The following is a 115,343-nucleotide window of genomic DNA, read 5'->3' as shown; positions in this document are numbered from 1 at the left end:
TCCGCGCCGCCGCCGCACTGCTCCGGGTAGCCGTCGGTCACGAGCACGATCGCGTATTTGCCGGGGTTCAGCTGCCGCTCCGCCTGGATGAAGTCGACCGTGCCTTGCATCACGTAGGCCGTCGGCGTGCCGATGCGCCAGCTGTTGTCGTCCGGGGGCGTGACAGCATCGATCGCCTCGCCGAACGCCGGAGAGGGCAGCACCGTCATCGGGACATCCGGGGTCGTGTACGTGTCGCGCAGGCACATCTGCCTCCGCCCCCCCGCGCCCGGGAAGAACGTGAGCGACGCCTTGAACCCCTCGGACGCCGGATCCACGAAGAACTGCTTCGTCGCGGCGACGACGGGATCCCACTTGAGCGCCTTGCTGCGCCACTCCACGTCGTTCGCGCCCATGCTGGCGGACACGTCGAAGGCGAAGGCGAGGTACACCTGTTGAAACCCGGCTTCGGACGTCTTCGTGGCGCACGCGTCGCCAGCGCCCGTCGAGGCGCCGCTGCCTGTGTTGCCTGCGCTGGAATTACCGCCCAGGTCCAGATCGCCGCCCGCGCCAAAACCGTTATCGCCACCCCCGCTTCCATTGCTCGAGCTGTTGCTCGATCCATTACCGTTACCCGAGCTATTTCCAGCACCCGAGCTGTTCTGCGGTGGTTCTCCGTCCGGGATGCCCGAGCCACCGCCGCACGCTGCACCCACCGCGGCCACCATTGACAGGGCAATGGCCATCGTCGCCAATCTCATGGCCTGACTCCTCTTGAAGCAAGTGCCAGCGCTGTGCGCCGGTATGTAATCCCAGGGCCCCACGAGGCCTCAGGAGCCGGCGCTCTGTGCCGGACCGGGCTCGCGGAAGCCCCGCGACCCGTGAGGACTATACGACATAAAGCTGCGCGGTGGGAGATATGCTCTGATGTGCCGCATCACGCGTGTGGCGCCTACACCGCAACTCGCCCGTGAGAGCGCAACAGGCCTGTACGCCGATGTAATCTGCGCGCTCACACGGACGTGTCGCCGGTGCTAGGCTCCGCCGGGCATGGTCCGCGCGGTCTGTTTCGATCTGATGGATACCGTCCTTTATGACCCTTACCGCGAGGCGCTCGCCGCGGCGATCCGGGCCGGGTCGCCTGCCGAGGTCGCCAGGCACCGCGACCCGACGTGCTGGCCGGCGTTCGAGACAGGCGACATCGACGAGGCCGAGTTCGTCCGCCGGTTCTTTCGCGCGGGCGCCGAGGGCCTCTCGTTCGACATCGAGGCGTTCAACCGGGTGCGCCGCGCGGGATATCGCTTCTTGCCGGGCGTGCGGGAGATCGTGGCGGCGCTCGAGGGCCGCGCGCTGCGGTTCGTGGCGAGCAATTACCCCGTGTGGGTCGAGGAGGTGCGCGAGGCGTTCGCGCTCGATGGGCTGTTCGAGGGTGTCTATTCGAGCCATCACCTGCGCGTGCGCAAGCCGGCGCGCGAGTTCTTCGATCGGCTGGTGAGCCGCATCGGCGTCGCCGCGGGCGATTGCCTGTTCGTCGACGATCGCGCGGAGAACTGCGACGCCGCGGCCGCGGTCGGGATGCGCGCGCACCTGTTCGACGGGGCCGCGGGGCTGCGCGCCCGGCTCGTCGGCGAGGGGCTGCTCGACGCGTGAGGCGCCGGCGTCGCGGGCGTCAGAGCGCCGCGCAGAGCGGGCACGACGCGCTGGCGTGCGGCGCGTCGTTGCGGTGGAGATCGAGGACGGCCCGCGAGATCTGCGCGAGCTCGCGCCGCACCTCGCGGCGCATCCCCTTCACGCGCGGGATCGACATCGAGTCGTAGGCGGTCGTCTGGTGCCGCATCCAGGCGATCACGGCCGACTCGGCGCGCCGCGCGACAGGGATCCGCTCGGTGCGGGCGACGGTGCCGCTGCCCACCGGGGTCGCGTGCAGCGTCACCTTGGTCGCGACCGCCCGCGCGAGCGCCGCGTAGCGCGGCGAGAACCGGAGGAACGCCGCCACCTCGGCCTCGAACTCGCGCACGTACTCCGCCTGGTCGCGCTCCCGCCGCCGGGCGTCCGACTCCCGCTTCTTCGCGTAGGCGGGCGTGCTCCGCTCGGCCTCGATCGCGGCGCGGGCGGCCTCGATGGTGGCGGCCGGCGCCCACAGGCCCCGGGAGAACGTCTTCCTCCCGCGCTTCTCGACCACCATCCAGGACGGGCCCGCGAGCTTCACCCGCCGGGTGAGCCCGGCGTCCCCCGGGGGCAGGCACGCCCAGCCTTCGGGCGGCGAGAGCAGCGCGCCGTCGGGCGCGCGGAAGCGGCGGGGATCCGGGGTCGGGGCCAGGGTCAGGCACTCGGGCATGGCGGGACGGCCGGCCTGGTAGGCCAGGTCGTGCCGCGCGTCCAGCCGCCGGCGCCGGGCGCGGCTCTGGCGCCGCCGCGGCCGCCTCGCGGGCAGCGTGTCTCCGCCGGGCCGGCCGCGACACGTCCGGAGAGCCGGGGCGAAGCGCGCGAAGTGTGGAGCAGCGGCGCGAGAGGCTACGCTGGGCGTGTGTCCTTTGCCATCATCGGGTCGGGTGAGGCGCGGCTCGCGGGCGAGCCGTCGGCGTGAGCAGGAGGCGAGTGTGTCGGACGACGATCGCATCACGTGGGACGCTCGCTACAGCGAGGGGCGCGCCGAGCCGGGCGAGCCCTCGGCGGTGCTCACCGCGCTCGATCCGCTCCTTCCCCGGCGCGGGCGCGCGCTCGATCTCGCGGGCGGCGCGGGGCGGCACGCCCTGTGGCTCGCGCGGCGCGGGCTCGACGTGACCCTGGCCGACATCTCCGAGGTCGGGCTCGGCATCGCGCGGGGCGCCGCGGCGCGCGAGGGGCTCGCGCTGCGCACGGTGGCGCTCGACGTGGAGCGCGATCCGCTCCCCGGCGGGCCCTGGGACCTGATCCTGATCTTCTATTTCCTCGAGCGCCGGCTCGCCGCCTGCGCGGCGGAGCTCGCGCCGGGCGGCCACCTCGTCGTCGTGCACCCGACGCGATCGAACCTGCTGCGGCACCCGCGCCCGAGCGCGCGCTGGCTGCTCGACGACGGCGAGCTCCCCGGGCTCCTCGGCGAGGCGCTCGAGGTGATCCGTCACGACGAGGGGTGGCTGGAGGAAGGGCGCCACGAGGCGCGCCTCGTCGCGCGGAAGCGGGCGTGAGGCCGCCCGCCGCGGCGGCGTCGGCGGCGGCGTCGGCGGCGGCGTGACGGCCGCCGGCGGCGCGACGGCGCGCGCCTGCGCCGCGCCGCAGGGGCGGGCTTGCCGCGACGCGGAGATCGCGCTTTGCTCGCGGCATGCGCTTCGCCCGCATCGCGCCCCCGGATCAGGATCGCCCGGCCTTCTTCGCCCGCCTCGAGGGCGCGGCTGCGCTCGTCTACGACGAGCCGCCGTGGCTCGGCGGCAAGACGACGGGGGAGGCCGTGGCGTGGACCGACGTCGACCTCGTCTGCCCCGTGCTCCCCACGAAGATCGTGTGCGTCGGGCGCAACTACGCCGCGCACGCGCAGGAGCTCGGGAACGAGGTCCCGGTCGAGCCGCTCCTCTTCCTCAAGCCGCCCTCGGCGCTCATCGGTCCCGGCCAGTCCATCGTGCTCCCGCCGGAGAGCAACCGCGTCGAGCACGAGGCCGAGCTCGGCGTGGTCATCGGCCGCCGGTGCAGGGCCGTGCGGCCCGAGGAGGCGCTCGAGCACGTGCTCGGTTACACGTGCCTGGGCGACATCACCGCGCGGGATCTGCAGCGGAAGGACGTTCAGTTCACGCGGGCCAAGGGGTTCGACACGTTCTGCCCGGTGGGGCCGTGGATCGAGACGGACCTCGACCCGGCGGCGCTCCGCGTGCGCGGCGTCGTGAACACGCACGTGCGGCAGGACGCGATGACGGAGCAGATGATCTGGGGCGTGCCCGCGCTGGTCTCCTTCATCAGCCGGGTGATGACCCTGGAGCCGGGCGACGTCATCGCGACCGGGACGCCGCAGGGCGTCGGGCCGCTCGTGTCCGGCGACGAGCTCGTCATCGAGATCGGGGGCGCCACGGCCGCGGCGCGGGGGATCGGCGCGCTGCGCGTCTCCGTCACGTCGCAGGGCAACGGCCGCAGCGCGCACTGAAGCCCCGCGCAGGCTGGAGCCGGCGCGCCGCCGGTGCGGCCTGCCCGGCGCACCCGCTCATCGCGCCTGCGGCGTTCCGCCGGTGCTGCCTGCTCGACTCACCCGCTCATCGCGCCTGCGGCGTTCCGGCATCGCCCGAGCGCCGGCGCCGCCTCTTCCACGGCGGGATCGCCGGCCCTGGGCGCCGCCACCTGCGCTGACCGGCGTGGCAGGCTCCGTGCAATGTCCCGCAGGAGAACGCGTCCCTCCACCCCATCGCTGCGGCCACCGTGGCGCCCCGTCCTGGGGCTGCGCGGACGCCGCAGCAGAGTTCCGAGGTCACCGATGACATCTCCCGCGAACTACCGGCAGTGGCACCCCATGGCTCTCCTCGCCTTCGGCGCGGGCGCGACGGCGCGCGGCCCCGCCGAGCCCACAGGCACCTCAGAACGGCTGCCCGTCGCGGAGCACGATGGTGACGTGCGACAGCCCGGTCCCGCCGAGGAGCATCGCCTTCACGAGGAACTCGATCATCGTGTCCAGGCACTCGGCGGGTGAGAAGCCCGCCCTCCCCGCCCCGAGCAGGGGCAGCGCCATGCTGCGCAGCTTCATCGTGTCCGCGTGATAGAAGCACCCTTCGAGGAGCCGCAGGATGAGGTCGCGGGTCGGGCGGTACGTCGCCACGTGATCCCAGTCGAGCGTGATCGCGTGGAACACGAACCGCGCGCTCAGCCGGCCGGCGGAGGTGACCACCACCCCGCCGTGGCGCACGGGCACGTACTTGCGCGTCTCCATGTGGCACACGCCGCCGCTCGCGTGGTTCAGGGCGAGCGCCACGCCGGCCGACATCGTGAGCTGCCCGTCATCCGAGCTCACGAGCGCGTCCGCGGACACGCCCGCGATGTTCGCGCGCACGATCGCCAGCGTCCGGTCCCCGTGGAACTGGAACGCGGTGACCGGCCCGGCAGGCCCGCCCGAAAGGAGCACGGGGCGGACGCGGTGGTACTGCTCCAGGTACATGCGCAGCGTCAGATCGTGCGGATCGACCCAGCGCGTGCTCGGCGCGCCCACGAGCGCGGCCTCGACCTCCTCGAAGGACTGGAACCGATCCTTCGGGTCCTTGGCCAGGCAGCGCTCCAGGACGGCCTGCACGTCCTCGTCGAGCTCTGGCCGGAGCGCCCGCGGCCGGGCCGGGATGTCCTGCCGGTGGGCGAGCAGCAGCGGGAGCAGCTCGTGCTCCTCGAACGGCCGCTGCCCGGTGGCCGCGTGGTAGAACGACGCGCCGTAGCTGTAGATGTCCGCCCGCGTGTCGCTCTCCTGCGGGCTCCACGCCTGCTCTGGCGCCATGTAGAAAGGCGTGCCGAGCACGGTCCCCATCGCGGTGAGGGGCTGCTCGCGGAGCGCCGTGGGCCCCGTCGTGGCCGTGAGGCGCGCGAGGCCGAAGTCGGCGACCTTCAGCTCCCCGGACGGGGCGATCAGCATGTTGGACGGCTTGAGGTCGCGGTGCATCACCCCGAGCTCCGTCGCGGCGGCCATCCCCCGCGCCGCGTGGAGCATGTAGCGCCGCAGATCGTCGAGCGGCAGCGGCCCGCTCTGGAGCCGCGCGGCGAGCGACGGGCCGCCCACGTATTCCATCACCATGAACGGCGACCGGCTCGAGAGGAAGCCGAAGTCGTAACAGCTCACCACGTGCGGCGACTTGATGAGGGCCGAGATCCGCGCCTCGCGCAGCATCCGCTCCCCGGCGTTCGGGTCCGCGTGCCCGGTGAGCACCTTGATCGCCACGACCCGCGCGAGCGCGAGGTGGCGGGCGCGGAAGACGGCGCCCATCGAGCCCACGCCGAGCAGCCCATCCACGCTGTACCGGCCCGCGAGCTCCCTCCCCAGCGTCTGCGCGTCGATCATGAACGAACCTTCGCTCTCACCATCGACGATGTTCGGAACCCCGCGCGCCGCGGTCAAGGGGCACGGCGCGGTGCGCCCGGGAACGGCGCGGCGGAGAGGATCACCCGCGCGAAGCAGCCCGGCACGCCCGGACGAAGCCGAGCTCGCTCTGCCCTGCCTCGATCCGGTCGATCCACCACGCGAGCCCCGGGTACCTGGCCCGGATGAGCTCCGCCTGCTCCGCGAGGCGCGCCGTGTCTCCCCGCGCCGCGTGCAGCTCGGCGCGCAGCGCGTGGGCCTCTGGCTCGTAGACGCCGTCGAGCACGTCGAGCAGGGCCGGATCCACGTCGCATAGCGACTCCAGCCCGTACATCAGGGAGCGCAAGATCCGGTTGAAGCGGAGCGGGTCGTCGCGCTCCACGCGGCCTGCGACCGGCTCGCCGCCTTCCGGAGGGAGGCTCGTCCAGCGGCCCCACGAGCCGGCGCGGGCGATCTCGGGCGCGAGCCGCTGCAGCTCCCGCTGCTGCTCCGGGCTCGGCGCCGCGAGCTCGATCGGCGCCGGGGGGCTCTCCACGCGATCCGGCGGCCCCGCGTAGACGACCGCCAGCGCGTGGTGCCCGGGCGCGATCCCCGCGGGCAGGAACGAGGAGACGTCGACGAGCATGCGCCGGCACACGCCCGGGCAGAGGCGGAACACCGGCGTGCCGAGCTCGCGGACCACGATCCCCGAGGGCTCGAGCCAGACGACCTCCTCGCCCGTATCCGCCCGCGCGAGGCGGACCCCGATCGCGCCGGCGCTCCCCGCCCAGCTCGCGCGCGGCAAGCGCCGGATGCAGGCGCCGGGTCGATCCGCGCACACCGTGAGGGCCACGTGCAGGGGAAAACCGAGCACGTAGCGGCGATCGTGATCGAGCGAGCGCAGCGCCAGACCGGGCGGACCGGCCGGCTCTCCCTCGTCCCGCGCGCGGTCATCCGACATGGCTCACCTCCATCGCAGCCCCCTGTTGTCCTCCAGGCGCACGCGCCGGGTCTCCTTGACGTGGCGCCCGCAGAGATCGTGGCCGACCTGTCCGGCGGTCCCCGGGATGAGCTGCTGATCGGCGTCGATCATCCAGTGGGAGCGGTAGTTCATGCAGCACGTCGTCTGACGCGGCGTCAGGTAATCGAAAAAGCCGCACTTGTGCGGCATCCCGAACGCGTGCGTGAGCTCGTGGACGATCGTGTGGAGCGTGCGTTGCTCGTAGCCGGGCCGGGGCTGCTCGCGCTCCGGGTCCCACCACGCCCGGTGCTGGGTGAAGACGATGGTCCTGCCGGCGAAGTACCTCGCTGGCCCGATGTCGATCGTGGGGCTCATGCCGGCGACGTACGCGGCCCCGGGGCCCTGCACGTCAGCCTCGACGCGCCGGGGAACGCCATATCCCGGGGGCTCCCACGCCGCGCCGCGGCGGCGGGCCCGCGGGAAGAAGAAGAGGCGGTGCCTGTACGCGTGCGCCACCGACCCGTCGCCGGCGGTGAACTCGCTCTGGATGTCGTGCGGCTCGAGCCAGAGCCGCGTCCGCGGCGGGTCGGCCAGGACGACCGCCATCGCGACAGCGAAGCTGATCTGCTCGCCGTCCCAGCGGAACGTGACCTGGCTCGCGTCCGGGTGGTCTCCCGGGATCTCCACGTACTCTCTGCGCCGCTCGCCCTCGCCGCCGTCCAGGATCGCAACCATCCCGGTGAACAGCAGCGCGCCCCGCGCCTGCGGCACCGGGTGCGGCTCGAGCGCGGCGATCAGGCAGAACCAGCCCGGGTCGCCGGCGTGGGAGAAGACCTCGCTCACAAAGCGAGAGGCCGTCTCGCCGAGCGTGTTCGCGTCGAGCGCGAAGCGCTGCCGGTCCTGGATCACCCGCTCCTCGGCGAAGTCGAGCTGGGTGAACACCGGCTCGAAGTGCTTCGGTACCTGCTCCACGGGCAGCGGGGGCGCGCTCTCCATCCGGATGTACTCGACGTCGATCCGGCGCCAGAGCGTCATGATCCCCGTCTCGTCGCCGGCGGCCTCCGCGGCGCCCTCGAGCTCGGCGCGGACGATCAGGTTGTCGCCGGCGATGTCCGTCATGCGGCGCCGGATCGTGCTCCTCATTCCCGCGATCGCCGTGCTCGCGCTGGTCTCCGTCGCGTCGGACAGCGCGTATCCTTCCACCTCTTCCCAGCCCGGGCGGCTGTCCGTCGTCCCCTCGTTGTCCTCCCCGGTTGGCGCCACGTAGCTCCCCGAGGCGTCGTAATCGTTCTCGTCCAGCGTGGGAGCCCAGTCCGGGTGCACCTCCGGCCGCTCGTTGAACGGGTCGTCCGGATCGCGCGCGCTCCAGCGGATCCGCGCGTCATCAGGGAGCTCGCCCTCCAGGCTCGTCACCTCGACGGTGATCTCGATGAGCTGCGTATTCCTTGCCCATTCCCCGTCGAGATCTCGATTGATGTAGACGCGCCCCTGGTCATCCAGGCTCTTGTATCCGGGGCTGTATCCAGCCGCCCGCGTCGCCCCTGGCGGCGCCGAGCTGTCCGGGAAGCCCGGGAGATAAAGGCCCTTGATGTCGATAATCCGGACGGCGGCCATCGGTGCGGAGCATTGCAAATGCCGCGCTCAGCCCGGCCGCCTCCGGACGTCTCATCCGCCGCGTCATCAGCGGAATGCACAGCGAAGGAGCCCGGAAAGCTCGCCAAAGCCGAGCGCCTCGCCGACAAGCGCGCGAGACGAAGAGAGACGAAGAGAGATGAAGAGCTTGGCCGCGAAGGCGACCCGGGACAGCGCGGCGCTCCCCGGACAGCCCGAGTCCGTCGTCCAGGCGGCCCTCAGCGCAGCCGCGCGGCCGCCCTTCGGGTCGCCGAGAGCCGCCTCTCCAGCATCGGCGCCGTCGCTCGCCGCACCTGCTCCAGCACCGCAGGGTCGGCGTGGTCGGGTGACCCGGCCTGGAACGGCGGGGCGGGGTCGTATTCGATGCTGAGCTGGATGGCCTCGGCCTGCTCGCGGCCCGCGAGCTCGGCGACCAGGCGGAGCGCGAGATCGATCCCGGCGGACACCCCGCCGCCGGTCACCCGGTCGCGGTCGATCACGACCCGCTCCGCCACCGGCGTGGCGCCGAGCAACGCGAGCTGATCGCGCGAGGCCCAGTGACAGGCGGCGCGATACCCGTCGAGCAGCCCGGCCGCGCCCAGCAGCAGGGAGCCCGTGCAGACCGAGCTGACCCACCGGGCGCCCGCCGCCTGGCGCCGCAGGAAATCGAGCGTCTCGTCATCCTCCATCAGGTCGATCTGCCCCGGCCCTCCGGGCACGCAGAGGACGTCGAGCTGCGGGCACCCGGCGAAGCTCACGGTCGGCGTCATGGTCAGCCCGCGATCGCAGGTGACCGGCTCGACCGCCTTCCAGACGAGATGCACGCTGGCGCCGCGCGTGCGGGCAAAGACCTCGAACGGGCCCGTGAGGTCGAGCTGCGTCAGGCGGGGAAAGAGCAGCAAACCGATCTGCGTCATCGGGGGTCTTCCTCGAGTGGAGATGAGAGGGCCAGAGCGTGAGCCATGAAGTTCCAGGAGCGACGTGAAAGTCAAGCGCCCGCGCGGCGCGAGCCGCCTGGATCCGCTGCCGCGCGACGCTCGACGTTGCCTCTCGACGTCGCCGCGCCTCCTCGTCGCCGCGCCTCCTCGTCGCCGCCCCATGTGACGCGCGGACGACGCCGCGGAGGCCCCCAATGCCGCTTTCTCCCGGCGCGCGTTCGTGCATAGACTTCGCGCCCTCATGAGCTTTGAGCCAGTCGCAGGGTTTCGCTTCGGCGCCATCAGCGCCGGGATCCGGAAAGATGGACGCATCGACGTCGCGCTCGCGGTGGCCGATCAGCCGGCCGTGGTGGCCGGCACGTTCACGCGGAACCTGGTGCGCGCGGCGCCCGTGGACATCGCCATGCAGCGCGTCCGGGCGGGGCGCGCCCGCGCCGTCGTCGCCAACAGCGGTTGCGCCAACGCCTGCACGGGCGAGGCCGGCTGGAAGGCGGCCCTCGACACGACGCGCGCGGTCGCCGAGGCCATCGGCGCCTCGGAGGACGAGGTCCTCCCCGCCTCGACCGGCGTCATCGGCGCCGTCCTGCCGGCGCACCGGATCATCGAGCGCGTCCCCGAGCTGTCGGCGCGCCTGTCGCCGGAGGGCTACCTCGATTTCGCCCAGGCGATCTGCACGACCGACCGCTGGACGAAGCTCTCGCAGCGCAAGCTGGGCGCGGGCGCCACGCTGCTCGGCATCGGCAAGGGCGCGGGCATGATCCACCCCGACGTGGGGCCGCCCCACGCGACGATGCTCGTCTTCCTGTTCACCGACGCCGTGCTCGATCCCGGCGAGGCGAACGAGGCGCTGTCGGCCTCGTGCGACGTGACCTTCAACGCGTGCACCGTCGACGGCGACACGAGCACCAACGACACGGTGCTCCTCCTGTCGTCCGGCGCCTCGCAGCGCCGCGTCTCGCGCGACGAGCTCACGGCGGGCCTCACCGAGGTCTGCGGCGAGCTCGCCCGGTCGATGGTGGCCGACGGCGAGGGCAGCACGCACGTCGCCGAGATCCGCGTCCGGGGGCTCGCGACGCGCGACGCGGCGCGCGCCGTCGCGCGCACGGTGGCCACGTCGATGCTCGTGAAGACCGCGCTCTTCGGCAAGGACGCGAACTGGGGACGGCTGCTCGCCGCCGCCGGCCGCGCCGGCGTCCCCTTCGACCCGTCCCAGGCCGAGATCCTCGTCGGCGGCATCCCCATCGTGCGCAACGGTGCGCCGGTCGGGGCGGAAGCCGAGCGCAAGGCGAACGAGGTGCTCGCGCGGGACACCTACGTGATCGAGCTCGTGCTCGGCAGCGGCCCCGGCGGCTTCGCCTACCTGACGAGCGATCTGGGACACGGCTACGTCGACGTGAACGCCGGCTACCGCTCGTGATCCTCGCGGCGCGCTCCGCGGCGCCGCCCGCGGCGAGCGCGCCCACGCCTTCGCCCTGACCGGATCCGCCTGCCGCGCCCGGCAGAGCCCCGGGCCGGCGCGGCGGCTGTCCCTCGCGCTGCGCGGCCCCAGTGAACCCCGCGCGACGAGAGCAGGTGAACGCAGGTTCACAGCGCGAGCGGCCGGTCCCGCTTCGCCGTCATCCTCGACCGCTGCCCCGTGGCACGCTGCGTGTTAGCGCGCGGCATGGTAGTCGTGCGGGAGGGCCGCGCCAGTGCCGGCCGCCGCTGGAGGACTTCGATGCTTCTTCATTCCCCCCTTGCGAAGATCCTGGGTCGAGGCGCGCTGTTCCTGATGATCGCCGCGACCGCGGCGGGCTGTAACGGGTGCGGTGACGCCACGCTCCAGTGCGACAGCGACGGCGAGAACTGCTTCATCTGCGACGGCTACGGGTGTCGCCCCGCGGAGCCCGAGATCGGCGCCGGCGGGGTCGGCGGGGGCCAGGGCGGCGCCGACGGGGTCGGCGGGGGCCAGGGCGGCGCGGGCGGCGGGGAGGCCGCCTGCGACGCGGAGCTCACCACCTGTCCCTGCGACGGCGACGACGCGTGCGAGGGCGGCACGCGGTGCGTCGACGGGCTCTGCATCGCGGCGTGCGAGTTCAGCTACGAGTGCGGCGCCGGCCGGGTGTGCGTCAACGGCGAGTGCGCCGAGGGCTGCTCCGACAGCGTCCCCTGCGCCGAGCCCGGCACGGTCTGCGACCGCGGGGTATGCGTCCCCGATCCCGAGAACCCCGAGTGCAGCGACGCGGCGCCGTGCGAGGGCGGCGCGCTCTGCGTCGACGGCGCCTGCGCTGCCGGCTGCGCCACGCACGCGGACTGCGCGCCCGGCGAGGTCTGCAATGCGGCGACCGGCGCGTGCATGGCCGACCCCTCGCCGCAGCCCGGCTGCGGCGGCACGGCGTGCGCGGCCCAGGGCCAGGAGTGCATGGAGGACGGCTATTGCCATTACCCGTGCGCCAGCGAGCAGGCCTGCAGGCTCATCGACAGCCGCTTCGTCCGGTGCGAGGAAGGCTTCTGCAAGACCCGCGAGGAAATTGCGCCGGAGTGCACGCTCGACGAGCCCTGCGACGACGGCAAGGACTGCATCTCCGGCGAGTGCCTCTGAGCTGCGTCGTCGACCGAGGCCCCTTCCGCCGTCCTTCCGCGACGGTGGAGGGGCCGCTGCCGGCGCACCTTCACCTTCCGCGGCCCCTGCCCCGCACACCTTGACCGTCCGTCACGCGGCGGGTAATCGCCTCCAATGGTCGCCCGCTCCCCCGTGCATCGGCCCGCGCCGCTCCTCGTCCGAGTCGCCCGCGCCGCCGTCGTCTCGCTCGCCCTCGCCGCGCCGGGCGTCGCCGCCGCCGAGACCCGGCTCGCCGTCGTCGACGTGCAGCACGCCGTGATGCAGACCGAGGACGGCATCCGCGCGCAGGCCACCTTGAAGAAGCTCTTCGATCGGCGCCAGCAGGAGCTCGACGCGAAGCAGACCGAGCTCCAGCGGGCGCGCGAGGACATCGAGAAGCAGTCGCGCGTGCTCTCGCGCGAGTCGCTGCAGAAGCGGATGGAGGACTGGCAGCGCCAGATGGTCGAGCTCCAGACCGTGTTCGTCGACTACAACAAGGAGCTGCAGAAGAAGCAGGGCGAGCTCACCGGGCCCATCATCAAGAAGATGATGATCATCGTCGCCCGGCTCGCGAAGAAGTCTGGCTACGAGGTCATCCTCGACAAGCAAGCGGCCCCCTACGTCCGCGCCGACCTCGATCTCACGGAGCAGATCATCCAGCTCTACAACACCGGCGGCGGCGGCGAGGAGGAGGCGGGCGGCGACAAGGCCGAGAAGAAGGACGAGGCGAAGTAGCGCGCTCCACGCGCGCTCCACGCCGTGAAAGGAGCCGGCCTTGCCTGACCGAAGCCAAGAGCCCGTCACGCTCGACATCCATCAGATCCTGTCGATCCTGCCGCACCGTTATCCGCTCGTGATGGTCGACCGGGTGACGCAGGTCACCGCCAACAAGAGCATCCGCGGCTACAAGTGCGTCGCTTACAACGAGCCCTGGTTCCAGGGGCACTTCCCCCAGCGGCCGATCATGCCCGGGGTGCTGATCCTGGAGTCGCTCACGCAGCTCGGCGGCATCCTCGCGTATGCGTCCGACCCGTTCGACGCGACGTCGAACCTCATGTTCTTCCTCGGCATCGACAAGGCGAAGTTCCGCCACACCGTGACCCCCGGCGACCGGCTCGATCTCTACGTCGAGGTGCTGCACCACCGCTCGAACGTCTGGAAGCTGCGCGGGGAGGCGAGCGTCGACGGGACGCTCTGCGCCGAGGGCGAGATGCTCGCTTCCATCGTCGATCGCGAGCCTTGATCCGAGAGGGAGATCTCTTCATGAGCCGGAGCCTGTCGCCTTCGTTCGCCCGCATCGCCGCCGCGCTCTGCGCGGCGCTTGCCCTGTCCCTCGCGGCCGGCTGCGGCGGCGCCGCGCCCCCGACCCCCCCGACGCCCGAGACCGGCGGCGGCCTGGTCGGCTCCGCGGCGCCCGAGCTTGCGGCCGAGGTCGTGAGCGGCGAGGGGCCCGCCACGCTCAGGGACGCGAGCGGCAAGGTGGTGATCGTCGATTTCTGGGCGACCTACTGCCACCCCTGCCGGAAGTCCTTCCCCGAGTACCAGAAGATCGTCGATCGCTTCGGCGGCGACGTCGCCGTGATCGCCGTCGCCCTCGATGCCCCGGAGGACGTCTCGAAGGAGCAGATCGTGGCGTTCGCGAGCGAGGCCGAGGTCAAGTTCAGGGTCCTCTGGGACAAGGACCAGAGCGCGGTGAAGACGTACAACCCCCGGAGGATGCCGACCGCGTTCGTGATCGATCGGGGCGGCGTCGTGCGCCACATCCACGCGGGCTACGAGGACGGCGAGGAGGAGAAGATCTCCCGGGAGATCGAGGCGCTGCTCGCCCAGCCGGCGCCTGCCGCGGCCGCGGCGCCTCCTCCGGCAGCGCCTCCCCCGGCCGAGGCGCCGCCAGAGCCGGACGGCGGCGGCCGCTCCGCGCCATGAGGCTCGAGCAAAGGCGGCGATCGCGCTCATGTCCCCTACCCTGATCCGACGCATCACCGTCGAGGCGCTCGACATCCCGCTGCACGAGCCGTTCGGGATCGCCGGCGGCGCGCAGGAGCGCGCGGAGAACCTCCTTGTCACCGCGGAGCTCGCCGACGGGACGCTCGGCTTCGGCGAGGCGGCGCCGCTGCCGGCCTTCAACGGCGAGACGCAGGAGGCCTCGCGCGCGGCCGCCCTCGCGATGCGCGGCGCCGCGGTGGGCGCGGACGCGCGCGCGTGGCGCGCGATCGCGGGCGCGCTCCGCGCAGCGACGGACGGCGGCGCGGGCGCGGCGCGCTGCGCGATCGAGACGGCCATCCTCGACGCGCTCACGAGGCGCGCGGGCATGCCGCTATGGGCCTTCTTCGGCGGCTCCGGGAAGGCGCTGACGACCGACATCACCATCACCACGGGCTCGCCGGAGCGCGCGGAGGAGGCAGCGCGGCGCGCCTCGGCCATGGGCTTCGGCGTCCTCAAGGTGAAGGTCGGCGGCCGGCTCGCCGCGTCGGATCCGGCGCGCGTCGAGGCGATCCACGCGGCGGCGCCGCGCGCGTCGCTGATCCTCGACGGCAACGGCGGGCTCACGGCGGGCGAGGCGATCGCGCTGGTCGCGCACGCGCGCCGGCTGGGCGCGGACGTCGCGCTCCTGGAGCAGCCGGTCCCGCGCGACGACTGGGAGGGCATGAAGGAGGTCACGCGGCGGGCCGGCGTCGACGTGGCAGCCGACGAGAGCGTCACCTGCGCTGCGGACGTCCTCCGCATCGCGGCGGAGCGCGCGGCGACGACGGTGAACATCAAGCTGATGAAGGGCGGCATCGCCGAGGCGCTCGACATCGCCGCGGTCGCCCGCGCGGCGGGGCTCCGGCTCATGATCGGCGGGATGGTCGAGTCGGTGCTCGCGATGACGGCGTCGGCGTGCTTCGCCGCCGGCCTCGGCGGGTTCTCGTTCGTCGATCTCGACACGCCGATGTTCCTCGCCGAGAACCCCTTCGAAGGCGGCTTCTCCCAGGCGGGACCGGCGCTCTCTCTCGAGGGCATCGGCGCGGGGCACGGGGTCGTCCCGAGGCGCCGCGCGCCACAGGCCGTCTAGCGTCGGTCCGGCGACCGCCAGCGCGTCTAGAGAGAAAGAGAAAACCGCCAAGACGCCAAGGACGCCAAGAGAGAAGAGAGAAGAGATTCTTTGTCTCTCCTCTCTTGGCGTCCTTGGCGCTCTTGGCGGTTCAATCCCTCTTCATGCTCCCGGCACCGCGCCGATCCAGGCCGGCACGCCGAGCTGGTCGAACGGGCCGCGCAGGTCCTCGGGCAGCGGCGCGGCGAGGCGCAGCAGGGCGCCCGTCCCGGGGTGGGTCACGGCGAGCTCGGCCGCGTGCAGCGCCAGGCGGTGCAGCGCATAGCGCTCGCGGAAGAGCCGGTTGTGCTCGCCCTTGCCGTAGTTCACATCGCCGATGATCGGGTGGCTGATGTGCTTGAGGTGCCTCCGCACCTGGTGCAGGCGGCCCGTGCGCGGGCGCGCCTCGACCACGGCGTAGCGCTCGAGCGCGTGGAGGCGCTCGAAGTCGGTGACGGCCGGGACGCGCGGGCCCCCCTCGCGCCGCGGGATCGGGTGATCGACGCACCCGCGCTCCGGGGGCACGCCGCGGACGAGCGCGAGGTAGCGCTTCTGCACGAGGCCCTGCTCGAACTGCGCCCCGAGCAGCGCCGCGGCGACGGCGTCGAGCGCGACCAGCAGCACGCCGCTCGTCGCCCGGTCGAGGCGGTGCACCGGGAAGACCTTCCGGCCCAGCGCGCGCTCGGCGAGATCGACGAAGACGACCGGCGCGTCGCCCCAGCCGCGGTGCACGAGGAGCCCCGACGGCTTCGCGAACGCCGCGACGCGGTCGTCCAGGTGGAGCAGAGAGAGCTGCATCGCGAGGGCCGCGCTCAGCCGGTCCCGAGGGCGAGGTACCGCGCGAGCCGCTGGTACAGCGCGGCCGCGAGCTCCGCGTCGTGGTCGCAGACCTCGGCGAAATCGTCCTTGCGGATCCGGATGAGCCGCGTCCGCGCCGCGGCCACGGGCAGGTCCCCCTTGCGCCGCGCGCCCACGAGCGACTCGGGGAAGAGCAGGCCGGACGAGCCGATCCGCCGCCCGTCCGGCAGATCCACCGTCCCGTCGAGCACCAGGTAAGCGACGAGATCGCTCGCGACGTCGCGCGGGATCCGGTCGCCCGCGCTGAGCTCCACCTCGACGCCCGCCGCGAGCGCGCCGAGCACCGCGGCCGGGCTCATGCCGGCGAGGAGCGGGCACGCGGAGAGCACCGAGAGGTCGCGCGACGAGGGCCCCGCGTCGTCCGCGCGCTTCACGAAGCGCTCCTTGATGTCGATGACGATCACGCTCGCGTTGTCGAGCCCTCCCCGCTCGCGCGCGTGGTTGAGCAGGCCGGCCGCGACGTCCTCGGGGCCGCCCTTCGCGCAGAAGCGGGAGAGCGACGCCTCGCTGTCGATCGCGTTGTGGACGCCGTCGGTGCAGAGGAGGATGCGATCGCCGCGCGAGAGATCGACGAACAGCGTGTCGACGGAGACGGTGCCGGCGAGCCCGATCGCGTTCACCAGCGGGTTCCGCTGCGGCTTCCTGGCCGGGGTCGGGGTGCCGGCCGCGCGGAGCGTATCGTAGAGGGCGTGATCCTGGGTGAGCTGGACGGTGGTCGTCGGGCGAACCAGGTAGGCCCGGCTGTCGCCGGCGTGAGCGAAGAAGGCCCGGCTGTGCGCGAGCACCACGAAGTCGAGCGTGGTGCCCATCCCTTGGTAGCTCGGCTCCTTGCGGCGCGCCTCGAGGATGGCGGCGTGCGCGGCCTCGGCCACGCGGCGGAGCAGCGCGAACACCTCGCGGCGCGCCTCGATGTTGGGGTCGGCCACGTACGCGTCGAGGATCGCGGCCGCGGGCGGGCGGAGCACCTCGTCGCGCACCGTGTCGACCGCGATCTGGGCGGCGACCTCGCCGGCGGCGTGGCCGCCCATGCCGTCGGCGATGGCAAAGAGGGCGAGCTCGGGGCAGCAGAGGAGCCGGTCCTCATTGCTCGAGCGGACGAGGCCGACATCGGTCGATGCGGCGAACTCGATGCGGTAGTCGAAGCGCGGGAGGATCCGGGACACCGCGACCAGGATAGACACCGCGCGGGCGGCGTCAAAATCGCTCGCTGCGGTCGGACGCTCCGCGCTCGCTCGCCTGCGGGCGCTGGCCGGCGGCCGGTGGCGCTCGCCCCTCCGGCGTGTGCGCCCTGCCGTCCCTCGCACCGCGCCGGCGCGCGCCGCCCGAGGGTCGCCGGAGGACACGCTGGCGCGGGCCGGGAGCGCCCTGCGGCCCGGGCGCGGCGCGACCGTGCCCCCGGCGGACACACCAGCGTCCAACGCGCACGGATCCACGGTTGGCCCGACTCTCGCGTCTTCCAGGGGCATGCAACTCATCGAAGTGGACGCCGGGCGCTTTCGGCTCGAATTCGGCGGTGGGCTCGGGCTGGAGGTCATCCTCCTGTTCAGCCGCTCGGTGGCCTTCTGGCGGTGGGGCGGCGAGCTCGTTGCGGAGGTCAGTGTCGGCGTGAGCTGAGCCGCACCACCGTCATCTCGACCCGAGCCCGCCGACGCAGCAGATTCGAGGCGCGCAGCGAAAGAGCCTCAGACGAAAAATTCCGGTAGGATCCGGCTCGACCGCATGAGGCCTTGCTGCTGTCTGCCATCCACCACGCCCGCTCGCGCCGCGGACTCACCGCAGGCTCGCACAGCGATTCCGCCGTTCACGCCCGAGCTTGGCGGGCCGACGTGGCCGGCGCGGCGAACGACCCCGGACGCGACGGCGCGCAGAACCTGGAGCGCGCGATGACGGTGCAGCCGCGGATCGACGTCGCGACGATGCGGCGCGCCCTGTCCACCGCCGAGGCGGTGATGGCGCTGAACCCGCCCGAGTCGCCGATGGTCGAGGGCTACCGGCTGTTCCGCGTGTCGGGCGGGGACGTCGCGTGGCTGGACATGCCGGCGAACGCCGGCGCGTACGCCGTCTTCGGCTCGCACCCGCGCTGCGACGTGAAGTTCGCGTCCGGCGACGACGTGTGCGTGCGCCACCTGGTCGCCACCTGCTGCAACCTCGGCGACGGCGGCTTCGGCCTGCGGCTCATGGACCTGCAGACATCGATCCCGTTCTTCGTGGACGACGACGTGCCGCGGCGGTCGATCGTGGTCAGCGGCCCGCTGCTCGTGCGCATCGGCCGGCACGTGGTCGGCGGGCTCCCGGTCGGCCCGCGCGCCTCGTCGAGGGTGCTGCAGGTGAGCTCGTGCGGCATGAGCGAGCCGCCGCGCGGCCTCGAGAGCGTCTCGGAGAAGCCCGCTGTCGAGGGCGCCGCGCCGCCGGCGCCGACCGAGGGCATCACGACCAGCCACCGCTTCGCGCGCGGGGAGATCTCGCACATCACGTCGGTGCGGCCCGTCTCGCACATCGAGGACATGCTGGCCCCGCGGGCGAAGACCGGGTACGTGCGGCTCACGCTCCAGTCGAGCGAGCGCAGCGCCGCGGTCGAGCTGCCCGAGCAGGCGCTCGACGACGGCGTCCTGCTCGGGCGCGCCGACAACTGCCTGGACCGAGGGCTGCGCGCCGTCCTGAGCACCCACATCTCGCGGACGCACCTGCTGCTCCTGCGCGACGGCGCCGAGGTCATGGCGCTCGATCTCTGCTCGACGAACGGGACGAGGTACGCGGGCCAGAAGGTCCGCCGCGTGATGATCCCCGCCGAGGGCCTCGCCCTCACGCTCGGCCCCGAGCTGACGCTGATCTGGCACCCCCAGACGTGACCCTGAGCCGTGACGTCGCCCGCTCGCGCGGCGAACGGCTGGCTCGACCCGCGGCGCGAGCCGCCGCGGCGAGGCGCGCGGGGCGCCGGGGCGAGGGCGGCCCCTCCCGGGCGCCTCGCGGCGACCCCGCCTCGCGCCGCCGGGCGCGCTAGGACAGCAGCTGCCGCGCGATGACGATGCGCTGGATCTGGCTCGTGCCTTCGTAGATCTGGAGGACCTTCGCGTCGCGCATCATCTTCTCGACGGGGTACTCCTTCACGTAGCCGTTGCCGCCGAACACCTGGACGGCGTCGACCGCGGTCTGCATCGCGCTGTCGGCGCCGTACGCCTTCGCGAAGCTAGAGACGATGGGGTCGCGCACCCCGTTATCGAGGTTCCACGCGGCCTTCTGGTAGAGCAGGCGCGTTCCCTCGACGCGGATCGCCATCTCCGCGATCATCCACTGGACGAGCTGGTGGTTGCCGATCGGCTGGCCGAACGTCTTGCGCTCCTTGGCGTAGGCGACGCACTCGTCGACGCAGCGCCGCATCAGGCCGGTGGCGGCCGCGCCGATGTCGGGGCGCGTCTGGTTGAAGGTCTCCATCGCGAGCTTGAAGCCCTGCCCCTCCGGCGCGAGGAGGTTCTGCTTCGGCACCTTCACGTCGTCGAGGAACACCTGGGCGGTGTCGCTCGCGCGCTGGCCGAGCTTGTCCTCCTTCTTGCCGACGCGGAGGCCGGGCGTGTCGCGATCGACGATGAACGCCGCGATGCCCTTGTGCCGGAGCTCCGGGTTCGAGGTCGCGAAGATCACGTAGAAGCGCGCGAAGCTCGCGTTCGTGATCCAGCACTTCTGCCCGTTGAGCACGTAGTCGTCCCCGTGCTTCGTGAAGCGGGTCTTGAGGCCGGCGACGTCGCTGCCCGCGTCCGGCTCGCTCGTGCAGTAGCTCGCCATGATCGGCTCGGCGGTGAGCATGCCGAGGTACTTCTTCTTCTGATCCTCGTTGCCCGCGAGCTTGATGGGCGTGAGCGCCAGCCCGTTCGCGAGGAAGCTCGTCTGGATGCCGGTGCACCCGTACGAGAGCTCCTCGGCGAGGATGGCGTTCTCGTACTCGCCCATGCCCGGGCCGCCGTACTCGGCCGGACAGGTCGGGTTGACGAGGCCGATGTTCCAGCCCTCCTCGAAGACGTCCATCGGGAAGTGCGATTTCTGATCGCACTCGGCCGCGATCGGGATGATGCGCTCCTTCGTGAAGCGGCGCGCCGTATCGGTGAGAGCCTTGTGCTCTTCGCTCACAGAGAAATCGACCACCTGGGACCTCCGGCTGGTGGGGCGGGCGCGGCGCTGGCCGAGCCCGCCGGCAAGGCGGGGCGAGGGCTCGCGCCCCCGTCACTCCTTCATTCTGCGCCTGCGTCGCTCCAGTTCGGCGCGCACGGCGCGGCTGCCCAAGATGTAGCCGATGATGAGCCCCAGCATCAGCACCACCGGGATGTAGAGCGCGTGCTGCGGGGTCATCTCCCCGAGGTTCGGCATCAGCTCGTCCCCTGGCCCGAGCCGGCCCGCGCCCGCTGCAAGGCGGCCTCGAGCGCGTCGATGCGCCGGTCGATCTGCTTCTGCCGGCGCCAGGAGAGGAAGACCAGCGCGAAGACGATGAGCCAGATCGCCGCGTAGGCCTCGACGAGCAGCTTCTCCCCGCTCTGCATGTCGTTCCCCCCCTGCACGGGGCGGAACGCCTGCGACCGGTCGTCCGATGCGGTGGTGCCCGTGGGCTGCTGCAGGGCCGCGTGCGCGAACAAGGAATGAAGGGAATTCACGTTCTCAGTCCTCTCCGATGCCGACTTCGAGGGCCTCTTGCTCGAGCTCCGCGAGCCGCGCGGACGCGAGATCGACGCGGAGGCGCGCCCACAGGAGCGCGAGGGAGAGCAGGGTGAAGGCGAGGAAGCCGAAGCCGAGCGCCATCTTCATGTCAGGGTGCCCGAGGCCGCCGCCTTTGCCCGTGATGACCGTGGGGTGGTTACCGCCCCACATCTTTACCGAATAGTGGATGATCGGCAGGTTGGCCGCGCCGAGGACGCCGAGGGCCGCAGCGAACTTGCGCTCGGCGTCGCTGTCGCCGGTGAAGGCGCGGAGCACGACATAGGCGATGTAGATAAGGACGCTGAGCAGCGAGGTGGTCAGGCGCGGGTCCCAGGTCCAGTACACGCCCCACGCCTTGGCGGCCCACAGCGGGCCGGTGATGAGGACGATCAGGCCCATCGCGACGGCGACCTGGGCGCCGGATTTCGCCAGCGAGTCCCACCACTGGGTGCCGCGCGCGAGGTAACCGGCGGAGCCGATGAAGCAGGCGGTCGCGCCGAGGTACATCGCGTACCCGGCGGGGGCGTGGAAGTAGAAGATCTTCTGCACGATCCCCATCGAGGCCTCGGTCGGCACGACGTAGGCGACGAAGTGGAGGGTGCCGATGATCGCGAGGGCCGCCGCGGCGAGCAGGACCGAGAACGCGACGCTGGAGCCACCCGAGGCGTCGCGCCGCACCGTATCCGCTGCCAAAGCCGCCTTGCGCGGCGCCCGCCCGTCGTCGGCTCCCATGCTGCCGCGCACGGTAGTGCCAAGGACGGCCGCGTTCAAGCCGCGGAGAAGCGCGTCAGCGCCGAGCGAGGGGGACGCGGAACGGTCCCCCTCGCTCGGCGCTGCCGCCCCGTCGCTCAGGTGCCGTCGGGCGCGATCGCGTCCCAGCCGGTCGCCTTCGCGAGGCGCGACATCGCCATGTCGAGATCCATCGTCGCGTTCAGCTGGTTGAACCGGTTCGTCGCGTATGCCTTGGCTGGATCGATGAGGTCCTTCTCCGCCATCGTCCCGACGTCGATTCCCTGCTGCACCATCACGAGCCAGCGCTTCCCGTACCTGGCGGCCTTGGTGTAGGCGTCGAGGCGGCGCTGGGCCTCCGTGACCTCGGCGTAGGCGGTCTCGACCTCGGTCGCGACCCCGCCCATGGCGAAGCGCTGCGTCGCGGCCATCTCCTCGAGCTGCGCCTCGGCGAAGCGGATGCGCGCCGACTGCGGGAGCAGGTCGAGCTTCCACTGCAGCACCAGCGCGGCGCCGTAGTGGAAGTAGTTGCCGGGGTCGCTGGTGAACGGGTTCAGCTGGTCGGCGACCTCGGGCGCGGCGCTCACCCCGGCCTGCAGGCCGAGGCCGATGTCGGGGAACAGCTGCGCGCGCGCGAGCCGCACCTGCGCCGTCCTCGCGTCGAGGCCGGCGCGCGCCTGCGCGAGCTCCGGCCGGTACAGGCGCGCCGCGGTCAGGTAGCGGCTGACGTGCCCGAGCCGGTGCTTCGGCGGGCGGATGGGGACGTCGGGGATGTCGAGATCGGGGACGCCCGTGTAGAAGCGCAGCCCCGCCAGCGCGACCGAGATGTACTTGTCGACCTCGGCCCCGCGCGCCTCGAGCTCCGCCCCGAAGGTCTGGAGCTTGAGGAGCTCGATGGGATCGCCCTCGTCGCTCTCGACCTGCTCCTCGAGGCGCCGGAGCGCCTTGTCCATCTCGGACCTCACATCCGTGAGCAGGCTCCGCGAGTCGCGCGCGAGCTGGAGGCCGAAGTAGGCCTTGCGGACGTCGAGCCGCACCGCGTCACGCTCCTTCTCGACGTTCGCCTGGTTCACGCGGACGTTGGCCTCGGCGGCGTCCCAGAGGCTCGTGATCTTGCCGAAGGTCCAGAGCGGCACGACGCCGTCGAGGTTCGCGCGCCAGGCGACGCCGAGGCTCGAGGTGAGCGAGACGTCCGTGTTCGGGCTGAAGACGTTGTTACCGCGGACGGTCGGCGCGAGCGCGACGCCGCCGGTCAGCTTGAACTGCGAGAACGGGGCGTAGTGGGCCTCGTCGAGCTGCGCGCGGACCTGGTTGAGCCGCGCGCGGGCGGCGGCGACGTTCGGGTGGTTCCGGTCGGCGAGCGCGAGGACGCGGGGGAGATCGTGGACGGCCGCCGCCTGCCGCCGGGGGGCCTCGCCGGAGTCGGCGGCGGCAGCGGGCGACGGGGCGAGCCGGACCGCGAGGGAGACGGCAGCGGCGACAAGAGCAGCTCGTGCAGCGCGTCGGGCCATTTTCGGCGCAACGTAGCACGAGCCGGCGGCGCGCTTGCTCGGCGCGCTCGCGCGGACGCCCGCCCCGCGCTTCAGCCCGCGCCGTCGCCGTCCTGCGCCGCGTCCTCGGCCTCCGCGGCCTCTACGTCGGTTCCCGCGTCCCCTGGTTCGTCGTCTCCCCGCGACGCGACCTTCTTCTTGAGGCGCCGGAAATTCGAGCGATCCATGCCGGCCTGCCGCGCCGCCTCGCTCAGGTTGTTCCCCGTGCGCTGCAGCAGGCGCCGGACGTAGATCTGGTCGAACGCGTCGACGGCGCGCTCCTTGGCCTCCGCGTACGGGAGCTCGCCGAGCGCCGCGGGCAGCACGAGCGCGTCCCTGGGCGGGCGCCGCTCCGCGCCGGAGCGCCCCGACACCGAGGCCGGGAGGTCCACGGGCAGGATCGCCTCGCCGCGCGCCGCGATCACGGCGTGCTCGACCGCGCTCTCGAGCTCGCGCGCGTTCCCCGGCCAGGCGTGCTCGCGCAAGAGGCGCGCCGCCTCGGGGCCGAACCGCTTGACGTCGCGACCGTGCCTGCGCGCGCACCGGTTCAGGTAGTGGCTCGCGAGCAGCGCGATGTCCTCCCGGCGCCGCCGGAGCGGCGGCAGCTCGATGACGATGACGCCGAGGCGGTAGACGAGATCCTCGCGGAGCTGCCCGGCGGCGGCGCGCTCACGGAGGTCGGCGCTCGTCGACGCGATGACCCGCACGTCGACGCGCCGCGGCTCGCCCCCTGCCCCCGGGATCTCGCCGTGCGTGAGCACCCGGAGCAGCCTGGCCTGGGCCGCGAGCGGCAGCGCCGAGACCTCGTCGAGGAAGAGCGTGCCCTTGTCCGCCGCCTCGATGAGGCCCCCGCCGGCGCGCTCGTCGGGCGAGGCCCCGCGCCCGCCGCCGAAGAGCTCCTCGTCGGCGCGCGGCTCCGGGAGCGCGCTGCAGTCGACCGCGACGAAGCGCTCCGCCGCGCGTGGCCCGCGCCGGTGGACCGCGCGCGCGACGAGCTCCTTGCCCGTCCCGCGCTCGCCGACCAGCAGGATGGGCGCGCTCACGGCCGCCACGCCGAGCGCCTTCCGGTAGGCGTCCTGCATCGCGGCGGAGCTCGTGATCACCTCGCCGAGCTGCTCGTGCTCGTCGACCCGCTCCTCGAGGGCCCTCACGCGGGCGAGGAGCCGCCGGCGCTCGATCGCGCGCTCGACCGCGGTCGACGCCGCCGCCTCCGGGTCGACGGGCTTCATCACGAACCCGTACGCGCCCACGCGCACGGCCGCGACCGCGGCGTCGACCTCGCCGTGCCCGGCCATCACCACGACCTCGACGTCCGGGTACCTCGCCTTGATGTGCTCGAGCACCTCGGCGCCGCTCATGCGCGGCATGGCGAGGTCGAGCAGCACGGCCTCGACGCGGGTCGTCGCGAGCAGCCCGAGCGCGGCGGGGCCGTCCTCCGCGGTGAGGACGTCGAAGTCGCGCACGAGCGCGCGCGCCAGGCCGCGGCGCTGCGCTGGCTCGTCGTCGACGAGGAGGACACGGGCGCGAGCAGCGGCGTTCACGAGGCGAGGCGGCGCGACTAGACCGGCTTGCGGGATGGGAGGGGCGGGAGATCGGTGCCCCGGCGCGTCTGCGGCTCCCGCTGGTCGTCCTGGGCCGCGACGAAGGCGGGGTCGCTCGACCGCCGGAGCTTGGGCGGGGGCGGCGGCGCCGGCTGCTCGGCGCTGCCCGTCGGCGTGTAGATCTGGCCGTGCTGCTGGAAGACGCAGATCCGGTTGCCGCCCTCGCGCTTCGCCTGGTTGAGCGCGCTCTCCGCGGCGCGGATCAGCGCGTCCTTGCTGCGGACGTCGCGCGACGGATAGAGCGAGACCCCGATCGACACGCTGCACGGCCTGGGCTCGCCGCCGAACTCGACCGGGTTGCCGGAGGCCTCGCGCCAGATCCGCTCGGCGACCGTCAGGGAGCCGGCGAAGTGCGTGCTGGGCAGGACGATGAGGAACTCCTCGCCCCCGTAGCGCGCGACGACGTCCACCTCCCGGACCGAGCGGCGGATGCCGTCGGCCACGCGCCGGATCACGGCGTCGCCGAGCGTGCGCCCGCCGGCCTCGTTCATCGCCTTGAGCCGATCGATGTCGACCAGCACGCAGGCGAACGGCTCGTGGTAGCGCTCCGCGCGCTTGAACTCCTCGTTGAGCCGCGTGAAGAGGTAGCGGTAGTTGTAGAGCCCCGTCATCTCGTCGTGGATGGAGAGCTGCTCCAGGTAAGCGCGCTGGGCCGCGACGTGGTCGTGCAGCCGCTTGATCCGCAGCATCGCCGCGACGCGCGCGAGGAGCTCCTCCTCCTCGAACGGCTTGCAGACGTAATCGTCGGCGCCGATCTTGAGCCCCTCGACCCGGCTCGCCGTGTCGGTCTTCACCGTGACGAGCACCACCGGGAGGAACGTCTCGGAGGTCATGCTCTTGAGGAGCCTGCACGCCTCCAGGCCCGTGAGCCGCGGCATCACGATGTCGAGCAGCGCGAGGTCGACCCCGCCGCGGCCGATGAGCTCGATCGCCTCCTGGCCGTCGTCCACCGCCTCGACCTGGAAGCCGGCCTTGTGGAGGATGCTCACCAGCATCTGGCGCGCGAGGCGGTCGTCGTCCGCGACCACGATCCTGGCCGGACGGCTGCTCAGGAGCTCGGCCGGCACAGAGGGCGGAGCGCCCCGGATGTCCTCGCTGATCGGCACGGGCACATCCTCCCTTCGGCCGGGGCCGGGCGCAACGAGATCGCACGACCGCGGAACCCGCCTGGCGCCGGCCGCGCGAGCTGCCACACAGCTTCCGCGCTCGCTCCGGCGGGCGTCGCGCGCGGCGTAGCGCCGGCGCGCGTGCTGCCGTCGCGCTGGTTTCGCGGTAAGGACCTCCCATGAATCAGGCGCGGTTCTGGAAGATCGCGGCGCTCGCGCTCTCCGTCACGCTCGGCGTGATCCTGTGGGGCGCGTTCGTGCGCGCGACCGGCTCGGGGGCCGGCTGCGGCAGCCACTGGCCGACGTGCAACGGCGACGTCATCCCACGTTCCCCGAGCGCGGCGACCTTCATCGAGTTCACGCACCGCGCCACCTCGGGGATCGCGTTCCTGCTCGTCGCGCTGCAGCTCGTCTGGGCGCTCGTCGCCTTTCCGGCGGGCCACCCGGCGCGCCGCGGCGCGGCGGTGTCGATGCTGTTCATGATCACCGAGGCGGCGGTCGGCGCTGGGATCGTCCTGCTCGAGTACGTCGCGCACGACGCGTCGTCGGCCCGGGCGCTCTGGATGGCCGTGCACCTCATCAACACGTTCCTGCTCGTCGGCGCGATGACCTGCACGCTCTACTGGGCGCGCGGGGGCCGGCGCGTGCGCTTGCACGGCCAGGGGGTGACGGGCGCGCTGCTCGCCGCCGCGCTCGCGGGGGTCCTCGTGGTGGGCGTGACGGGGGCCATCGCGGCGCTCGGGGACACCCTCTTCGCGGCGGGCTCGCTCCGCGAGGGCATCGCGCAGGACTTCTCGCCCACGGCGCACTTCCTGGTGCAGCTGCGCGTGCTGCACCCGGTCGTGGCCGCGGTCGTGAGCGCCTACCTGCTCTTCGCCCGCGGCGCCGTCGCGGCGCGGCGCCCGTCGCCGCTGGTCGAGCGGCTCTCGACGGCGCTCGGGGGCCTCGTGCTGCTGCAGATCGGCGCGGGGCTCCTCAACTTCCTGCTGCTCGCGCCGGTGTGGATGCAGCTCGTGCACCTCCTGCTCGCGGATCTCGTGTGGATGGTCCTCGTCACGCTCGCCGCGGCCGCGCTGGGCGAGCCGGCGTCGGCGGCGGACCCGGGCGCCCGTGGGGAGAAGGCGCGGCCGGAGGCGGTCGCCACCTGAGGGGCGGAGCCCGCCCCGGCGAGCGCTGATGCGCGCGGGCTTGCGCGCGGACCTAGAACTCCGTCGAGCTCTCGTCGCCGCCCTCGGGCTCCTTCGAGATCGTACGGCGGACCGCGCGCTTCCGCGTGTCCTCTGGCTGCGCCGCGGCGCGCTGCTCGGGGACGGACGGGGGAAAGTCGACCTGGAGCACGATCCCCTGCTCGGTCTCGATCACGCGGTAGGTCGCGTCGGCCTGCGTGCGCAGCTCGATCACCATGTCGAGGTCGTTGCCCTGATCGACCAGCTGCACCTGGTTCACCGGGGTCGCGAAGAACGAGGTCACGAGCGGGAAGCGGTTGGTCTGGATCGCCCCTGCCCCCTTCATCCGGTAGACGAGGCGCCCGGCGGCCTTCGACTCGGCGACGTCGACCTTGCCGCCATGGATCTGCACGAAGACGCGCGAGCCCCCGGTCGGGAGCATGCGGAAGCCCGGGAACGTGGCGATCGGCCGCCCGGCGACGTCCGGCTGCGCGTCCTTCTTCTTCGGCTTGCGCGCGCGAGCCGGGCGCTGCGGGGCGCCGGCGCGCGGGGCGCTGACCGCCGGCTTCCCCGCCGCGGGGGTCTTTGCCGGCGCCGGGGCAGCCTTGGGGGCCGCCGGGGCGGAGGGGGAGCTCTGCGCGAGGGCAAACGACGGCGCGATGCCGAGGACCAGCGCGAGGATCACGGGGAGCTGCCGGGGAGGTCGCACGCTAGCAGTACAGCACGACCGCCTGGCCCGGAGAAGTCGGCAGCGCGTTAAGCTCTCGGCGTGTCGTCTCGTGCGCCGCCGCCGTCCCGAGCCCTTCGCCTGTCGCACGTCGTGGGCGTCGACGACGCGCCGTTCTCCCGGGACCACCGCGGCGACGTGCCGGTCGTCGGCACGGTCTTCGCGGGCCTGCGGCTCGAGGGGGTGCTCTCGGCCCGCGTGCGACGCGACGGCCGGAACGCCACGCCGGCGATCGCCGCGATGATCTCCGGCTCTCGCTTCTATCCCCAGCTGCAGGTCGTGATGCTCCAGGGCATCGCGGTCGCGGGCTTCAACGTGGTCGACATCGCGGCCCTGCGCGACGCCCTCGCCCTGCCGGTCGTCGTGGTGGCGCGGCGTCTCCCGAACCTCGACGCGATCCGCGACGCGCTGCTCTCGCGCGTGCGGGGCGGGCGCCGCAAGTGGGCGCTCATCGAGCGCGCCGGCCCGATGGAGCCGGTCGCCGGCGTGTACGTGCAGCGGGCCGGGATCTCGCTGGAGGACACGAGCGCGCTGATCTCGCGGCTCTCGGTGCACGGCCACCTCCCCGAGCCCCTGCGCGCCGCGCACCTCATCGCCGGCGGGCTGACCACGGGCGAGAGCCGCGGGCGCGCGTGACCGGGCGCCCGGCAGGCCCCCGCGGCCTCGCTACAGCTTCTGCCGGCCCGGAGCGCTGGCGGCCTTCTTCTCGACCTTCTCACCGCGGCCGGTCACCTTCGAGTAGATGACGTCGAGGTTGGCGGTGATGTCGAGATAGAACTGGGCTTCAGGGCTGTAGAAGAAGTTCCTGCGGCGGCCGTCGGGGCCGAGCTGCAGGTTGGTGTTGTTGTACCCGAGCGTGAGGTCGACGACCTCGAACACTGGATAGTTCAGGCTGATGTCGAAGGCAGTCTGAGGGAGGTAGGTGGTTCCCTCGGAGCCATCGATCTCGGCGCAGCCGGTGCTGACGTCGACGCATCCCCCCTCGAACTCGTGCTTGAAGTCGCTGAGCAGCCCGAAGCTCGTCGCCAGGCCGAGGTCCTTGTAGAGCGGCATGTCGACCTGGAGGCTCGTGGTCAACCGATCCATGGCGCGGGACCACCCGCTCAGCTGATCATCGACAGCGACCTGACCGCTCGGGGTCTGCCGGACGCGGCGGATGTCGCCGTTCACCGGCGTGTACGACTCCGCGAACAGGTGGGCGTAGGTCACGCCCAGCGTCGCCGTGACGTTGTTGAGCCCGTCCGCCTTCGAGCCGAGCAGCTTGACCTTCTGGGTGATCTGCGGGCCGATCCCCAGGGTGAAGTACCGGCCAGAGTTCCAGCTGGTCGGCGAGGTCGGCAGGACGAGCCGCAGCCGCATGGCGGCGTCCGTCTTGTACTCGCCCCGCTGGGCGCCACGGCTCTCCCAGAGCTCGCGGCTGTACCGGGTGTTGAGCGCGATGTCCTTGAACTGTGGCTCCCTGTAGGTCGCCGTCGTGTCGCTGTTGGTCAGCTCGGTGACCCAGCCGATCTCGGCGGAGACCGACACCTTGTCCTTGGGACGATCGAGCACGTAGAAGTTCGGACGGAACGTGAAGTCCCAGCCGTAGACCTGCATGGCGGGGATGTACTCGCCGCCGACGCCGACGAGGGTCGTGCTGCCGCTCTGGTTCCAGGTGAACGTCGTGCCGCGCCAGCGCAGCGTCGTCTCCTCGTCCTCCTCCAGCAGCGTGTCGGCGTCGGTCGCCTGGTTCCACCGCACCGCCGGCGGCGTGACCGACCTGGCGTTCGGCTCCGGAGGCGCCACGTCGGACGGGGGCTCGGCGGGAGCAGGAGGCTCGGCGGAGGGATGCGGCCCGTCGGCGGCCGGAGCAGCAGCGGGCCCAGCAGCGGCGGCGGCAGCGCCGGGAACAGCGGCGGGCGCAGCAGCGGGGGACTCGGCGCCAGCCGGCGGAGCTTGCTCGGCAGGCGGAGCTTGCTCGGCAGGCGGAGCTTGCTCGGCAGGCGGAGCTTTCGGCGGCTCGGGCGGCGTCTGCGCGGACGCCACCGAGATGCTGCCCAGGACACCGGCAGCCACAAGCAACGATCGGAACGTCATCTCCACTCCCTCTCCTGGTCGCTTCGGACCCTCACCGCTCCACCGCGCGCTCGGGGCGCTCGTCCAGATGCCCGCCCGCGCCTCGCACACCACGCACGCCACTCCAGCGCGCCGACGCGCCCGGAGGCCTGCTCGGCCCGCCGCCCGCGTATTGCAGAAATCGTACCTCGGCGGAGATTCGCGACAAGTATTCGAAATAACTACCGAAACCCAGCTGCACCCCCGCGCGCGTTACGCCGCTGACGCGCGCCCCCGTTGCGAATGTGACGATGCCTGAAGTAAGCCAACGGGCGATGGAGCCGATGTCCTTCCCGGGCGACAGAGACTCGCCCCTCTCGCCGCGATCCCCTGGAAGCCCTCGCGGCGACGACGGGGGCGGCCACCGGCCCACCGAGATCAACGCCCTCCTCGGCCGCGGTACGCACTTCGAAGGCAAGCTCTTCTTCGAGGGCCGGGTGCGCATCGACGGCAGCTTCCGCGGCGAGATCCGCGGCGAGGACGTGCTCGTGATCGGCGAGGGGGCGCTCGTGATCGGGGAGATCCACGTGGTGACGTGCATCGTCACGGGCGGCGAGGTCCAGGCGAGCATCCGCGCCCGCGACGCGATCGAGCTCTACGCTCCCTCCAAGGTGACCGGCGCCCTGCACGCGCCCGCCATCTTCATCGATCGCGGCGTGCAGTTCGACGGCTCATGCAAGATGGCGCCTCTCGAAGAAGAGCCAGGCGAGCGGCCTCTGCGGCCACCCGGCGCGTCCTCCGAGCCGGACGTCGACGCCGCCGCGCAGGCCGCGAGGACCGCCGAGGACAGCGGCGGCGTCGCACAGCGCGGCGCGACGCCGAAGCGCTCCGACATCGAACGCTGAATTCCGACCTCCGCCGACGATCGCACATTTTATGTAGTGCGCCAGCGTGCGGCTGCCCGATCAGCGAGTTACATGTAGTGAGAGGCTGCGCTCTCGCCGCCCGAGGCGCACGCCCGCGACGTGGTTGGCAGCAAACACGACGACGGACGCTGATCGCACAGGAGAGTCCATGAAGAAGTGGTGGTCCCTGTCCCTGATCGCTTTCTCCCTCGCCCTGCTCGCGCTCTCGCTGTCGCCTCGCCCGGCCCGCGCCGCCGACGCCGAGTCGGAGAAGCTCGCGTCGCACGGCAAGGCGCTCCGGTACACGCTGAAGACCGCGGCGCCGACCTCCGCGATCGACACGGGGGGCGCGGCGATCCTCGTGAAAGCGCCCCTGTCGACCGTCCGGAAGCTCGTCACCTCCTACGGCAGCTACAAGACGTTCATCAGCTCCTTTGACCAGAGCCGCGTGCTCTCGAAGCGCAAGGGCACGAGCGAGGTCTATCTCCAGGTGCCGATCCTCAACGGCGCAGCGCACATCTGGACCGTCGCGGACATGTCGCCGCCCGCGAAGGACGGCGCCGACGAGGTGATCTCCGGGCGCTACAAGCGCGGCAACGTCTCCGATTTCCGCGCCCGCTGGCGGCTCCGCGCCGTCGATGAGAACAGCACGATCCTGAAGCTCGAGCTCTTCGTCGCCCCCAAGCTGCCGTTCCCGCCCTCGGTGGTCACGTCGCAGCTCGTCAGGGCGGCTGACAAGGCGGTGACCGCGGTGCGAGATCGCGCCGAGGCCAGGCCGCCCGCCAGCGCGCGGGCGACCACGGCGTCCACCGCCGTGCCCGACGCATCGCCGCGCGCCGCCGCGTCCGCCACCGCCTCGGGCAGCTCCAGCCCCGCCGCGCAGCGCGGCGAGCAGAGCAGCCCCGCGGCGGCGCCCGCCGCGCCGCCAGCCGGCGTGCCCGCCCTGCCGCCGGCCGAGGACGACAGCGTGCGACGTCACGAGGACATGGCGCGCCGGTAGGTTCCTTCTGGACCCGTTGGGCGCCTCCCCATGGAGCGCCAAGCTTCTCCTTCCCTCCTCCGCTCGCTCCTCCGCTGTCGAGCTCGGCCACGACTCCCGTCGTGAGACCCAGGCACCCCGCGCCACCGGTCGACGCCGCTGAGCCTGTTGAACACCGCGAATCGCCCCGGGCGTGCGCGGGCTCGCCGCATGGCGTTCAGTTCCGCAGGCTTACAGGCGAACGCAGCCAGGACCGTCCGTGGTTCTCAACAGGGTTTTCAACATGCTTTCCGATCTTCCCACAGGAATTCCCACGTTCTGCGGGAGTTATTCAACACGCCACGCGCCCGACGGAGGTTGCGAGGGGACGGATGCATGAAGTAAAGCCTGTGCGGTGAGGTACCCCTTGCCGGATGAGCAGTCAGGCGCACCGGCGCCCTCTCAGCGTCCTGCCGTGCGGGGCGCCTGCGCTTCCCCGGAGCGGCCTCCGGCCGTCTCGTGGCGGTGAACAGGACAGCGCTCCTCCTCGTCCCGACCGAGCGGCACGTCGAGCGCGAGCTCGCCTCGCTGAACGCATACGACGCGCGTGAGGCGCGCGCCGCGGGCCAGGAGGTCCGTTCACGGTGGAGCTTCATCTCCGAGGCGCTCGCGCTGCTCGCGCCGGACGTCGCCATCGCGAGCCCTCAGGCGACGCGCCTCGCCACCCGGCTCGCCCTCGACGCGCTGCCGCAGGGCCGGCTGCGGCAGCCGGCTGAGCCCGCCGCGCGCGTCGCGCTCGCGCACACCCTGGACCGAGCGCTCGGGAGCTTCCGGCGCGCCGGCACCACCCCGGCCGACCTGCGGGCGCTCGGCACGCCGTACGCGGTCGCCATCGGAGAGGTCCTCGAGCGGGCGGACGCCGCCCTGCGCGCGGCGAGCCTCGTGGACCCGCGCTGCGCAGGGGTCCTGCTGGCGCGGGCGCTCCGCGCCGCCGGCGCGTCCGGCGCGCTCCCGCTCCCGCGCAAGGTCACGATCCGCGGGGCGGTCGCCTGGGAGCCCGACGACCTCGCCTGGGTCGAGGCGCTCCACGCCGCCGTCCGCGCCCGCGACGGCGCGGGCGTCACGGTCGAGCTGCCCGCCCTCCAGGGCGACGGCGCGGCGCCGGTCGCCGATCTCCTGGAGCGACGGTGGGCCTCGCTCGAGGAAGCGCCGGAGATCGCGTGGGTGCCCGACGCAGGCGCGGAGCCGCTCGCCGCGATCAGCGCCAGGACCGCCGAGGGCGAGGCGCGCGCCGCCGCCGCCGAGGTGGCGGCGGCGCTCGGCCGCGGGATCCCCCCCGAGCGGATCGCCGTCGTCGTGCCCGCGCTCGACGACGCCGCGCTCGAGCCGCTCCGGGCCGCGCTGAGCGACGCCGGCGTCCGCTTCTCGGAGCCGCGCGGACGCGCCGCCGCGAGCTGCCCCGACGGGCGCGTCGCGCTCGCGATCCTCCGCCTCGCCGTGGGCCCGGTGCGCCGCGAGCAGGCGATCGAGATCCTCCGCGCGCCCGGGGTTCACGCCGGCGCCTGGATGGACCGCGCGTCCGCCGCCGAGGCGGAGAAGCGATCGGTCGACCTCGCCCACCGCCTGCGCGACGTCCCGGTCGAGGTGGACCGCACGGGCCGGCTGCTCGTCGAGAGCCTCATCTCCGTCGTCGCCGCCCGCCGCGCGGACCGCCGCGCGGGACCGCCGCGGGCTGCCGGGCGCGAGGCGGAGCTCGAGGCGGAGCTCGAGCTGGGGATCGAGACGCTGCACCGCGCCGGCGACCCGCACGGCGACGACGAGGAGGCGTGGATGCCGCACGCGCTCGAGCGGCTGCTCGCCAGCGCCCGCTGGATCGGCGAGGCGACGACGCGGCCCGAGATCGTGCGGCGCTTCCTGTCGCTGCTCGACAAGCTCGGCTTCGGCGAGCCCGGGGTCGAGGAGCTCCGCGCCGCGCTGCGCGGCGAGCGGCGGGGCGGCGGCGCGATCGCGCTCGAGGCGATGGGCCAGGGCGCGCGGGCCGCGCGCGCGATCCGCGAGCAGGCCGAGGCGCTCGCGCGGGCCGCGCGCGACCTCGGCTGCGAGGAGCGCCCCACCACCGCGGCGGAGGTCTACGCGGAGCTCGAGCGCGCCGCGGCCGAGCAGGGGGCGGGGCCGCGCGGCGACGCGGGCCGCGCCGGCGCCGTGCGCGTCGACCTCGCCGCCGGCTTCACGGCGCTCGAGCACGACGTCGTGGTGGTGACCGGGCTCGATGCGCGCGCCTACGGCGGCAGCCCCGGCGCGGACGAGACGCTGCTCGGCGAGCCGCTCCGCGCCAGGCTGCCGACGCCGAGCCGCCCCGCGTCGGGGCGCGAGCGCCAGGCGGCCCAGCGCGCGGAGCTCGGCTGGGCGCTCGCCGGCGCGAGGAGCGTCGCCCTCTGCTTCACGCGCGGGGACGACAGCGAGCCGAACGAGCCTCACCCGCTCTTCGAGGCGGCCTTCGCGGCCGGCGCTCGCGAGCGGAAGGAGCCCGCCTCGCGCGTCGCCCCGGACGCGACGACGCTCGGGCCGCGCGACGCGGAGCTCATCGCCCTCGCGGGCGGCGGCCGGCCGGCGGCGGACATCGCGGAGCGGGTCCGGGTCGAGCGCGCCCGCGCGGACTTCTTCCTCGATCCGCGGGCGCCGATCGACCTGTACACGGGGCGGGTGCTCCTCGATCAGGACCCGGCGCTGGTCGCGCAGCTCAGGGCCGCCATCGGCGGGGCGCACCCCGGCAGGCCGATCGCGGTCACCCACATCGAGCGCGCCGTGGGCTGCTCGTTCGCGGCGTTCGCCCGCCGCGTGCTGCACGTGCGCCGCGCGGAGGATCTCGCCGAGTCGGCCGACGCGCGGGAGCGCGGCACGCTGATCCACCGCGCCCTGCAGGCCTCGTTCGAGGCGCTGCGCGAGCTCGGCCCGGACCGCGACCCGGCCGAGCAGCTCGCCGCCGCGCGCGCGGCGGCCGAGGCGGCGCTCGGCGTCTCGGCGCCCATGGCCCCGCTCCGCCGCGAGGCGGTCGAGAAGGCGATCGCCGACGTGCTGGAGGTCGTGGTCCGCGCCATCGACGGGGAGGACTCGTCGCCGGACCTCCGCTTCCTGCTCGCCGAGCGGCGCTTCGGCGCCGGCGAGCCGGCGCCCTGGCAGCCGCTCGAGCTCCCCCCGTCGGACGACGACGACGAGGGCGCGGCCGGCGCGCCGAGCCTGTGGGTCGACGGCCAGATCGACCGCATCGATCGATCGACCGACCAGCGCGTCGTGCGGGTCGTCGACTACAAGACCGGAAAGCTCCCCGACGCGAAGGAGCGGCGGCGCGCGCTCCAGCTGCCGCTCTACAGCGCCATCGCGGCGCGCGCGCTGGGCGCGGAGGAGGTGCGCGCCGTCTACATCGGCGTGCGCCAGCGCGGGCTCGTCGAGCTGTGGCCGCGCACGGCCGAGGAGCAGCGCGCGCTCGCCGAGGGCTGGGCCGAGGCCGCGCGCACGGCGCGGGCGGCGGTCGTCGCGCTCTGGCACGGCCGGGCCGCGCCGCGGCCGGCGCTGCCGACGCTGTGCGCGCGCTGCGACGCGCGCGACGTGTGCCGGCGCCCCGCGGTCGTGCCGACGGACGAGGCCGCGGAGGAGGTCGCGTGAGCGCCGCGCCGCACGGGGCGGAGCTCGCCGAGGGCGACGCGCTCATCTACGCCTTCCGCCGCAACGTCGTGGTCGCCGCCAGCGCCGGCACCGGCAAGACCCACCGCCTCACGGCGCTCTACGTGCTGCTCACGCTCGGCCTCACCTCGCTCGGCCGGCCCGACGCCCGGGCCGCCGCGCCGCCCGTGTCGCCCGACCGCATCGTCGCGACGACCTTCTCGCGCGCCGCCGCGCGCGAGATCGCCCACCGCATCGAGCGCTCGCTGCGGGAGATCGCCCGCTGGGACGGCGAGGCGAGCATCCCCTTCGCCGACATCCTGCGCGCGCGGCAGGCGGCCGTCGGCGCGGGCAGCGGCGCGGCGCTGCCCGCGGCCGAGCTGCGGAAGCGCGCCGAGGAGGCGCTCGCCCGCCTCCCCGCCGCGCGCATCGACACGCTCCACGGCGTCGCCAAGCAGATCGTGGACCGGCACGCGATCGCCCTGGGGCTCTCGCCCGCCGCGCGGATCCTCGACGAGGAGGAGGCGCAGGCGCTCAGCGACCTCGCGGTCGACGAGGCGCTGAGCCGCGCGCTCGCCGAGGGGGGCGAGCGCGCCGAGGCCGCGCGCGCGCTCGTCGCCGCGACGGGCAGCGTGGAGGCCGCGCGGAGCGAGGTCACGCGCCTGCTCGACCGCCTCGACGAGGACGGCCTCACGCCGCGCCGGCTCGCGCTGTCCGACCACGTCGCCGAGGCCCGCGCGCTCTCCCGGGAGCTCCACCGCCTCGCCGCCGAGAGCGCCGCGCTCGGCGGCGCCGCGTTCCGCGAGCCGGCGGCCGCGCTCGCCGCGGCGCTCGGCCGCGAGGGCGGCGGCGCGCCCTTCCCCGCGGGCGCGGCGAGCGCCCCGCTGATCGAGCTGCTCACGCAGCGCAAGCCCCGCAAGTGCACGCCGGCCGACGAGGCGCTCCTCGCCTTCCGCGAGGCGCTGCCGGGCGAGACCCACCGCGACAAGGCGCAGCAGCTGCTCGGCTTCCTGCGCGAGGCGCCCGCGCTGTCGCGGCGCGAGGCGCGGATCGTCGACCTCCTCGAGGAGGTCCGCGAGCGGCTCTCGGCCATCCGCCGCACCGAGGGCGGCCTCGGGTTCGGGGATCTCCTGCGCGCCGCCCGCGACGGCCTGCGCGACGATCCGGCGATCGGCGCCGCGGTGCGCGAGTCGGCCGACGTGCTGCTCGTCGACGAGTTCCAGGACACGAGCGCGGTGCAGCGCGACCTCGTCTACCTCCTGCGCGAGCGCGACGACGCCGCCCTGGCGCGCCCGGCCGGCGTCGCCCCGACGGCGGCCGGCCTCCATGGCCACGGGCTGTTCCTGGTCGGCGATCGCAAGCAATCGATCTACGGCTTCCGCGGGGCCGACGTCTCGATCTTCTGCCGCGTCTGCGCGGAGCTCGCGGGCGCCGCCGCCGGCCGCGCGCTCGAGCTGTCGCCGTCCCTGTGGTCGCCCGATCCGAGCGCCGACTTCGTCGCGCTCCGGGAGAGCCGCCGGTCGACGCCCGAGCTGCTCGCGTTCATCAACGCGTTCTCGGAGCGCGATTTCTCCCAGGATCGCGCGCGCGAGGAAGGCCCGGGCGCGAGCGCGCGGGCGCCCTCGCCGCGCGAGTTCGAGATCGCCTACAGCGCGGCGGAGCACCTCGTCGCCGCGCCGGGCGTGGCCGCGCAGGGCCCGACGGACGTCGCGCTCGTCCACGACGACGGCAGCGCGCCGGACGGCGTCGACGCCCTGGTCCGGGACGCGCGGGGGCAGCTGCGGGAGGCGCTGATCGCGGCCGCGTACATCGCGCGGCGCGTCCGAGGCGAGGGCGCGGCGGGCGCGGCGGGCGGCGATCTGCGCTTCCGCGACGTCGCCGTGCTCGCGCGGCGCCGGAGCACGATCCCCCTCGTCGAGCTCGCCCTCGCGCGCCTCGAGATCCCGTACGTCGTCGCGGGCCGCGCGCTCTTCGACGCGGCGGAGGTCCGCGACGTCGCCGCGATCCTCCGCCTGCTGCTCGATCCGCACGATCGCCTCGCCCTCGCGACGGTCCTCCGCGGTCCCATGGTGGCGCTCTCGGACACGGCGCTCGCGATCCTGGCGCCTCCTGGCCGCGGCCTCACGGTCCCGCTGCTCGGCCGCTGGACGAGCGCCGCTGCAGCGCAAGGCGGCCGGGCGCCCTGGCCGGAGGACGACGAGCCGGCGGACGCGCGTCCCCTCCCCGCGCTCGCGCGGCTGCCCGCGGCGGATCGCGAGCGGCTCGAGGCGTTCCGCGCCCGCTTCTCGGGGCTGCGCCGCGCGGCGCTCCGCTCGACGCCCGGCGAGGCGATCCGGGCCGCGGTCTCGGTCTTCGATCTCGACCGCGTCCTCGCCGCGCTCCCGCGCGCCCAGGCCCGGCTCGGCAACGTCGACCGCCTTGTCTCCATCGCCCGCCGCCGGGGTGGCTCGCTCGCGAGCTTCGTCCGCTGGCTCGAGCGCCGGATCCGCGACGAGGCGGACGAGCCGGAGGCCGCCGTCTTCTCGCCCGACGACGACGCCGTGCGCCTCACGACGATCCACGCCAGCAAGGGGCTCGATTTCCCGGCCGTGGTGCTCCTGGACCTCAACGCGGAGCCCCGGGCGGACCAGCCCGGCCTGAGCTACATCCCGGCCGCGGGGGACCGCGCCGCCGCGCTGCTGGTGCGCCACCACGCGCGGCGGGTCGACAGGCCATCGCGGCTCGGCGCGCCCGAGGACGCCGCGGCGTCGACGCACGGTCCGCTGCTGCCCATCAGCACGCCCGCGCTCCAGGCGGCGCGCGCCGAGGTGCGGGCTCGAGAGCGCGCCGAGCGGCAGCGGCTCACCTACGTCGCGATCACCCGCGCTCGCCGCGAGCTCGTGCTCGTCGGCGCCGCGGCCAAGCCGCGGAGCGGCTCCGCGTGGCTCACGTTGACGGCGAACGCCGGCCCGCGTCCCACCTCGGCGGCGGCGGACGCCGACCCCCGGCCGGCAGACGCCGACCCCCGGCCGGCAGACGCTGACCCCCGCGCCACGTCGGCGGCCGGCGCCGAGGGCCCCGCGCCGCTCGCCCGCACGATCAGCATGACGCTCGAGGCCCGGTCGCTGCTCGCCGAGGCGAAGCCCCCCGCCCCTGGCACCGACGCTTATGCGCGCGCCGCCCCCGTCCCGCGTCCGGCGCCGGCGGCCGAGCCCGCGCGCGCGCAGACCGTGCGGATCGCGACAGCGTCCCTCGCGACGTTCCAGGGGTGCGCTCGCCGCTTCCGGCTCCGGCACCTCCTCGGGATCACCGAGCCCGCCGGCGAGGGCCAGCTCGGCCTCTTCGACGTCGAGGGCCCGCCCGAGCTGCCGGGCGAGGAGCGCGTCGAGCTCGAGGACGGCGCGGACCCGCGCCCTCCCGGCCGCGCCGCGCACCGGGTGCTCCAGCGCTGGCCGCACGCGCGCTGGGGCGAGCCGACCGAGGCCGCGGACGTCATCGCGCGGCTCGGCTTCGAGGGGCTCACGCTGCACAGCCCGGACGCGCTGCGCACCGCCGAGGGCATCGCCCGCTTCCTCGGAGGGCCCTTCGCGCGGCAGGCGCGGGACGAGGAGGCGACGCTCCTCCGGGAGGAGGCGTTCGTGCTCGACATCGAGCCGCAGAGCGCCGGCGGGCGACGCGGCGCGCGGCTCGCGCTGGCGCTCGCGATCGATCTCGCCGTGCTGCACCCGGGCGGGCATATCGACGTCATCGAGTACAAGCGCGCGCGACCGTGGGCGGATCTCGCGCCGTACGAGCTCCGCCTGCGCGCGAGCGCGCTCGCGCTGAGGAAGCGCTACCCGGATCGGCCGATCCGCGCGGGCGTGCTCTTCCTCGGCGCGGCGGCGGAGCCCGCGTGGCTCAGGGCCTCGGGGCCGATGGGCACGATCGCCGACGAGGAGCACGCGCGGTTCGAGCGCGAGCTCGCCCGCCTCGCCGAGCGCCTCTCCGAGGCGAGGGGCGAGGGGCGCTTCGACGGGGTGCCGGTCGAGGCATGCCGCACGCTGCGCTGCGGGTTCGTGCGGGCGTGCCACGGCTAGCCCGCCAGCAGGCCGAGGTGACGCCGCGCCGGCGCGCAGTGTGACGCCGCGCCGGCGCGCGGCGCGCCGGGCTGCTCACCAGCTCGCGGGAGCCTTGTCGCGGAACACGCCGCCCTGCGGGCCGCCGCGCGGCAGCAGCGCGAGCCACACCGGCGTCTCGGCCCCCTCCTCGACGGACCGCGGCGCGTGCGCGCCGCCCATGTCCGTGCGCACCCAGCCTGGACAGGCCGCGTTGCAGAGGATCCCCCGCCCGTCCCCGGCGAGCTCCCTCGCGAGGACGCCCGTGAGCGCGTTGAGCCCGATCTTCGAGACCGCGTAGGCCGACGACGGCCACCCTTCGGCCGTGTGCCGCCCGGCGCTGACGTCGCCGACGAACTTGCGCATGAGCTCGATGAGCTCCGCGCGCGTCAGCTCGGCCTTCCCGATCTGCGCCTGCAGCGACCTTCCGACCTTGCGCCGATCTCCGACCCCGCTCGTCACCATGACCACCCTCCCCTCCGGCCGTACGAGCGGGAGGAGCGCGTCCGTCAGCCGGAGCGGCCCGAAGAAATTGACGTCGATGGTCCTGCGCGCGACCTCGGCGTCGAAGCCGTCCATCGCGATGCCCGCGTTGTTCACGACGATGTCGACGCCGCCGTGCTCCGCCGCGAGCGCGCGCGCAAGCTCGTCGACGCTCGCCTCGTCGGACACGTCGAGGCGCCGGGCCTCCACGGAGAGCCCCTGCTCCGCGAGCGAGGCCGCGGCGGCGCTGCCGCGGCCTTCGTCTCTGCTCCCGAGGACGACGTGGATCGCGCGGCGCGCGAGCTGCCGGCAGATCTCGAGCCCGATCCCCCGGTTGCCGCCCGAGACCACCGCCACCCGCTTCATCCCGCGATCCGCCTCAGACCCCTGCCTGCTCCTCGAGCTCGTCCGAAGGCGCGCTCTGCGCCGGGGAGCGGCGCGGAGGCTCGAGCACGAGGGGGAGGATCTCCTCCATCGACGACACCAGCGTGATCTGGACCTGATCCTTGACGTCCTGCGGCACGTCCTCGAGGTCGCGCCGGTTCTTCGCCGGGATCAGCACGTGCCGGATGCCGGCGCGGTGCGCCGCGAGCAGCTTCTCCTTCACGCCGCCGACCGGCATCACCCGCCCGCGCAGCGAGATCTCCCCCGTCATCGCGATGTCGCTCCGCACCGGCGCGCCCAGCAGCAGCGACGCGACCGCGGCGAACATCGTCACGCCGGCGCTCGGCCCGTCCTTCGGCGTGCCGTGCTGCGGGATGTGCACGTGAAGGTCGATCTCCTTCAGCCACTGCGGGTCGAGGTGCAGGCGGTCGGCCTTGCTGCGCACGAAGCTCACCGCCGTGCTCGCCGACTCCTGCATCACGTTCCGCATGTTGCCGGTGAGCACCACGTTGCCCTTGCCCGGCATCTTCGTCGCCTCGATGAAGAGGATCTCGCCGCCCGCCGGCGTCCACGCGAGGCCGGTCGCGACCCCGGGCTGGAGCGTCCGCTCCGCGACCTCCGGGCGGTGCTTGTGCGGCCCGAGCACCTGCTCCACGTGCTCGGGCGTCGCCACCTCGCGCACGTCGTGGCCCTCGGCGACCTTCACCGCCGTCGCCCTGCACACCGCCGCGATCTGCCGCTCGAGGCCGCGCACGCCCGCCTCGCGCGTGTAATGGTCGACGATCGCCTCGATGCCCGGCGGCGTGAACTCCAGGCGCTCGTCCGTGAGCCCGTGCGCCGACAGCTGCTTCGGCACCAGGAACTCCCGCGCGATCCCGAGCTTGTCGGTCCGCGTGTAGCCGGGCACCTCGATGACCTCCATGCGGTCGACGAGCGGCCCCGGGATGCCGTCCCAGTTGTTCGCCGTCGCGAGGAACATCACCTGCGACAGGTCGAACGGCAGGTCGAGGTAGTGGTCCTGGAACGTCGAGTTCTGCTCGGGATCGAGCACCTCGAGGAGCGCCGCCGCCGGGTCGCCGCGCAGGTCGACGCCCATCTTGTCGACCTCGTCGAGCACGAGCACCGGGTTCCTGGTCCCCGCCTTCTTGAGCGCCTGCAGGATGCGCCCGGGCAGCGCGCCCACGTACGTGCGCCGGTGACCGCGGATCTCCGCCTCGTCGCGCACGCCGCCGAGCGCGATGCGCTCGTAGCGCCGGCCCATGCTGCGCGCGATCGACTTGCCGAGCGACGTCTTGCCGACGCCGGGCGGCCCGATGAAGAGCAGGATCGGCCCCTTCTTGTCCGAGCGCAGCTGCCGGATCGCCGAGTACTCGACGATCCGCTTCTTCACCTTCTCCAGCCCGAGGTGGTCCTCGTCGAGGCAGCGCCGCACGCTCTCGACGCTGAGCTTGTCCACCGTCGTCTTGGACCACGGCAGATCCGCGATCCACTCGAGGTAGGTCTTCGTCACGTTGAACTCGGCCGACTGCTGCGCCATCGAGCGCAGCCGGCTGAGCTGCTTGCGCACGACCTTGTCGACCTCCGCCGGCACCTTGGCGCGCCGGATGCGCTCGCGGAGCTCCTCGATCTCGTCGTCGTCGCCGCCCTCGCCGAGCTCCTCCTTGATCGACTTCATCTGCTGCCGGAGGATGTACTCGCGCTGCGACTTGCCCATCTCCTCCTGCACCATCGAGGAGATCTCCTTCTTGACCCGCAGCACCTCCAGCTGCCGGCCGACCATCGCGAGCACGAGGCGCACGCGCGCCTTCACGTCGAACGCCTCGAGGATCTCCTGCTTGTCGCCGACCGAGGCCTGCGCCTGCGGGAAGTTCGACGCGATGAGGTCGGCGAGCGCGCCGGGCTCGCGCACGTTGTCGAGGATGCCCGCGGTGTCGCGCGGCAGGTTCGGCATCAGGCCGAGCACCTCCCGCGTCGCCTCGCGCAGGCCGGCGCCGAGCGCCTCGAGCTCCACGTCGCGCACGAGCGACTCCGGGATGCGCTCGATCCGCGCGCGCATGTACGGCTCCAGCGAGAACGCCGCCTTCACGCGGAAGCGGCCGAGCCCGTTCAGCACGACCGAGTAGTTGTTCGGACCGAGCCGGATGACCTTCACGACGCGCGCGATGGTCCCGACGGAGTAGAGCTCCTTGAACGTCGGCTCGTCGACGTCCGGCGACCGCTGGCTGATCACCCCGACGAGCGCGCGCTCGCGGCCGAGGAGGTCCTCGACCAGGCGAACGCTCCGCGGCCGACCGACGTTGATCGGGACGACCGACATCGGGAACAGCACGGAGTTGCGGAGCGGGAGGATCGGGACGCTGTCGGCGTCGGGCGAGGGAGGCGTTCGCGAGGGAGGATCGCCGGTCGGCATACCGACAACCCTAGTACAGCGCTCTTCTCGAAGCCATGTCGCGGGCGCGCCGCTAGAAGTCCTTGATCTTCCAGACCCCGTGCTCGCGGGTGAAAGCGACCGTACCGCCGGCTCCGTACGCCATCGACGCGCTGTCCCCGGTCTCCTCGATGGTCGCGGTCGGCAGCGCCGCCTTGATCGCCTGGACGACCCGGTTGATCTGCTCCCGCTGCGGCCCCTCCCACGCGGCCTTCAGCTTCTCGGGGGTGAGCTGCGCCGCGCCTGCCGCGGCCCTGGCCGTCCCGGGCCGACTGTCAGGCTTCTGCGCCGCGTCAGCCCCCGCGCCCTCGGGCCCCGCGGGCTGCGCCGCGCCGTCCCCGCGCGCCGCGCCCGCCTCGACGGCCGCGTCCGCCTCGCCACCTGCGCCACGCGCTCCATTTGCCGCCTCGCCGAGCCCTTCCTTCTCGGCGTCGGGAACGTAGCGCATGATGACGTCGTAGCGCCTGCGCTCGAAGGCGCGCAGGAAGCCCACCAGGGCCTGCCGGGGCGTCGCCTGGCCGTACAGGTCGACCGCCGCCGCGTCGAGCCGCCAGCGGCCCCCCTCGAAGACGAGCAGGAGCTCCTCGCCGTTCGGCATGGTGACCGTCGCCGTCACCACCGGATCGGCCGCGGGCCGCGCGATGGCGCGGGCGATCTCGAGCGCGTCGTCCGGGTTGTCGCGGACCGCGCGCCGGAACGCCTCGAGCGACATGGACCGCTTGGCCTCGTCCGAGAGCAGCCGGTAGGCCGCGTCGACGCGCCCCTCCTGGAGCGCCTGCGCGTAGGCCCGGAGCGTGTCGCTCGGGCCCTGCTGGGCGTAGCTCGAACCGCACGCGGGGAGCGCGAGGGAGAACAGGAGGAGGGCCGTTCGCTTCACGGGTCGGGCCATAGCATACGCGGCGGCGAGCGCGCAGGTCGCGGGCGGCGGCGAGCCCTGCGCGTCGCCGCCGCGCGCCTCCGAGGCCGCCGCCCGCGTCACCGCGCGAGCTTCAGGATGGCCCCGTCCTTCACCGGAAGGCCGTCGTCCTGGTCCGGCGAGCCCTCGTTGATCCAGTAGACGGCGAGCTCGTCCACCGCGATGTCGCCGGGCCGCTGCTGCCGCGAGGCCAGCACCTCGGGCTCCCCGCCGTCCTTCGGCATGCGCACGACCGTGCCCTCGTCGCGGCGGGTCCAGTAGACGTGCTCGTCGTCCAGCGCGATGCCGTTCAGCTGGCCCTGGTCCGACACGACCGCGCTGGCCTCGCCGATCTCCCCCCCGGTCAGCGCCGCCCGGAAGACGCTGCCGCCCTCGAAGCTCGCCCAGTAGACCGCCACGGCGTTCCCCTGGCCGTCCACGTCGAGCGCGATCTCCCGCGGGGTGAGCTGCCCGGTCGCGACCGTCCGCGTGCTCCCGCCGAGGGAGCACGCCACCACGCCGTCGGCGCTGCCCAGCGTGCCCTGGTAGGTCCAGCACACGGCGTCCCCGGCGCTGGCCACCCGGTACGGGGACTCGACCACCGCGTCGGGCCGCGCGAGCTCCTCCGGCGCGCCGAGCTCGACCTCCGCGCCGCTGCCGCTCACCGTGGCCCGGAAGACGCCGCCGCCCCAGAGCTCGGTCCACGTGAGGACGTCGCCGGAGAGCGAGAGCCCCTCGGGCTGCTTGAGATCCCCGAGCAGCTCGCGCGGCTCGCCGCCCGCCAGCGGGGCCACCATCAGCGTGCCGTCCTCCGCGTTCGTCCAGAAGACGACCTCCCGCGCCTCGTCGACCGCGAGGTCGCGCGGCGACGCCTGCGCCACGCCGAGGATCAGCGGCTCGCCGCCGTCGCGCGGGGTGACCTTCAGCTCCCCGTCCTGCCTCGCCGTCCCGGTCTCGTCGAAGGTGGTGCCGGAGACCCAGGCCACGCCGCCCGCCGCCACCCGCAGCGACACAGGGTGGACCTGCGCGACCGCGACAGGGACGGGCGCCGCCGCGTCGGGCCCGGTGTACTGGCCCCCGCCCGACGCCGACCAGGGGCCGCACGTCGGCAGGTCGGTGCCCTTCCTGCGGCACGTCCCCTCGCCCGCCGTCGCGATCGCGAGCCCCGCGAGCTTGCCCTGCTGCGCCCTCCTGCACACCTCGACGGGCAGCCGGAGGACGTTGCCGGCCTCGACCTGGAAGCCCGCGTCGCTCTCGGCGTCGAGCGGCACGAAGCACGCGCTCTCGCCGCAGATGCCGCCGCCCTGCGTGAGGAGCGCGACGTTGATCTCGCCGCTCGGCGCGGTGGCGCGGCAGACCGTGGCGTCCGCGGCGAACGCCTCGAGATCGACCGGCGCCGACGCCGCGGCCGCGAAGCACCGGAGCGTGTCGAAGCAGAGCCCGTCGCTGTCGCCGTCGCCACCGCCGAACACCGCCTGCGCCTCGAACTCGGGCAGCGCGCGCGAGTCGATCTCGCGCGGCACGCACGAGCCGGCGACGCAGCTCTGGCCCTCGGGACAGCTGTTCTTGACGAGCACGTGGCCCTGGGCGTCGCGCAGCGCCTTGCCGTCCGCGTCGCGCTCGACCTCGGCCGAGCCGTCGCACAGGAACTGGATGGGCATGTGGAGCGTCGCGGTGCGGCCCTCGGGCACCGTCGTGAGCACCTCGCGGAGCAGGCGCACCCCGTCCTTGCCGCCGCGGCTCGCGATGACGCGCACCCGGAGCGCCTGCGTCGGATCGTCGGGAGAGAGGAAGCCGAGCGTGGCCGGCAGGCGGATCGAGTCCTCCCCCCCGAGCCGCTCGAACGTCTCGTCGTAGACGATCGACCCGTCGAGCGTCGCCTCCACCCGGATCGTGTCGATGTCCTTCGGCAACGACATGTCCGTCTGGAAGACCACCATGAGCTGCCCCTTCTCGCCGCCGCAGGCCGAGACCCCCGCCGCCGCCGCGAGGGAGAGGAAGCTCACCGCCGCAATCGATACCGCCCTCGTCCGCTTCGTTCGCATCAACGTCTCCCTCCAAACCCGAGCGGGACCGTGCCGAGGCTGCCCTGCTCCGCCGGCGTCCCCGGCTCGAAGAGCAGCGCGCCCGCGATCAGCGCGCCGGCGAAGATCGCCGCGCCGCCGCCGATCCACAGCCATCTGCTCGCGCCGCCCCGCTCCGGAGCGCGCTCCAGCGAGACGTCGATGCGGCGGTGCTCCTCGTCCCGGATCAGGACCGCGACCTCGTGCGGCTTCATCCCGGGCGCGGTCACGCGCAGCGCGTGGGTCCCGCTCGGCACCGAGCCCTCCCAGCGGCCCTTGCCCACGACCTTGCCGTCGAGCGCGATGAGGCCGTCCTGCTCCGCGGCGACGAGGAGCCGCCCCCGGTGCACCGCCCGCTCGAGCCGCGCCAGCACGGCGACGCTGCCGCCGCCCACCACCTTTTCCTGGCGGACGAGATCGACGAAGCCCGGCTTCGACACACGGATGCGGCGCTCGCCGATGTCGATCGGCACCGGCGCCGCGAGCGGCGTCGTCCCGACCGGCTCGTCGTCCACGAACACCGTCGCCCCCGCCTCGCTGGCCGTGACCTCGAGGCGGGACACGTACACCTCCGCCGCCTGGATGAGCTCAGCGATGTCCTGCTTGTCGCGGGCCGTCAGCGCGGCGCCCGCGTCGTCCTCCATCCGGCGCAGCGTCGCGAGCATCTTCGCGTAGCGCCGCAGGTTCTTCTGGCAGAGCGCGACGTTCCAGAGCAGGCGGTGATCGCGCGACAGCTCGTAGGCGCGCTCGAAGCGCGCGAGCGCGCCCGCGTAGTCGCCGTCCTTGAACAGCGCGGCGCCCGCCCCGTGCTCGGCCTTGGCCATCCCGGTCAGCGACTCGGAGAGCGGCTTCTCTGCCGTCGCGGCGGCCGGCGGTGCCGGCGCGGCGGGCGCCGGCTGGGCCGCCGCGACGCCCGCCGCGAGCCCCACGCTGAGCGCGGCCGCGACGGCGCGCCACCCCTGGCCCAGATGCTTCCCTCGCATCGATGCTCCTTGCTCTCGCGGAGGCAGGCCGCGCAGGCCGGGCTCCGATCATCGCGATGCTACAAGATGCGCGCGGCAGGCGATCAACAACCGGAACGCCAGGAACAGATCGTCTTTGCTCCGCTTGCGCTGGCGAGGATACCATCCGGCGCCCATGAGAGGCCTGATCACGGCGAGCGCGGCGCTCGCGAGCGCGCTCCTCGGCATCGCGCTCGGCTCGACGCCCGCGCGCGCGGAGGGGCCAGGCGCCGTCGCGCTGAGCCGGTTCGAGCCGGCGCCCGCGGGCGACCCGCTGTTCGGCGTGCCGTCGCCGTTCATCGGCGGGCACCTGGTCCCGCGCGGCATCCTCCTGTTCGACCACGCGGCGGATCCGCTCACGCTCTCGGACGGCGCCTCGCCCGACCGGGCGATCGTCGGCAGCCAGTCGCTCCTCCACATCGGCGGCTCGCTCTCGCTGTGGGATCGGCTCCTCGTCTCGGCCTCGCTGCCGCTGGCCCTCGCCCAGAGCGGCGACGGCCCGGCCGCGGCGGCCTCCGCAGGCGCGCCCGAGGCCCCGTCGTCCCCCGCTTTCGGCGATCTGCGCCTCGGCGTGCGCGTCCGGCTGCTCGGCGACGAAAGCGACGCCTTCCAGATCGGCACGAGCGCGGCCCTGCACCTGCCCACGGGCAGCTCGGACGCATACGTCGGCGAGGGCGCGGTCCGCGTCACGCCGCAGCTCCTGCTCGGCGGGCGGGTCTCGCGCTTCGTGTGGAGCGTCGCGGGCGGCGCCGTGATGCGGAGCTCCGAGAACCCGTCGACGCTGGCCTACGGCGGCGGCGCGGCCGCGCTCCTCTGGGACGAGCGGCTGCAGGTCGGCCCGGAGCTGTACGCCGAGACGATGCTACAGGGCGGCTCGTTGCCGCTCACCGAGCGCGAGCGGGTCGCGGTGGAGGCGACCACGGCCGCCGAGCTCCTCCTGAGCGCGAAGCTCCGCCCCCTCGCGGGCCTCGTGCTCGGGGCGGCCGCCGGTCCGGGGTTCGGAGAGGCGATCGGCGCGCCGTCGTTCCGCGCGCTCGGCACGGTGGCGTGGGCCCCGCCCGCGCCGCCGCCGGCCAGGGCGGAGGACCCGGACCCGGACGCGGACGGCATCTCCGGCCCGGAGGACGCGTGCCCCTATGCATACGGGCCGGCCAGCGCGGACGCGCGGCGGCGCGGCTGCCCCGTGGAGGACCGCGACGAGGACGGCGTGGCCGATCCGGACGACGCGTGCCCGGACGCGGCCGCGGGCAGCGGCGGCGGCGATCCGGCGCGGCGCGGCTGTCCCGCGGACCAGGACGGCGACGGCCTGCCCGACGCGCTCGACGCGTGCCCCGCGGAAAAGGGCGATGCCTCGGGCGGTGCGATGCGCGGGGCGACGCGCCCCGGGTGCCCCGCCGCGGCGAGCAAGCCCGCGGATCAGGACGGCGACGGCCTGCTCGACGACGCCGACGCGTGCCCGCGCGAGAAGGGCCCGGCGAGCGACGACCCGGCCGCGCGCGGCTGCCCGAAGCGGGTGCGGGTGCAGGGCGATCAGGTCGTGCTGCTCGAGCCCGTCGTGTTCCGCGTGCTGAAGAACGACCCGGCGCCGATCGATCCGAAGAGCGAGGCGGTGCTCGCCGAGGTGCGCGACGTGATCGAGGAGCACCCGGAGTGGGTGAAGATCGAGGTCTCCGCGCACACGGACAGCGCGGGCAACGCCCGGTTCAACGAGACGCTCTCGACGGCGCGCGCGGAGTCGGTGCGCAGGTGGCTCGTGGAGAAGGGGATCGCGGCCGAGCGGCTGGTCGCGAAGGGATACGGGGCGAGCCAGCCGATCGCGGACAACAAGAGCGCGGCCGGGCGGGAGAAGAACCGGCGGGTGCAGCTCGTCGTCCTGGAGAAGAAGTAGCCCTTCGTCAGCGGCGCGCGGCGCGCGGCGTTGAGTCGATGGCGAGCGCGGTCGGGCCCGAGGCCCGGACCCGGGAAGCAAGAGAGATGATGAAGCGAACCGTCTTGTCCACAGCGCTCGGCCTCGCGCTGGCGCTCGCGGCGGCGCCGCGGAGCGCGGCGGCGCAGGTGTGCGCGGCCCAAGGGGCCGTCGAGGTGCTCGTCGATGGCCTCGGCTTCCGGTGGGACGTCGGGCAAGATGGGGTGATCAACGACGGGAACGGCGACGCCTACGACACCGGCATGGTGCTGCTGGTCGACGGGGTCAGGTTTCCTCCCGCGGACCGGACGGCGGAGATGGACGGGAGGCAGCTCGCCCACGGGCCGGCGCCCTTCGGCAACCTCCAGGTCACCCGCAAGGTGTATGTGCCCGCGAGCGAGGGGTGGGCGCGCTTCCTGGAGATCCTCCACAACCCGACCGACGCCGCGCTCACGGCCGTCGTGCGGGTCGAGACGAACGTCGGGTCCGACGTCGGCACCACCATCACGCAGACGTACAGCGGCGACCGGGAGTTCACGCGGGAGGATCGATGGCTCGCCACGGACGACATCGACGCGTCGGGCGATCCGAGCCTCAATTTCAACTTCTACGGGCCGGCCGCGGCGATCGTGCCCGAGAGCGTCGGGATGGTCGTGACCGACTGCGCGTTGCCGAACGGGCCGGCGGTCGAGTTCGCCCTGCCGCTGCCGCCCGGGGGGACGCGGGTCCTCATGCACTTCGGCGGCCAGCGCGCCAGCCAGGCCGACGCGCACGAGAACGCGGCATACCTCGACGGCCTCCCCGCGAGCGCGCTGCTCGGCATGACGGCGGCGGAGCGAGCTGGCCTCGTCAACTGGGCCATCGACACGGACGGCGACGGCGACGGCGCCGACGACGTCGAGGACAACTGCCCGTCCGTGCCGAACCCCGATCAGGTCGATTCAGACACCGACAGCGTGGGCGACGCCTGCGATCCCGACGACGACAACGACACAGTCCTCGATGTGCTCGACAATTGCCCGCTCGCGCCCAACCCCGACCAGGCGGACCTGGACGGCGACGGCGCGGGCGACGCCTGCGACCCCGACGACGACGGCGACGGCGTGCCCGACGGCGGCGACAACTGTCCGTCGGTGGCCAATGCAGGGCAGGAGAACAACCCGGAGGAGTCGCCGCCAGACCAGATCGGGGACGCGTGCGACGGCGACGATGACAACGACGCGCTCGTGGATGAGGCCGACAACTGCCCCCTCGTCGCCAACCCCGATCAGGCCGACGAGGACGACGACGGCCGGGGCGACGCCTGCGATCTCAACGCTCGAGACATGGATGACGACGGCGTGGAGGACGGCACCGACAACTGCACCTCCGTCCCCAACCCCGGCCAGTCCGATCTCGACGACGACGGCGAGGGCGACGCGTGCGACGGCGACGACGACGGCGACGGGGCCCCGGACGACTCGGACAACTGCCCGGTGACGTCGAACCCGAGCCAGAGCGACGCCGACGACGATGGGGCCGGCGATCGCTGCGACGACGACGACGACGGCGACGGCGTGCCCGACGGCGGCGACAACTGCCCGCTCCTCTCGAACAGCGCGCAGGAAGACGCGAACGACGACGGCGTGGGCGACGCGTGCGCCTGCGACGCGCCGCCGAAGCCCGACGGCACGCCCTGCGACGACGGCGATCCCTGCACGCTGACCGACGCCTGCGAGGGCGGCGTCTGCAAGGGGAGCGATCCGCTCCAGTGCGCGCCCTCCGGGAACGCCTGCACCGCGGCGCGGTGCCACCCGAGGTACGGCGAGTGCGCCCTGTTCCCGAACGAGGGCGCCCGGTGCCCCGGCGGCACCTGCGTGGCCGGCGGCTGCGTGCCCGACGAGGCGAGCGGCGCAGGCGGCGGCTCCGGCGAAGGCGGCGCGGGGGAAGGCGGCGGCGCGGGCGGCGACGGCGGCGGCGCGGGCGGCGACGGCGGCGGCGCGGGGGAAGGCGGCGGCGGTGCAGGTGGCGAAGGCGGCGCGGGCGGCGACGGCGGCGCGGGCGGCGACGGCGGTGCTCCCCGGCCCGGGGGCGGCACGCCGCGGGCGCACGGCAACGGCTGCGGGCTGGCGGCGAGCGCCGAAGGGGCAGCGGCGACCTCGTCCGCCTGGCTGCTCGCAGCGATGCTCCTCGCCGGCCGCCGGCGTCGGCGGCGATAGGGAAGCGCGACCGCCGCGCTCGGTTCAGATGACGTCGGATCCCGGCGCCCGGTATGGCCGAGCCCAGCGCCGCTAGAGCGGAGCTCAGCGTCTGGTGCGGCGTGGCGCTCCGTCGGCGCGGGCGGCTTCAGCCCTCGAAGACGCTGGTGCCGGCGCCTCCCCCCGCCCCGGCCATCGCGGGCTGGCGCGGCTCCGCGACGCCCGCGCCGCTCGTTCCGCTGCTCGCATACCGCCTGCCAGCCCGGTCCGAGCCCTTCAGCACGGGGCCGCGGATGGTCTCGACGGCGTCGGCGGGTGCATTGGAGATCTCCAGGTTGGAGAGCACCGCAGACACCACCCGAAGCCACTGGTTGCGCGCCGCCAGGATCGTCGCGTTCACGACCGGCGCCGTCTTCTCCTTGGCGGCGAGCTCGTCCCGCTGGTGCTCGATCGCGGAGATCTCCTGGCCCGACGCGATCCACCGCTGCGCCGTGTGGAGCAGCGTTCGCTTGCCGGGCGCCGGGATCGTCTTCAGGAACTCGGCGATCGAGGGCTCCTCGTCGAGCAGCCGGGCGATCCGCGCCGTGTTGCCCGACTCCGCGGTGGGCGACGCCTTGATGATGGCGAGCCCGCTCGGGAACAGCCTCGCCTCCACCTGATCACAGATCGCCGCCCGGCCGGTGTCCGGTGGATCTTCCGCCAGGCAGTGCTCGCGGTGCGCGTCGATGCCGTACGAGACCGCCTTGGCCAGATGATCGTGGCGCTCATCGACCCTCGCGAGCTCCTCGTTCAGGGCCGTCATCCTGGCCGACGCGCTCGTCTTGCTCGGCCGGACCGCGACCACGGCGGCGTGGACCTCGACCACCTTGTCGTGCAGCCCGGCGATCTCCGGTATCGACAGGAACAACCGCCTTCGCTGGGCGTTCTCGACCCACGGAGCCACGAGCGCGACCATCTCTTCGATCATCAGGTGCTTCAACATCGCAAAGGCCTCCTCCCCGGGGGGAACAGCGTGTCGGGTCAGGGAAGCCCTGGTTCAGCGACCTGTCGATGACACCCGATTACCACCGGGGCGCGGCTCACTCCGGTTGGAGCGCCGAAAAGCGCTGTGAGATGGGGGCCTTGGCCGGCGCGCGTCGCGAGCCGGAGGGGACGTCCCGATCTGGCGTCGCCGCGGGGCGCCGCGAGCGGCGGCGCCCCCTCGGTCAGGGCTCCTTCGACCCCGACGCCGACCACGGCCCGCACGTCGGCAGCCCCGCGGCCTTCTGGGGGCACGCCGCCGTCGCCGACGAGGTCACCACGGCCGCGATCCTGTCCGCCATCCGCCCGCACACCGCCAGCGGCAGCTGTATCCGCCCGTCTGCGCCGACCTGGAAGCCATCGGCGCTTCCGGCGTCGAGCGCCACAAGGCACCTGCTGTCCGGGTCATCGTCGTCGTCGCAGATGCCGTCGTGCGAGGTGGTCTCCAGCGCGACGTTCGTCGTGGCGTCGCCCTCGATGGTGCACGCCGCCGTGTCGACCTCCACCGGCTTCGCGTCCTTGAAGCAGGCCGTCACGTCGAAGCAGTCCCCGTCCCCTTCGCCCTTGCCGCCGCCGTAGACGTTGCCGGACCAGTAGTCCGGCAGCGCGCTCGCGTCGATCGTCTTGGGCACGCACGCCCCGGCGACGCAGGTCTGCCCTTCCTCGCAGAGCGTGCTCTCGACATCGCCGCTCCCCTCGCTGCTCCCCGAGTCGTCGCAGAGGAAGTTGAGCGGCAGGGTCAGCAGCGCGACGCGGTTCTTCGGGATCTTCGTGACCGCCTCGCGCAGGATGCGCACCGGGCCGAGCGCATCCTGGACGCGGGCGCTGACCTTGATCGTGATGGATTCGCCCCCGCCGCTCGCGGAGTAAAAGCCGATCGTCGCCGGCAAACGCGCGCCAGGCTCGGAGTCGCCGAGCCGCTCGTAGGCAGAGTCGAACTTGCCGGTTCCGCCCTCGAACACCTGGACCTGGAGGACGTCGAAGTCCTTCGGCAGGGAGAGATCCGTCGAGATGGCCAGGACGATCTCGTCGGGCGGAGAGCAGCCCCCGCACGCGAGCGCGGCGAGCGCGGCGAGCGCGGCGAGCGCGGTCAGGCGGCCGCGGCTCATCGGCCACCTCCGAAGGGGATCGCAAACGAGGCGCCGCCCCGCGCCGAAAGGGGGACCGAGCCGGGCGTCGTGTTGCCGGCGACCGGCGGTTCCGGCCCGAGGACCCCGAAGCCGACCAGGAGCGCGCCCGCGAGCACGGCCACGCCGCCGCCGATCCAGAGCCACGTCGCGACGTTGCTCTCCTTGGGCCTGGGCACCAGCGAGACCTGCACGCGGCGCGTCTGGTCGTCGAGGATCATGACCTCGGACTGGTGCGACTCCATGCCGGACGCCGTGACGCGGAGCGTGTGGCCGCCGCTCGCCACCGTGCCCTCCCAGGTGCCGCGACCCACGACGCGGCCGTCGAGGGAGATGACCGCTTCCGGCCCCGCCGCGACGATGAGCCGCCCCTCGTGGACCTCCTTCTCCAGCGTGGCCTTCACCGTGACCACGCCGCCGCCCGCCACCTGCTCGGTCACCTCGACGTCCTTGAAGCCCTTCTTGGTCACCCGGATCCTGCGGGCGCCGATGTCGAGCAGGACGGGCTCGCGCAGCGGGGTCTGGCCGACCTCCTGGCCGTCGACGAGGACCGTGGCGCCCGCCTCGCTCGCCTGGAGGTCGAGGCGGCTGACGTAGGCCTTGGTCGCCTCGATGAGGTCGGCGGCGTCCTTGCGGTCCTGCTCGGTGAGCTGCGGGCCGGCGTCGCGGAGGAGCTGCTCGATCGTCGCCAGGAGGCGCGTGTAGCGCTTCAGGTTCTTCTGGCAGAGGGCGATGTTCCAGAGCAGCCGCGGGTCGCGGGAGAGCTCGTAGGCGCGCTCGAACTTGATGATGGCGTTGCCGTAGTCGCCGTCGTTGAACAGGATCCGCGCCGCCTCGTACTCGGCCTTCGCTTCACCCGTGAGCGTCTCGGAAGGCGGCCGCTGGACTGCCGGCGCGCTCGCGGCAGGCGCCGCCGCGGCAGGCGCGGGCTGGGCGCCGGCGCGCGCGGGCTGCGGTGCGGCGGGCCCGGGCTGCGCAGCCGCGGGCGCGGGCTGGGCGCCGGCGCGCGCGGGCTGCGGTGCGGCGGGCCCGGGCTGCGCAGCCGCCGGGGCGGACCCCGCCAGCGCGGCGCCGCCGAGCGCGAGCGCGGCGCAGACACGGAAGCACCTGCGGCCCCGCGGCGGGAGCCGTTCGCTTCCAGGCCAACTCATTGGATCTTCCCTCTCTCGTTCAGTCTGTCGAATGCGCTCGGGTTGGCGGTCCCCTGCGACGCGGCGGTCGTGGTCGGCGCGGCCGCCGACGGCGACGCCGCCCCGGTCGACCGGGCCGAAGGTGCCGCAGAGGCCCTCGGCCGGGGCGTCGCCAGGACAGGCGCCGCGCTCGCCGATGCGGTCGCCGACGGCGCGGCGCTCACCGACGGGGCGGCGCTCGCCGGCGGCGCCGCGGTCGCCGCCGAGGCCAGCGCGGTGACCTCCGGGGCTACCGGGGGCGGCAGCGGCGCCGCGACGGGCGCGGGCGGCTCGGCGGAGGGGAGGGCGGCCGTGGCCGACGGGGCGACGGCCGGGTCCTCCGTGCCGCCGTGGAAGGTGACCACGCGCAGGACCCCGCCGAGCACCGCCGCGACGCCCACGCCGGCGAGCGCGAGCACCAGGCCGGTCCGCTTGCGACCGGGAGAATCGGAGCCGCCAGCCGCCCAGCCAGGCGCCGTGGCCGCCGGACCGGCCGTGTGACCGACCGCAGCGCCCGCCGTGTGGCCAGCGGACACGCCGGCCGTGCGGCCGCCCGCGGCGTCTGCCGGCGGCATGCTGCTCGGCCGCACCTGCGCCGTCGCCGCGGGGACGCTGCTCGCCCGCTCCTGCGCCGTCGGCCAGGGGGGAACGCTCATCCGCTCGCGCGCGGCGCTCGCCCGGTCGCGCCAGGCGACCGCGGGCACGAGCCCCAGCGTCCGCTCGATCCGCTCGAGCGACGCGAGCGCGAGCGGAGGGCCGAAGTCGACGATCGCGACCGCGAGCTCGGCGACGGACCGGAAGCGCTTCGCGACGTCCTTCTCGAGGCAGCGCAGGATCGCCGCCTCTAGGCCCGGCGGCAGGTCGCGCCGGAACGTGCTCGGCGACGGCGGCGCCTCGGTGTTGATCATCAGGATGAGCTCGGACAGCGAGGTCGCGTCGAACGGGACGCGCGCCGTGAGCAGCTGGTAGAGGATGGCGCCGAGCGACCAGATGTCCGCGCGCGTGTCGACCGTGCGCGCCGAGCGCATCTGCTCCGGGGCCATGTAGAGCGGCGAGCCGAGCACCATCGCCGTCTTCGTCAGCCCGAGCTCCGGCTCGCCGCCGGCCGCCGACGGCTCCGCGAGCGCCTTCGAGATGCCGAAGTCGAGCACCTTCACCATGCCGGAGCCGTCGGCCCCGCGTGCGAGGAACAGGTTCGCCGGCTTGAGATCGCGGTGGATGATCCCGGCCGCGTGCGCCTCGGCGATCGCCTCGCACGCCTCGAGCACGTAGCCCACGGCCTCCTCCAGCTCGAGGGGGCCGCGCTCGCGCAGCGTCTGCTGGAGGTCGCTCCCATCCAGGTACTCCATCACCATGAACGGCGCGCCGGTCTCCAGCGTCCCGACGTCGAGCACGCGCGCGACGTGCTCGCTCTTCAGGCGCACCGCCGCGCGCGCCTCGCGCACGAAGCGCTCCACCATCTCGGCGTTGGCGCCGGGATGGAGCAGCTTGATGGCGACCCGCTGGTGGAGCTGCTCGTGCAAGGCGGCGACGACGACGCCCATGCCCCCCTGCCCGAGGATGCGCTCGACCCGGTATTTCCCCGACAGAATTTGGCCTTCGGCAACCGGTGCGCTCACGGACGCTCCTGCGTTGGGGCGGCCTTCAGGCGCCACCATCGCCACGTTATCCCGGGGGCCACCTTATTCCATCCGGTGCTGGCATCCAAGACCTGCCGCCCGGGGGACCGGGAAGTGGGCCGGGCCGGTCGCCGGCGCGGACGGGCCGCCGTCGGAGCATCGCTCTGCGCGCTTTGCGCGCTCCCCCGCGCGCTGCGCGCTCCCCATCGCCGCCCGGGGCGACTACCCTACGCGCCATGCCCCGCATCGCCAACGTCGAGCGCAAGACGCGCGAGACCGACATCCGCATCGAGATCGATCTCGACGGCCAGGGCCGCTCGTCGATCAAGACGCCGCTCCCCTTCCTCACGCACATGCTCGATCAGATCGCCCGCCACGGCCTGTTCGACCTCACCATCCACGCCGAGGGAGACGTCGAGATCGACGGCCACCACACGACCGAGGACTGCGGCATCACCCTGGGGACGGCCGTGCAGAAGGCGCTCGGCGACAAGGCGGGGATCGCGCGTTACGGCGAGGCGACGCTCCCCATGGACGAGGCGATGGCGCAGTGCGCGCTCGACCTCTCCGGCAGGCCGTACTTCGTCTGGCGCGTGCCGCTGCCCAAGGCGAAGCTCGGCACGTGGGACGTCGAGCTCGCCCCCGTGTTCTTCGAGGGCTTCGCGCGCGGCGTGGGCGCGAACCTCCACGTCCGCCTCATCGAGGGGGACAACCTGCACCACATCGTCGAGATCTGCTTCAAGTCCTTCGCCAAGGCGCTGATGAAGGCGACCCGGATCGAGCCGCGCGTCGCCGGCATCCCGTCCACCAAGGGGAGCCTCTGAGCCATGCAAGCGATCGCGCTCGTCGACTTCGGGATGGGTAACCTGCGCTCCGTGGAGCGGGCGCTCCTCCAGGCCGCCGGGGACGCCGGCGCGCCCTGCGCCGTGACGCGCACGGGCGATCCGGACGTCATCGCGCGGGCGGACAAGGTCGTGGTGCCAGGCCAGGGCGCGTTCCGCGACTGCGCGGCCGCGCTGGCGAACGGCCTCGGCGAGGTGCTGCGCGAGCAGATCCGGAAGGGCACGCCGTACCTCGGCATCTGCCTCGGCATGCAGGCGCTCCTCGACGCGAGCGAGGAGGCCGAGGGCGCGCGAGGGCTCGGCGTGTTCCCGGGCGTCGTCAAGCGCCTCACCCCGGAGCTGGGCGCGCCCGACGCGAGCGCGCCGGTCGGCGTGCCCTGGGCCGGGATCAAGATCCCTCACATGGGGTGGAACCGCGTCGCGATCACCCGCGAGGTGCGCGGTCCGCTGCGCGCGTTCGCGGGCGAGGACCCGTTCGTCTACTTCGTCCACAGCTACCACGCCGTGCCGGACGACCCGGCGCTCGTCGCAGCCACGACGCAGCACGGCTCGCACCGGATCACCGCGGCGCTCGAGCGGGACAACGTGACCGCGACGCAGTTCCACCCCGAGAAGAGCCAGGACGCCGGCCTGCGCCTGCTCGTCCGGTTCCTCGACGGCTGAGCCGAGCGCTGGTCCTGCGCGTCAGAACTCCCGACGTGAATTCCGCCGTTTCATCCGCGCGGTCCGCGCCCGGTCGAGCAGCGGGAGCTCAGTGGTTACCGAAGGGCCTGCTGAACCAGACGTTCGCGATCGAGCCGAGCCGCTCGGCGACGAGCGCCGCCGTCGCCGTGTCTCCCGGCAGCACGAAGACACGGAAGCCGGCGATCGAGGCATCGGGCGCCCATGCGTGCAACGCCGAGGCGACCGCCGGCTCTTTCCTGAGCGCATGGAGCGCTTGCTGCGCGAGCTCCCTCTGCTTCCGCGTGTGACAGCCGGGACGCAGCTCGACCGGGACGCGCCTTGAACCCGGAATCTGGGCCTGAATCGATGCCCAGTCCTGAAAGTCCGGCTCGAAGACGACGACGATCGACCGTCGCTTCCGCTCGGGCACGACCCCGATGAACGACGGGTGCTTCGAGAGCAGATCGTGCAGCGGTTGGTAGTCGGTCACGCGGAGCTCTGGCCATGCCATCTCGCCGACAGGGCTCGTGCCGCCGGGGGCCTGGACCTCCGGCTCGCAGTACGGCTGCAGGTTCACGCCGACCGCGTGACCCTCCGTGATCTTGTGCTGCGCGCGCTGGATCGTCTCGAGGGTGACCGGGCTGAAGGCCGCTCGATCGGCGACGGGAGGGACATCGCTCGATGATGGAAGCTCCCGCTCTGGATGATCTCGAGCGCTCGCCTGAGCTCGCCGCCGCTCCTGCAGCTCGGCTGCACCACCAGCGGCGCGGTGGGCTCCAGCCGCTGCAGTCTCTCTGCCACTGACGTGAGCTCGGCGCGCAGCGGCCTTTGCACCGGCGTTCCGCCCGCTGACCGAACCTCGCTCGTCTCCGGTCCTCGTTCCTTCGCATTCTCTCGCGCTCTGCCCTGCTCCGGGACAGGCCAGTTCTGCCCGCGCGAGGCGGCCACGAAGCGATGCAGAAATCCGGCCATCCCTGGCCGGACTTCTGTCGAGCGGAAGTGATCACTGGTGATGGCGCTGCGGGCGGTGGTGCGCGGGCCTGACGTGCGCGAGCTTGAGGTGCGCCGCGGCGCCGCGCGGCTCGGGCGCGCGCGGGCAAAGGCGCCGTGAAGGGAGCGCGCGCCCCCTGCGCGCCGCGCGATCGCGCTCCGCCGGCCGCGGCCCGAGGGGGAGGTCGACGATGAACGCCGCGCCGCGCCCGAGCTCGCTCTCCACGCGGATCGCGCCGCCGTGCGCGCGCGCCGCGGCGCGCGCGATGTACAGGCCGAGCCCCAGGCCGCCGAAGCGCTCCACCGGGACCGCGCGCTCGAAGCGCGCGAAGATCCGCTCCTGGTCCTCGCGCGCGATCCCCATGCCGTGATCGCGCACGATGAGCCGCGCCCACAGGCGCGTCGCGCGCACCTCGACCGTGATCGGCTTGTCCTCGCCGAAGGTGATCGCGTTCTTGATCAGGTGGAACGCCATGCGCTCGATCTGGGACCGATCCCACCGCCCGACGACCGCGCCCTCGGCCGCGACCGCGATGGCGCAGCGCGCTGACGGCCGGTGCGCGACGGCGGCCGCGACCACCTCGCGGACGAGCACGGCGAGGTCGACCCGCTCGCGAGCCGGGTCGCGCTGGAGCGGCTCGGCGCGCCGCGCCTGGAACATGTCGTCGCACAGCCTGGCGAGCCGGCCGAGCTGACGGTCGAAGACAGCCAGCATCGCCGCCGCCCACGTCGGGGTCTTGTCGGGCTCCTGCTCGCTCATTCGCTTCGTCAGCTGGAGCTGCAAGAGGAGCGAGGTGAGCGGCGTCCTGATCTCGTGCGCGGCGAGCACGAGAAAGTCCTCCCGCAGCCGGGCGATGTCGTCCCCGACCGGGGCGGCGGGGACGTGATCATCGAGTTTGTCGCAGAGCGCGGTCATGGCAGAGCCTGCTGGGGGGGAGTTGACGTGTGCTTCCGCATGTTCGGCAAAGCATGACGCGTGCCGTCGATGGGCGTTCGCCGATTGCAACTTCCCGCGGCAGGAGAGGCCCACGTCTGCCGAGCGGACGCGCGTCAAGACGTCGCTTTCTCGCCTCCTCCTGCCCCCCCGGCTGCGCAAATTCCTGCTGTCAGCGGGGTTCCGGGCAGCGACGCCTCGGGCGGCACCGGAGCGCCAGAGGGGCGCGGCGCAGCCCGGTCCGGGTCCACCCTTGCTTGCAGGTCAGGTCCCGTGGAGCAGCTTCTTGCTCATGCAACACCAGAGCGGAGAGCAACACCAGGGCGGAGGACCAGGAGCCAGGGCTGAGGCCCGCGGGTCCATGAGCGAGCTGCACGCGATGCTCCGGGAGTTCGACACTGCCATGCTCGTGACGGTCACCCCCGAGGGGCTGATGCGCGGGCGGCCGATGGAGATCCAGGAGCCGGCCGAGGTGATGGACTGCGATCTCTGGTTCGTGACGCGCGAGGAGACGCCGAAGACGGGCGAGATCGCCCGCGAGCAACAGGTCGCGGTCTGCTGCTACAGGCCGCGGGATCGGGCGTACATCTCGATCTCGGCGCGCGCGGTGATCGACAGGAACGAGGAGAAGATCCGGAGTCTCTGGAAGCCCTCGTGGAAGGCGTGGCTGCCGGACGGCCCGGACCACCCCAACGCGGCCATCCTGAAGCTGAGCGTCGAGCGCGCCGAGTACTGGGAGCCCGAGGGCGGGCGGCTCCGGATCCTGTACGAGAAGGCCAAGGCGCTCGTTCAGGGGAAGCCGGCGGACGAGAAGCTGAATCCGCCGAAGCACATCTGAGCGCCGCGCTGCCGCCGCGGCTCGGCCGCCCGCGCCGGGTGCTCGCCAGACGCCCGTGGCGGCCCGGCGGGCACCCCGGCGCCTCGCGAGGGCCGGCTCGGGCGCGCCGGCGCGCGCTCACCCGGAGCGCAGCGCGGACAGGATCGCCTTCGCGAACCGCGCCACGACGCCGGCGGGCGCGTGCTCGAAGAAGAAGTAGGGCTCGATGAGCTCGAGCTCCATGAGGTGGAGCTCGCCGTCACGGAGAAAGCCGTCTACCCGCCCGTAGACCGGCGCGATCGGGGCCGCGGCGAGCGCTCTCCTGGCGGAGGCGACGAGCCCGGCAGGCGGCTCCTTGCCCTCGATGGACGCGCCCCAGATGTTCTGTGATCGGTAGTCCCCTTCCCTCGGCTTCTTCAGCACCACGTGTGTCGGCTCGCCCGCGACGAAGAGCACCGACCACTCGCCGGAGCGCGGAACCTCGTCGAAGAACGGCTGCGCGAGCAGCCCCGAGCGCCCGAGGATGTCGCGCGCCAGGGCCTCGATCTCCGGCGCGCGATCGAGATCCGCCGAGAGCGTCTTCCAGGCTCCGCCGGAGATCGACGGCTTGATCACGGACCGGCGCCACCCTTCGTCCCTGAGCCGATGGACGACAGCCCGCGCGTCGCTGCCGGCGGGGAAGAACACGAACGGCGCCACGCGCACGCCCGCGTCCCGCAGATCGACAAGATAGGTCTTGTCGTGGTTCCACTTGACGAGCCTGGCGTCGTTGATCGTCCGGACTCCCTGGGCGGTGAGGCGATCCAGCCACGACACGAAGCGTCGAGGCTCGTGGAAGTAGTCCCAGGCGAGCTTGGGGACCACGGCGTCGAACGCCGACCAGTCGACGGAGGGGTCGTGGAAGGTGCGCGCGGAGAGCTCGACCCCGAGCTCTGCGAACGCTGCCCGGAGCACGACCGCCTCGTCGACCTCCGCCGCGGCCGCGCTGAGCTCCGCGTGATTCTGAGCGACAATGAGGGCAACCTTGTTCATCGACGTCATGCAGGACCAGCCTCTCCGATGGTCGACGGCGCGGGAACCTCAGTAAACGTTATCAGCCTGGTCGGGGATGACCGCGCCAGCCTCGTCGAGGCACGGGCCGGCGACGCCGTCCGCGTCCACGCAGGCGGTGGTCGAGCAGGGGTAACCGGAAGCGAGGTGGCCCCTGGGCTGGATGAACATCGGATTGACCAGCCAGGTGCCGGCGTGATTCCGGTACGCGTTGCACATCAGCTCTTTCTTGTTGCGGTTGATCGCGAGCCTGAGGCCGGTGGCGTCCTGGAGAAAGCTGACGTCGGTGTCCGAGTCGCCGGCCCCGAAGACCTGACGCTTCAGCGCGTCCGGGTTCTTCTCGATCGCGCCCGGGCCCGCGTCGCCGAAGATCACCTTGTTGATCCAGCAGCGCTTTCCTTCGATGTAGGTGATCAGGCTGTTCCCGGTGGACTCGCCGGCGCCGTCGTTGGTGCCGTCGGGGACCGGGCCGCACCCCTGCAGATCGTACGTCAGAGCGCCGCTCTCGGTCGTCACCTGCCGGATGCCGATGACACGGTCCGCGTCGACGTTCACCATGGCCGCGAACGGCTCGACGACGGACTGCGGAGAGGCCGACACCACCCACACGTCGAACCCGTTCTTCTGCAGCGTGTCGATGAGGTCCCGGACGGGATCGTAGATCCGGAGCCAGGCGGTCAGCCCCGTCCGCGTCCCCACCGTCTGTACCGAGCCCTCTGCTGCCGCCAAGCTCTCCTCGATCGCCGAGGCGGCGAAGGCCGATACCTCGTCCGGCGAGCGACCCGCCCCGAGCTGCGCGAACCAGGCGTACCCAGGCTCGAGGGTGCGGTGGTTGTATCCGGCGAAGGCGGCCTCGCCGCCGCTTGTCTCACCGTCGACGTAGACGCTCAGGATCTCGTCGGCGCAGGCGTCCGCCGTGCTCGTGGGCAGCGGCTCGCCAGGATCCGCGGCGGCGCCGCACGCCTCGCCCAGCGCCGAGACCGCGGCGGCCGTGAGGTAGGGGCTCGTGCGCGCCCAGTTACCGTCCGGCGGCTGGAGGATCTTGTCATGCAGGAGCATCCAGAACATCGTTGCATCTCCAACGTCGTTCTTGATGACGGTATTGTCCCAGTCGAACACGGCGACCGGCTTCCTGTCGGTGTCGTAACCTGGGCTCGAAGCGCCGTGCTCGTCGATCATGGCATCGAGCCGCTGCCGGTTGTCGCCGTACCACTCGAGCGTCGAATCGAGGTCGGGCAACGCCTCGCCACCACCGCTGCCGCCGCTGCCGCCGCTTCCAGCGGTCGACGCGGCGTCGCCGCCCGTGCCCGTCGTGACAGCGGATGTCGTCGCGGAGCTGGTGGTCAGCCCCACCGGCGCCGTGGCCTCGTCGTCGCCGCAATGCAGCAGCAGCAGCGAGAGCGGCGCCACGAGCAGCGTGGCGATGTGAACCCTCAGCGCCTGTCCAAGCATGGAACGATCTCCTCCTGAGCCTCAGGAGATACGCTACCAGAAGAGGAGCTCCAGCGTCGCGTGGCCCCGATCACAAGAAGCGAAGTAGACCGGCCTGCTCCATCGGCGTGCAGCACGTCGCCGGCGGTAGCCCCGGGCGCGCTCCGGAAGAGCGCACATCGTGCGCTGGAGCGCCCGGATGAGGCGAGAGCCGGGTGCAGGCGCCGGCCGGTTCAGCGCGGCAGCGCGGCGCCGAAGAGGTGGCCGAGCGCGCCGGTGAGCGAGTCGTCGTCGTTGCTGCCGACGACCAGCTCGGCGAGCTGCCTGAGCGATCGTGGGCTGTGCCCCATCGCGATCGGAAGACCGCAGGCCGCCAGCATGGGAATGTCGTTCTCGCCGTCGCCGGCCGCGACCATCTCGCGCGCGGAGATCCCGCGGCTTGCGGCGATGAACGCGAGGGCGCGCCCCTTGTCCGTCTCGCTGCGCGTGACCTCGATGTAGTTGCGCTTCGAGCGCGCGACCGCGACGCCGGCGTCGAGCGCCGCGAGCTCCTGCGCGAGCCAGGCGCCGTCGCCGCGCTCCTCGTCCGTTATCAGCAGGATCTTGTCGGTGACGGGGCGGCTCGCGAACCCGACGTCGACCGACGGCGAGAAGCCGATGATCTCGGCCTCGATACGGACACGCGGGTCGACAGCTTGAACGATCCAGTCGAAGCCCGCGTAGAGGTTCAGACTGACACGCTCGTCCCGCGCGTAGCGCGCCAGGATGTGCTCGACGGCCGACGCCGGCAGCGGCGAGCGGTCGAGTATCCTGCCGTCGGAGCCGATGACGAGGGCGCCGTTCAGCGCCGCCCACGGGCCGTCCAGGCTCAGGCTGCGGGCGAACTCCTCCACGGAGCGGGGAGGCCGCGAGCTGATCAGCGTCAGCAGGATGCCCTGCCCGGCCAACGTCGAGCACAGCGACCGCATCTCGGGAGAGATCGAATGATCGGACCGCAGCAGGGTCCCATCCAGATCGAAGGCAACGCCGCGAAACGTTCGTGAGGTCACGCTCTCCCTCCTGTAGTACCGCCCGCAATGAGAACGGCTGTGCCCAGGCGCGCGACGCGCCCCGAGGCACCGCGCCCCCCCTTGGGGACAGCTCAGATCTTCCTGGGCGGCTCGAACTCGGTGATGGTGTGGAGGGTCTGGTCGACCTTCTCGCCCCGCCGGGGCGGCGTGAGGCCGTCGCCGTGGACCTCGGCGACGATGGCGGTGATGTTGTCCTCCCCGCCAAGACCGTTGGCGAGCGCGACGAGCCGCTGGCACGCGGCCTCGATCGAGGGGGCCTGCTCGATCGCGGTGAGCATCTCGTCGGCCGACAGCTTGTTCGACAGGCCGTCGGAGCACAGCAGCAGGCGGTCGCCGCGCCGCAGGTCGAGCCGCGCGACGCTGGCCTTGACCTCGGGGTCGAGGCCCATCGCCTGCAAGAGCATGCTCCTCATCGGGTGCCGCTCCGCCTCCTCGGGCTGGATCATGCCAGCGTCGATGAGCGCTTGCACGAAGCTCTGGTCGTGCGTGATCTGGAGGATCTGCCCGTTGCGAATCAGGTAGGCGCGCGAGTCGCCCACCTCGGCGACGTGCGCCTCCGTCCCGTGCACGCAGATCGCGGTGAGCGTCGCGCCCATGCCATGACGGCCCGGCTGCTGCGAGGCTTGCCACACCTCGCGGTTCGCTCGCTCCACGGCGCGGATGGTGGCCTCGTCCCAGTTGCCGCGCGCAGTGGACATGGCCCGCCGCAGCGCCTCGACCACGAGGGCGCTCGCGACCTCACCTGCGGCCGCGCCGCCCATGCCGTCGGAGACGGCGAGCAGGACGGGATAGGAGGCTTCGAAGGCGACCGCCTGGGCGGGCGGCGCGGTCTTGGCGACCGACGAGAGATGCGCGATGAGGAGCTTATCCTCGTTGTTTTTACGAACGCGCCCGACGTCGGTAACACCGCAGGCCCTCACCGTGATGTCCTCAGCTCGCTGTACCGTCGATGTCATGTGTTCTCTCCTGTTTCCTTGCTTGTACACCCGAACCCGTCGTTCCCACTGGCCAGCAGGCAACTGAGCGTCGATACGTGCTCGGGGAAAGAGGATCGAGCGCCCGGCTCCCTCCCCAGGAAGGAGCGAGAGCTCCCCGCGGATGGTTCCGTCGCAGGGTGGCAGGCTCGTGTGTCGGAGCCTCGTGGAATTCCTGATGCAGATAAGGCGAGAGCGCAGAAACTGTTGCGTAGATCGCAATCACGCGCCACGGGGAGCGTTCGGTGTGCCCTGAGCGCGTCGCAGATCTCCGCCATCGCTACGTCGTCTGGTGCGGCGGCGGGATACGTCAAGGAGGGTCGCGCGACCTGACCAGCGGCGGCGACGGATTGACCCGGATTCGGTCGCGGGAGGTGGCCCAGCCCCCGGCTGGCCAGCCCGGGGGTGCTCCGGGCTGGCCTGACGGATGGTCGGGCAACCACGGTCGGACGTGGTCACTGGATTGGCGCTGCTCGGGGAACCACCGTCGCATCGGCCGTCATCCGGCCGGTGAGCGGCCGACTCAGGGGATCGCTGCGGACGTGAAAGGAATCGGGAAGAGCTGCCCCGTCCTCCACGCCTCGGCGTGATTCGAGTAATTGCACGTGCGCGGGTCCCCGCTGTTGCCGGTGCTCATCACCCCGAGCGAGCCGTCGAGCGGAGCGAGGTTCCAGATCAGCCGTGTCGCGCTGAGCGAGTCCTGATCGAGCGCGCCGCGCACCCCGCCCGCGGCCTCGAAGTCGCCCGGCGGCCGGTCCAGGATCCCTACCTTCGCGAACCACCCGCCGATGTTGATGGTCTCGACGTCGCCGGTCGCGGGGAAGGTGCCGATGTCGAAGCGCGCGTCCTCGCCCGCGAGCGGGTGATTGTACTTCAGCTCGTGGATCCCGCCCCAGGTCCAGGCGCTCACGTCCGAGCCGAGGGCGTCGCGGAGCATCGCGTCCGCCTCGCCGAGGGCGGCGCGGACGGCCTCGTCCCGCGCGGCCCCAGGGTCGACCCCCGCGACGACCCCGAAGTACGGGGCGCGCGGGTTCGCGAGCACGTCGAGGAGGCCGTTGAGCTGGTTCGTGAGGAACACGTTGGGCGCGAAGAACGCGTACTCGTCAGGTCCGATCACGTCCCTCACCGTGTTGCGCAGCAGGATCAAGGTGAGCATCTCGTACACGGCGGCGCCCTGGCTGCTCGCCGCCGCGTTCCCGTCCCACTGCTGCAGGGCCGCCATCGCCGCGGCGGCGCTCGGGTCATCCGCCGGCAGCCCGACGCGCCCGAGCGCGGCCAGGTAGCTGTCGCGCAGCGGCAGCCCGATCGTGGTCTGCGTATCGAGCTGGATCGACGCCATGTCCTGCGGTGTGATCGGCCCCGTCGCCGTGGTGAGGCGGGTCGCGATCCGCTGCGCGCGCCACGGCATGTCCCAGTAGTTGGCGAGGTGGACCGGCCGCCCCTGCGGCGCGTAGTTCCGCGGGACGATCCGGTGGTTCGCCGTCATCAGGATGTGCGAGGGCGGATCGTAGACCGAGGGCAGCTCGGCGTTGGTCGCGTACCCGGTCCACTCGTGTCCCCCCGTCCCGGGCACCGGATAGAGCGCGTTCAGCGGGCTCTCTCGCTGCGGCGCGAGCCCCGAGTTCTGATAGCCGATGTGACCGTGCTCGCCCGCGTAGTCCGCGAAGATGAAGTTCCAGCCGATGCTCTGCTTCAGCGCCGCCGTCCTGAACTGCGTCCAGTTGAGCGCCGCAGGCATCTCGAAGTAGCCGTCGACCTTCCACTCCGGCTGACCCGCGGTCGACTTGAGCGCGAGGGTGCCGAACGACTCCAGGCCATCCAGGCCGTCGTTGAGGACCGGGCCGTGGGGCGTCGCGCGGAACGTCCGCTGCACGTCCGCCTGCCCCTTCACGCGGATCGTCTCCACGCGCCGGGTGACCGGCTTCCACTGGCCGTTGACGAGCGCCTCCTCGCCTCCGCCGCTCGCGCCGCGCAGCGTCTCCACGTAGAGATCGACGCTGTCGAAGAGCGAGTAGGTCGGCACCCAGGCGATGCGATCGGTGTGGCCGCTGATGAACCCGGGGAAGCCGGGCACCATCCAGCCCGCCACGTTGTACTGACCGCTGATCTTGAGCTGCGCCACGTAGACGGCGGACGGGGTCGAGTGAGGGAAGTGCGGGTCGGTCGCCAGGAGCGGCTTGCCGGTGGAGGTGAGGTGTCCGTCGACCGCCCACGCGTTGCTCGCGCGCCCGCTCGCGGGCGCCATGCGCCGGGCCTGCTCGGTGACCCGGCGCGCGCCGTCCAGGCAGGTCGGCGGCGGCGGGTTGACGATGGTCGCCGACGGCGCGGTCGGGCCGGGCGGCACGAGGAACTGCGAGATCGGGTTCAGGTTGCCCTGCGCGTCGAACAGCGACACGTCGTCCGGGGCCTCCTTGATCAGCGTCGTCGCGACGTCGGTCCCCGCGATGGACGCCACCGCCGCGCGCTCGAGCTTGGTGAACCAGGTCAGGGTGTCGAAGGTGACGCCCACGTAGATGTAGGCGAGGACGCTGTCCTCGGGCGTCCACGGAGCCGGCTCGTAGCCGAGGGTCTGGAACTCGAGAGGCAGGCCGCTGCTAGAAGCCTTGGCCGTGGAGATGTACTGGTTCACGCCAGCGGCGCAGCCCTGCAGGACGCGCTTCGTCCGGGAAGCGGCGGCCGCGTAGCGCGCCGCCGCGAACGCCGGCAGGTTCTGCGCGCGGGCGAGGAGATCCTGACCGAGGATGCTGTCGCCCTCGCCGGGTCCGTAGATCTCCGCGAGGCGCCCCTGAGCGCTGCGGCGGAGCACGTCCATTTGAAAGAGCCGGTCCCGCGCCATCGCGTAGCACAGGCCGGCGTAACCGGCCTTTTCGTCCCATGCGGTGACGTGGGAGATCCCCTGGTCGTCCACACGGATGTACGTCACGCCCAGATCATCGATGGCCACGGCGGTCTGCTCATCCGCCTCCTCGCCCACCTCGCCATCCTGGACGACGCTGCACGCAGCAGCCGACAGCAGGAATGCCACGCCGGTCATTCGCCTGATCATGCCCATCTCCTTCTGCTGGCCTTCTCGCAAAGGCCGCAATTCACAGGTCACCTGCGCCACGCTCACCCTGCGCCGCCGGCCCCTCTGCGATGCGCGCGCGGAGAGCGACTGAAGTGCAATATGCCGCCCTAGACGAACAGGACGGCGTTCAAAGCGATCCCCGAGAGGCAGCGGACAAGGCGAACGAACGAGCCTCCCACGTTGCCTTCACGTACCTCGGAGAAGCTGATAGGAACTAACCAATACGATTCGAAAGTCAAGCTCCCCGTGTATTCGCGTCTACCCTCGATACAGCCGCACTGTATATGGACACTGACAGGCACCCTCTAAAGCGATCTAGGGTGCCAGGCTGCAAAGGCAATGCTCGCAAAATCTGCAACCTAGCACCGGCTCGATAACGCGCCACGCCGATGCCGTGCTGAACGCCCCCCGACAGCCGCCCGCGGCGCTCGCGGCGCTATGACTAGGCACGTCCTGTGCTCCCTGTGATGGTCACGCGGTGACGTGGCGTTATCGACGGCGCCGCAACGTTGCACGCGGCATCCATCGAAGCAAGGAAGCGTCGTCGGGCCGCGACGTCACGCCTCGAGAGACCGTTCCTGGTGGCGTTTTCCTCCGCGCCGGACTGGCGCGGCACCGCGCGTCTCGCCAGTCAGGAGCCGTCGGGCAACAGCAGAGACATCGTGAGAGGCATCAGGAGAAGTCTCGTCGATACACCCTGGAGCCAGCATGTCGTCGGCCGGGCAGCACGGAGACGACCAGCCCGCGATGGCCTGGTCGGGCTTCCGTCTGCCGATGGCCGACGCTCATGAGGTATCATGGCGGAGGAGACAGCGCGCGGCGCGAGCACGGAGATGTCGTGTGCACGGGCCTGCCTTCTCCGGCGGGCCTCGAGTCCGCGTGCCCCCTCCTCGGCGCGCCTCAGGTCCGGATGTCGTCGCCTCGGCAGCTCGGGGCGCGCGCGCCGTCGACCGTGCCGCCGTCGTCGAGCGCCGCGCAGATCTCCGTGAAGCTATCGAACGGCGTGCGCGGCACCCCGTCACGGGCGCAGAGCGCGTCGAGCGCGCTGCCCTGGACCGCGAAGATGCGGTCGCAGCGCCGCGCTGCGGGGTAGTCGAGCCGACCGTCGCCGATGTAGACCGTGGCGGTCTCGCCGGTCGCCGCCTTCAGCTGATCGAGCACCCTGATCTTGAAGTCGTCCCCAGGGCCGAGAGGCACCGCCTCCGGCACGCTGACCCGCCAGCGCCCGTCGAAGACGGCATCGAAGCAGGAGAACGCCGTACCCGGCGGCAGGAACTCGCGGATGTAGAACGGCAGGCCGTGGCTGATCACGTGGAAGACCCACCCGCGGCGAGCGCAGAGCGCCAGCAGCTCCTCGAAGCCGGGGCGCAGCGCGGCGTGGGGGCGGAGCTCGTCCACCAGCTCGAGCGCGGAGCGATCCACGTCGGCATAGCCGCGCTGGAGGAGCTCGATCGCCGTGAGCTGGCCGCCGCCAGCAGGCGAGAGCAGCACCTTCCGCCAGTCATAGCGGAGGTGAGCGTCCCAGATCCGGTTCGTCAGGTCGTCGCTGGTGATGGTGCCGTCGAAGTCGCTGAGGATGAGCACGATCGCTGATTGTGCACAGCTGCGCACCGGACGCCACCGCCGGCTACCTGGCCGGTCGATCATCGCATCGCATCGCATCGCGGCGCCGCGGGCCGCCTGCCCCGCCGCGCGGCCGATCTGGCAGCCGCGCCGCCGTCAGGTCAACCGATCAAACCGCGACGGGGAACGGGTTCCGCTCGTGGAACCCGGTCTGGTGGAAATAGGGGTACGCCAGCCTCGTCTTGCTGGCGGCATCCAGCTTTGCCACCTGCTCCGGCGTCAAGCTCCACCCGACGGACCCAAGGTTCTGCCGAAGCTGCTCCTCGTTCCGGGCACCGATGATCACGTTCGCGACGCTCGGCCGCTGCAGCAGCCAGTTGATCGCGATCTGCGGGACGGTCTTGCCCGTCTCCTTCGCCACCTCATCGAGCGCGTCGACCACGCGATAGAGGTACTCGTCGTCCATCTGCGGCCCATTCTCGACGACAAGCTTGTTCCGGAGCCGGCTGACCTCCGGCAGCGGCTGCCCGCGCCGGATCTTCCCGGTGAGCCGCCCCCAGCCCAGCGGGCTCCAGACCACCGCGCCGACCTTCTGGTCGAGCGCCAGCGGCATCAGCTCCCACTCGTAGTCGCGCCCTACGAGCGAGTAGTAGGCCTGGTGCGCCACGTACCGAGAAAGGCCATATTTCTCCGACACAGCCAGCGACTTCATCAGGTGCCAGCCGGAGAAGTTCGAGCAGCCGAGGTAGCGAATCTTCCCCGCTCGAACGAGATCGTCGAGCGTGCCGAGCGTCTCCTCGAGCGGCGTGAGCGCGTCGAAGCCGTGGAGCTGGAAGAGGTCGATATGGTCCGTCTGCAGCCGCCGCAGGCTCGCCTCGACCGACCTCACCAGGTGATACCGCGACGAGCCGACGTCGTTCGGCCCGGAGCCGCTCCGGAAGGTCGCCTTCGTGGAGATGATGACCTGATCCCGCCGGCCCTTGATCGCCTCGCCGAGGATCTCCTCCGCGAGCCCGTCGGAGTAGATGTCCGCGCTGTCGAACATGTTCATCCCGGCCTCGAGCGAGATGTCGACCAGCCGGGTCGCCTCGGCCACGTCGCTCGCGCCCCAGCCCTTGAAGAACTCGTTGCCTCCGCCGAACGTCCCCGTCCCGAGGCTCAGCACCGGAACCTTGAACCCTGACCCGCCGAGCAATCTGAACTCCATGGATCTCCTCCGCTAACCTGGGGGTAACCTCGGAACGCAGGGGAGAGGAACGCCGGATTTCAGATTCTCGCTCCCTTGCCGCGGTCGAAGACGGTAGGAACTCCAACGCGGTACGAAAGTCAAGCGACTTCGCTCACAGACCCACGTCGCGGCGGAACGCCCGCAGGGCCTCCGCGCTCGCCGAGACGCGGAGGCGCTCCTCACGGGACATCTGCCCCAGCGTCCGCGTGTGCCCGGCCGGGACGAACATGGGCTCCCAGTGAATGCCCTCGTCACCCCGCCGCTCGCAGGCGATCTCGCCGAGGACGCTGCCCGTGTAGACGCGGAGCGTCCGGCCGTCGCAATAACATACCTTCTGGACGACGCGCGCAGCGCGCGACTGGCCCGGGGGGATCAGCGAGCAGATCCGGTCCTGGAGCCGCTCCCAGAACGGCTTCACGAGCGGGCCCGGGAAGCCGTTCAGGTGCTCGATGAAGAGCCCGCCGTGCTCCACGAAGAGCGGCACGAGCGCCACCCGATAAGCGGCGATGGCCTTCTCCCGTACGACCGTGTCGAGATCGGAGGAGAGGACCTCGGGGACGTCGAGCCGGAGCAGGCGAAGCGGCGTCGGGCCGCCCGTCCACTCGTGAGCCATGTCCTCCAGCTTGTGCTCGTGGGCGGAGACGAAATAGACCATGACCATCGCCCCTCATCCGTCGAGCGCGTCGAGCAGATCCACCACGCTCTTCGTCTTGTCGTTCGGGTCGAGCTCGATCACGTCGATGTGCCAGTCCTCGAGCAGCGCCGGCTGGATGAGCCCGGCGCCGAAGGTCGCCCAGTACCCGCGGCGGCTCGGCGCGCGCTTCGCGCCAGGAGGGCTGCCCTCGATGCGCATCTGCTCCATGCGATACCAGATGTACCGGATGTCGACGTCGCTGAAGCTGTAGCCGAGGAAGAGGAAGGTGTTGCTGAGCAGATCGGCCCGCAGGCGCTGATCGGGCGCGGCCTCGAGCCGGAGGCGGCTGAAGTACTGGGTCTCGGTCAGCACCACCGTCTCGGGCCAGTCGAGGTCGCCGTGGAACTTGATGACATGACACGCCCCCTGGGCCGGGCACCGCGCGAAGTCGTCGAACGTGGAGAGCGCGACGACCGGCTTGCCTGCATCCCGCAGCGCCTCCTCGATGTGGTGCTCGAAGTTCGTCGTGTAGATCGTGGGGAAGCGGCGGCGCGCAAGCGCCTGGTGCTGGCGCGAGCCCCTGCGGCGCTCGTCGACCTCGCGCGCGTGGAAGCGCGCGCGCAGCTCGGCGATGAAGCGGTCGAGGCCGCCCTCGCACTCCCGGGCGAAGAAGCCGGCGAGCTGCGGGGGCAAGCCGTGAAGCTCGAAGAGCGCAGGCTCGAAGCCGAGCGACTCGCCCATCCATCCCGTCAGCTCCCTCCACATCGGCAGCTGGAGCGGGGCAGAGAAGCCCGCCCCCAGAAACGGGATGAGGCGACCTTCCTGGTAAGCCTGCCGAAGCGGGAGCGCCGCTTGCTCGAGCGTCAGCACAGCCATCGTCGGCCGCGATGGTATCCCCCCGTCGACCTCGCGCAACCGGCGCCCGCTCGACTGGAGACCTTTCCGCGCGTCGCGTCCGCCGCGCGCGGCAGCGCCCGGCCGCGATGCGCCGGGACACGAGCGGCAGAGGCCGGCAGCGCGCGAAGAGCGCGCTCGATGCCGGAGCGCCCGGGGGCGACGACACCCCCGCGACGTCGATCTCAGGCGAGCTGCCTCAGGCGAGCTGCCCCCGCATCACCGTCTTCAGCGCGCTCCGCATGGTGCCGAACGTGCGCGCCTTCTCGATGCCCATCCCGAGCTGCGTCATCGTCTGCGCCACCGCGGGGCGGATGCCGGAGATCAGGCACCTCGCGCCCAGGAGCTCCACCGCGCGGACGATGCGGACGAAGTGATCGGCTATCGCCGAGTCCACGACGTCGACGCCCGTCAGATCGAGGATGGCCACCCGCGCCTGCGTGCTCACGATCTGCTGCAGCAGGCTCTCCGTGATCGACGCCGCGCGGCGGCTGTCGACCATGCCGACGAGCGGCAGCGCCAGCACGCCGTCCCACACCTGGATGATCGGGGTGGACAGCGCCTGGATCATCTCCTGCTGCCGCTGGATCAGCGTGAGCCGGTCCTCGAGCGCCTGCTCGGCGCGCACGCGCTCGGTCACGTCGCGCTCGACCGCCGTCACGCCGTTCGTCTCGGAGACAGGATCTCGCAGGATCGAGAGCTTCGTGCTGAAGAACCGGACCTCACCCCCGCGCTCCCGCGCGTAGCTCACCTCCCGCGGCAGCTCGTCCTGGACGACCCCCGCGACCGCCGCGAGCAGCACGGCGGAGGCCGCCCCCGGCATCACCTCGCTGACGTGCCGGCCGAGCGCGCGCTCGGGCGCGTCGTGGAACGCGGCCTGCTCCTTCGGCACATGGTAGCTCGTGAGTCGGCCCCGCTCGTCCAGCGTGAACACGGCCTCGCTCAGCGAGGCGAGGATAGCCCGCTGCTTCGCCTCGCTCTGCCGGAGCTCCTGCGTCCGCTGCTCGAGGACGCGCTTCGCCTCCTCGTGGTGCGCGGCGCGCAGCTGCGCGAGCTCCGCGCTGATCGTCCTGTCGGAGCGGTAGACGCGGAACTCCACGGACGACGGCTGATCGTCCTCCGCTGACAGGACCTCATCCGCCCAGCAGTTGACCCCGAGGGCGTGCGAGAGCAGGCCGATGATCTTGCCCTGGAGGAACGGGCAGCCCCACCGCACCGACGAGCCGCGCTGCATCTCGAGCTCCCAGGGATTGCGCACGACGACCACCGCGCGCTCGGCTTCCCGATCGAACACGGGGAGCTCGAACCGCCCCCAGCCGCCCGTCGAGACGGCGAGCCCCCAGGCGCGGAAGCCCTCCTCGAACGTCTCGCCCAACGTGGTCACCATGGAGTGGTAATCCTCGTCGGCTCCCATGCTGGAGTTCCGGGCCACGAGCAGGCGGAAGAGGGGGACGCCGACCTCCTCGACGAGCGGCTCCAGCATCCGGAAGAGCGACGGATTGAGCCAGAAGACCACGGAGGGGATGCCGTAGGAGTAGAATACCCCCCGGTCGATGTCGCACAGTTGATTCGCCCGGGACTGCTCCAGGGCGCGGGTCGTCTCCGCTGTCGGCATGCCGCCGAGTATATGCAGGAAGCCTCCGGCGGGGACGTACCGCTCCGTCCGCCCGCGCGCTCCCGTCCGCGTGACGCCGCAGGCTCCCCCGAGGGGACGCCGCGGGACGCGTGACGCATCACGCCAACACAGGTCCTGCCACCGCACCTCACACCGGCGTCGTGTCGCCCGCGCCGAGGCTGACCCGATCGGGCTAGGCGCGGGAGGGCTCGGACCTGCCGAGGGCGGCCAGGCTGGCGATCACCTCGATGAGCGTCGCGGGATCGACCGGCTTCGCGATGTGGACCTGGTACCCCTCGGAGAGCGTCTGCTCACGCGCGCCCTGGCCGGCATAGGCGGTCAGCGCGAGCGCGGGCGTCTTGCCGCCACGCTCGGCGGGGAGCGCCCTGACGCGGCGGATCAGCGCGTGACCGTCCTCGCCGGGCAGGCCGATGTCGCTCACGATGACGTCCGGCCGCCACGGCTCGACCAGATCGAAGCCGTCCCGCGCGACCCCGGCGACGCGGACCTCGGCGCCCGCGCCTGCCAGGAGGCGCGTCATGAGCTCCCGCATGTCGGGCTCGTCATCGACGACGACGACGCGCATCCCGGCCAGCGCCCGCGAGGAGGCCCCGTCGCGGCCCGATCCCGCGGTGGCGAGGCACGGAGCGGCGGGCCGATCGACCGCCGGGATGAGGGGCAGATCGACCGTGAACGTCGCGCCCTGCCCCGGCCCGCCGCTCTCGCCGCGAACCGTCCCGCCGTGCAGCTCCACGAGGTGCCGCGCGATGGAGAGGCCGAGCCCGAGCCCGCCGCGATGGCGGCCGATCGAGCCGTCCCCCTGGCGAAACCGCTCGAATACGTGCGGCAGAAGCTCCGCCCTGATCCCCTCGCCGTTGTCGCTGACGCGGATCTGCGCCATGCCGCCGACCTCCTCCAGCGAGACGGCGACGCGCCCGCCGGAGGGCGTGAACTTGACCGCGTTGCTCAGCAGGTTCCAGACCACCTGCTGCAGGCGGCCGCCGTCCCCCCAGACCTTTCCGGTCATCGGACCCGAGGACATCGAGACGCTGACGCCCTTGGCCTCGGCGGCGAGCTTCAGCGTGTCGAGCGCCGCGCAAACGACCGAGGCGAGGCAGACCGGCCGCGCGTTCAGCGTCATCTTGCCGCTGACGAGGGCGGAGACGTCGAGCAGATCCTCGATGATCTGCAGCTCGGCCCAGCCGTTGCGCTCGATCGACTCGCAGCCGCGCCGCAGGGTGGCCGCGTCCAGCATGCCCTTGCGCAGGAGCTGCGCCCAGCCGACGATGGCGGTGAGGGGCGTGCGCAGCTCGTGGCTGAGCGTGGTGAGGAACTCGTCCTTCAGGCGGTCAGCGGCCTCGGCCCGCTCGCGCGCGGCCTGCTCGCGGGCGAGCAGCGCCTCCCGGTCCTCCTCCGCCCGCTTGCGCTCCGTGATGTCGGTCGATATGCCGCAGACGCCGCACGGCGCGCCGGCCGCGTCGTACAGCGGGCACTTGATCGAGATGTACGCGTGCGGGCCGTCGTCCTGCATCATGACCTCCTCGGCCTGCAGCGGCGTCCGGGCCGCCAGGACCCGCATGTCGAAAGCGCGGAGCGCGTCGGCCTGCGCGGGAGGGAACAGCTCGTGATCGGTCCTGCCGAGGATCGACGGCTCGGTCACGTGGAAGAGCCGCTCGAAGCGGCGGTTGATCAGCAGATATCGCCCCTCGAGGTCCTTCACGTAGACGACGGCCGTCGAGTTGTCGATGATGGCCCGGAGGAGCTCCTGACTCTCGCGCAGGGCCACGAGCGCCCGCTTGCGCTCGGCGACCTCTTCCTGGAGCGTGGCGTTCGCGGCGGCGAGCTCGGCCGTGCGCTCCGCGACCCGCTGCTCCAGGGCGCCGTGCGCGAGCCGCAGCGCGGACTCGAACTGCTCGCGCATGGCGATCTCGCGCTGCAGCTGCGCGTTCTGCGCCTCGATCTTCCTGCGCATCGCGTGCATGGTCAGGTGCGTCTGGACGCGCGCGACGATCTCGTCGAGCTGGAACGGCTTGGTGACGTAATCGACGCCCCCGGCCTCGAAACCAGCGACCTTGTCGGCGGTCTCCGCCAGGGCGGTCATGAAGATCACCGGGATCTCCTGGGTGCTCGCGCACGCCTTGAGGCGCCGGCACGTCTCCAGACCGTCCATCCCCGGCATCAGCACGATATCGAGCAGGATCAGATCCGGTTGCAGGAGCTCCGCCCGCTCCAGGGCCTCCTCTCCATCCTGCGCGATCGCGATCTCGAATCCCTGCTCTTCCAGGTGATCGATGGCCACCGCCAGGTTGGCGGGGACGTCGTCGACGATCAGGATGGTGTCCGTCCGAGCACCGGTCGATACGGTTCTGTTCATGGGCTCGGCCCGCCATTCACTCGAGGCTTCGCTTCCGCGCGCTGTCGACTCCGTGGTTTGCATGCCCTCCCCGCTCGCGATTCCCAGGATCGAGCGGCGAGGCGGCCGCGTCGCGCACGCGCCCGTCCGCTCCGCCGCGCCCCTCTCGCCTCACGCCCGCTCGCCCCCAGGGCCACGCCGCATCCAAGCCCGATCGCGAGCTTACCAGCACCGCCCGTCGCTCCGCCACGGAGTTCGCGGCTGGCGGCAATTCTCCACGCCTGACGGCAAAAAGACCTGCTGAGGCCGCCATGTCCGACAGCGGGTGGCGCGCCGCGTGGGGTGAGAAGTTGTCAATCGACCGCGCACCGCGCAGCGTCGATTGACGCCTTTCACGGCGACGAGCCCTGTTTGCGGAGGACTTCCCGCTCCAGCGCGACGAACGCGCCGTCCTCACGCCCGACGTGAACCACAGGATCCGGGGCGAGGGCTGGCGCCGCGAGGAGGCGACCTTGCCCACCTCCGCCTGCCAGGAGCGCTCGCCGACAGGTCACCACGCCGGCGCCTGGCTGCGTTGCGCGAGAGCGCGGTGATGTCTCCGCCGCCGCGTCGACGCCGCGAGCGTCTGGCGTCGCGCGCGTCGCGCGGTGCGCGCGGTGCGCGCGGTGCGCCAGGGCCGTCGGGTGCCGCGCAGCCCTCCGCCGGTCCTGGATCCTTGACGCGACCGCCGCCGCGCGCGACCCTCCCGCCGTGTCGGCCACGCTCGCGGACGGAACGGTCTTTGCGCACCGCTATCGCGTGGTGCGCCTCCTCGCCGTGGGCGCGATGGGGTCCGTCTACGAGGCGGTGCACATCGAGACGAACCGTCGCCGGGCGCTCAAGGTGATGCACGCGTACCTCTTCCAGAGCGAGGAGATGCGCAGCCGCTTCAAGCGCGAGGCGCAGATCACGGCGAACATCGAGAGCGAGTACATCGTCGACGTCTTCGACGCCGGCATCGACGACGCGACCGGGATGCCGTTCCTCGTGATGGAGCTGCTCCGCGGCGAGGAGCTCGGCCAGCGCCTCAAGCGCCTCGGCCGGCTGCCGCCCGGCGAGGTCGCGACGTACCTCCAGCAGACAGCGTCGGCCCTCGATCGCACGCACGCCGCGTCGATCATCCACCGCGACCTGAAGCCCGAGAACCTGTTCGTCACCCAGCGGGACGACGGGACGCCGCGCATGAAGATCCTCGACTTCGGCGTGGCCAAATTGCTCGCCGAGGGCGGGACCGCGGCCGGCGTCACGCGGAGCCTCGGGACGCCGATCTACATGGCGCCCGAGCAGTTCCGCGTCGACTCGAAGCTCACGAGCGCCGTGGACATCTACGCGCTCGGGATGATCGCGTACACGCTGCTCGTCGGGACGCCGTACTGGAGCCCGGAGGCGATCAGCGCCGGCGACGTGATCGCGTTCGCGCTGGTGGTCGTCCACGGTCCGCAGGAGGCCCCGGTGCAGCGGGCGATGGCGCACCGCGTGGTGCTGCCGCAGGGCTTCGACGCGTGGTTCGCCCGGGCCGCCGCGGTCGATCCAGCGGCGCGGTTCCGCACCGCGAGCGAGGCGGCGCACGCGCTCTCCGAGGTGCTCGGCGTGGCGGCGGCGAGCAGCGGGCCGGCGCCACGCCAGAGCGCGCCGCCCTGGGCTCTGGCGAGCTCCTCGGCGCCGGTGCTCGCGACGCCGATGCCGGGGACGGCGACGCCCCCGGTCACGGCGCCCGCGATGATCACGCAGCCGACGGCGGCGCCCGCGCTGATGACGCCCGCGATCACGAACATCGCCCCCATGGGCCCGGATCACCCGTCGCGCGCGCCGAGCGTCCCCCTCGCGGCGACCATGATGGAGACCTCGGTGACGTCGATCCCGGCGGGGGCGATCGTGCCCGTGAGGCTGAGCCGGACGCCGCTGCTCGCCGCGGCGGCCGTCTTCGGGCTCGGGGCGCTCGGGCTGGTGGGCTGGCTCGTGCTCCGCACCGGGGCCGAACCCGAGCCAGTCGCCGCCGCAGCGGCGGAGAACGCAGCGCCGGGTGCCGGCGCGGCGAGCGTCGCGGCGAGCGCGGCGACCGCCGCGGGCAGCCCCGCCGTCACCCCCTCGCCGAGCGCGCCGCCGCCGCCAGAGCCCTCCGCCTCGGCCGACGAGGCGCAACCTCAGCGCGCCCAGCCCGCGCCCAGCGCGAGCGCCAGCGCGGCCCCGCCCGCGCGCGGGACCGCGAGCGCGTCCCCGAGGACCGCGCCGAGGCCGGCGTCGGGCGAGCGGAGGACCCCCGCGCCCCGTCCCAAGGTCCCCTTGCTCGGGCGGGATTGAGGCCGATGCGCGCCGCGACGCCGGTTCCATCCTCGACCACGCCGGTTGACCCCCTCGCCCTGTGGATGCGCCAGAACATGAAACGCCGCCTGCGCCGGATCGCTCCCCTCGCCCTCGTCCTCTTCCCCCTCGCCGCCGCGGCGCCCGCCGCGGCGCAGGAGAGCGCGACGGCGGAGTCGCTCTTCAACCAGGGCCTCGCCGACATGGAGGCGGGCAAGTACGAGACAGGCTGCAAGGCGATCGCCGACAGCCATCGGATGGAGCCGAAGCCGGGGGCGCTCTTCACGCTGGCCATCTGCGAGTCGCGGTGGGGCCACGTCGCGACCGCGTTCACGCGCTTCGGGGAGTACATGGCGCTGTACCAGCAGATGACGCCGGAGCAGAAGAGCCGGCAGGGGGAGCGCGCCAAGGTCGCCAGGCAGGAGCGCGACCGGCTGGGCCCGCTCGTGCCGGAGCTCTCGCTGTCGCTCCCGCCGGGGTCCCCCGCGGGGACGGTCGTGAAGCGCGACGGCCGGGTGGTGGACGGCGCGCAGCTCGGCGCGGGCGTGCCGGTGGACCCGGGGGAGCACGTCGTGTCGACCCAGGCGCCGGGAGGGGCCGCATGGGAGACGCGGATCCGGCTCGCCGAGGGCGAGAAGAAGCAGGTGGAGCTGCAGGTGAACGGCGCCTCGACGCCGGCGCCGTCCGGCGCCTCGGGCCGGCGCACGGCCGCCTTCGTCGCGGGCGGCGTCGGCGTGGCGGGGCTCGTGCTCGGCGGGGTGACGGGCGCGCTCACGCTGGGCAAGAAGAGCGTCGTCGAGGAGCACTGCGGCAGCGGGATCGGCTCGAGCGACGAGACGGCGTGCGATCAGACCGGCATGGACGCCTCCGAGAGCGCGAGCGCGACGGGGCTCCTCAGCACGATCGGCTTCGGCGTGGGGCTGGCCGGGCTCGGGGCGGCGGCGGTGCTGTTCCTGACCGAGCCGAAGCAGGGCGAGGCGGCGACCGGCGCGGCGTCAAGGCAGATCCGCGCCGGGGTGCTCGCGGCAGGGCCGGAGGGCGTGGTGCTCGGGGCGAGCGGGCGTTGGTGACGGCGACGCGGCGGCGCGGCGGCTGCGGTCGCCCTCGCCGCCGCGCTAGCCTCCTACCCGCGCGCGCGAAGGCGCGCTAGACACGCCGCGTGCAGCTCATCCCCGCCATCGATCTTCTCGGAGGCCAGGCCGTGCGCCTCCATCAAGGACGCTACGATCAGGTCACCGTCTACGACCAGGACCCCGCGGCGCTCGCCGCCCGCCTCCGCCGCGCGTGCGACCGGCTGCACGTCGTCGATCTGGAGGGCGCCCGGGCCGGCATGCCCGTGCAGGCCGACGTGGCGCGCGCCGTCATCGCGGCCTTCGGCGCGGGCGGCGGCAGCGTGCAGGTGGGCGGCGGCATCCGCTCCGCCGCCGCGGCCGAGAGCTACCTCGCGCTCGGCGCCGACCGCATCGTGCTCGGGACGGCCGCGGTGAACGACCCCGCGCTCGTGCGCGACCTCGCCGGCCGCTTTCCGGGGCGCGTCGTGGTCGCCGTCGACGCCAAGGACGGGCGCGTGGCCGTGCAGGGCTGGGAGCAGGTCTCCTCCGTCACGGCGCTCGACGTCGCCCGCGCGCTCGCCGGCTCCCCCATCGCGGCGCTCCTCTACACCGACGTCTCCCGCGACGGGACGCAGGTCGGGCCCAACCTGGAGGCGACGCGTGAGCTCGCCGGCTCGTGCGGGTTCCCGGTGCTGGCCTCCGGCGGCGTCGGCTCGCTCGCCCACCTCCGCGCGCTGGCGCAGATCCCGGGCGTCAGCGGCGTGATCGTGGGCCGCGCGCTCTACGAGGGGGCGTTCACGCTCGCCGAAGCGATCGAGGCGGCGAGCGCCTGACGGCGCGTGTGCGTTTTCGTGTACGATCCACCCGCGATGCCCGAGCGCGACGATCCCCGGCCTTCCACCCGCGAAGTCGCAGCGGAGGAGTTCCTGTTCCACCTGCACCGGGGCAGCGAGCTCCTGCAGGACAACCGGGTCCACGCCGCGAAGGCGGAGCTCGAGCGCGCCCTCTCGCTCCAGCCGAGCGATCCGAAGGGGCAGGACCTCCTCGGCATCGTCTACTTCCGGCTCGGTCTCTACCCGCGCGCGATCGCGATCTACGAGCGGCTGATCCAGGCCCACCCGGACGCCGTCGAGCCGCGGATCAACCTCGCGCTCTCGTACCTCAAGACCGGACAGCCGGCGCAGGCGCGGTCCGAGCTCGAGAAGGCGCTCGAGCAGAACCCGAAGCACCAGCGCGCCTGGGGCTACCTCGGGCTCGCGTTCCAGCGCATGGGCGACTACGAGCGCGCGAGCCACGCGTTCGCGGCGGGCGGCCACGACGCGATGGCGCGCCGGCTGCTCGACATGACGAGCGGCGCGACGGGCCGGTACCCGATCGAGCCGCCGGACACCGAGGACCAGCCGCCGATCGAGGCCAAGGCCGAGGCGAGGGCCGAGGTGCAGCGGGCCGCGGGCGAGGCGGTGCAGGCGCTCGAGCGCACCGGCGCCGGCTTCCGCCACGACTCGGATCTGCCGCGCATCCCGTCCGGGACCTGGTCGGCGATCGAGCCTGGCCGCGAGACGATGCCGACCATCCCGGCGCCGCCGTCGGTCCGCAGCCTCGGGGCGGACGGTCGCCCCGGAGCGTCGGGCGGCGCGGCGGGCGCGAACCGAGCGTCCGGCCCGAGGGGCGGCGCGGCGCCGACCGTCCCGTCGATGCCGGCGGTGCAGGCGCCGCCCGGCGGCGGCGTGCACCCGTCCGTGCGCCGCGTCTCGGTGGCGCCCGAGGAGCCCTCGATGACGGGCCGCTTCAGCGTCGCCGTCCCGGCGACGAGCGACGCGTCGCTGGCGAGCAGGAAGGCCGCCGCGCGGTCGTCGTCGCTGCCGCCGCCGACGGCGGCGCCCGGGACGCCGCCGCCGGCCACGACGCCGCTCGCGGTGCAGCCGCCGGAGACCTTGCTGGGGGTGGTGCGCGAGCGGCTGCTCGTCTTCCCGCGCGACGTCACGGTCGCGCGGCACGCGACAGGCGTCGTGCTCGTGCAGGGAGCGAAGGGCTTCGTGGTTCGCCTCGACGCGCTGCGCACGATGAGCACGCACTCCGGGACCGCCACGCACGTGCTGAAGCGGCAGGCGCGCGGCCGCATCTTCGACGAGCCGCTCGGCGGGCCGAGCACGCCGTTCATCGAGATCGGCGGGCGCTGCGAGCTCGTGCTCGGGGCGCCGGACGGCCGGCGGCTCCACGCCGTGACGATCGGGGAGGAGCCGATCTACATGCGCGAGGACGTCCTCGTCGGCTTCGAGCTGCCGATCAGCTACGAGAACGGCCGGCTGCCGGCCGGCGACGGCGAGGCGGTGGCGATGGTGCAGCTCCGCGGCCGGGGGCACGCGGTGCTCTCGGTGCCGGAGCGCGCCGCCGCGCTGGAGATCACGCCGACGCGGCCGACGTCGATGCGCGCGACCGCGGTGCTCGGGTGGATGGGCCGGCTCCTGCCGCGCACGCTGCCCGCCGCCGAGGCGCCGGGCGGGGTGCAGGGGTTCGTGACGTTCGGTGGAGAGGGGATGGTTCTCGTCGATGGTCGCTAGCGCGGACACCTCGCTGCGGGGCATCAAGGCGCAGCGGCGGAGGACGCTCTGGGAGGACGCGAAGAACGTCCCGAACCTGCTCACGTTCGCCCGGATCGTCATGATCCCGGCCGTCCTCCTGCTCCTGTCGAGGGGCGCGCCGCGGGACTGCTTCTGGGCCGCGTGCGTCTACTCGCTCGCGGCGCTCACGGACATGCTCGACGGCTACCTGGCGCGACGGCAGGGGCTCGTGAGCGTGCTCGGCAAGTTCCTCGATCCGCTGGCCGACAAGCTCATCGTCACGAGCACGCTGGTGTGGCTGGTCCCGATGGGCCGGATCCCGGCGTGGGCGGTGGTGCTGCTCATCTCGCGCGAGATCACGATCACGGCGCTCCGGTCGATCGCGTCGACGGAGGGGCTCGTCATCGCGGCGGGCGACGGCGGGAAGATCAAGACCGCGCTGCAGATGATCGGCATCGTCTGCCTGATCCTCGGCTATCCGTACCGCATCCACCTCGGCGTCGACTTCGGAGAGGTGGACGTGGTGCACGTCGGGCGGCTGCTCATCTACCTGTCGCTCATCTTCTCGGTCACGAGCGCCGCGCAGTACATGGGCCTGTTCATCGACGCGATCGACGCGAAGAACCGGCCTGCTCCGCCGCAGTAGATGGGCGATAGGCAAGCCCGCCTGGTTCTGCTAGACCAGCGCGCGTGAAAGCCCCGAAGACGTCGCAGAACGCCCTGCGCCCCGCGCTCCTCCTGGCCGCGCTCGCCGCGGCGATCGTCGCCTCCGCCGCGAGCTGCAGCGACCAGCGCGAGGGCGAGCCTTGCGAGATCGCGAACGGCAGCGAGGACTGCGCCGCCGGCCTCGAGTGCAGGGCGATCGGCCAGCAACAGCAACAGCATCGCTGCTGCAGGCCGGGCGTCATCACGCAGGTCTGCGATCCCTCCCAGGAGCCGACGACCGCCAGCTCGACCGGCACCGGTACCACCACGAGCACGACCGCTACCGGTCCCGCCACGGGAACGGGCAGCGGCGGCACGGGCGGCGACGGCGGCGGCACGGGCGGCGACGGCGGCGGCACGGGCGGCGACGGCGGGGCCGGCGGCAATGGCGCGGGTGGCAACGGCGGAGGCGGCGCGGGCGCGGCCGGCACGGGCGGCAATGGCGGGGCCGGCGGCGCCGGCGGTCGCTAGCGCCCAACGCTCACAGACGATCTTTCTCAGAACACTCTTCCGGCTGTTCCCCTTCGCACGACGATACCGTCAGCGTGCGGGCCAGGTATTCGAAGAGAAGATTTTAACCACAGAGGCACAGAGGACACAGAGGAGAGGGAAAGAAGAAATTATCTCTCCTTCTCTTCTCTGTGCCCTCTGTGCCTCTGTGGTTTTTCTTCTCTTGTTCTCGGGCTTTCTACGTTGACGAGGAAAGCCTCTGGTGATGACGGGCGGCGGCTCAGCCGCGAGCCCGGCGCGCGCGGCGCCTGAGCACCGCCGCACCGGCGAGCGCGATCCCCGAGAGCGCCGCCCAGGGGGCAGCGGGCGCGCTCGGCGCGGCGGCGCGGCACGCGCACCCCTCCACCTTCGTGTCCGCGGGCGGATAGCGGGTCGGCTCGGGCGTCGCGCCGCCCGACGAGCCGGTCTCCGGCTCAACAGGGTCCACGGGGTCCACGGGATCCACCGGCGGCTCGACCCCGATATCGGCGCTCTCCACCGTCGCGAAGGTGGCCGGGCAGTTCTCGTGACCGATCACCATGTAATACGTCTGCGCCGGGTTGAACGGCGGATCGGAGGTCTCGTCGATGACGATCTCACCGTACGTGTCCGTGATCTTCTCGACGCTGTAGTCATAGCTCGTGGCGACCGGCAGGAAGCCGGTCGACGAGAAGCCGACATGCCGGCCTGCCCTGACGTAGATGCTCCACTCGAGGTCGTTGCCGTCCGAGGGCTGGAGCTGCACCGTGAAGCGGATACCCTTCGCGGTCCGATCCGGCGTGCTCTTGAAGTGGAAGAGGCTCTGGAGGCTGATCTGCCCGCGGACCTCGGCGCACGACGCGCCGGAGCCCAGGATCAGCGAGTCGATGCCGAACATCTGCGTCTGCCGCAGCTTGCCCCCGCTCAGGTCGAGCACCTCGCCGCAGTCGGTCAGGCCCCGGCTCTCGAGCAGCGCGTCGACGGCGGCGGCGTCCTCCGCCGAGAGCGCGCCGGTGCTCACCAGGTCGCCGGCCGCGGTCTGGAGCGCCCGCGCGAAGTCGTCGAGCGAGCCGTTGGGAGTGAGCAGCGTCATCGCGGTCCAGACCAGCCTGTCGCCCACGGCCTGGCCGAACTTCTCGCGCAAGGACCACGCGACGCTGCCGACCAGCTCGCCGTCCTCGTGCACCTCGCCCATCAGGTCGTCAGGGCACGTCTTCGCGCTGTCCGAGAGCTCGCGCTGCATCCCGAAGAGCGCGAGCGTCGCCTCGCCGAGCGTCGAGTCGCCGTTCACGGAGCAGGCGAAGTAGTCCGCGAGGCCCTCATCGATGCTGCCGCCCCAGGGGGAGAGGCCGTAATCGCTCATCGCGAACTGACCCTCGTTGTAGCCGACCGCGTTGGCGGAGATGTAATGAGTGAACTCGTGGAGGAACACGTCGGAGTCGTCCGAGAAGTCGAAATACGAGCCCTGGCCGATGGCGATGAGGTTCGGCGCGTTGAACGGCGCCTCGGCGCCCTCGGCCGAGAAGAACGCGTTGTCCATCGGGCGACCCGACTCCAGCATGTTGGCGACCGCGATCAGGCGCCAGCTCGGCGCGGTCATGTCGAGCTGATGGATCGAGGCGAAGTAGTCGCGCATCCGGGTGAGGTGGTAATAGATGCCCACCTGCGCGAACTGGTCGTGCGCGTCGTGCTCGCTCGCGGGCGGGTCGTACAGGAAGTCGTCCCCCGAGTTCGGCCTGACGCTCTGCTCCAGGGTGAGCGGGACGCCGGACGCGAGATCGCCGTCCACGTAGTTCGTCACCTTGAGGTTGCCGCTCCAGCCGCTCAGGGTCTGGGGATCCGCGGCGTCGAGATCGCTCAGCTCGCGATCCTCGGGCTCGGGCGTGACCGCGGAGCTGATCGGGTAGACGCGCCCGCGCGCGTCGACGGCGAGCGGCCGCCGGTGGACGATCTTCCCGGTGTGCGCGTCGACGAGGTAGCGGTCCCCGCCGCGCTCGGACCGGACGTCGACGACCCAGACGAGCTTGCCCCCCGTCTCCGCCTCGGGGAACACGGCGAGCGCCGCGCTCGGCCGCTGGGCGAGCGTCATCCCGTACGTCGCCTCCACCACCTCCTGCGCGGCCTCCTCCCGGTACTTCGGCGTCGGCGGCACCGACAGCTCCCGCGCCACGTCGACCACCGCGACCTTCACGAGGTTGTCCGGGGTGACATGGACCGCCGCGGCGGCGCCGAGCACGGGCAGGCCGGCGTGGAATTGCTCGAACCGGACGGTGCGGTGATCGCCGGCCGGGAGCTCCTTCTGATAACGAAGCGTGACGCCATGAAGCCGGAGCTCGGAGGCAGCGTGCTTCAGATACACCTCCGCCGCCTCGCGCGCGCTCGCCGCGCCGCGGGCGGACACGGCCGCCGCGGGCGCGCCCGGCCGGATCCCGCGGAGCGCGTCGCCCCCGCGGAGCGCGTCGACGACGTGCCAGTCGGACGCGGCGGCAGACCCCGCGGACACCAGGGTTGCGAGCGCGGTCAACGGAAGCAAGAGCAGCTGTCGTCTCATGGATCTTCTCTCCGGCTGGGTTTCTGCAAGCAGCGCTCGCGTGAGGCGCGGCGAGGCCGGACCGACGAGCGCGACCAACGTATCGAGTTACGTTGGGTGTTCAAGGAGGAGCGGCGCGGCGCTCCCCCGGAAAAGTGAGGATGTGTGGCCCTCGTTGGCTTCTTGCCTGAACTCCCTGGTGAGCATGCGTGGTATGTCTCGGGGACGTCCGGCGCAGGTCCACGTGGCTCTCTCTGAAACAAACACCTCGACCGTGTCCCCGGACACGGTCGCCCCGAGCGACATCGCCGGCGCGGCGTCACCCCTGCCCGGCACGGCGCACGTCGGCCGCGGCGCGCTCGATATCGTCAAGGACGCCGTCCCGCGCTGTTTCCAGCTCGCGCGCTGCTCCCGGCGCGGAGGGCTCGGGGACAGGCGCGACATGGAGCTCACGATGCTCGAATGGTACCGCGCTTTCGCGCCCGCGGACGGGGTGTCGTCGCTCGAAGACGTGCTCGCCTTCCCCCGCGGCTGGCTGTGACCTCCGGCGCGATACCCGGCGGCGCGCGGCTCTCGCCGGAGGTGTTGTCGCAGCTCGCGCGCAAGTACCGCACGCTCGCGGAGCTCCGGCGCGCGCGTGCGGCGGGCGAGCCGATCCCGGGCAAGGAGGTGTTCCGCGCGCTCGCGGGGGAGTTCCCGGGTGCGCTGAACGAGCTCGACAACCTCCCGGCCGACGAGATCGAGCGGCGCGGCGAGGCGCTCGCGCGGGCCCTCGCCGGGGGCCCGGAGGAGCGCTGGATGGCGTGGATGCACGGCTACCACGCGCTGATGCGGGCCGCGCTCTACGTGAAGATCCGCGTGGCGCGGCGGGCGGCGCTCTCCGAGGGCGAGGCGGCGGCGCTCGCGGAGCGGGCGGCGAGGCACGCGGGCGCGCCGGTCGACGCCGCGTTCGTGATCGCGGTCAAGTCGCCGCCGGACGGCCGGCTGAACCGGCTGGTCCTCGGCCTCCTCGCGGCGACGTTCGGGGCGCCCGCCGAGGAGATCCGGGGGACGATCTTCCCGCGGCGGCCGGCCCCAGGCGGCTGAGGCGCGGCGCGCTTCACTTCACGGGGATGTAGGGCTCGTCGCCGATCAGCGCCTTGAACTCGGGCTCGTTGAAGAACACCTCCAGGTCGTCCTCGCCCGGCGTGCGCTGGGGGTGCTCGGGGTGCCACAGGAGCGAGAGCCAGTAGCGGCCCATCTCCTGGCTCTGGCTGAGGACCTTGCGGGCCGCCTCGAGCGCGCACCGCTTCGCCTCCTCGTACACCCTGGGCTCGCGCGCCGCGCGCTGGCCCTGCGCCGCCGCGTAGCGCAGCCAGAAGAGGAAGTTGTCCGGCTCTCCCTCGCGGGCGATGTACTCCTCGGCGATGCGGATCGCGTCCGCGTACCCCATGCGCTCGGGGGGGTCGTAGAGCCGGTCGAGCATCCGCTTCATCGCGTCCTCGAGCTGCTCGGCGCGCTGCTTCGCCTGGAGCAGGACCTGCTCGGCCCTGGCCTGCGCGCGCTCGAAGGTCTCCGTGGCGGAGCGCTCGGCCACGGCGGCGTCGGCGATCGCCTTGCTCGCCGAGCGCTCGGCGATCGCCAGGCGGACCATCGCCTTGCGCAGGTGCTCGTCGGCGCGCCGGAACATCGGGCTCAGGACCACGCGCGTCCAGATGTAGCCGTACAGGAAGCCGAACACGGAGGCGTAGGCGATGGCGCCGAGCGCGAACTTCCCCGCCTCCGGGTGCTGCGGCATGCCCGAGCCGAGCCAGACGGAGAAGCGCACGAGGGCAGAGGGGATGTCGTTCAGCTGGGTGAGACCGACGCCGACGAGGATCTTGGAGAGCCAGTCGGAGATCTGCTCGAGGTTCGTGTTCGGCGAGTAGACCGCCACCACGCCGTCCACGCGGCCGGCGGCCGCGGCGGCCCTCGCCTGGGGCGCGCCGCCGTCGTCGACCACCGTGCGCGGGATCCCGAACAGAAACCCGAGGAGGATGCCCACGAGCGCCGCGGCGCCCGTGACGAGGATGCCCGCGGCGAACGCCTCGGCGAACGTCTGCCACGAGCCGAAGTGCGCCGCGTAGAGGGCCAGGCCGAGGATGCCGAGCGCCACCGAGGCCCGCACCTTGGTGCGCAACCCCTGGATGTCGCCCCCGTCCTTGACGGCGAGCTCGCGCTCTCGCGCCGCGAGCGTCTCGCGCAGGGCGTTGAGCTCCTGGTCCGCGCTCTGGTTCTGGTCCGGCTCGCTCGCCATGCCCACAGGCCTCCGCGGGGAGCTCTGCTGCGCTCCTCCCCCGAGCACCTCTACGAGACCGCACGGCAAGGAGGCCGTCAACCGGGGCGTCGCCCGCGGCGGCCGGCGATGGAGCTGCCGCGCGAGCCCGCGGCGGCCGCGCGCGCGCCTCGTGACGCGCTCTGGCCATGGACTAAGCTCCGCGCCCGATGGAACGGCTCTTCTTCGTGCTCTCGGGCGTCTACGGGTTCCTCGGGGTGGCGCTCGGCGCGTTCGGCGCCCACGGCCTCAAGGCGCGGCTGGACGCGCTGCCGGACGGCGCGCTGCGCGCTTCCTGGTGGCAGACCGGATCCCAGTACCACCTCATCCACGCGCTCGCGCTCGCGCTGGCCGCCCACCTCGCCGCGCGCACCGGCGGGCCTTCAGCGACCGCCGCCGGCTTCCTCTTCGCGGGCGGCGTGCTCCTGTTCTCCGGCAGCCTCTACGTGATGACCCTGACCGGCACCCGCGCCCTCGGCGCGGTCACGCCGCTCGGCGGGCTGCTGCTGCTCGCGGGCTGGGTCTCGGTGACCGTGGCCGCGCTCGGCATCGCGAAGGGGTGACCGGCCCCGGCGCCGCGCGGCCCACGTTGTCCGTCGCGCGCGCGCACGCCCGGCCTACGTTGTCCGTCGCGCGCGCACGCGCGCGACGAGCTGGCCGACGCGCGCCGACGCCCGCTCGCGGAGCGCGCCCACGCGCGCCCGCAGGCGCCCCCATCGCTCGCTGTGCGCGAGATCGTCGAGCAGCGAGTACGAGACAGGCGTGACGATCAGCGTGAGCAGCAGGCTCAGCGACTGGCCGCCGATGACCACCACGGCGATCGTGTGGCGCTCCTCGGCCCCGGGCCCCGTGCCCAGCCAGAGCGGGAGCATGCCCGCGACGAGGGCCAGCGTGGTCATGAGGATGGGCCGCAGCCGGTCTCGGTTCGCCTGGAGGATCGCCTCCGCGCGCGGCATGCCCTCGGCGCGGAGCTTGTTCATGTGGTCGACCTGGAGGATCGAGTTCTTCTTCACCACGCCGAACAGCACGAGGAAGCCGAGCGCCGAGTACAGGTTGAGCGTGTTCCCCGTCGCCCACAGGCTGAGCAGCGCGAACGGCACCGACAGCGGGAGGGAGAGCAGGATCGTGACCGGGTGCACGAGGCTCTCGAACTGCGACGCGAGGATCATGTACATGAGCACGATCGACAGGAGGAACGCCCAGATGAACTCGCCGAACGTGCGCTCCAGCTCCGCGCCGCGGCCGCGCACGCTGGTCGTGTACGCCGAGGGCATGTCCATCTCGCGCGCGGCGCCGCGCAGCGCCTCCAGCCGGTCGGCCAGCGCGTAGCCGGGAGCGACGCCGGCGCGCAGGCTCGATACCCGCTGCCTGTCGAGGCGGTCGATGCGCGACGGGCTCTTCGCCTCCTCGATGCGCACCAGGTTGTCGAGCCGCACGAGGTCGCCCCGGAGCAGCGGCGACGCGGCCGCCGGTGGCGCCGCGGCGCCGGCGGACGCCGCCGCGGGCGCCGGCGAGGCGCGCGTCGTCCGGGGCACGTACAGGCGGCGGACGGCCGAGAGCCGGTCGCGATCCTCCTCGATGAGCCGCAGCTGTACGTCGTAGTTCTCGTTCGCGAGCTCGTCGCGGAAGCGCGAGACCTCCTCGTCTCCGCCCACCATCAGGCGCAGCGCGGTCGCGATGTCGTCCGTCCGGACCCCGAGATCCGCGGCGCGCTCGCGGTCGATCAGCACGCGGAGCTCGGGCCGGTCGATCTTCAGCGTCACGTCCGCGTCCACGATGCCGCCGAGCTTCGCGGAGCGGTCCCGGAGCTCGTTCGCGTAGCGCTCGAGCGCCTCGATGTCGGGCCCCTGGATGGCGAAGTCGATCTCGAAGTTCCCGCCGCCGATGTTGAACGACGGCACGTTGCGGACCGAGATCCGCAGGTCGGAGTACTTGCGCAGCTTGCGCCGCACCTCCTGCATCACCTCGTTCTGCGAGTAATTGTCCCGGAACGCGCGGAGCGGGTTGCCCGAGAACGTCTCGCGGAACAGGCGCGTGATCGAGAACGTGCGCTCGTCGTGCGGGGCGATGCGGACGAACGCCTCGCCCGAGCTGACGCCGCCGACGAAGCTGCCGCCCGCCGTGGCGAGCACGCTCCGCACCCCGCGCACCCCGCGGACGTCCTCGCTGATCTGCCGCATCACGTCGTCCATCGCGCCGATGCTCGCGCTGAGCGGGGCCGTGACGCGGATCTCGAACTCGGCGTCGTCCGCGCCCGAGGGGATGTACTCCTGCTTCACGAGCCCGTAGAGCGGCACCGCCGACGCCATCACCAGGAGGGCGGAGACGGCGACGAGCGCGCGGTGCCGCATCGCGAAGGCGAGGGCGCCCGTGTACCTGGCCTCGAGCCGCCCGTAGAAGCCCTGGCGCGTCTTCACCTCGCCCTCGCCGCCCTCCGCCTCGTGCGCGCGGCTCGCCTCCTTGCGGAGCAGGCGCGCGCTCATCATCGGGGTCAGCGAGAAGCTGACGAGGAGGCTCACGAGGATCGCGACGGTGGCGGTGATCCCGAACTGGAACAGGAAGCGCCCCGAGATCGACGACATGAACGACACGGGGACGAAGATGACGACGAGCGACAGCGTCGTCGCGAGGACGGCGAGCCCGATCTCCTGCGTGGCGGCCCTCGCCGCCTCGAAGGAATCCATCTTCTTCTCCTCGACGAAGCGGAAGATGTTCTCGAGCACGACGATGGCGTCGTCGATGACGATGCCCACCATCAGCACGAGCGCGAGCATCGTCACGCTGTTCAGCGTGAAGTCGAGCGCCCACATCATGCCGAACGTCGCGACGACAGACGTCGGGATGGCGATCCCCGCGATGATCGTGGAGCGCCACGACCTCATGAACAGGAGGACGACCGCGCAGGCCAGGATGCTGCCGAGCACGAGGTGCACGTTGATCTCGTGCAGCGCCGTGTAGATGTAGCCCGACTGGTCGCGGATCACCTCGAGCTTCACGTCCGCCGGCAGCTGCTCGGTGAGCTTCGCCACGTTGGCCTTCACGGCCTCGATCACCGCGACCGTGTTCGCGCCCGACTGCCGCACGACGTCGAGGACGACGGTGGGCTTGCCGTCGAGGCGCGCCAGCGACCGCTGCTCGTAGGTGCCGTCCTCGGCACGGCCGATGTCGCGCACCCGGACGGGCCGCCCGTCGACGCTGGCGACGACCAGGTTGTTGAAGTCGCCCGCGTTCTCGAGGCGGCCCATCGTGCGCAGCGTCCGCTCCTCCTCCTTCCCGGTGACGTTCCCCGCGGGGATGTTCGCGTTCTGCTGGACGATGGCGTCGCGGACGGCGGTGATCGGGATGCCGTAGGCGGCGAGCCGATCGGCGTTCAGCCAGATCTTGATGGCGCGCTCCTGCCCGCCCACGACGCGCACCTCGCCGACGCCCGACGAGCGCTCGAGCTGCACGCGCACGAGCTTGTCCGCGACCTCGGTGAGCTCCCGGATCGATCGATCGGCGGACAGGGCGATCGACATCACCGGGGTCGAGTCGTTGTCCTGCTTCGCGATGATCGGCGGCTGGGTGCCCGCGGGGAGGCTGCGCAGCGCCGCCTGCACGCGGTCGCGCACGTCCTGAGCCGCCGAGTCGACGTCCCGGTCGAGGTTGAAGGTGGCGATGACGACGGAGTTGCCGCTCGACGAGATCGAGCGGAGCTCCGTGATCCCCTCGACCGTGTTGACCGCCTCCTCGATCTCCTCGGTGATCTCCGCCTCGACGTCCTCGGGCGCGCCGCCGGGCAGCGCGGTGCGGACCGAGACCGTGGGCAGGTCCACGGCGGGGAAGCGATCCACGCCCAGCTTGAAGTACGCGACGGAGCCGACGACGACGAGCGCGAGCCCGAGCATCGCGGCGAAGACGGGCCGCTGGATGCAGATCCTGGCGAGCGTTTGCATCCTAGCCCCCCTCCACCACGCGCACCGGCTGCCCCTGCTGGAGCGAGCCTGGCTTGGCGACGACGGACTCCCCCGCCGCGAGGCCGGAGACGATCTCGATGCGATCCCCGGCGGCCCTCCCGGTGGCGACCTGCTTCTCCTTCGCCTTGCCGTTCTCGACCGTGATCACCTTCGTGAGGCCGGCGAACCGGACGATGGCGCTCGCGGGCACCGACGGCGCGGGCTTCGAGCTCACGACGATCTGCGCGCTGACGAGGCTGCCTGGCCGCAGGTGGCCGGGGTTCTTGATGTCGCTCTCCACGAGCAGCGTCCGGCTCTGCTGGTCGAGCGCGGGCGCGAGGCGCGCGACGGTCCCCGCGTAGACCGCGCTGTCCCCCGGGACGGTGACGCGCACCTGCTGCCCGGCGCGCACGCCGGCCGCGTCCGTCTCCGGGATGGCCACGCGCAGCCGCAGCGGGTCGATCCTGACGATCTCCACGACCGGCGCCCCGGCGGCGAGGTACTGGCCCACGCTCGCCCGGCGCGCCTGGACGACGCCGTCGATCGGCGACCGCACCACGGCGTCGGCGAGCTGCTGCCGCGCCATGCGCAGCTCGGAGCGCCGCTGGCGCACCGTCGCCTGGCGGATGCGCACCTCCTCGCGCGCGGACTGCACGGCCGTCTCCGCGCGGACCGCCGCCGCCTCGGCCGCGTCGCGGTCCATGCCCGACATCAGCCCCTCCTGAGCGAGGTTGCGCGCGCGGATCTGGTTGGCCTGCGCCTCCTTCAGCGTCGCGAGGGCCTCTCGCACGATGGCCGTGCTCTCGACATCGAGCTCCATGTCAGGCCCGTCCTGAGGCAAGCCGAGCTGAGCGCGGCTCTGCGCCAGCGCGGCTGCCGCCTGCTCGATGCGCAGCTCGTAATCGCGCGTCTCGAGCTGAGCAATGACCTGATCTCGCTGGACAGGGCTCGCGAGATCGACCGCGATCGAGGCGACGCGGCCTGGCAACTTGGCCCCGACCGTCACCTGCTCATCGGCGTCCAGGGTCCCCGAGATGTCGATGGTTTGTTCAACTACGAGCTCTGTCACGGGGGCGAGTGTCACCTCCTTGGCGTCGGGAGCGGCCTTATCCGCCTTGCCTCCGGACTCGGCCTTCGCGCCCTCCGGCTTCGCGCCCTCAGCCCGAGCCGAGTCGCCTTTGCCGCACCCAGGGCCGTGAAGAAGGACGGCCAGGCACGCGAACAAGACCGTCCAGGGCACCCTGAACTGGCGCGGCGAGCGGCCCGGCGTGCAGCAGGTGGAGGCGCGGGGATGTCGAAGCGAGGAAGGGGCAATCCACATGTCGGTGGCCTCGGATGACCAGGAACGCCCCCCCGAGCGCGTTGTTGGACGAGGATATTGACGCATCAGCGTTGGGGCGCAATGTGCGCTCTGGCAGGTCGACGCCGCGTACAGTCACGGGCGCGGCGCGGCGCGCGGGGCTCCGGCCTTCTCTCGCCAGCGCGCGCTTCGGGCGGCGATCTCCGGTGGGGCGACGCGGATCGCGGCCGCGCTCCCGCCGGCGTGTGATGCTCAGGGGCCGAGCTTCACCAGGTAGCCGTCGCTCTCGCCGCGCGTCGTCACCGGACCGCCGCCGAGGTCGATGGTGCCGCGGAAGGAGCCGACGGCGAACACCTCGCCTTTGGGGCCGACGGCCACGCCGCTCGCGGACTGGATGTCTGGATCGCCGATCTGGCGGCTCCACAGGTGCTCGCCGCCGGGCCCGAGCTTGGCGATGAAGATGTCGCCGCCGTTCGACTGCCCGTTGGGATCCGTCGCCGTGCCCTTGCTCGTGAGGACGGCGCCGTCGAGATCGATCCTCCCGAGGAACGTCCCCGTGATGACCGCGTTGCCTGAAGGGTCGATCGCGATCGACGCGACGTCCTGCCGCTCCGAATCGCCGAAGCCCCGGCTGAAGAGGTGATTTCCCGCCGGATCGAACTTGGCGACGAAGAAGTTCGGCTTCGTGCCGAGCGCGACGAGCGCGCCGCCGCCGAAGTCGACGCTCCCCTGAAACACGCCGGCGAGGAAGACGTTGCCAGTCGCGTCGAACGCCACCTGAGAGGCCGTGTCGTAGAGGCTGTCGCCGAACGCCTTTTGCCACAGCAGCGCGCCGTCCGGCGCCAGCATCGCGAAGAAGATATCGTTTCCTCCGCGCGAGACGAGGGGCGGCGAGGCCGGATCGACGGTGAAGTTCTGCTCGAACGTGCCCGCGACAGCGACGTTGCCCTGCGCGTCCGCGGCCAGCCCGCCGGCCCCCAGCCAGGCCCTCTGGTCATCGATGTATTTCGTGAAGACGTGATTGCCCGCCGGGTCCAGCTTGGCGACGTAGACCGCATTGCCGCTGATCTCGTCGCCGATGGGCCCGCCGCCGAAGTCGGCCGTGCCGCCGATCGAGCCGGAGATGAGCACCGCGCCCGCGCTGTCGACAGCCACGTAGCTCAGCTCCTTCGAGTACTGATCGCCGAACCCCTTGCTCCACTCGAGCTTGCCGAGCTCGCTCTCGAACTTGGCGAGCCCGAGCCCGCCGCCGGTCTCGGGCAGCGGCCCGCCGCCGAAATCGAGGTGCTGGAAGTAGCTCCCTCCCACGAACAGCGCGCCGGTGCTCGTGTGCGCGACGTGCTGGCCACGGGGGAGGCTCAGGCTGAACGACTTGCTCCAGAGGTGCTTGCCGTCTCGATCGAACTTCGCGAGGTAGGACGCGGAGCCCTCCTGAGCGACGATGGGACCGCCGCCGAGATCGATGGCGCCGGAGAACGACCCGATGACGACCGGGTTCCCCTGCGGGTCCACCGCGACGCTGACGGCCGAATCGTAGCCGTTCTCGCCGATCTGGAGCGCCCACTGGAACCGGCCGGGCTCGGCCGTCTGGCCGCCTCCCCCTCCGCCGCTCCCGCTGCCGCTCCCGCTGCCGCCGTCTCCACCGCCGCCGGCCGGGTCGGCGCCGCCATCGCCGCTCCCGCCTCCGCCCTCGCCGACACCCCCGCTCCCACCACCATAGTTCCTCACCTTGGGAGAGCAGGCGGCGATACCGAGGGCGGCGGCCGAGAGCACCACGAGGGCACGAATGTAAGTGCTGCAGTTGGATGGATGCATTGTCCGAGTATACGGTCAGGGCGCGCGCACCGTGCCCCTCGCCGCGCGACGGCTCCTCGATCCGTCTCCTCCTTCAACGCACCACCCGTGAAGCGGTGGCGCGCGCGAGGGCTCAGCGGCGTCCCGCAGCCATGCTGATCCTCGTCGCCATCGTCGCGAGACCTCGCGGCGCGCAGCTCACACCGCAGCACCGGAAGCAACGCTGACCACGCGCGCCCGCTCGACCGGCGCGGCGGCGATCGGCGCGAGCGGGACGCCGTCGCGGTAGATGACCACGTTGCCGAGCGCGGCCGGGACGCGCGGCCCCGGCGTGACGATGCCGACCAGGTTGAGCGGATCGCACGCGCACAGCTGGACGATCTCCCCGGACGGCGGCTCGCGCCGGACGGCGCGGAGCGCGTCCAGCGCCTCGGGCAGCGCGAAGTGCTCGCCCACGAAGCCGGCGATGAGGTGCCCGCCCCGGAGCTGCCCCGCCATCTCGAGCCGGCGGTAGACCCGGAGGAGGTCGCGCCACGCCGGCGGCCGCGGCTCGCGCGCGAGCAGCTCGCGGCAGACGACGCCGTAGCGGCGGAGGTACTGGTGCGCCAGCGCCTCGACCACGTCGAGGCCGTCGCTCCCCTCGCCGCCGGCGCCGCCGGCGATGGGCGCGAACGCCTCCGCGCGCGGCCGCAGGAGCGACCACCTGCCCGACGCGACAGGGCCCGTCCGGCGCGTCCCGCCGCGCAGCCGCCCTGCGCCCAGCGCCTCGGCCCCGCCGCCGCCGAGCAGCGAGCGCAGGGCCGCGAAGCCGTCGCCGGTCACGAGGCCGGCGGCGACGAGCTCCCAGAGCGCCTCCTCGACCTCGGCCCGGGAGCGGCCCGCCCCGGCGACGATGTCGTCGAAGAACGACGCGCCCGCGCGCGAAAGGAACGACAGCACGCCCTGGGCCGGCTCGGAGAGCGACGCCGGCGGCGGCTCCCCCTCGGCCTCGCGCGGCGCGAGGAGCCACGGGAGATCGCGGCGCAGCGCCAGCGTGATCGGCGCCGCGCGCGTGGGCGCCGCCGCCTCGCGCGGGACCACGCGGCCCCAGGCCACCTCGCCGGAAAGGCAGAGCGCGTCGAGCAACCCCTGGTCGTAGCCGGCGACGCGCGCGGGCAGCACCTCCCGCTCCCACGCCCCGGCAGCGAGCTCGAAGCCCTGCAGCTGCTCGATCACGCGCCCGAGGCCCCCGGGCCCGCGCGCCTGCGTGCCCGGCCGCACGCCCTGCCACGCAAGGAGGAACCGGATGAGCTCCGCCGCGGTCGCCGGCTCGATCGCCTTGCGCAGGCCGGTGACGGTGCGGCGGTGGATGCGGGCGAGGAGGCGGCGGTCGCACCACTCGAGCGACATGTCGCCAGGCGCGATCGGTGCTCCGGGAGCGCCCGGCGCGATCGGTGCGCCAGGCGCGACCGGTGCGCCAGGCGCGACCGGTGCGCCCGGTGCGACCGGTGCGCCGGGAGCGCCCGGCGACCCTGCCCCGCCCGCTCCTGCCTGCGCCGACCCCGCCGGCGCGCTCGACCGGAAGCGCCCGCGCAGCGCGCCGCCCGCCAGCTCGATCCGCGCGAGCGCGGAGAGCGCCTCGTACGCGGGCACGTCGAGCCGCCGCGCCAGCTCCTCGGTCGAGACCGGCCCCGCGGCGCTCAGGAAGCCGCGCACGAGGGCCGTGATCGCGGCGCCGCGGTCGGCGCCACCGTCCGCGCGCAGGGCGGGCGGCACGGCGACGTCGGGCGCGAAGACGGCCTCCGGCCAGATCGCCTCCACGAGGGGCCGCCGCTCGGTCGCTACCCAGCGCGGCGCGCCCGGCGAGCCGCCACCCGCGCCGCCCGCGCCGCCCGCGCCGCCCGCGCCGCCCACGCCCGACGAGCCGCCGCCCGCGCCGCGCGCGCCGTCCACGGACGGCGCGCGCACCTCCGCCGCCCTCCCGGCGGCGCAGAGCGCCTCGAAGAGCCGCGCGAAGCCGCTCCGGATCCCCTCCTCCGCGGGGACCGCGACCCGGTCGAGCAGCAGCTCGTGCAGCTCGTCCGCGTCGCGCACGTCCGGCCGCGCCTCGTCGACCACCTCGGCGATGACCTCCGGATCGAGCCCGCCCAGCCGCTCGGCGACCTCCACCGGGAGCCCGCGCCGCACCCGGACCGCGCGGGCGCGCCGCTCCTCCAGCGGGGCGTCGTCGAGGAAGGCGTAGGGGTTCGCGTTCAGGATCTCGTGCGAGAAGACGCTCGGCTCCGGCGTGTCGAGCGTGACGGCCCGGATCGCCCCGCTCCGCAGGCCGACGAGCAGCGCGCGAAGGCCCTCGACGTCCATCAGCTCGGTCAGGCAGTCGCGCAGCGCCTCGCGGACCAGCGGGTGGTCCGGGGGATCGACGTGCGCGAACAGGCCGTGGTTGTCCTGGCAGCCCTGCTGCTCGGGGAAGATCGAGAGCAGGAGGTCGTCGGCGCGCATGCGCTGGAGCGCCGGCGGCACCCGCCGCCCCCCCCGGAAGCGCAGCAGCGCGAGCGCGCGGGACGCGGCCCAGCGGAAGCGCGTGCGGAACATCGGGCCCTGGAGCGCCGCCTGGACGAGCACCTCCTCGAGGCCCTCGGGGCGGACCAGATCGAGCACCTCCTCGAGCGGCAGCCCGTGCTCCGCCGACAGCGAGAGCAGCACGCCGTCGTCGGTCGCCGCCGCCTGGAGCTCGAAGTCGAACGAGCGGCAGAAGCGCTTGCGGAGCGCGAGCCCGAGCGCGCGGTTCACGCGGCCGCCGAGCGGCGTGTGGACGACGATCTGCTGCCCGCCGGCCTCGTCGAAGAAGCGCTCCACCACGACGGTCGCGCCGCCCGGCACCGCGCCGAGCGCCGCGCGCCCCGCCTCGATGTAGTCGCGCACGAGCAGCGCGCCGCGCGCGTCGAGCGCGCACTCCTCCATGAGCCAGCGCGCGGTCCCCGACCTGGCCGCGCGCGCTTCCTCGCCGCCGCCCTGGCCGCGCTGCGCCCCGGTCCGCTCGCCGCGCGTGTGCTCGCGCCGCTCCTCCTCCAGCCGCGCGGCGACCTCGGCGCGCAGCGCCGCGACCTCGGCCGAGAGCTCCGGCGTGCGCGCCGGCGCCTCCCCCAGCCAGAACGGCACGGTCGGCGCGGCGCCGTGGGCGTCCTCGACCCACATCTGCCCGCCCTCCAGCCGGAGCACGCGCCACGACGTGTTGCCCAGCAGGAACACGTCGCCCGCGGACGACTCGATCGCGAAGTCCTCGTCGAGCGTGCCGACCTTGGTGCCGCCGGGCTGGAGCACCACGTCCACGGCCGCGATGTCCGGGATCGCCCCGCCCGAGGTGAGCGCCGCGAGCCGCGCGCCCCGCCGCCCGCGCAGCCGGCCGCCGATCGCGTCGCGGTAGACGAGCGACCCGGCCCGCTGGCGCGCGCCCCGGGCGGCGGAGGCCCCCTCCTCCGCGGCGCTCGCGGCGCCGCCGGACACCATGGCCACGACGGCGTCGAACTCGCGGCGCGACAGGTCGGCGTACGGCGCGGCGCGGCGCACGAGCGCGTAGAGCCCCTCCTCGTCCCGGTCCTCGCACGCGCACGCGGCGATGATCTGCTGCGCCAGCACGTCGAGCGGCCCCTCGCGCGACGTCATCCGGTCGAGCTCGCCGCGCCGCGCCGCGCGCACGATCGCCGCGCACTCGACGAGCTGGTCGCGCGTCAGCGGGAAGAGCCGCCCGCGCGGCGTCGCGGCGAGCGCGTGGCCCGAGCGGCCGATGCGCTGGAGGGCGACGTTGATCGACCGCGGCGAGCCGATGAGGCAGGCGAGGTCGACCGCGCCGACGTCGATGCCGAGCTCGAGCGACGCCGTCGCGACGACGACGCGGAGCTCCCCGGCCTTGAGCCGCCGCTCCGCCGAGAGGCGCCGCGCCCTCGAGAGGCTGCCGTGGTGGGCGGCCACGACGTCCTCGCCGAGCCGCTCGGCGAGCGCGTGCGCGAGCCGCTCGACGAGGCGGCGCGTGTTGACGAAGACGAGGGTCGACCGCGCCCCGGCCGCGAGCGCCGCGAGGCGATCGTAGATCTCGGCCCACTGCTCGTTCGTGCAGACAGCGCCGAGCTCGTCGCGGGGCACCTCGACGGCGAGGTCGAGGTCCCGCCGCTGCCCGACGTCGACGATCTGCGGCAGCTCGCGCGCGCCGGCGACGAGCCGCGCGGCGATCTCGATGGGTCGGATCGTGGCGCTGAGGCCCACGCGCTGCGGCCGGGCGCCGCCGCGGCTGACGACGAGGTCCTCGAGCCGCTCGAGCGAGAGCGCGAGGTGGGCGCCGCGCTTGTCGCCCGCGACGGCGTGCACCTCGTCGAGGATCACGGTGCGCACCCCCGAGAGGGCGCGCCGCCCCGACTCGCTCGTGAGCAGGATGAACGCCGACTCCGGCGTGGTGACGAGCACGTGCGGCGGCCGGGCGGCCATGGCGCGCCGGTCCTGCGCGGGGCTGTCGCCCGTCCGCACCACGGCCCGGATGCCCGGCGGCGGGAGGCCGGCCTGCTCCATGGCCGCGGAGATCTCGGCGATCGGCTGCTCCAGGTTCCGGTGGACGTCGTGGGAGAGCGCCTTCAGGGGCGAGATGTAAAGGACGTCTGTCCGGTCCTCGAGGGCCCCTCGCGCCGCGTCGCGGACGAGCCGGTCGAGGCAGAAGAGGAACGCCGCGAGCGTCTTGCCGGCGCCGGTGGGCGCGCTGATCAGCGTGTCGCGGCCGGCGGCGATGACCGGCCAGGCGCGCTCCTGCGCGGGGGCGGGGGCGCCGAAGCGCTCGCGGAACCACCGGTCCACGACGGGGTGAAACATCCCGCCGAGGGTAGCCGGCTCGACCGTGGGGAGAAAGCGGGAGGGCGGCCGGCGCCGGGAGGCCGCGGGACGGAAGCTGGCCACCGGGCGGCGCGCTCCGGAATGCAGGTACGGCGTGCTACGCTGGACATCATCGTGGTGATGCAAAGCGCAATCGCGATCAGGCAGAGCGCCGCCAGCGAGGCGCCGGCCAGGCCGAGGCTCACCCTGGCCGACTGGACCGGCCTGCCGGAGGACGAACCGGGCGAGCTCGTGGACGGCCTGCTCGCGGAGGAAGAGGTGCCGGACGCGGTTCACGAGGTCGTCGTGACCTGGATCATCGGGGTGCTCCGGAGCTGGCTCGTCGCGCGAGGGGGGCTGGTGCTGGGGTCCGAGGCGAAGTTCGCGGTGACCTCTTCCTCCGGCAGGAAGCCGGACGCCTCCGCGTACCTGCCCGGGAGCCGCAAGCCGCCGCGCCGCGGCGTGATCCACGCGCCTCCCGACATCATGGTCGAGGTGATCTCTCCCTCGCCGCGCGACGCGCGCCGCGACCGCGTGGACAAGCTGCACGAGTACGCGCTCTTCGGGGTGCGCTGGTACTGGCTCATCGACCCGCAGGGGACGACGATCGATCTCCTCGAGCTCGGGGCGGACGGCCGTTACGTGCACGCGCGCGCGGCGGCGGACGGCGTGGTCTCCGGCGTGCCAGGCCTCGAGGGGCTCACGCTCGACCTCGACGCCCTCTGGAGCGAGGTGGAGCGGCTCGGCCCCGAGTCCGGCGACGCGCCGCTCGTCGAGCCGCGGTCCGAGTAGCGGCACAGATCGCTCGGTCTGCTCGGCCTGCTCGGTCTGCTCCGGCGCGCGCTCCACACGCCGAGGTGTGGAACGCGCGCGCGACCCTCGCCAGCCTGCGGAGCGCGAGGCTTGAACCGACGCTCGACAGGGGCGCGCGTCGCCCGTCTCCAGCTTGACCGCGTGCGGCTGCGCCGCTTCCATGGGCGCAAGGACCCCATGACCAGCGACACGGCCTTACGACGCGTGGGGACCACGATCCGCAACAAGTGGACGCTCGAGCGGCTGCTCGGCGCGGGCGGCATGGCCGCGGTCTACGTCGGTGTCCACCGCATCGGGCGCCGCGACGCGCTCAAGATCCTGCACCCGCAGGCGGCGAAGTCGAAGGAGATCTGCGACCGGTTCGAGCGCGAGGCGCAGGCCGCGAACCGCTTCCGCCACCCGGGCGCCGTCGAGATCCGCGACATCGACGTCTCCGAGGACGGGGCGCCGTTCCTGGTCATGGAGCTGCTCGTGGGCGAGTCGCTCGCCGAGCGCGAGCGCCGCCTCGGTGGCCTCCCGCTCGCCGAGGTGCTCCGCTTCACCGCGCAGGTGCTCGACACGCTCGGCGCGGCGCACGCGCAGGGGATCATCCACCGCGACATCAAGCCGCCCAACCTGTACGTCGTCGGCGACGACCCGGGCAGCACGCCCCTGCCCGGCCTCGGCCCGCGCATCAAGGTGCTCGATTTCGGGCTCGCGCGGATCCGGCAGGACTCCAGCCTCCAGGGGGAGCTCACGCGGATGGGCATCGTGCTCGGCACGACCCCCTACATGCCGCCGGAGCAGGCGAAGGGCCGCGACATCGACGCCCGCGCCGACCTGTTCGCGGTCGGCGCCACGATGTTCCGCCTGATCGCCGGCCGCCACGTGCACGAGGCGAGCACCGACTTCGATCTCCTGCTGAAGATGGGCAAGGAGCCGGCGCCGCCGCTCGCCCACCGCGCGCCGCGCACGCCGCGCGACGTGTGCCTCGTCGTCGACCGCGCGCTCGCCTTCGACCGCGACCAGCGCTACCCCGACGCGCGCCACATGCTCGACGACGTGCGCGCCCTCCTGCGCAGCGAGCCGCCCCCGTACGCGTCGCGGTTCGCGCACGCGCTCGATCCGGACGCGATCACGCTGCACGGGCAGCAGCCGGCCGCCGGCGCCGACGAGGAGCGCGCGCCCGCCACCGTCCGCGTGCGCCCCGCGAGCGCCCCGGCCGTCGCCGACTCCATCGCCGTCGACTGGAGCGAAGAGCCGCCCGCGCACGCGGACTCGATCACCGTGGAGTGGCATCGCCCGGAGGGCGCGAAGGAGGACTCGATCGCGGTCGAGTGGAGCGAGGAGCCGCCGGACGCGGGCGCGCCCGGCTCGCACCGCGCCCGGCACTGAGCGCCCCGGCGGGAACTATCAGCGGACCGCGCGCCGGCGCCGCCGCCGCACGACCCCCAGGGCCATGGCGAGGAGCGTGGCCAGCGGCCCCGCCGTCGTCGTCGTCGTCGAGCTGCCCGCGACCTCGCAGCCGCACCCGTCGCCCTCGGCGTAAGGCCCGGGGTTGTCGGTCGGGACGTCGGCGCCGCCGCTGCCGCCGCTGCCGCCAGCGCCGCCCTCGCCGCCGGAGGCCTCGCCGCCGCTGCCGCCAGCGCCGCCCTCGCCGCCGGAGGCCTCGCCGCCGCTGCCGCCTGCCCCACCCTCGCCGCCAGCGCCGCCCTCGCCGACCGGCGGCTCACCGCACCCGGGCGGGTCGGTGACGAGCGCGCCGAACGGCTTGTTCTGGATGCCGCGGACCTCGATGTCGTCGATCTCCCAGCCGAAATCGCCCGCGGCGGCGTCGGTCCCGATGCGGAAGCGCACCTTCACGGTCTTCCCCGCGAACGCCGTGCCGAGGTCCAGCGTCACCGGCACCTGCTCCGGCCAGCCCTCGCTCTCCCCGACGAAGCCCTGGCGGCCGGCGAGCGGGTTCACCGACGGCTCGTCGACCGTGTTGCCGATCGGGCCGCCGTACCCGGGATCCGCGAACGTCGCGACGTCCTGCCACGTCGCGCCGTCATCGTCGCTGATCTCGATGAGCCCGCCGTCCCAGTGGACCGCCGCCGCGGCCGCCGTCGCCGGCGTGATCTCGAACGAGTGGCGGTGGTTGAAGCTGATCACGAGCGGCTCGGTGGTCCCGACCGAGAGCGCGGGCGAGACGAGCTGCGTGTCGGACAGGCTCGGGAAGTCGATGCCGCGCCACGCGTGGTTCGTCAGGTCCGTCTTCTCGCGCGACCAGATGGCGTCCGCCTCCTCGCCGTCCTTCGCCCACACCGGCACCTCGCTCTCGACCGACTCGACGGTCGACGAACCCGGCACGTCGTCGACGTTGAGGCGCGCCCCGGCGACGTCGACGACCGTCGGCTCGCACGCCTCGGGGGCCGCCACCTCGACGCGCAGCTCGAGCGTCTCCACGGCCGCCAGCGCCTCGTCCACGCTGACCTCGACCTCGACCGTCTTCGACCCGAACGGGGGGATCTCGGGCAGCTCGAACGTCGTCTCGCCCGGGAACGACACGTGGGCGTTCGTCGAGGAGACGGTCGCCTCGGCCCCGACGAGCGGCACGGGCCCCGAGTTCCGCACCTCGAGGGCCACGGTGCCGCGCTCGCCCGCGTCGAGGAAGCCGTCCTCGTCGCACGAGCGCACGCCGTCCCGAGGCTCGCCCACCGAGAGGGCGCTCCACGGCTTCAGGTCGAAGCCCTCGACGACGCCGACGAAGTCGTCCGAGTCGCGCGGCGGGGACACGGCGCACGTCCCCGCCCCGCGCTTCGCGAAGCCGGCCGCGAGCGCGAGCATGTCGGCCTCGCTGCGCGCGTACGCCGCCGCGAGCAGGGCGTCGCGCTGCTCGGTGTAGGTCGCGTCCACCGGCGCGAGCTTGAGCCCCGCCACCATGATGTGCGACATGAGCCGCCGCGCCTCCTCGAACGTGTAGACGCGGCTGCCGTCCTCCTCCCGCGTGAGCAGCCCGACGTAGCCCTCGAACAGCATGAGCGCCCAGATCTCGCCGGCGTTGTGGACCTCGGAGTTCTCCGGCCCGCCGCCGTCGTTCCTCGGCTGCTCCGGGAGCTCCTCGCCATCGGAGATGTGCTTGAACGTGAACCCGTTCTTGGTGAGATCGACCGTGTAAGGCGACCGGCGTCCGCCGAAGTAGCCGCTGTCGCCGCTCTCCTCCGACGCGTAGATCGAGGTCGCGAAGGTGCCGCCGAGGTCGTCGCCCTCGCGGACGATCAGGTGCAGCGCGAGGAAGTCGCCCCAGCCCTCGCTCTGCGCGCTGCACTGCTCGGTGCCGCACTGGGTCAGGCGCCGGTGGATGAAGTGCCCCCACTCGTGGGCGGCGACGGTGTTGTCGATCGTCCCGTCGCGCACGATCCCGAGGACGCGCTCCATCGCGGCCGTGACCGGCCCTTCGAGGAGCGCCGCCTTGAGGCTGACCCCGTCCTCGAACGACGTGGAGAGCACCGGGATGTTCACCACCACGTCGGTGGGCGCGCCGTTCGACATGCCCGGCGCGGGCACGCCGGGCGCGTTGTTCGCGATGAGGAGGGCGACCGCGCCGGCGGCCTCGGCGTTGACGGCCTTCTGCTTGAAGGTGCAGCCGCCCCGATCGACGAGCAGGATCTTGCCCGCGACGTTGTGGAGCGGCGCCTCGCACCCGTCCCGCGTTCCGTCCACCGGGTCGTCGGGGGTCGCGTCCGTGCCGTCGTCGACCAGCGCGATCTGGGCCGAGAGGTTGAAGTTGGTGTCCCCGAACGCCGCCGTCCCGGTGTTCACGCTCGCGCCGCCCGGATCGAGCGTCAGCGTGCGCCGGACATCCTGGCTGTTCCAGAGGTACATCTGCATCCGCGGCGAGGTGCCGTCGGACATCGCGTTCATGTTCGCGTTGTTGCGCGGCCCCTCCGGCGTGAGGGCGCCGTCCTGCGCCTCGGCGAGCATCGGGTCGCCGCCGAGACCACCGCGGCCCTTGTTGTCCTGCTGGGCGTTGCCGGCGGCCTCGTTGAAGCCGGAGTCGTAGTACCAGTCGTGGAGCCAGTTGTTCACGTAGAACAGCTGGGTCACGGCGGCCATGGTCTGCGCCTCGCTCGACAGGGGCTCGGCCACCGGGTCGTAGACGTAGTCGAACGTCTTGTCCGCGGAGGTGATCGCCCGGACGTCGCCGTTCGAGTAGCCGTCGGGGTCCTTGTGGTCCGCGTAGGCGTCCACGTTGTTGCCGCGGGTCTGGACCGCGGTCGGCGGCAGCCACGGGTCCGCGCCGCCGTCCGGGCTCCTGTTGAACCCCTCCATCGAGACGAGCTGCGCCGGGATGAACGCCGGCTGGGACCCGTCCGGCGAGCCGGTCGGGTGCGGCACGAAGTCGGCCTGAGGCCCGTCGAGGGGCCGCCCGTTCCCCGTGGTCTCGGCCCAGACGCGGTAGTTGAACGCGTCGTTCTCGACCAGGTTGCGGCGGTAGAGGACGCGGCCGTCGTCGGCCGCGATCACGTAGTCGTAGGCGTCCGAGGAGACCGATTTGACCGCTCCCGCGATGAACTCGACGAAGTACGCCGGCACCACCTTGTCCGGCATCGGGAACTGGACCTTCTTCACGCGGGCCGGCTCGACCAGGTGGAGGTTCGCGGCCCGGAGCGCGCTGTTCGGCGCGAGGTCGAAGGCCTGGTAGTCGCCCGCGGGGCGCTGGAGGTCGACGACGCCGCTCGGCCCCGGGTGGATGCCGTAGAGGTCGGCGAGCGCGGTGGCGAGCGCCTGTCGCGGCGAGAGCCGGAACGCGCGGCGGCTCGAGCTCGTCTTCGCGGGCACGGCGGCGGGGTGCAGGTTGCCGGAGATGGCGACGAGGTCGAGGCCCTGCCGCATGAGCACCTTCACGTCCGTCTGGAAGACGTCGGCGCCGTCCACGCGCTGGCGCAGGGTGACGATGACGGGCCCCTGCCCGATGTCGTGCACGTGGACCACGCGCGCCGTCTCCAGCGCGGCCCTGCTCAGGCCGTAGGCCGCGGCGAACCGGCCCAGGTGCATCCGGGCCGCCGCCTCCGGGGTGACGCCCGCGGCCACGGCCGGCGCGGCGCCGCGCGCCGCCCAGAGGAAGTTCGGGACGCCGCGCTGCTCGTCGACGGCCGTGACGATCCCGCCCGCGCGCGCGGCGCGAGCGCGGGCCGTGGCGCGCGCATCTGAGAGGGCGCTCGCCGCCTTCGGCGCGAGCCGGTAGGCGTTGACGTCGGGCCGCCTGGCGGGCTGCGCGTGCGCGAGCGAGCCGGCGAAGAGCGCCAGCGAGAGCGTGAGACCGCGAATGGAACGCTTCATCCGATCTTCTCCGTGCGCGACTGAACAGCGGGGATGCCGCCGGAATGCTTCGTTCCCGCCCGGGGGAACAGGCCTGATGTAATGAAGATCCTTTGATAGACGTTCCTGCCGCACGAGGGAAGCCGCTCGGCGGCTCGCGCCGGGGCTTTTACCCGGGCTCTGGCGGACACGGCGACGGCGGGCGACAGCGGCGGACGAGCTCTGCGTCACCGGCGCGAAGCGCGGAGGAAACCGGGCCTGTGCTTCGCGCATCTAGCCGTGAGGACGCCGTGAGGCGGGCGCGAGGCGGGGCGGAGCGCCGCGAAGCTCGGAGGAGACAGCGCTCGGACCGCGCGCCTCCGCCGCGGGGCGGCGGCGCGGGCGCGGGACTCCGGGGAACGGTGGGGAACGGCGGGGAACGGCGGGGAACGGCGCTAGGACCGCGCGTCTCCGCCGCGGGGCGGCGGCCAGAAATTCGGCGGGATTTCTCGCGCGCGGCACTAGGATGCGCCGGACATGCTCGGCGAAGCGAAGCAGATCTACCTGGCCACGCGGAAGAAGCACGATCAGCTCTTCAACACCTACGTGATGCGCCCGCTCGCCGGCGGCGTCGTCGCGCTCCTCGCGCGGACGGCGATCACGCCGAACCAGGTGACGCTGCTCAACCTCGCCGTGTTCGTGGTGGCGGCGGCGCTGCTCGTCGCCCTGCCCACGGCGGCCGGCGGCCTCGCCGCGATCGCCGTGCTCGAGCTGAGCTATCTCCTCGACTGCGCCGACGGGATGCTCGCGCGCCACAAGCAGCTCGCCTCGAAGGAGGGCCACCTCTTCGACTTCTTCACGGACGAGCTCAAGGCGGTGCTGCTCTCGGGCGCCCTCTCGGTGCGCTTCTTCCGCGGCGGCGGGCTCGGGCTCGACGGGGCGCTCTGGCCCGCCGGCGACGCGCGCTTCCTGCTCGCCGGCGTCGTCGGCGTCGCGGTGATCGCCTCGGCGATCTCGCTGACGAACTTCGTCCGACGCCCGGAGATCAGCGGCAAGGAGACGTCGGTCTCCGCGTACTACGAGACCGTCACCGAGCAGCGCCCCCGGTCGCCCGCCGCCCGGGCGGCGGCGCTCGTCACGACGTTCCTGCGCTTCTTGAACCACTACCCGAGCCACATCTGGGCGTTCGCGCTCGCGGGGCGGCTCGACGTGTTCTTCTGGATCTACGTGCTGATCAACGGCCTCTACCTCGCGAGGGGGTGGCTCGGGCTGCTGCTCAGGTTCGGGCGGGCGTAGCCCCGCGCGCGAGCGTCTGGTGCGCTGTTCGATCGAGAGCTCGTCGAAAGGCGCGATGCGCGCGCCGCGGGAGCGAGCCGGCGATGTCGCTGCGCCGTCGAGGGCAGGATAGCAGCTGACCATCGCGCGCATCGTTCGATGCCGCGCGCCCGGAGCGGGCTTGACAGGCAGGAGGCCGTGCTGCCTGCTGGCGTTCGGAGGTGCTCCCATGGCGCGCACGGCCCCGGTGCCCAACATCCCCGCGATCCCCGGCATGAACCCCGGAGTCTTCGTGATGGGCGGCGGAGGCGCCGGCGGGGGCGGTGGAGCGGGCGGCGGAAACGGGTCGAAGAACCGCCAGGGCGCCGACGGAAAGAACGGCGGCAAGGACGCCGACGGCGGCGGCAAGAGCGCCTGCGGCACGCCGGGGAAGGACGGCGGCGGCTGCCCCCGGCACCACGGCGGCAGCCGCAGCGGCGCGGCCTCGCACGGGGATCCTATCGATGTCGTCACCGGGCGCGTCTTCACGACGCCCGTCGTCGACCTCGAGCTGCCCGGGCCGATGCCGCTCGAGCTCGCGCGCTCCTACGCCACCTCGATCCGCGCCCGGGACGTCGGCCTCGGCCACGGCTGGACGCACACGTTCGCCTGGGAAGTCGAGCTGCGCCGCAGCGGCGCTGTCGTCTGGACCGAGGATGGTCTCGAGGTGGCCTTTGGAGCGGTCGAGCGAGACACCGGCGTCCTGGGGCCGCACGGGTGGGTGCTGCATCGCCACGAGGAAGGGTTCGCGCTCGACGTGCCCGACGGCACGCGGCGAACCTTCGAGCCCGACATGGGCGATCCCCTGCGCCGGCGCTTTCGCCTCGCGGCCGTGGAGGATCGCGCGAGGAACCGGATTCAGCTCGTCCACGGCAAGTCGACGCTGTCGCGCATCGTCGATTGCGTGGGGCGCACGATCCGCGTGCTGGCCACGCGGGATGGGCGCATCGCCGCCATCGAGGTAGTCTGCCCCTCCGGGCGGGTCGTGCGCGCCGCGCGCTATGGCTATGACAAGGCCGGGCGCCTCGTCGACGTCACCGACGCGGACGGGCACGTGACCGCGTATGCCTACGATGACGATCACCGTCTCGTCTCCTATCGCCTGCCGACGGGCCTCGTCTTCCACTTCCGCTACGATCCGGCCGGGCGCGGGGTCGAGACGTGGGGCGAGCACGAGAGCGGCGTCGACCCGTGCCTCGCGGACGACCTCTCCGAGCTGCTCATGGACGGCCGCACGAAGGCCAGGGGGATTCACCACGTCAAGGTCGACTATGGCCCTCACGGCTACAGCGAGGTCGTCGACGCGGCGTGCGTCTTCAGGAACTTCGGCAACGAGCACGGCAAGGTCGACAAGGCCGTCGCCAACGGGCGCGTCTTCTCCCGGACCTACGATCCTCGCGGACACCTCACCTCGTACACCGACGCGCTGGGCGCGACCACGCGCTGGGAGCGCGACATCTTCGGCAACGAGACGCGCGTCATCGACGCGCTCGGCCGGGAGACGCGCGTCGAGCGGCTCCCGAACGGCGACATCACGCGGATCATCGACGCTGGCGGGGGCGAGACGGAGATCAGCTACAGCCAGAACGCGCTCCTCCTCAAGGATCCCACGGGCGCGCTGTTCGAGGTGCGGCACGACGCGCGCGGGCTCCCGGTCGAGACGGTCGCGCCCAACGGGCGGCGGCGGATCTATCGCTACGACGATCACGGCAACGCCGTCGAGGCATCGGACGAGCGCAGCGTGCTGTGGCAGGCGACGTACGACGAGCTGGGGCGCTGCACCTCGCTGCGCGACGAGGGCGGCGCGATCACCCGTTACACGTACAGCGACAGGGGGCTGCTCCTCGCCGTCGAGGAGCCGGGCGGGCTCATCTCGACGTTCGCGTACGACGGCCTCGGCAACGTGGTCGAGTCGACCGACCCCGGCGGCCGGCGGACGGTCCTCGTGCGCGGAGGGACCGGCTCGCTCGCGGAGGCGCGGCTGCCCGACGGGACCGCCGTCCGGCTGCGCTACGACCGCAAGGAGCGGCTGATCCGGGTCCACAACGCGCGCGGTGAGACCTACGCGGTCGAGCTCGGGCCGACCGGCGTCAAGCGCCGCGAGCGCACGTTCGATGGGCGCGAGATCCGCTACGAGCACGATCTCGCGGATCGCGTCGTGGGCGTCACGCTGCCGGGCGGCGACGAGGTCCTCCTCGAGCGCGACCTCCTCGGGCGCATCGTGAAGCGAACGCGGGCCGACGGATCCGAGGAGGTGTTCGAGTACGACTTCCGCGACGACATCATCGCCGCCGAGACCGCGGCCGGGAGGGTGGAGTTCACGCGCAACGCCGCGGGATGGATCACCCAGGAGAGACAGATCGTCGACGGCGCGACGTTCGAGGTGACCGTCGCTCACGACGCCGTCGGCATGCCTGTCCGCCACCGGACCTCGCTCGGCCACAGCGCGGAGTGGCGTCGCGACTATGCAGGACGGAGCTTCAAGCTGCTGCTCGACGGGACCGACGAGACGGAGGTGCGACTCGACGCCTCCGGGCGCGAGATCGAGCGGATCCTGTCGCGCGGCGGGCGCGTGCTGTTCGGCCATGATCCAGCGGGCAGGCTGGTCGAGAAGCGCGTCATCGCGCCGCACCTCGCGAGGGCAGCGCGCCCGGGCGAGCCCGACTGGCTGGGAGCGCGGGATCCTGCGGTGACCGTTCACCAGCGGCTCGAGTACAACGCGTCGTCCGAGCTCTCGACGCTCTGGGACGCGCGGCGCGGGACGACGCGATACAGCTACGACGCGCTCGGGCAGCTCCTCGCGGCCGTGCCCGACGGCGCCCGTGGCGAGCTCTTCGCGTACGACGCAGCGGGAAACCTCCATGAAGCAGGCGACGCTGCGGCTGCTCGCGAGTATGGCCCCGGGAACCTCATGCTGCGCGCCGGAGGGACGACGTTCGTCTGGGATGAGCTCGGCAGGCTCGCCGAGAGGCGCGGGCGCGCCGACGGCGGCGAGCGCCTCGCGTCCTATGCGTGGTCGAAGGCGGGCACGCTCTCCAGGGTGACCATGGCCGACGGGACCGTCGTCGAGTTTGCTTATGATGCCTTCGCGCGGCGGCTCAAGAAGGAGGTTTACCGGGTGAGCCCGGGCGGCGGCCGCGAGGTGCTCCGGCGCACGCGCTTTCACTGGTACGGAGACACGCTGCTGCACGAGGTCACGGAGGCGGGCGGCCTGCGCTTCGAGCGCCGGTACCACTTCGATGACGGCGGCGAGCCTGTGGCTCACCGCGAGATCGTTCAGCAGGGTGGCAAGCGGAGCGAGGGCGCCTGGGTGTACTACGTGAACGACCTGGCTGGCTTCCCCGAGCGGCTGGTCGACGGCGACGGCCGTATCCTCGGCGAGCTCGGAAGGACGGTCTGGGGCGCCGCCGCGATGCAGGAGGGCAGCACGGCGGCGACGCCGATACGGTTCCTCGGTCAATATGCCGACGCGGAGACCGGGCTCTTCTACAACCGCTACCGGTACTACGACCCGCAGATGGGCCGGTACATCTCGCCGGATCCGCTGGAGCTGCTCGGCGGGCTCAACGTCTTCGCCTATGCCCGGAATAGCCCCTTCTTCTTCGGGGATCCTCACGGGCTCGTCTACACGCGCATCGTCGACAACAGCACGAACCCCGCCACGGTCCTCTCCGAGGGCTACAACATCGACGAGGCCCGGGGGAAGCCGCCCGAGCGAGGCGGGCAGATCCCGCAGACCTTCACCGACAAGCCCTGCGCCGAGACGCAGGCCCTCCAGCGCATGAAGAACGACATCACCGCGCAGATCCAGGACGAGCAGAGGGTCGCGAAGGCGCGAGGCAACAAGAAGCAGCCCTTCAAGCCGATGACGCCGTCCGAGGTCGACGCAGAGGCAAACCGCCGGCTCAAGGCCAGGTTCGACGATCCGAACGTCTCGATCGAGACCTTCCAGGAGAAGGGGGGCCCGCGCGTGGACCCCTGCGACTCCTGCGGCCAGATGATCGCGGATCTCGAGATCGGGCACGCGGTGGTGGGCGCCAAGGGCAAGCGCGGGCAGTACGGTAAGTACCGGAAACCCAAGGGATACTGAGCGACGCGGAGCGGGAGACGGCGATGGAGGAGGGCTTCTTCGGGCGCAGCCAATCCGCGGCCTTCGACGCGATCTGCGCCTGGCATGACCGAGGTCGCGCCGCCGCCTGCGTCGTGTACGGGCCGGCCGGCGCCGGCAAGGGCGCGGTGATCGATCGCTTCTTCGGGTCGCTCGGCGAGTCCGGCGTGCAGCGCGTCCTCGTCCGCGCGGGCCGGGTATCCGGGGCGCCGTTCGAGCACGAGGTGCTGACGCGGCTCGCGGCCGGCCTGTGGCCCGACGACGCGCCGCACGCCGAGGATCGTCAGGGGCTCTGCGAGCTCCTCGTGAACGAGATCGCGAACCGGGACGCCGAGGAGGGCGAGCCGGCGCTCCTCCTCGGCCTGGTCGGACCGGATGCGTGCGCCGACTGGCCAGAGGATCCTGAGCGGTCGGTGCTCGGCGAGCTCGGCCCTTCTGCGCGCGTGCTGGTCGCGGTGACCGGTCCCAGGGGAGCGGCCGAGCGGTGGGCAGCGCGGCTCGCCCTCGGCGCTGACAGCATCGACTGGGTGCACGTGAGCGGCTTCCGGCTGGACGAGATCGACGCCCCTTTGCGCGATCGGCTCGCCTGGGCGGCGATCGACGGCCCGGGGCCGCGCGCGACCGTGGAGGCGGCGGTGAACGCGCTCCGCGAGCGGGGGGCGGCGCGGCTGGAGGCGCTGCTGTCGATCCTCGCGCGCGCGCTCGCGCCGCTCGACCTCGGAGACGCGTCGGCGCTCCTCGGCGTGGAGGACGCGGAGCTCGCCGCCCTGCTCGGCGCGCACCGCGCCGCGATCGAGCCGGTGATCGCGTGGGGTGAGCGATGGAGCGCCCTCCGGTTCCGGCACGAGGCCCTGCGCGCGGCCTGGTCGGCCGCGAGCGAGGACGGCGCCGCCGTCTGCGAGCGGCGGTTCGTGGAGGCCGCCCGCAAGCTGCTGGGCGCGCACGCCCGGGCGGACGGTCGTCCCCCGGAGGGCCGATCCGCCTATCTCCGCCGGTACGCGGGAGCTCACCTGCTCGCGTCCGGGGCGCCGCCCGCGGAGCTCGTCGCGCTCTGCGACCCGGGCTGGGCGTGGCCGTCCTCGCTCGAGGACCTCGCCGCGCGCCGGGCCGAGCTGCGGCGCCTCCGGCGCGCGATCGCCGCGCCGCTCGAGGCCTCCGGCGCGAGCGAGGCCCTGGACGTGCCGGTGCCCCGCCTCGTGCGCGTCGCCCTCGCGCAAGGCGCGCTCGGGACGCTGCACCGCGCCTGGGATCAGGGAGACGCCCGGCCCGGCGACGCGGCGCGCGGCGACGCCGAGCGGGCGCTCGCGGTCGCCCTCCTCGCGCTCTCGGCGCACGCGCCGGAGCGATCGCGCGAGGAGATCGCGGCGAGGGCGCGCGAGCTGGTGCGGCGGCGCGGAGCCGCCTGGCGCAACGAGCCATCGCGGGACGCGCAGGCGCTCCTCGCGGCGGCGGGCGCCAGCTCGGGCGGCGATGCGGCGAGCTTCGCGCGCTGGGCGGTATCGGCCACATCCCGCGACGAGCAAGGTCCCAGCCTGCCCGTGTGGCTCACCGCGGCCCGGTTCCTCCCGCCGCCCGAGGCCGATGCGCTGGTCGCGGACGCCATCGAGCGCGCGCGCTCGGCTCCGCGCCCCGGCCACGCGCTCGCGCAGCTCGCCGGGGCGCCGGGCCTCGACGCCGGCCAGGCGCGCTCGCTCTTTCGCGCGGCGATGGCGCTCCCGCCGGGATCGCGCGCCGACGCGCTGGCGCCCCTCCTGCGAGCGCTGCCCGACGAGGAGCGGGCCCGCGGCGTGTCCGCGCTCTTTGACGCCTTCCTCGGCGCGAGCGCGGACGGCGAGCCGGTCGATTATCCATCCTGCACCGAGGCGCTGGCGCCCTTCCTCGGGTTGCCCGAGCTCTCGAAGCTGCTGGACGACCCGATGACCGGCATGGGCGCAGCGCTCGCCGTGCGGCTCGCGGAGCTCGGCGAGACCGCGCGCGCGCTCGACGTCATCGAGCAGCTCTGCGGCGGCGGGATCCACGGCGCGGGCCCGCTGCTGCGCGCCGCTGCGACCGAGGGAGGCCGTCCGCTCGTTCGCGCCGCGCGTGAGGCGGTGATGTCTCTCGGGCCGAAGTGGGTCGCCGCCGCGCTGGTGGGCGACCGTGCGGCTCTGGCGATCGAGGTGCTGGGGCTCGACGCGTCGGTCGAGATCGCCGAGCGCGGCGGCGGCTCGGGGCACGCGCGCATCGCCGCCCTCGCGGCGCTGTGCCGCGCTGCGCCCGAGGCGTCGCGGCCATCGCTCGCCGCCCGCGCCGTCGCGGCATACCGCGAGAGCGGGGAGACGGATGGGCTGGAGCTGGTGATCCGCTGCGCTGCCTGGATGTCGCTCCACGACGCAGCGTGGCTGTTCGCCAGGAGCCTCGGCGATGCAGCCGGCTCGGTCACGCTGGCGTCGACCCTGAGCGGCTGGGGAGGCGTGGAGATGCTCGCGCCGCTCGTGGCACGGCTCGGCGGCGAAAGCGCGCTCATCGCCGTGGCGGACGCCCTGCACGAAGCGAACGAGTGGCTCGCGTGGATGGAGTCAGGGGACAGGAGCGCCTGACGCGTCGCGCCCTGCGCCGGGTGCCGGCGGAGACCTCAGTCGGCGCGCTGACCCGCTCCAGGGGATCCGGAACTGAACCGGAGGGACGCGGACGCCTGCGCCGGCACATCGCGACCTGCCCGCGCCCCCTCGCGAGGGGGGTGCGGTCGATCCAGGACCGAACCGGAGGGCCTCCGAAGGCCGCGCCGGCACATCGCGACCTGCCCGCGCCCCCTCGCAAGGGGGTCTGGTCGATCCAGGACCGAACCGGAGGGCCTCCGAAGGCCGTGCCGGCACATCGCGACCTGCCCGCGCCCCCTCGCAAGGGGGTCTGGTCGATCCAGGACCGAACCGGCCCCCTCAAAAGGGGGGTGCGGTCGATCCAGGACCGAACCGGCCCCCTCAAAAGGGGGGTGCGGTCGATCCAGGACCGAACCGGCCCCCTCAAAAGGGGGGTGCGGTCGATCCAGGACCGAACCGGCCCCCTCAAAAGGGGGGTGCGGTCGATCCAGGACCGAACCGGAGGGCCTGCGAAGGCCGCCCCGGCACATCGCGACCTGCCCGCGCCCCTCGCGGGGGGGTGCGGCCGGTCCAAGGCCCAGCCGGAGGAGCGCCTCCGGAGCCCGCCGATACGGGAGCGCCTCGGGAGCGCGGGTTCGCTTCATCCCCCGAGCTTCATCAGCCCGGCCTCGGTCGGCGCGAAGCCGCAGCCCCGGTAGAAGCCGGCGAGGTGCGGCTCGAAATCCACGTGCAGCCACCACATGCCGCGCTCTCGCGCCACGCCGGCCGCGCGTGACACGAGCCCGCGCCCGACGCCGCGGCGGCGGTGCGCAGGGTGGACCGTCGTGTCCAGCAGGAAGGCGTGGATGCCGCCGTCCCACGCCAAGTTGACGTAACCGATCAGGCGCTCTCCGGTGAAGGCGCATACGAAGGCGAGGCTGTGCGCGTGCTGCCGCGCGAAGTCGGCTGGTTCGTGAGCAGGCCAGGAGGTGACGAAGAGCGCGTTGAGGGCGTCGTTGCCCACGACGGGGTTTACTCGATATTCCATCGAAGGCATGGACCTGCTCGCGCTCAGCGCGTCTGGGGCGGGGGAAAACAGGAGAGGCCCGGGAGATCGGCCAGCTATGCCGCCGACAGCGACAGAGCCGCTCGCCCGCAGGGATTCATAGCGGAACCGATCGCGGTGGTCACCTCGGACATCAGGCAGTCGACTCGGGATCCCGGCAAGCTGAGCCGGAGAGGGCCGCTGGTCAGCGCCTCGCGACGTGGCCGAAGAGAGGCGCGAGGCGCGCTTCGATCTCATCGAGGTAGTCCATGAGTCCAGTCGCGGCGCCTCGCTGCTTCAGGACGGCCAGGGGAGGCTCTTTCATACATGCTTCCTCCCGCTCCTGATCCCCGCCTGTGAGCGCATTGAGCACTCGCTTGGCGTCGCGCTTCGCGCCATCCTCGCTCGCCGTGAGCTGCTCGGCTTCCGAGCGAGGATCGAAACCGAGCTCCTTGCGTTCGCGCTCGAGGAGCGCTATCTCGGCATCGTCGCGGGGCTCGAAGCCAGCGAGGATCCAGCACTCTCGCTTGGTGTCGGCGACGCCGATGACGACCGGGAAGCGCCACAGCTGTGCGTCCCGCGCCTGCTCGAAGCCCTCACGACGCCGGCTCAGCTTGTCCGCGTCACGCACGAGGATCACGGCGTCCGGAGGAGGATCGAGCGTGGCGAGAAGCTTCAGCGCCTGCTCAGCCATCGCCGCATCCGGAGCTCGGGGCTCTCCGCGGGAAAACCCGTGTGCGACGACATGTCGCTCCTTTGCCATTGCCTTCATTCTCGTCCACTTCAGGCAAGAATCCTGACGGTGTTCGCCATGATAGCCGCGAAAGAGCTCGATCGACTCCTCGTCGATCCAGTCAACATTTTCACAGAG

At 73.0% G+C, this 115,343-nt stretch carries 84 protein-coding genes (2 of these 84 running past the window's edge); 36 read left to right on the top strand and 48 right to left on the bottom strand.

Annotated elements, in window-relative coordinates; translation table 11 throughout:
* Window positions 1–740 carry the 5' portion of a vWA domain-containing protein gene (locus WME85_RS17285; RefSeq protein ID WP_437839642.1) on the bottom strand. It extends 508 nt beyond the left edge of the window, so the window shows 740 of its 1,248 coding nt (coding positions 1–740); it begins with the start codon at window positions 738–740; the stop codon falls past the left edge of the window.
* A gap of 289 nt (window positions 741–1,029) precedes the next feature.
* Between WME85_RS17285 and WME85_RS17280 the strand changes: the two genes are divergently transcribed.
* Entirely contained in the window at window positions 1,030–1,629 is a 600-nt protein-coding gene (locus tag WME85_RS17280) for an HAD family hydrolase (protein WP_437839640.1), read from the top strand.
* 19 nt (window positions 1,630–1,648) lie between these two features.
* On the opposite strand, the gene WME85_RS17275 is transcribed toward WME85_RS17280, so the two are convergent.
* Complete coding sequence (locus WME85_RS17275) at window positions 1,649–2,317, bottom strand: DUF2293 domain-containing protein (RefSeq protein WP_437839639.1); 669 nt, start codon at window positions 2,315–2,317, stop codon at window positions 1,649–1,651.
* A 262-nt stretch (window positions 2,318–2,579) separates the two neighbouring features.
* Between WME85_RS17275 and WME85_RS17270 the strand changes: the two genes are divergently transcribed.
* Both WME85_RS17270 and WME85_RS17265 read left to right on the top strand, forming a co-directional pair.
* Complete coding sequence (locus tag WME85_RS17270) at window positions 2,580–3,146, top strand: class I SAM-dependent methyltransferase (RefSeq protein WP_437626300.1); 567 nt, start codon at window positions 2,580–2,582, stop codon at window positions 3,144–3,146.
* Window positions 3,147–3,280: 134 nt separating this feature from the next.
* Window positions 3,281–4,090, top strand: a complete 810-nt coding sequence (locus tag WME85_RS17265; protein WP_437839638.1) for a fumarylacetoacetate hydrolase family protein — start codon at window positions 3,281–3,283, stop codon at window positions 4,088–4,090.
* Between the two features lie 423 nt (window positions 4,091–4,513).
* Here the strand turns inward: WME85_RS17265 and WME85_RS17260 are convergent, their stop codons facing one another.
* The 4 genes from WME85_RS17260 to WME85_RS17245 form a co-directional block, all read right to left on the bottom strand.
* Window positions 4,514–5,974: a serine/threonine-protein kinase gene (locus tag WME85_RS17260; RefSeq protein WP_437839637.1), complete on the bottom strand. Its 1,461-nt coding sequence runs from the start codon at window positions 5,972–5,974 to the stop codon at window positions 4,514–4,516.
* 100 nt (window positions 5,975–6,074) lie between these two features.
* Window positions 6,075–6,932 (bottom strand): hypothetical protein, encoded by an 858-nt coding sequence (locus WME85_RS17255; RefSeq protein ID WP_437839636.1) that lies wholly within the window; start codon window positions 6,930–6,932, stop codon window positions 6,075–6,077.
* Window positions 6,933–6,935: 3 nt separating this feature from the next.
* Window positions 6,936–8,546, bottom strand: coding sequence for a hypothetical protein (locus tag WME85_RS17250; protein ID WP_437839635.1), 1,611 nt, complete (start codon window positions 8,544–8,546; stop codon window positions 6,936–6,938).
* Window positions 8,547–8,782: 236 nt separating this feature from the next.
* Window positions 8,783–9,460 carry a DJ-1/PfpI family protein gene (locus WME85_RS17245; protein ID WP_437839634.1) on the bottom strand — a complete coding sequence of 226 codons (678 nt, stop codon included), beginning with the start codon at window positions 9,458–9,460 and terminating at the stop codon, window positions 8,783–8,785.
* A gap of 262 nt (window positions 9,461–9,722) precedes the next feature.
* On the opposite strand from WME85_RS17245, the gene argJ reads away from it, so the two are divergent.
* The 6 genes from argJ to WME85_RS17215 all read left to right on the top strand — a co-directional run bounded on the left by argJ (window position 9,723) and on the right by WME85_RS17215 (window position 15,117).
* Complete coding sequence (gene argJ, locus WME85_RS17240) at window positions 9,723–10,898, top strand: bifunctional glutamate N-acetyltransferase/amino-acid acetyltransferase ArgJ (protein WP_437839633.1); 1,176 nt, start codon at window positions 9,723–9,725, stop codon at window positions 10,896–10,898.
* A gap of 300 nt (window positions 10,899–11,198) precedes the next feature.
* Complete coding sequence (locus WME85_RS17235; protein ID WP_437839632.1) at window positions 11,199–12,062, top strand: hypothetical protein; 864 nt, start codon at window positions 11,199–11,201, stop codon at window positions 12,060–12,062.
* 135 nt (window positions 12,063–12,197) lie between these two features.
* Window positions 12,198–12,797, top strand: coding sequence for an OmpH family outer membrane protein (locus WME85_RS17230; protein WP_437839630.1), 600 nt, complete (start codon window positions 12,198–12,200; stop codon window positions 12,795–12,797).
* A 40-nt stretch (window positions 12,798–12,837) separates the two neighbouring features.
* Window positions 12,838–13,305: a 3-hydroxyacyl-ACP dehydratase FabZ gene (gene fabZ, locus WME85_RS17225; protein ID WP_437310423.1), complete on the top strand. Its 468-nt coding sequence runs from the start codon at window positions 12,838–12,840 to the stop codon at window positions 13,303–13,305.
* The gene (locus WME85_RS17220) at window positions 13,302–13,988 is read left to right on the top strand and encodes a TlpA family protein disulfide reductase (RefSeq protein ID WP_437839628.1); all 687 of its coding nucleotides are present in this window, start codon (window positions 13,302–13,304) and stop codon (window positions 13,986–13,988) included. The genes fabZ and WME85_RS17220 overlap by 4 nt, the downstream gene beginning before the upstream one ends.
* Window positions 13,989–14,016: 28 nt before the next feature.
* The gene (locus tag WME85_RS17215) at window positions 14,017–15,117 is read left to right on the top strand and encodes a dipeptide epimerase (RefSeq protein ID WP_437839627.1); all 1,101 of its coding nucleotides are present in this window, start codon (window positions 14,017–14,019) and stop codon (window positions 15,115–15,117) included.
* A gap of 141 nt (window positions 15,118–15,258) precedes the next feature.
* On the opposite strand, the gene WME85_RS17210 is transcribed toward WME85_RS17215, so the two are convergent.
* Window positions 15,259–15,933, bottom strand: a complete 675-nt coding sequence (locus tag WME85_RS17210) for a pseudouridine synthase (RefSeq protein WP_437839626.1) — start codon at window positions 15,931–15,933, stop codon at window positions 15,259–15,261.
* A 14-nt stretch (window positions 15,934–15,947) separates the two neighbouring features.
* On the bottom strand, window positions 15,948–17,156 hold the full coding sequence (locus tag WME85_RS17205; RefSeq protein WP_437839625.1) for a protein phosphatase 2C domain-containing protein: 1,209 nt from the start codon (window positions 17,154–17,156) through the stop codon (window positions 15,948–15,950).
* A 301-nt stretch (window positions 17,157–17,457) separates the two neighbouring features.
* On the opposite strand from WME85_RS17205, the gene WME85_RS17200 reads away from it, so the two are divergent.
* On the top strand, window positions 17,458–17,607 hold the full coding sequence (locus WME85_RS17200; RefSeq protein WP_155799138.1) for a hypothetical protein: 150 nt from the start codon (window positions 17,458–17,460) through the stop codon (window positions 17,605–17,607).
* Between the two features lie 212 nt (window positions 17,608–17,819).
* On the top strand, window positions 17,820–18,842 hold the full coding sequence (locus WME85_RS17195; protein ID WP_437310418.1) for an FHA domain-containing protein: 1,023 nt from the start codon (window positions 17,820–17,822) through the stop codon (window positions 18,840–18,842).
* A 148-nt stretch (window positions 18,843–18,990) separates the two neighbouring features.
* On the opposite strand, the gene WME85_RS17190 is transcribed toward WME85_RS17195, so the two are convergent.
* The 7 genes from WME85_RS17190 to WME85_RS17160 all read right to left on the bottom strand — a co-directional run bounded on the left by WME85_RS17190 (window position 18,991) and on the right by WME85_RS17160 (window position 25,641).
* Window positions 18,991–20,115: an acyl-CoA dehydrogenase family protein gene (locus tag WME85_RS17190; protein WP_437839624.1), complete on the bottom strand. Its 1,125-nt coding sequence runs from the start codon at window positions 20,113–20,115 to the stop codon at window positions 18,991–18,993.
* A gap of 93 nt (window positions 20,116–20,208) precedes the next feature.
* A complete protein-coding gene (locus tag WME85_RS17185) occupies window positions 20,209–20,352 on the bottom strand; it encodes a hypothetical protein (protein WP_433936012.1) in 144 nt (47 codons plus the stop codon).
* Window positions 20,352–20,633 (bottom strand): CcmD family protein, encoded by a 282-nt coding sequence (locus tag WME85_RS17180; protein ID WP_437310416.1) that lies wholly within the window; start codon window positions 20,631–20,633, stop codon window positions 20,352–20,354. Before WME85_RS17180 ends, WME85_RS17185 begins: the two co-directional genes overlap by 1 nt.
* 4 nt (window positions 20,634–20,637) lie before the next feature.
* Entirely contained in the window at window positions 20,638–21,369 is a 732-nt protein-coding gene (gene ccsA / locus WME85_RS17175) for a cytochrome c biogenesis protein CcsA (protein ID WP_437839623.1), read from the bottom strand.
* Between the two features lie 155 nt (window positions 21,370–21,524).
* Window positions 21,525–22,916 carry a TolC family protein gene (locus WME85_RS17170; RefSeq protein ID WP_437839621.1) on the bottom strand — a complete coding sequence of 464 codons (1,392 nt, stop codon included), beginning with the start codon at window positions 22,914–22,916 and terminating at the stop codon, window positions 21,525–21,527.
* Between the two features lie 71 nt (window positions 22,917–22,987).
* Window positions 22,988–24,475 (bottom strand): sigma-54-dependent transcriptional regulator, encoded by a 1,488-nt coding sequence (locus WME85_RS17165; RefSeq protein ID WP_437839620.1) that lies wholly within the window; start codon window positions 24,473–24,475, stop codon window positions 22,988–22,990.
* A 17-nt stretch (window positions 24,476–24,492) separates the two neighbouring features.
* On the bottom strand, window positions 24,493–25,641 hold the full coding sequence (locus tag WME85_RS17160) for a GGDEF domain-containing response regulator (protein ID WP_437839619.1): 1,149 nt from the start codon (window positions 25,639–25,641) through the stop codon (window positions 24,493–24,495).
* 179 nt (window positions 25,642–25,820) lie between these two features.
* Between WME85_RS17160 and WME85_RS17155 the strand changes: the two genes are divergently transcribed.
* Entirely contained in the window at window positions 25,821–26,789 is a 969-nt protein-coding gene (locus tag WME85_RS17155) for a COX15/CtaA family protein (RefSeq protein ID WP_437839617.1), read from the top strand.
* Window positions 26,790–26,841: 52 nt separating this feature from the next.
* Here WME85_RS17155 and WME85_RS17150 read toward each other — a convergent pair whose 3' ends face one another.
* Window positions 26,842–27,516 (bottom strand): hypothetical protein, encoded by a 675-nt coding sequence (locus WME85_RS17150; protein ID WP_437839616.1) that lies wholly within the window; start codon window positions 27,514–27,516, stop codon window positions 26,842–26,844.
* Between the two features lie 60 nt (window positions 27,517–27,576).
* Here WME85_RS17150 and WME85_RS17145 point away from each other — a divergent pair, with 60 nt between their 5' ends.
* Window positions 27,577–28,170 (top strand): DUF99 family protein, encoded by a 594-nt coding sequence (locus WME85_RS17145; protein WP_437839615.1) that lies wholly within the window; start codon window positions 27,577–27,579, stop codon window positions 28,168–28,170.
* A gap of 30 nt (window positions 28,171–28,200) precedes the next feature.
* Here the strand turns inward: WME85_RS17145 and WME85_RS17140 are convergent, their stop codons facing one another.
* The gene (locus WME85_RS17140) at window positions 28,201–29,319 is read right to left on the bottom strand and encodes a hypothetical protein (RefSeq protein ID WP_437839614.1); all 1,119 of its coding nucleotides are present in this window, start codon (window positions 29,317–29,319) and stop codon (window positions 28,201–28,203) included.
* A 560-nt stretch (window positions 29,320–29,879) separates the two neighbouring features.
* Between WME85_RS17140 and WME85_RS17135 the strand changes: the two genes are divergently transcribed.
* The 4 genes from WME85_RS17135 to WME85_RS17120 all read left to right on the top strand — a co-directional run bounded on the left by WME85_RS17135 (window position 29,880) and on the right by WME85_RS17120 (window position 39,146).
* Window positions 29,880–30,473, top strand: coding sequence for a bactofilin family protein (locus WME85_RS17135; protein WP_437839612.1), 594 nt, complete (start codon window positions 29,880–29,882; stop codon window positions 30,471–30,473).
* A 169-nt stretch (window positions 30,474–30,642) separates the two neighbouring features.
* A complete protein-coding gene (locus tag WME85_RS17130) occupies window positions 30,643–31,473 on the top strand; it encodes a type II toxin-antitoxin system RatA family toxin (RefSeq protein ID WP_437839610.1) in 831 nt (276 codons plus the stop codon).
* A 483-nt stretch (window positions 31,474–31,956) separates the two neighbouring features.
* On the top strand, window positions 31,957–35,094 hold the full coding sequence (locus WME85_RS17125; RefSeq protein ID WP_437839609.1) for a PD-(D/E)XK nuclease family protein: 3,138 nt from the start codon (window positions 31,957–31,959) through the stop codon (window positions 35,092–35,094).
* On the top strand, window positions 35,091–39,146 hold the full coding sequence (locus WME85_RS17120; protein WP_437839607.1) for a UvrD-helicase domain-containing protein: 4,056 nt from the start codon (window positions 35,091–35,093) through the stop codon (window positions 39,144–39,146). Before WME85_RS17125 ends, WME85_RS17120 begins: the two co-directional genes overlap by 4 nt.
* Window positions 39,147–39,221: 75 nt before the next feature.
* On the opposite strand, the gene WME85_RS17115 is transcribed toward WME85_RS17120, so the two are convergent.
* From WME85_RS17115 to WME85_RS17095, 5 genes are all read right to left on the bottom strand, one after another.
* Window positions 39,222–40,013 carry an SDR family oxidoreductase gene (locus WME85_RS17115; RefSeq protein ID WP_437839605.1) on the bottom strand — a complete coding sequence of 264 codons (792 nt, stop codon included), beginning with the start codon at window positions 40,011–40,013 and terminating at the stop codon, window positions 39,222–39,224.
* A gap of 13 nt (window positions 40,014–40,026) precedes the next feature.
* Entirely contained in the window at window positions 40,027–42,441 is a 2,415-nt protein-coding gene (gene lon, locus WME85_RS17110) for an endopeptidase La (RefSeq protein WP_437839604.1), read from the bottom strand.
* A gap of 52 nt (window positions 42,442–42,493) precedes the next feature.
* Complete coding sequence (locus tag WME85_RS17105) at window positions 42,494–43,336, bottom strand: hypothetical protein (protein ID WP_437839603.1); 843 nt, start codon at window positions 43,334–43,336, stop codon at window positions 42,494–42,496.
* A 98-nt stretch (window positions 43,337–43,434) separates the two neighbouring features.
* Window positions 43,435–45,360 (bottom strand): hypothetical protein, encoded by a 1,926-nt coding sequence (locus tag WME85_RS17100; protein ID WP_437839602.1) that lies wholly within the window; start codon window positions 45,358–45,360, stop codon window positions 43,435–43,437.
* Between the two features lie 38 nt (window positions 45,361–45,398).
* A complete protein-coding gene (locus WME85_RS17095) occupies window positions 45,399–46,400 on the bottom strand; it encodes a PEGA domain-containing protein (RefSeq protein WP_437839601.1) in 1,002 nt (333 codons plus the stop codon).
* Window positions 46,401–46,554: 154 nt separating this feature from the next.
* Here WME85_RS17095 and WME85_RS17090 point away from each other — a divergent pair, with 154 nt between their 5' ends.
* On the top strand, window positions 46,555–48,306 hold the full coding sequence (locus WME85_RS17090) for an OmpA family protein (RefSeq protein ID WP_437839600.1): 1,752 nt from the start codon (window positions 46,555–46,557) through the stop codon (window positions 48,304–48,306).
* An 86-nt stretch (window positions 48,307–48,392) separates the two neighbouring features.
* Window positions 48,393–50,522, top strand: coding sequence for a thrombospondin type 3 repeat-containing protein (locus tag WME85_RS17085; protein WP_437839599.1), 2,130 nt, complete (start codon window positions 48,393–48,395; stop codon window positions 50,520–50,522).
* Between the two features lie 127 nt (window positions 50,523–50,649).
* Here the strand turns inward: WME85_RS17085 and WME85_RS17080 are convergent, their stop codons facing one another.
* The 4 genes from WME85_RS17080 to WME85_RS17065 form a co-directional block, all read right to left on the bottom strand.
* Window positions 50,650–51,483 (bottom strand): hypothetical protein, encoded by an 834-nt coding sequence (locus tag WME85_RS17080; protein WP_437839598.1) that lies wholly within the window; start codon window positions 51,481–51,483, stop codon window positions 50,650–50,652.
* 223 nt (window positions 51,484–51,706) lie between these two features.
* Window positions 51,707–52,630: a hypothetical protein gene (locus WME85_RS17075; protein ID WP_437839595.1), complete on the bottom strand. Its 924-nt coding sequence runs from the start codon at window positions 52,628–52,630 to the stop codon at window positions 51,707–51,709.
* Window positions 52,627–53,799 (bottom strand): PEGA domain-containing protein, encoded by a 1,173-nt coding sequence (locus tag WME85_RS17070; RefSeq protein WP_437839593.1) that lies wholly within the window; start codon window positions 53,797–53,799, stop codon window positions 52,627–52,629. Before WME85_RS17070 ends, WME85_RS17075 begins: the two co-directional genes overlap by 4 nt.
* A complete protein-coding gene (locus tag WME85_RS17065) occupies window positions 53,796–55,436 on the bottom strand; it encodes a protein kinase domain-containing protein (protein WP_437839590.1) in 1,641 nt (546 codons plus the stop codon). The genes WME85_RS17070 and WME85_RS17065 overlap by 4 nt, the downstream gene beginning before the upstream one ends.
* Before the next feature lie 236 nt (window positions 55,437–55,672).
* Between WME85_RS17065 and hisB the strand changes: the two genes are divergently transcribed.
* Both hisB and hisH read left to right on the top strand, forming a co-directional pair.
* On the top strand, window positions 55,673–56,260 hold the full coding sequence (gene hisB / locus WME85_RS17060) for an imidazoleglycerol-phosphate dehydratase HisB (protein WP_436617466.1): 588 nt from the start codon (window positions 55,673–55,675) through the stop codon (window positions 56,258–56,260).
* Between the two features lie 3 nt (window positions 56,261–56,263).
* Window positions 56,264–56,941 (top strand): imidazole glycerol phosphate synthase subunit HisH, encoded by a 678-nt coding sequence (hisH, locus tag WME85_RS17055; protein WP_437839587.1) that lies wholly within the window; start codon window positions 56,264–56,266, stop codon window positions 56,939–56,941.
* Between the two features lie 88 nt (window positions 56,942–57,029).
* Here hisH and WME85_RS17050 read toward each other — a convergent pair whose 3' ends face one another.
* Both WME85_RS17050 and WME85_RS17045 read right to left on the bottom strand, forming a co-directional pair.
* Window positions 57,030–57,518: a hypothetical protein gene (locus WME85_RS17050; protein WP_437839585.1), complete on the bottom strand. Its 489-nt coding sequence runs from the start codon at window positions 57,516–57,518 to the stop codon at window positions 57,030–57,032.
* Between the two features lie 426 nt (window positions 57,519–57,944).
* The gene (locus WME85_RS17045; RefSeq protein WP_437839582.1) at window positions 57,945–58,847 is read right to left on the bottom strand and encodes a sensor histidine kinase; all 903 of its coding nucleotides are present in this window, start codon (window positions 58,845–58,847) and stop codon (window positions 57,945–57,947) included.
* 379 nt (window positions 58,848–59,226) lie between these two features.
* Between WME85_RS17045 and WME85_RS17040 the strand changes: the two genes are divergently transcribed.
* Window positions 59,227–59,703 carry a pyridoxamine 5'-phosphate oxidase family protein gene (locus WME85_RS17040; RefSeq protein WP_437310387.1) on the top strand — a complete coding sequence of 159 codons (477 nt, stop codon included), beginning with the start codon at window positions 59,227–59,229 and terminating at the stop codon, window positions 59,701–59,703.
* Between the two features lie 117 nt (window positions 59,704–59,820).
* Here WME85_RS17040 and WME85_RS17035 read toward each other — a convergent pair whose 3' ends face one another.
* The 11 genes from WME85_RS17035 to WME85_RS16985 all read right to left on the bottom strand — a co-directional run bounded on the left by WME85_RS17035 (window position 59,821) and on the right by WME85_RS16985 (window position 75,582).
* Complete coding sequence (locus tag WME85_RS17035) at window positions 59,821–60,723, bottom strand: ATP-grasp domain-containing protein (RefSeq protein ID WP_437839578.1); 903 nt, start codon at window positions 60,721–60,723, stop codon at window positions 59,821–59,823.
* Between the two features lie 39 nt (window positions 60,724–60,762).
* Entirely contained in the window at window positions 60,763–62,184 is a 1,422-nt protein-coding gene (locus WME85_RS17030) for an HAD family hydrolase (protein ID WP_437839576.1), read from the bottom strand.
* Between the two features lie 212 nt (window positions 62,185–62,396).
* Complete coding sequence (locus WME85_RS17025; RefSeq protein ID WP_437839573.1) at window positions 62,397–63,212, bottom strand: Cof-type HAD-IIB family hydrolase; 816 nt, start codon at window positions 63,210–63,212, stop codon at window positions 62,397–62,399.
* A gap of 92 nt (window positions 63,213–63,304) precedes the next feature.
* Window positions 63,305–64,189 (bottom strand): PP2C family protein-serine/threonine phosphatase, encoded by an 885-nt coding sequence (locus WME85_RS17020; RefSeq protein ID WP_437839571.1) that lies wholly within the window; start codon window positions 64,187–64,189, stop codon window positions 63,305–63,307.
* Between the two features lie 541 nt (window positions 64,190–64,730).
* A complete protein-coding gene (locus tag WME85_RS17015; protein ID WP_437839569.1) occupies window positions 64,731–67,253 on the bottom strand; it encodes a penicillin acylase family protein in 2,523 nt (840 codons plus the stop codon).
* 921 nt (window positions 67,254–68,174) lie between these two features.
* Window positions 68,175–68,858, bottom strand: a complete 684-nt coding sequence (locus WME85_RS17010; protein ID WP_437839567.1) for an HAD-IB family phosphatase — start codon at window positions 68,856–68,858, stop codon at window positions 68,175–68,177.
* Window positions 68,859–69,006: 148 nt separating this feature from the next.
* The gene (locus WME85_RS17005) at window positions 69,007–70,044 is read right to left on the bottom strand and encodes an aldo/keto reductase (RefSeq protein ID WP_437839565.1); all 1,038 of its coding nucleotides are present in this window, start codon (window positions 70,042–70,044) and stop codon (window positions 69,007–69,009) included.
* A 133-nt stretch (window positions 70,045–70,177) separates the two neighbouring features.
* Entirely contained in the window at window positions 70,178–70,726 is a 549-nt protein-coding gene (locus tag WME85_RS17000) for a non-canonical purine NTP pyrophosphatase (RefSeq protein WP_437839563.1), read from the bottom strand.
* A 6-nt stretch (window positions 70,727–70,732) separates the two neighbouring features.
* Window positions 70,733–71,575, bottom strand: coding sequence for an SIR2 family NAD-dependent protein deacylase (locus tag WME85_RS16995; RefSeq protein ID WP_437839561.1), 843 nt, complete (start codon window positions 71,573–71,575; stop codon window positions 70,733–70,735).
* 217 nt (window positions 71,576–71,792) lie between these two features.
* Window positions 71,793–73,208, bottom strand: coding sequence for an STAS domain-containing protein (locus tag WME85_RS16990; RefSeq protein ID WP_437839558.1), 1,416 nt, complete (start codon window positions 73,206–73,208; stop codon window positions 71,793–71,795).
* 193 nt (window positions 73,209–73,401) lie between these two features.
* Window positions 73,402–75,582, bottom strand: a complete 2,181-nt coding sequence (locus WME85_RS16985) for a response regulator (protein ID WP_437839556.1) — start codon at window positions 75,580–75,582, stop codon at window positions 73,402–73,404.
* A gap of 729 nt (window positions 75,583–76,311) precedes the next feature.
* Between WME85_RS16985 and WME85_RS16980 the strand changes: the two genes are divergently transcribed.
* The 6 genes from WME85_RS16980 (at window position 76,312) to WME85_RS16955 (ending at window position 82,690) form a co-directional block, all read left to right on the top strand.
* On the top strand, window positions 76,312–77,901 hold the full coding sequence (locus WME85_RS16980) for a protein kinase domain-containing protein (RefSeq protein WP_437839553.1): 1,590 nt from the start codon (window positions 76,312–76,314) through the stop codon (window positions 77,899–77,901).
* A 77-nt stretch (window positions 77,902–77,978) separates the two neighbouring features.
* On the top strand, window positions 77,979–78,971 hold the full coding sequence (locus WME85_RS16975) for a hypothetical protein (RefSeq protein ID WP_437839551.1): 993 nt from the start codon (window positions 77,979–77,981) through the stop codon (window positions 78,969–78,971).
* An 89-nt stretch (window positions 78,972–79,060) separates the two neighbouring features.
* Window positions 79,061–79,786, top strand: a complete 726-nt coding sequence (locus WME85_RS16970; RefSeq protein ID WP_437839548.1) for a HisA/HisF-related TIM barrel protein — start codon at window positions 79,061–79,063, stop codon at window positions 79,784–79,786.
* A gap of 36 nt (window positions 79,787–79,822) precedes the next feature.
* On the top strand, window positions 79,823–81,514 hold the full coding sequence (locus WME85_RS16965) for a tetratricopeptide repeat protein (RefSeq protein ID WP_437839545.1): 1,692 nt from the start codon (window positions 79,823–79,825) through the stop codon (window positions 81,512–81,514).
* Window positions 81,504–82,160: a CDP-diacylglycerol--glycerol-3-phosphate 3-phosphatidyltransferase gene (gene pgsA, locus WME85_RS16960; RefSeq protein ID WP_437839543.1), complete on the top strand. Its 657-nt coding sequence runs from the start codon at window positions 81,504–81,506 to the stop codon at window positions 82,158–82,160. Before WME85_RS16965 ends, pgsA begins: the two co-directional genes overlap by 11 nt.
* Window positions 82,161–82,204: 44 nt before the next feature.
* Window positions 82,205–82,690 carry a hypothetical protein gene (locus WME85_RS16955; protein ID WP_437839541.1) on the top strand — a complete coding sequence of 162 codons (486 nt, stop codon included), beginning with the start codon at window positions 82,205–82,207 and terminating at the stop codon, window positions 82,688–82,690.
* A 259-nt stretch (window positions 82,691–82,949) separates the two neighbouring features.
* Here the strand turns inward: WME85_RS16955 and WME85_RS16950 are convergent, their stop codons facing one another.
* Window positions 82,950–85,238 (bottom strand): hypothetical protein, encoded by a 2,289-nt coding sequence (locus WME85_RS16950; RefSeq protein ID WP_437839539.1) that lies wholly within the window; start codon window positions 85,236–85,238, stop codon window positions 82,950–82,952.
* A 223-nt stretch (window positions 85,239–85,461) separates the two neighbouring features.
* Between WME85_RS16950 and WME85_RS16945 the strand changes: the two genes are divergently transcribed.
* Window positions 85,462–85,758 carry a hypothetical protein gene (locus tag WME85_RS16945; RefSeq protein ID WP_437839537.1) on the top strand — a complete coding sequence of 99 codons (297 nt, stop codon included), beginning with the start codon at window positions 85,462–85,464 and terminating at the stop codon, window positions 85,756–85,758.
* Complete coding sequence (locus tag WME85_RS16940; protein WP_437839535.1) at window positions 85,755–86,303, top strand: hypothetical protein; 549 nt, start codon at window positions 85,755–85,757, stop codon at window positions 86,301–86,303. Before WME85_RS16945 ends, WME85_RS16940 begins: the two co-directional genes overlap by 4 nt.
* Before the next feature lie 13 nt (window positions 86,304–86,316).
* Here WME85_RS16940 and WME85_RS16935 read toward each other — a convergent pair whose 3' ends face one another.
* Entirely contained in the window at window positions 86,317–87,492 is a 1,176-nt protein-coding gene (locus WME85_RS16935; RefSeq protein WP_437839532.1) for a hypothetical protein, read from the bottom strand.
* A 188-nt stretch (window positions 87,493–87,680) separates the two neighbouring features.
* Between WME85_RS16935 and WME85_RS16930 the strand changes: the two genes are divergently transcribed.
* Window positions 87,681–88,073, top strand: a complete 393-nt coding sequence (locus WME85_RS16930) for a DUF423 domain-containing protein (RefSeq protein WP_437839530.1) — start codon at window positions 87,681–87,683, stop codon at window positions 88,071–88,073.
* A 54-nt stretch (window positions 88,074–88,127) separates the two neighbouring features.
* On the opposite strand, the gene WME85_RS16925 is transcribed toward WME85_RS16930, so the two are convergent.
* The 4 genes from WME85_RS16925 to WME85_RS16910 all read right to left on the bottom strand — a co-directional run bounded on the left by WME85_RS16925 (window position 88,128) and on the right by WME85_RS16910 (window position 99,372).
* Window positions 88,128–91,445 (bottom strand): efflux RND transporter permease subunit, encoded by a 3,318-nt coding sequence (locus WME85_RS16925; protein ID WP_437839527.1) that lies wholly within the window; start codon window positions 91,443–91,445, stop codon window positions 88,128–88,130.
* A gap of 1 nt (window position 91,446) precedes the next feature.
* Entirely contained in the window at window positions 91,447–92,514 is a 1,068-nt protein-coding gene (locus WME85_RS16920) for an efflux RND transporter periplasmic adaptor subunit (protein ID WP_437839524.1), read from the bottom strand.
* A gap of 483 nt (window positions 92,515–92,997) precedes the next feature.
* Window positions 92,998–94,560, bottom strand: a complete 1,563-nt coding sequence (locus WME85_RS16915) for a hypothetical protein (RefSeq protein ID WP_437839522.1) — start codon at window positions 94,558–94,560, stop codon at window positions 92,998–93,000.
* A 177-nt stretch (window positions 94,561–94,737) separates the two neighbouring features.
* Complete coding sequence (locus WME85_RS16910) at window positions 94,738–99,372, bottom strand: DEAD/DEAH box helicase (protein WP_437839520.1); 4,635 nt, start codon at window positions 99,370–99,372, stop codon at window positions 94,738–94,740.
* A gap of 141 nt (window positions 99,373–99,513) precedes the next feature.
* Here WME85_RS16910 and WME85_RS16905 point away from each other — a divergent pair, with 141 nt between their 5' ends.
* Both WME85_RS16905 and WME85_RS16900 read left to right on the top strand, forming a co-directional pair.
* Window positions 99,514–100,164 carry a Uma2 family endonuclease gene (locus WME85_RS16905; RefSeq protein ID WP_437839518.1) on the top strand — a complete coding sequence of 217 codons (651 nt, stop codon included), beginning with the start codon at window positions 99,514–99,516 and terminating at the stop codon, window positions 100,162–100,164.
* A 198-nt stretch (window positions 100,165–100,362) separates the two neighbouring features.
* Entirely contained in the window at window positions 100,363–101,559 is a 1,197-nt protein-coding gene (locus WME85_RS16900) for a serine/threonine-protein kinase (RefSeq protein WP_437839516.1), read from the top strand.
* An 18-nt stretch (window positions 101,560–101,577) separates the two neighbouring features.
* Here WME85_RS16900 and WME85_RS16895 read toward each other — a convergent pair whose 3' ends face one another.
* On the bottom strand, window positions 101,578–105,489 hold the full coding sequence (locus tag WME85_RS16895) for a M36 family metallopeptidase (protein WP_437839514.1): 3,912 nt from the start codon (window positions 105,487–105,489) through the stop codon (window positions 101,578–101,580).
* 495 nt (window positions 105,490–105,984) lie between these two features.
* Between WME85_RS16895 and WME85_RS16890 the strand changes: the two genes are divergently transcribed.
* From WME85_RS16890 to WME85_RS16880, 3 genes are all read left to right on the top strand, one after another.
* Window positions 105,985–106,743: a CDP-alcohol phosphatidyltransferase family protein gene (locus tag WME85_RS16890; RefSeq protein WP_437839512.1), complete on the top strand. Its 759-nt coding sequence runs from the start codon at window positions 105,985–105,987 to the stop codon at window positions 106,741–106,743.
* Between the two features lie 208 nt (window positions 106,744–106,951).
* Window positions 106,952–110,851, top strand: a complete 3,900-nt coding sequence (locus WME85_RS16885) for an RHS repeat-associated core domain-containing protein (protein WP_437839509.1) — start codon at window positions 106,952–106,954, stop codon at window positions 110,849–110,851.
* Between the two features lie 23 nt (window positions 110,852–110,874).
* The gene (locus WME85_RS16880; protein ID WP_437839508.1) at window positions 110,875–113,448 is read left to right on the top strand and encodes a hypothetical protein; all 2,574 of its coding nucleotides are present in this window, start codon (window positions 110,875–110,877) and stop codon (window positions 113,446–113,448) included.
* Window positions 113,449–114,088: 640 nt separating this feature from the next.
* Here the strand turns inward: WME85_RS16880 and WME85_RS16875 are convergent.
* Together WME85_RS16875 and WME85_RS16870 are read right to left on the bottom strand one after the other, a co-directional pair.
* Complete coding sequence (locus tag WME85_RS16875) at window positions 114,089–114,475, bottom strand: GNAT family N-acetyltransferase (RefSeq protein WP_437839505.1); 387 nt, start codon at window positions 114,473–114,475, stop codon at window positions 114,089–114,091.
* Between the two features lie 202 nt (window positions 114,476–114,677).
* A protein-coding gene (locus tag WME85_RS16870) for a hypothetical protein (protein WP_437839503.1) crosses the window boundary here: on the bottom strand, window positions 114,678–115,343 show its 3' portion. It continues 87 nt past the right edge of the window; only the last 666 of its 753 coding nucleotides appear in the window; its start codon lies off the right edge, out of view — the gene reads right to left on this strand; its stop codon occupies window positions 114,678–114,680.

Source organism: Sorangium sp. So ce1153 (assembly GCF_051521595.1).
Taxonomy (GTDB): Bacteria; Myxococcota_A; Polyangia; order Polyangiales; family Polyangiaceae; genus Sorangium.
This window is presented reverse-complemented; position numbering and strand designations above follow the sequence as displayed.

What these genes read in the sequence shown, in the direction of transcription:
- WME85_RS17075 (WP_437839595.1), bottom strand. Translation starts at nt 52,630, where the DNA reads ATGAGCCGCGGCCGCCTGACCGCGCTCGCCGCGCTCGCCGCGCTCGCC.
- pgsA (WP_437839543.1), top strand. Translation starts at nt 81,504, where the DNA reads ATGGTCGCTAGCGCGGACACCTCGCTGCGGGGCATCAAGGCGCAGCGG.
- WME85_RS17115 (WP_437839605.1), bottom strand. Translation starts at nt 40,013, where the DNA reads ATGAAGCGGGTGGCGGTGGTCTCGGGCGGCAACCGGGGGATCGGGCTC.
- WME85_RS17095 (WP_437839601.1), bottom strand. Translation starts at nt 46,400, where the DNA reads ATGCGAGGGAAGCATCTGGGCCAGGGGTGGCGCGCCGTCGCGGCCGCG.
- WME85_RS16905 (WP_437839518.1), top strand. Translation starts at nt 99,514, where the DNA reads ATGCAAAGCGCAATCGCGATCAGGCAGAGCGCCGCCAGCGAGGCGCCG.
- WME85_RS17000 (WP_437839563.1), bottom strand. Translation starts at nt 70,726, where the DNA reads ATGGTCATGGTCTATTTCGTCTCCGCCCACGAGCACAAGCTGGAGGAC.
- WME85_RS16875 (WP_437839505.1), bottom strand. Translation starts at nt 114,475, where the DNA reads ATGGAATATCGAGTAAACCCCGTCGTGGGCAACGACGCCCTCAACGCG.
- WME85_RS17250 (WP_437839635.1), bottom strand. Translation starts at nt 8,546, where the DNA reads ATGGCCGCCGTCCGGATTATCGACATCAAGGGCCTTTATCTCCCGGGC.
- WME85_RS16895 (WP_437839514.1), bottom strand. Translation starts at nt 105,489, where the DNA reads ATGAAGCGTTCCATTCGCGGTCTCACGCTCTCGCTGGCGCTCTTCGCC.
- WME85_RS16910 (WP_437839520.1), bottom strand. Translation starts at nt 99,372, where the DNA reads ATGTTTCACCCCGTCGTGGACCGGTGGTTCCGCGAGCGCTTCGGCGCC.
- WME85_RS17130 (WP_437839610.1), top strand. Translation starts at nt 30,643, where the DNA reads ATGAAGAAGTGGTGGTCCCTGTCCCTGATCGCTTTCTCCCTCGCCCTG.
- WME85_RS16975 (WP_437839551.1), top strand. Translation starts at nt 77,979, where the DNA reads ATGAAACGCCGCCTGCGCCGGATCGCTCCCCTCGCCCTCGTCCTCTTC.
- WME85_RS16900 (WP_437839516.1), top strand. Translation starts at nt 100,363, where the DNA reads ATGACCAGCGACACGGCCTTACGACGCGTGGGGACCACGATCCGCAAC.
- WME85_RS17015 (WP_437839569.1), bottom strand. Translation starts at nt 67,253, where the DNA reads ATGATCAGGCGAATGACCGGCGTGGCATTCCTGCTGTCGGCTGCTGCG.
- lon (WP_437839604.1), bottom strand. Translation starts at nt 42,441, where the DNA reads ATGCCGACCGGCGATCCTCCCTCGCGAACGCCTCCCTCGCCCGACGCC.
- WME85_RS16935 (WP_437839532.1), bottom strand. Translation starts at nt 87,492, where the DNA reads ATGGCGAGCGAGCCGGACCAGAACCAGAGCGCGGACCAGGAGCTCAAC.
- WME85_RS17185 (WP_433936012.1), bottom strand. Translation starts at nt 20,352, where the DNA reads ATGCCGAACCTCGGGGAGATGACCCCGCAGCACGCGCTCTACATCCCG.
- WME85_RS17210 (WP_437839626.1), bottom strand. Translation starts at nt 15,933, where the DNA reads ATGCAGCTCTCTCTGCTCCACCTGGACGACCGCGTCGCGGCGTTCGCG.
- hisH (WP_437839587.1), top strand. Translation starts at nt 56,264, where the DNA reads ATGCAAGCGATCGCGCTCGTCGACTTCGGGATGGGTAACCTGCGCTCC.
- WME85_RS17170 (WP_437839621.1), bottom strand. Translation starts at nt 22,916, where the DNA reads ATGGCCCGACGCGCTGCACGAGCTGCTCTTGTCGCCGCTGCCGTCTCC.
- WME85_RS17200 (WP_155799138.1), top strand. Translation starts at nt 17,458, where the DNA reads ATGCAACTCATCGAAGTGGACGCCGGGCGCTTTCGGCTCGAATTCGGC.
- WME85_RS16995 (WP_437839561.1), bottom strand. Translation starts at nt 71,575, where the DNA reads ATGGCTGTGCTGACGCTCGAGCAAGCGGCGCTCCCGCTTCGGCAGGCT.
- WME85_RS16925 (WP_437839527.1), bottom strand. Translation starts at nt 91,445, where the DNA reads ATGCAAACGCTCGCCAGGATCTGCATCCAGCGGCCCGTCTTCGCCGCG.
- WME85_RS17005 (WP_437839565.1), bottom strand. Translation starts at nt 70,044, where the DNA reads ATGGAGTTCAGATTGCTCGGCGGGTCAGGGTTCAAGGTTCCGGTGCTG.
- WME85_RS16965 (WP_437839545.1), top strand. Translation starts at nt 79,823, where the DNA reads ATGCCCGAGCGCGACGATCCCCGGCCTTCCACCCGCGAAGTCGCAGCG.
- WME85_RS17235 (WP_437839632.1), top strand. Translation starts at nt 11,199, where the DNA reads ATGCTTCTTCATTCCCCCCTTGCGAAGATCCTGGGTCGAGGCGCGCTG.
- WME85_RS17245 (WP_437839634.1), bottom strand. Translation starts at nt 9,460, where the DNA reads ATGACGCAGATCGGTTTGCTGCTCTTTCCCCGCCTGACGCAGCTCGAC.
- WME85_RS16890 (WP_437839512.1), top strand. Translation starts at nt 105,985, where the DNA reads ATGCTCGGCGAAGCGAAGCAGATCTACCTGGCCACGCGGAAGAAGCAC.
- WME85_RS17090 (WP_437839600.1), top strand. Translation starts at nt 46,555, where the DNA reads ATGAGAGGCCTGATCACGGCGAGCGCGGCGCTCGCGAGCGCGCTCCTC.
- WME85_RS17070 (WP_437839593.1), bottom strand. Translation starts at nt 53,799, where the DNA reads ATGAGTTGGCCTGGAAGCGAACGGCTCCCGCCGCGGGGCCGCAGGTGC.
- WME85_RS17260 (WP_437839637.1), bottom strand. Translation starts at nt 5,974, where the DNA reads ATGATCGACGCGCAGACGCTGGGGAGGGAGCTCGCGGGCCGGTACAGC.
- WME85_RS17280 (WP_437839640.1), top strand. Translation starts at nt 1,030, where the DNA reads ATGGTCCGCGCGGTCTGTTTCGATCTGATGGATACCGTCCTTTATGAC.
- WME85_RS16885 (WP_437839509.1), top strand. Translation starts at nt 106,952, where the DNA reads ATGGCGCGCACGGCCCCGGTGCCCAACATCCCCGCGATCCCCGGCATG.
- WME85_RS17035 (WP_437839578.1), bottom strand. Translation starts at nt 60,723, where the DNA reads ATGACGTCGATGAACAAGGTTGCCCTCATTGTCGCTCAGAATCACGCG.
- WME85_RS16930 (WP_437839530.1), top strand. Translation starts at nt 87,681, where the DNA reads ATGGAACGGCTCTTCTTCGTGCTCTCGGGCGTCTACGGGTTCCTCGGG.
- WME85_RS16880 (WP_437839508.1), top strand. Translation starts at nt 110,875, where the DNA reads ATGGAGGAGGGCTTCTTCGGGCGCAGCCAATCCGCGGCCTTCGACGCG.
- hisB (WP_436617466.1), top strand. Translation starts at nt 55,673, where the DNA reads ATGCCCCGCATCGCCAACGTCGAGCGCAAGACGCGCGAGACCGACATC.
- WME85_RS17255 (WP_437839636.1), bottom strand. Translation starts at nt 6,932, where the DNA reads ATGTCGGATGACCGCGCGCGGGACGAGGGAGAGCCGGCCGGTCCGCCC.
- WME85_RS17155 (WP_437839617.1), top strand. Translation starts at nt 25,821, where the DNA reads ATGAATCAGGCGCGGTTCTGGAAGATCGCGGCGCTCGCGCTCTCCGTC.
- WME85_RS17040 (WP_437310387.1), top strand. Translation starts at nt 59,227, where the DNA reads ATGAGCGAGCTGCACGCGATGCTCCGGGAGTTCGACACTGCCATGCTC.
- WME85_RS16985 (WP_437839556.1), bottom strand. Translation starts at nt 75,582, where the DNA reads ATGAACAGAACCGTATCGACCGGTGCTCGGACGGACACCATCCTGATC.
- WME85_RS16950 (WP_437839539.1), bottom strand. Translation starts at nt 85,238, where the DNA reads ATGAGACGACAGCTGCTCTTGCTTCCGTTGACCGCGCTCGCAACCCTG.
- WME85_RS17020 (WP_437839571.1), bottom strand. Translation starts at nt 64,189, where the DNA reads ATGACATCGACGGTACAGCGAGCTGAGGACATCACGGTGAGGGCCTGC.
- WME85_RS17030 (WP_437839576.1), bottom strand. Translation starts at nt 62,184, where the DNA reads ATGCTTGGACAGGCGCTGAGGGTTCACATCGCCACGCTGCTCGTGGCG.
- argJ (WP_437839633.1), top strand. Translation starts at nt 9,723, where the DNA reads ATGAGCTTTGAGCCAGTCGCAGGGTTTCGCTTCGGCGCCATCAGCGCC.
- WME85_RS17135 (WP_437839612.1), top strand. Translation starts at nt 29,880, where the DNA reads ATGCCTGAAGTAAGCCAACGGGCGATGGAGCCGATGTCCTTCCCGGGC.
- WME85_RS16990 (WP_437839558.1), bottom strand. Translation starts at nt 73,208, where the DNA reads ATGCCGACAGCGGAGACGACCCGCGCCCTGGAGCAGTCCCGGGCGAAT.
- WME85_RS17230 (WP_437839630.1), top strand. Translation starts at nt 12,198, where the DNA reads ATGGTCGCCCGCTCCCCCGTGCATCGGCCCGCGCCGCTCCTCGTCCGA.
- WME85_RS16915 (WP_437839522.1), bottom strand. Translation starts at nt 94,560, where the DNA reads ATGCATCCATCCAACTGCAGCACTTACATTCGTGCCCTCGTGGTGCTC.
- WME85_RS17265 (WP_437839638.1), top strand. Translation starts at nt 3,281, where the DNA reads ATGCGCTTCGCCCGCATCGCGCCCCCGGATCAGGATCGCCCGGCCTTC.
- WME85_RS17085 (WP_437839599.1), top strand. Translation starts at nt 48,393, where the DNA reads ATGATGAAGCGAACCGTCTTGTCCACAGCGCTCGGCCTCGCGCTGGCG.
- WME85_RS17275 (WP_437839639.1), bottom strand. Translation starts at nt 2,317, where the DNA reads ATGCCCGAGTGCCTGACCCTGGCCCCGACCCCGGATCCCCGCCGCTTC.
- WME85_RS17080 (WP_437839598.1), bottom strand. Translation starts at nt 51,483, where the DNA reads ATGTTGAAGCACCTGATGATCGAAGAGATGGTCGCGCTCGTGGCTCCG.
- WME85_RS17045 (WP_437839582.1), bottom strand. Translation starts at nt 58,847, where the DNA reads ATGACCGCGCTCTGCGACAAACTCGATGATCACGTCCCCGCCGCCCCG.
- WME85_RS17215 (WP_437839627.1), top strand. Translation starts at nt 14,017, where the DNA reads ATGTCCCCTACCCTGATCCGACGCATCACCGTCGAGGCGCTCGACATC.